Genomic DNA, 115,343 nt, shown 5'->3' on the forward strand with positions numbered 1-115,343 from the left:
CGAGCGCCCGATTCATGTGATCGAAGGCGTACTCATGAACGGCATGAACCACGTAGGCGATTTATTTGGTTCCGGCCAGATGTTTCTGCCGCAGGTGGTGAAATCCGCCCGTGTGATGAAGGCCGCCGTGGCGCACCTGGAGCCCTTTATCGAAGAAGAAAAAATCGCCATGGGCCTGCAGGATGCGCCCGCCAAAGGCAATATCGTGATGGCCACGGTAAAAGGCGATGTGCACGATATCGGCAAGAATATTGTGGGCGTGGTGCTCCGCTGCAATAACTATCAGGTGACCGACCTGGGCGTAATGGTGCCAGCGCAAAAAATCCTTGATACCGCCAAAGAAATCGGCGCGGATATGATTGGCCTCTCTGGCCTGATTACCCCAAGCCTGGAAGAAATGAGCCATGTGGCCAAAGAAATGCAGCGCCAGGGCTTTGATATTCCGCTGCTGATTGGCGGCGCCACCACGTCTAAAGTGCACACCGCCGTTAAAATCGAGCCGGGCTACGCCAACGGCCCTGTGGTGTATGTGCCCGATGCCAGCCGCGCGGTGGGCGTGTGCTCCAATCTGTTAAGCGACGAGCTGAAGCCTGCCTTTATGGAAAAGCTGCGCGCCGAATACCAGAATATCCGCACCATTCATGAAAACAAAGGCAAGAGCAAGCTGCTGCCTATTACGGCCGCCCGCGCCAATAAATTTGAAATCGACTGGGCCAGCTATACCCCGCCCAAGCCTAAGCAGCTGGGTGTGATGCGCTTTGAAAAAGTACCGCTGCAGGACATCGCCCCCTACATCGACTGGAGCCCTTTCTTTAATGCATGGGAGCTGGCGGGTAAATATCCGCGCATTCTGACTGACGAAGTGGTGGGCGAGGCTGCCACAGCCCTGTTTGCCGACGCCCAGGCGCTCATGGCCAAAATGATTGAAGGCGAGTGGGTACAAGCCAATGGTGTGATCGGCCTCTTCCCGGCCAACAGCGTGGAAGACGATATTGAAATCTACCACCCGGAAAACGGCGAGCGACTGATGACCTGGCACAATCTGCGCCAGCAAAACGCCAAGGCTGCTGGTAAGCCTAACTGGTGCCTCGCTGACTTTATTGCACCAAAAGACAGCGGCGTAACTGACTATATCGGCGCGTTTGCCGTCACCGGCGGGCTGAATATTGAACCGCACGTAGAGCACTTTGAAAAAGCCGACGATGACTACAACGCCATTATGGTGAAGGCTCTCGCCGATCGTTTTGCCGAAGGCTTTGCCGAATATATGCACGAGAAAATCCGCAAAGAGCTATGGGGCTATGCGCCGGATGAAAACCTGCATGTGGATGATCTCACCGACGAAAAATACCAGGGCATCCGCCCCGCCCCAGGCTACCCCGCCTGCCCGGATCACACGCCCAAAACCGGCTTATTTAATCTGATCGACCCGGGCAGCATTGGCATGAGCCTCACCGAAGGCTATGCCATGCTGCCAACCGCAGCAGTGAGCGGCTTCTACTTTAGCCACCCCCAAGCGCAATACTTTGCCGTGGGTAAAATCGAGAAAGATCAGGTAGAAAGCTATGCGGCACGGCGTGGGGTAACAATCGAGCAAGCCGAGCGAGATTTAGCACCTAATCTGGGATATAACGCCTGATTATTGTTGTAACGTATTTGGAGTAAATCGCAGCCCACTGCCTGGGAATCGTAATCCCTGTGTTGCTTGTACCGGGAATCCAGTAGCCATACTGGATTCCCGCCTGCGCGGGAATGACGAAGCTGAACAGACCTTAGCACGCCTGGCAATGGCGGGTTTCAACCAATAACCTTGAATATACAAATAGTTGGATAAAAAATGCAGCTCAGTGAGTGGGAAAAACAATTCGAAAATAAGATGGCTACCATCGCCAGCAGTGACGACCCTGCCCATGATTTGCTGCACTTTAAAAGAGTTGTACAGCTGGCTAAAAAAATAGGCATCGCAGAAAACGCCCAATTAGAAGTCATTATCCCTGCGGCATGGCTGCATGATTTTGTGATTGTGCCCAAAGACAGCCCGCTGCGCAGCCGTGCTTCCAAATTATCGGCCGAGGGTGCTATTGAATATTTAAGCTCAATTCAATATCCGGCAGAATTTTATCCAGCAATTGCCCATGCCATTGAAGGGCACAGTTTTAGCGCCAATATTGAAGTCACCACGCTGGAGGCCAAAATCGTTCAGGACGCTGACAGGCTGGATGGTCTTGGCGCAATAGGCATCGCAAGGTGCTTTGCAACCGCAGGCTTATTGAAAAGAGCTTTTTATGCCGATCATGATCCCTTCTGCAGCGAAAGAGCGCCGGATGATGCTCAATTCACGATTGATCATTTCTATAAAAAATTATTCAAAACGGCTGAAACATTAAAAACAAGCGCAGGTAAAACAGAAGGCCTGAGGCGAATTGAAATCATGAAAAATTATTTAGCCGCCTTAGAAACAGAAATTCTCTAAGATAGGCTAAAGCACTAAGAGCTTGCCCAAGCACCAACAATCTCATCACCAGCCCCGGACTCCCCATGCCCAACTCACATCGTTTTTCAGAAAGCGAAATCGAAAGCCTGACCCGGCTGATGAGCCAGCGGCGGGATATTCGTCAGTTTAAAACCGGGCCGCTGCCAGAGGGGCTGATGCCGCGCTTGATTGAAGCAGCGCAAATGGCCCCCTCGGTGGGCTTTATGCAGCCCTGGCGCTTTCTGCATATCACCGACGATGCATTACGCGGGCAGGTGCATGCGCTGGTAGATGCCGAGCGCGAACGCACCTCGGCGGCACTGCCCAGCCGTCAGCAGGAATTTATGCGGCTAAAAGTAGATGGCCTGGCTGAATGTGCCGAAGTATTGGTGGTGGCTTTAATGGACGGGCGCGAAAAACATATCTTTGGCCGCCGCACCCTGCCGGAGATGGATCTGGCCTCGGCATCCTGCGCCATCCAGAATATGTGGCTCCTAGCGCGGGCGGAAGGCATTGGGATGGGTTGGGTATCGATTTTTGAACCTGATGATCTTGCCAAGCTTTTGAAAATGCCGGAGGGTGCCAAGCCGATTGCGATTCTTTGCCTTGGGCAGGTGGAAGCGTTTCCGGAAAAACCCACGCTGGAGCGCCTGGGCTGGGGCTGCCGTCTGGAGCAAGAGCAGATCTTTTTTGAAAACTGCTGGCCGGAAGGCGATCACAGCACGCCGATTAGTTATTAAGCGCGCTTGTCTCACCCGCTCTCAATATTTCAAATTGATTATCACCCGGCATGATCCCCGATAAAAACACTCGGGGATGACGCTTTAAACTCCAATATGACTTATATTCAGACGTAAAAAAAGCCGCTTACGCGGCTTAATTTGCTCTTGGCAGGGGAAGAAGGATTCGAACCTTCGCATGTCGGAATCAAAATCCGATGCCTTAACCAACTTGGCGACTCCCCTGAAGAGATCGGCATACTACATGAAGAATTTTGTTTTGTGAAGCTTTTTGCAAAAATTTGTAAGCCGTCCGGTAGAAATCCGTCTTTCAGCCATCTCAGCGGGCCCGTTTATAGCGCATTACAGGCCCAATCCACGGCCAATACAGCGCGATATTATCCAGAAAACCACAGTAAGTATTTCTACTTACTTTCTTGTTTTCATTGCAATACTTTCCATATACCATTGGCATCAATAATCTTCATGGGACTAAGTCTTGGTGCAGCATGGATGAAACAGAAGATCTGGAAGCATTCTTTGAGGTTTTTTCCAAAGTCTACGCAAAGCTGGATGTGGATGGCGTAACGGATATGTTTTGCCTGCCGTTTTTTTCCTTAATCAACGGGGAAAAAACCGACTGGCCCAAGCTGGAAGAGCTCTATCACACTACATGCATATTATTTGACTGGTATAAAAACCAAGGCTTTCACAACGCACGCTACACCATCGTCAGCATGCTGAAAATTACGCCAACGCTGGCCACTGCCAGGCTGCGCTGGCGGGTACTGCTCACCGATGGCAGCCCGTGGGAATATTGCACCAGCTATCAACTTAAGCGTATTGATGGCGAGTGGAAAATGGCAGGCGTGATTCAGTTTGAAGAAAAGACCTCCAACACCCCGCCCCCACCCTTGGTTGCGGCAGAAAACGCGCTGCATCATCTGGCCGATCTGTCTGAAAGCGAAGCGAATCAGCTAAAAAATGTGTATTTCGACATAGAGCAATAAAAAAGGATTTTACAGAAGATCAGAGCCTGGCTGGTAAAATCATCATTTGCCCGCCTGATCTGATCATGTCTGAAACCCCTGTTCCCTCGCCATGCATTGGCCAGTGCAAGCTGGACGACGCACAAACCTGCACAGGTTGCCGCCGTACCCTGGATGAGATTCGCCTCTGGTCTGCAGCAACAGATGCAGAAAAAACCATCGTCTGGCAACGCTTGCTGGCCCTGCCTTTAATCAACAAACAATGCCAGCGTTGCGGCTCAGAATTTAGCTGCGGCAGCGGCGGGCAGAACGGGGGATGCTGGTGTATGGATTTCCCGCCGGTGTTATCGCCATCGGGCTCACCGGGCGATTGTTTTTGCCCTGAATGCCTTGCCCAGGTCATCAGGGAACGTGGCCAGAGCTAAACCGCAGGCCAGTCCTTCACTTGTAATTCCTGAGCGGTATAACTGCGGCGGCTGACTAAAGCCGCCAAAGCCTCTGTACCCACATCCAAATCATAAAGATGCCAGAGGGTGTTTTCACCATCGCAATGAATCATTGCCCGCATGCGCTGGTTTTCACACTGTGGCAGCACCACCTGCGACATGGGTAAATGCAAACCCCGCCCAAACGCCTTGAGCACCGCCTCCTTGCGCACCCACAACTTTAAAGCCTGTACTGCGCTTAAGGGCTGAGTCATTTTCCTCAGCTCCGCAGGGCTTTGGAAATCACTGAACCAATCCGGATCAGTGTCATTATTATGCAGCTCGATATCTGTTCCCAAAGGCCCCAGGGGCTGCAAAGCAATCAGTGCAATCCCCCCGCTGTGGCTTAATGAAAATGCAGGGCCATGATGCAAAAATGGCTTGCACCATGGATTATGCTGGTAGCGGATATCGCCTGGCAGGCAGTCCAGCTCACTGGCCAGAACAGCGCGTAAAGCAATATGTGCAGCCGCATAACGGTTTGCATCAAGCGCCCTGCGCAGGCTTTGCCAGCGCTGATACTCCTGCTCATCCAGCGCAGCCAGCCCTGGCCCGCTCAGCCAGGCTGCATCATCCAGATAAACACGCCAGATCTTCAGCACACATTTTTCCGGTTAAATACCCAGCGTCGCCCCGCCATCCACACACAAATTATGCATGGTGATATGGCGGGCACCGGGCGAGAGTAAAAAGAGTACCGATGCGGCAATATCCTCCGCATCCGCAATCCGCCCCAGCGGAATACCTGTGCGATAGCCTGGCAAAGAGCCTGCTATCACTTTTTGCACATCGCTTTCATCTTGCCAAAGCTGGCGCTGCATGGCCGTATCAGTAGAGCCAGGGGAGACAATATTACAGCGTATGCCGTATTCAGCCAGCTCCAGCCCCAGGCACTTGGTAAAATGCCCCACTGCTGCCTTTGATGCCGCATAGGCCGCCATTTGCAGCCGGGGCACTTCAGCCGCATTTGATCCTACCGTGACAATCGCGCCGCTGCGGCGCGGAATCATACGCTGCGCTACGGCTCTGGATAAATAAAAGGGACCATGCGTATTCACCGCAAAGGTGTTTTCCCAATCTTCATCGCTCATCGCGCAGATGGCCGACATATGCAATATGCCTGCGGCATTCACCAGCACAGCAACCGGCCCCAGCTCAGCTTCAATTTGCCCAACCACCTCGTTAATCCGGCTGCTGCTGCGCATATCCACAGGATAAGCATGCACCGCCAGGCCTTCAACCCGATATTGCAAAGCCGCAGCCTGTAAGCGCTCCGCCTGAATATCCAGTGCTGCAACAATCGCACCCTGGCGGCCTAAAGCCTGCACAACAGCCGCACCAATCCCCTGGGCCGCTCCGGTCACAATGGCTACTTTTCCACGATAAAGCTGATCTTGCATAAGAGGGCTTTCCTTGTTGTTTTCTGATGGCACAAGACGCTTTTCAGGCCGTCTGAATCAATATTTTAATACGAATAATAATTATTCGTATTAAAATAATTAATAAGGCTGTAAGCGCCAGCTTCATTTACAGGCTCTTTCCCCTGCCGCCAGCAAAAACCACACAAGCGAGTCTTTCAGTGAATACAAAACACGGCCTTCTGGCCTTTATGCTTATTGGCGCGGCCCTGCTTGCAGGCTGCGATTCCGGCTCAAAAACAACTGCAGCCGAAACGCAGACCAGCGGCTGGCCACGTACTTTCGACACGCCTCAGGGCAAGCTCACGATCAAGGCCCCGCCTCAGCGGATTGTATCGACCAGTGTGACGCTTACCGGCACGCTGCTCACCATTAATGCCCCTGTGATTGGCAGCGGCACCGGGGCGGTTAACACCGTAACCTCGGATGAGCAGGGGTTTTTCCGCCAATGGGCGCATATTGCGAAAGAGCGAAAAGTAGAACCGCTTTACCATGGCGAACCCAATGCCGAAACCATTGCAGCAGCCAATCCTGATCTGATTATTGTGTCTGCAACCGGCGGCGATTCTGCCCGTAAAATTTATGATCAGCTCAAGCAGATTGCCCCAACCGTGATCATTCATTATGACGATAAAGACTGGCAAACGATTGCCACCCAGCTGGGGGCCATTACCGGCCACGAGCAGGATGCCGCGGCAGCAATCAAAGACTTCAGCAGCAAGCTCAGTGCCACAAAACAAAAAATCCATCTCCCGCTCCAGCCCGTAAACGCGATGGTTTACTACGAAGATAACTCTGGCGCCAATGTCTGGACTGCCAACTCCGCACAGGGGCGGCTACTGCTGGATCTGGGCTTTACGCTTGCGACTATTCCGGATGCAGCCAAAGGCGATACCAGCATGGGCATACGCAAGGACTTCACCCAGCTGACGGGTGAAAAATTCTCTGCAGGGCTGCAGGGCAAAACCATGCTGCTGTTTACCGCCGATGATTCAACCGTAGCCAAAGTCAAAAATAATAAGTTTCTGCAACAAAATCCGGCCATATCCGGCAATCGCGTTTATGCCGTAGGCCTGGATACTTTTCGCATGGATTACTACAGCGCCAGCAATATGCTGAAGCGTATTGAGCAGCACTTTAAGTAAACAGCAGCCTGGCTGGCATATTCAGGCAGCCAGGCACACATTGCTTTAATGAGCCGCCTCAGATGCCGCATCTGGCAGCTCAGCCTCTGGCTGGGGATTCTGCAAGCGCCGCAAACCACTAAACCCAAGCCCCAGCATGGCCCCGGCCATTGCAACGCCACCTGCAAAAGAGCACACCGCCAGCAGTGGCGCAAATGCACGGGCCAAAGCACCCAGCCCCAAAGCCCCTGCTGAATCCCCCACCACATCCTGAGCACTCCACAGGCTGTTTATCCGCCCCAGCAAGTGATCCGGCGTATGCTGCTGCACTAAGGTGAACTGCAATAAAGAGCTGATCGAGCCCAGATAACCAAATACAACAAGCGCCACCAGGCCCGACGGCAGGTGAGTAATCAGGCCAAACACAACAATCGCCAGCGCCGCTGAGATCACCGCAGTAATCAGTAACAAGCCCGGCCGCTGTACCCGCGCCACCCAGCCACTGGTAAACGCACCCGTCATCGCCCCCAGTGGCACCGCCGAATACATCAGGCCCACCTCAAAAGCACCGCCGCCATACACAGCCAGAGCCAGCACCGGAAACATCACCCGCACCGAGCTTAATAATGTTTGCAAAGTACCCATCACGACCACGGCACCAACCACCGGACTTTGCTGCAAAAAACGCACGCCATCGGCTAAGGCACGCAAGGGATGTTGCGGCTGACCCGCTGCCGCTTTCATGGAAGGCAAACGCAGCAAAGGAATTAATGTGCACAGGGTGCCAAGCCCTGCCAGCAGGTAGTTCCAGCTCACCCCTGCCGAAGCAATCACCATACCGGCAATGGCCGGTGACAAAATCGCCCCCAAACGAACGGTCAGCATGCTTAATGCGCCTGCCGCCGGCAGGTTTTCACGCCCAACCAGCGCCGGAATACTCGCCATCAGGGCCGTGATTCCAAGTGCCCCAAAAAAACCATCCCAAACTGCAACCAGATAGAGTGCCAGCAGAGAGGGCGCTGAAATAAAGCTGTTCAAAGCCAGCACTAAAAAGCCAATACCGCACAGACTGCGGGCCATCAGGATCAGCTTGCGCCTGTCGTAGCGATCGGCCAGCACACCGCCACACATCAGCCCTGCAAACATCCCCACGCCATCCAGCGCCACCGCCATACCTACATGCAAGGCCGAGCCAGTCAGCGCATGAATTTGCACCGGCACCGCTACGGTGAGCATGCCCAATGACAGCACAGAAATTAAACGCGCTATAAAAACAGACCGAAAGTTTGAATTATTTTTAAGCAGACTGAAATCAACAAAAATAGACGATCCGGGTTTACTCATAAGAAATCCAAAAAAGAGAAATAATCGGGAGCAGCACAAGGCGAAATCTGTCACCAGCTTGACGGCTATGGTATCATCAAGCATCAAAATGAATATGATTAACATTCTCATTTAATGCTTAATTCCGCTGCGCCTCCCACTTTTCCCAAGCAAAAAAACCGCTCCCGATATGCCTTAGTGTTTATCTTGCTCTGTTTTTTTGTGGTGCTTAGCCTGACCATGGGAGCCAAGCCCATCCCGCTGGCCGTGGTTTACGACAGCTTTTTTGGCGCAGCCCAACACCCGGACAGCATTATTGTGCTGGAGAGCAGGCTGCCCAGAACGCTGCTTGGCCTGTTTGCCGGAGCCGCACTGGGCCTCGCTGGTGCACTGATCCAGGCCCTGACCCGTAATCCGCTTGCAGATCCTGGCTTGCTTGGGGTGAATGCAGGGGCCAGCTTTGCGGTGGTACTTGCCGTAGCGCTATTTAATATCCAGCAGCCTGCCGCCTTTGTTGGCTTTGCCTGCGCGGGCGCTTTAATCACCACACTTCTGGTCTATTTTATTGGCGTCTGGGGTGTGGGCAGGCTGGACCCCAGCCGCTTTATTCTGGCGGGTGTAGCGATTGGCGCGGTGATGCACGGTATTTCTTCGGGGCTGGTGCTGTTTAACCCCATGGCTTTTGATCGTATCCGCTACTGGAATGCAGGCACGCTGGATGTACGCAATCTGGATCTGGTCCTGATGGTCTTACCCGCCATGATCACCGGCAGCGTATTAGCACTCTTATTAGCAAGGCCGCTGAATGCACTCAGCATGGGTGCAGAATTATCCGTAACACTGGGTACACGGCCCTGGATTACGCAGGCCTTCAGTATTTTGGCCATTACCCTGCTCACAGGCGCAACAACGGCCATTGCGGGGCCAATTGGTTTTGTCGGCCTGATGATCCCACAGGTGGCGCGCTGGCTGGTTGGCCCGGATCAGCGGCGGATCTTGCCACTGACCATTTTACTTGCCCCTATTTTGCTGCTCGGTGCCGATATGCTGGGCCGCCTGCTGGTGCCCGGCGAGCTGCGCGTATCTATTGTCACCGCCTTTGTGGGTGCACCAATGCTGATCTGGCTGGCCCGCAAGCAGGTGCGCACATGATGGCGCGCCGCACTATCCTCATTGGCAGGCCGGATGGGACCATCAGCTTCCGCCTCAATTTTGCCGGGCTGCGCCTCGCTTTTATCCTTGCGCTGGCCTGCCTGCTGCTGGGAGTGATGGCCTTAAAACTGGGTGCATTATCGTTTTCAAACGCCGAAGTTTTTGCAGCGCTCAAAGGTGAAGGCAGCAGCCGTGCCATGATTGTGATCAAGCAATGGCGGCTGCCACGCGTATTGATGGCGCTGGTAATTGGCGCGGCATTGGGCATGAGCGGGGCTATTTTTCAATCGCTGGTGCGAAACCCGCTGGGCAGCCCCGATGTAATTGGCTTTGGCACAGGCGCACATACCGGCGCGCTGATTACCATTATTGTTTTAAATGGCGGCTATCTGCAGATTGCCACCGGCGCCATTATTGGCGGGCTGCTGACGGCACTTCTTGTTTATTTACTGGCATGGCGGCAAGGCATACACGGCTTCAGGCTGATTATTACAGGGATTGCCGTCAGCGCCATGCTGGCAGCCTTTAATACCTGGCTCAGCATTACCGGCAGCCTTGAAGCGGCCATGAGTGTGGCGCTGTGGGCAGCCGGATCGCTTAATGGCATGTCATGGGCCAAAGGCCTGCCTGCTGCGGCGTTTTGCCTCTGCTGTATGCTGCTGGCCCTGCTGCTTGGCCGCAGGATGCAGCTATTAGAAATGGGCGACGATAGCGCCAGCGCATTAGGCGTGCCTGCCGAACGCACCCGTCTGCAACTGATGGCGCTCGGTGTGGCCCTGATTGCCGCAGCCACGGCAGCCACCGGGCCCATTGCCTTTATTGCCCTTGTTGCACCACAAATTGTGAAACGGATAAGCAACACGGCAACTCTGTATCTTTCTGCCCTAATGGGCGCGCTGCTGCTGCTGCTGGCGGATATCACCGCGCAACATTTATTCTTCCCCCAACAATTTCCGGTAGGCGTTATCACGGTGAGTATTGGCGGGATTTATCTGATCTGGCTCTTACTCTGTGAAGCAAAACGCATATGACCGCAATGCTAACCCAAACCGCCCCCGCCGCCAGCCGCTTAAAGGGTGAAAATCTGCAGCTGGGCTACGGGCAGCGCGTGATTTGCGGGCAACTTAATCTGCAAATCAGCGACGGCGCTTTTACTGTCATTATCGGCCCCAATGGCTGTGGCAAATCAACGCTGCTGCGCAGCCTGGCAAGGCTGATCAAACCCTCCACAGGGCAAATCAGCCTTGATGGCAAAGATATCCACCACTACCCAGCTAAATTTGTAGCCACGCAACTTGGCCTGCTGCCACAATCTTCCACCGCGCCCGAAGGCATTTGTGTGGCCGATCTCGTGGCCCGTGGCCGCTACCCGCACCAAAGCCTGCTGCGTCAATGGAGCCGCAGCGACGAAGACGCCGTGGCCAGCGCCATGCAAGCCACAGGCATCACGGAGCTTGCCGGGCAAAATGTAGACGCACTGTCCGGCGGGCAAAGGCAACGCGTCTGGGTGGCCATGGCACTGGCCCAGCAAACATCCATTTTGCTGCTGGATGAGCCCACAACCTATCTGGATATTGCCCACCAGATTGAGCTACTGGAGCTGTTTCGTACCCTGAATGAGCAAGGCCGCACCCTGGTGGCGGTATTGCACGATCTGAACCACGCCTGCCGCTACGCCTGCCAGCTGATCGTAATGAAAGAAGGGCAAATCGTCGCCACAGGCACCCCCCGCCAGATTATGACGCCAGAGCTGGTAGAAAGTGTCTTTGGCCTGCCCTGCCTGATTATCGACGACCCGGTCAGCCACACCCCAATGATTATCCCGCGCGGCAGGCCGCATTTGCGCTGATCAAACCAATACAAAAAAATACCCCGCTTATTTTGCGGGGTATTTTTTATCAGCTCAGTGTTTTAGTCAGGATCTGATCAAGCAAAGGCCCGAGCACCGTCAGGGATTCGGGCGAGACGATGTCCTCGTGGGCGCAGTCCAGGTAGTGGACTTCCAGCTCTTCCACATAAGCCGCCCAGCGGGCCTGAATGTCCCAATCTGCGGGCAGTGTGCGGCTGGCTACAAACAGCTGTGCTTTGCCATCAAAACGGGGGGAGCGTGCGCTGGATAAGAGCCGTACGGCATCCGCGTAGTTGGCCACAATCTGCTCAAACATCTCGGTTTTTTCACGCAGCATAAATTCATCTGCGCCCTCTTCTGCTGCCAGCATAAATTGCTCGCGCTCCCTGTCCAGCTCGGTATTGGCTTCCTCTTCCGAAGGCGCGGTCCAATCCTGCTCTTCGGGCGGATACATATCAAACAACCCCAGGAAAGCGACTTGCTCACCCATGGCCTGCAGCCTTGCCGCCAGCCCGTGCGCTACCGCACCGCCAAAAGAGTAGCCCAGTAAGTGATACGGGCCTTGCGGCTGAATGCGCAGCAAATTAGCCAGATGCCGGTCGCACACTTCATCCATATTGGCGCAAGTGGCAATCACGCCGTCCGGTCTTGGCGACTGCAAGCCAATTAAAGGCCACTGGCCGGAGAGCTGGCGGGCAAAGCCGCTGTATTGCCATGCAAAACCGGAAGCAGGATGGATAAAGAACAGCGGTTTGCCAAGGCCGGCCCGCAAATAAAGCACTTCGCCAAAGCCTGCGTTATTCGGGTCATTCGCCTGCTGCTCATCGCTCAGCAGCGCGGCCAGTTTTTGCACGCTGGACGCCACCATAATTTGCCCAACCGATACCGGCCGCAGGAGTTCACTGCGCAAAGCCGCCGCTAAACGCATCGCCATCAGGGAATGGCCGCCCAGCATAAAGAAATCATCTTCGGCAGAAATAAGCGATTGCCCGAGGATTTTCGCAAAGACATTCGCAATCTGGCTCTCCAGACCTGCCCTTGGCACACGGCGGGCAGAATTCGCCATTAATACAGGCTCGGGCAAGGCTTTACGATCCAGCTTGCCATTGGCGCTTAAAGGAAACCCGCTCAGATAAACCAGCGCCACCGGTACCATATAGGCGGGAAGCACTTGCGCCAGCGCCGCAAGCACTGCCTGGGCATCAGGCGGTGACTGGTTGTCTTCGGCAATGGCATAGGCCAGCAGCTGGCGGGCATCCGCGCCTGTTGCTGCCGCCTGCACACCCAGTAAACGCGCGTGCACCACAGCACGGGCAATGCCTGGCTGCTGCAAGAGCGCCGCCTCGATTTCGCCCAGCTCGATGCGCTGGCCACGAATTTTCAGCTGATCATCGCTGCGGCCAAGGTATTCAACATCGCCCGTTGGCAAGTAGCGCACCACATCTCCCGTGCGATACATCCGCCCGCCCGCTGCAAAAGGATCGGCCACAAAGCGCCCTGCCGTCAGACCCGGCCGCCCCAGATAACCATCTGCCAGCTGCACGCCCGTCAGATATAAATCACCTGCCACACCCAGCGGCACTTCGCGCAAATAGGCATCCAGCACGCGCAGCCGGGTATTCCAGACGGGGCGGCCAATTGGCACACTGCTCGCGCGCTCTGTGCCTGCGTCTTTATCCTGCGCGGGCTTGTATGTCACATCCACGGCGGCCTCGGTCGGCCCGTAAAGATTATGCAGGGGCGCGGCAATCAGCGCAGCATAGCGATCAGCCAGCTCGCGGGGCAGCGCTTCGCCGCTGCAAAATACGCGCCTCAGGCTGGCGCAATCTGGCGATAAGGCATTGGGCTGGGCAATAAATGCGGCCAGCATCGAAGGCACAAAATGCAGCGTTGTTATCTGCTGCTCAGCAATCAGCGCCAGTAATTCTTCCGGGTCTTTATGCGCTTCAGGCGGCGCCATAAAGAGCCTGGCACCGTACATCAAGGGCCAGAAGAATTCCCACACTGAAACATCAAAGCTGCACGGGGTTTTTTGCAGCACCACATCATCGGCCTGCAGGGCATATTCATGCTGCATCCAGACCAGCCGGTTCACAATGGCGCGATGCGAAACCAGCACACCCTTGGGGCGGCCAGTCGATCCCGATGTATATAAAAGATAGGCAGCATGATCTGGCGTCAGCACCACCGCAGCCTGCTGCGGCGCTTGCCCTGGCAGGCGGTCTGCCAGCAGCAGCGGCCCCATTTCCGCAAAACGGGCAGCCAGCGTGCTGTCGCTGATAATTAAACGCGGCTTGGCGTCTGCCACCATATAGCTCAGCCGCTCATCCGGGTAGCCCACATCCAGCGGCAGATAAGCAGCGCCTGCTTCCAGCACCGCCATTAAAGCAAGGCTGAGATGAGCCGAGCGGGGCAGAGCCACTGCAACAATATCGCCCGCACCCACGCCTGCGGCTTGCAAGTGCCCGGCAAGCTGCGCCACCTCCAGCCGCATTTGCCGGTAGCTGAGTGATCTTTCCACATCCTGCAAAGCCACAGCATCCGGCGTTCGCTCTGCCTGCGCCTGCATTAAATCGCACAGGGTATGCGCGGGCAGCGGGGTGTCGGTTGCATTCAAAGATTGAATCAGGGCCTGCTCGGCCTGAATCTGCGGTTTGAAAGCAGCCCATGGAAGATCTGCATCATCAGCCAGATGGCTCAGCAACATTAAAATCCGCTCTGCCCACTGAGCCACATCCTGCACCACATCCCGGTATTCAATGACGAGGCGTAATTGCTGGCCCGGCAGCACCAGAACGGTTAAAGGATAATGGGTATAACCGCGGTTTCGCAGCGCTCCTGCCCGCAAACCGTGGTAATCCCGCGCTAACAACTCGTCCTGCTCCGGGTAGTTTTCTACCACCAGCAGGGTATCGAATAAGGTGGGCGCTCCCGCCAGGCGCTGAATTTCCCCCAAACCCAGGCCATCGTGCTCCAGCAGCTGAATCTGCTGAGCCTGCACGGCGGCTAATTGGGCGAGCAAAGGCTGATGCGGATTAAGCCGCACGCGCACAGGCAGGGTATTACTAAATAAACCAATATGCTCTTCCACGCCGGGGCTAAAACGCCCCGATACGGGCGAGCCAAACACCACATCATTACGCCCGCTCATGATTGAAAGCAGTGCAGCCCACATTCCCTGCATCATGGAATTAAGCGTTAACCCCTGCTGGCGCGCCTTTGCAGCTAAGGCTTGCTCCAGCGCATCCGGCACCACCAGCTCCAGGGTGTTCACTTTGCCGGGCTCAGGATTGTCGCCAAATAACACGGTTGGTTTCACCCCGGCCAGTACATCTGTCCAGACCGCCCTTGTGGCCGCCAGCGGACGGGCTGCCAGTTGCTTCACCACCGTTGCATAATCCACACGGGTAGCGGCTAAAGTGCCATCCCCGTAAGCGCGCAGCAAATCACCCAGCAGAATCGGCGTAGACCAGCCATCCACCACCAGATGATGTGCCGTTAAGCAAAGCGTGTGCTGATGATGGCCCTGGCGGATTAGCAGCGCGTTGAGCAGAATATCTGCGCCACCAATCACAAAATCACGGTTTAATTCCTGCTGCTCTGATCGTGCCAGCTCAGCCTGCTGCTCCGCCCCGCTTAGGTGGCTGATATCTTGCTGCACCCATGGCCAGCGGCGCCCGCGGCCACTCACCAGCGGCAAGAGCTGCAAACTGCCCGATTCATCATCAAACATCGCCGCCAGCTGAGGATGGCGATCAAGCACCGCTTCCAGCGCATCGCGCAGTCTTTCGGTATCCAGCGGGCCAAGCAGCTCAATGCGGGTAATCGAGTTGTATTTGCTGCCTGCATCGCCCAGCTGGGCATGAAACAGCAAGCCTTCCTGCAAAGGCAAAGCGGGTAAAACCGCCGCCAGTGGCCCGTAGCGCTGGCTTAAAACATGCAGCGCCGAATCGCTCACCGGCGTTTCCACGCCCACCAGCGTATCCAGCGCCAGCAAAGGCCGGGCCTGAGCAAAGTGCTTCAACCCTGCCACATAGGCGGTAAAGCGCTGATGCAGGGCGGCTATATCAGCCTTACTAAACAGCGCAGTCGCCCATGTCCAGTTCAGGGCCAGTTGCGGGCCGCTGCTGCTTTCTTCTGTAAATAAATTAACTTCCAAACCATAGAGCAAAGGCATCGTTGGGTCGGTATGCACCGCAAACGCATCGGCAAAATATCCTGCCGTGCTTTGCGGGGCCCAAAATTCGGCCGCACCCGTAAAGCGCCCCAGATAATTGAATAAGAACTGTGGCCGGTTAGCGGCTTCCAGCTTTGCGAGGCCAGGGCCGTTTTCATCATCCAGATAACGCAAAATGCCGTAGCCCAGGCCCTTATCTGCAATCCCACGGGTGCTGCGCTTGATGGCCTTTACTGCCTCTGCTGCCGCATGGTTTCCTGCAGCTACACCCGCCAGATCCAGGTTTTTCAGCTCAATCGCCAGCGGATATTCGCTGGTCAGCCAGCCTATGGTGCGGCTTAAATCTGCATGGCCGTCATCAAGCTGGCGGCCATGAGATTCCAGCGAAACACTGACGCGCGGGCTGGCAAATACCTCGCTATACGCTAAGGACACCGCAAGCAGCATCAGCTCTTCAGTCTGCGCCTGATAAGCAGCGGGCAAATCAGATAAAAGTGCTGCGCTTAAACCGGCATCCAGCAAAGTACGGCTCTGACTTGCCGAGCCATAGGTATCCCGTGCTGGATTTAACACCCGCCCGGCAGAAGGCCCGGCCAGCGCAGCCTGCCACATTGCCAGCTCCGCACGGCGGGCAGGGATTTGCCCGGCCAGCCGCTGTGCCCAATCCTGCACCGTGCATGATTCACGCAGCAGCAGCGCCGCCGTATTGTTCAGCGCAGCCTCACTGGCCTCTTGCAAATCGGCCAGCAAAATTCGCCACGACACGCCATCAATCAGCAGATGGTGCAGCACCAGCATCAGATAGCTTTCGGTTTCCCCGACAAAATGCACCGCCTGCATCATTTTTCCGGCTGAGGGTTTTAAGCTGGCGCAGGCCGCTGCAAACCGGGCATCCATCACGGCAGAGAAATCATCCTGCGGCAGTAATTGCTGCTGCTCTGGCTGCGCTGTATCCCAAGCGGCCGTGAGCAGCAAACCCTGTTCATCCGCCATGGCGCGTAAAACCGGGTGGCTGCGTTGCAGGGCGTGCAGTGCGGTGTGCAAATGAGCAGGCTGAATTTCCTTTGGAATACGTAAAAGCACACCTTGAGCAAAGCATCTGTCCAGCCCGTAATGCTCAGCAAACCAGCTCACTATTGGCAAGCGCCCCATGCGCCCTGTTGCCTCGCTGCCTGCTGTGGGTGCGCTGTCCAGCCGCTCTAAAATGGTGGCCATTCTGGCAGGTGTGCGCTGGGAAAACACATCGCGCGGCCTGAGTAAGAACCCAGCACGTCTTAGTTCTGAGCCCAGCGCCATTGCCGAAATACTATCTCCGCCCAAATGAAAGAAATCATCATCCGGGCCAAGAATTTCCAGCCCCAGCACCTTAGCTACGCCATTGCACAGCAAGCGCTCGGCATCGCTGGCAGCCGGGCGGCTCTGGCTTTGCTGAGCGGGTTTGGGCAGCGCCTGCTTATCGATTTTGCCGTTCACATTCAAGGGCCAGGCAGGCAGGATCATCAGCGCTGACGGAATCATATAATCGGGCAGCTGCCCGGCCAGCCTGGCAAGTAAATCCAGGTTTAAGCCCGGCGTATCGTGCTCTGCCGTGCAGTAGGCAATCAGACGGTGGCTGGCCCCAAGCGGCTCGGCAATCACCACAGCGCCCTTCACCCCTGGCAGCTTAAGCAGGGCGTGTTCTACTTCGCCCGGCTCAATCCGAAAGCCGCGTACCTTGATCTGAAAATCGGCCCGACCGATAAACTCCAGCAGCCCGTCGCTGCGCCAGCGGACTAAATCACCCGTGCGGTACATCCGCCCTTCTGCAAAAGGATTTGCCACAAAGCGGCTGGCGGTTTGGCCGGGGCGGCGCAAATAGCCCAGCGACATTCCTTCACCCGCCAGGTATAAATCACCCACCACGCCCTGCGCTACTGTTTGCAAGGCATGGTTAAGCACATAGGCCTGAGTATTAGCCACAGGCCGGCCGATGACCGGCTGCTCTGCCTGCGACACGCAAGCACCTAAGGCATCGATAGTGTATTCAGTGGGGCCATAAAAATTATAAACATGCAGGCGGGGATGCTGGCGCAGCTCATTCCACAGCGCCGGAGGCACTGCCTCGCCGCCTATCAGGATCAGATCAGGCACATGGCTGGCAGCGGCCAGACCGCAGCCAAGCAGCTGCTGTAATACCGGTGGCGGCACATCCAGCATATCGATTTGCTGCACCTGAATAAATTCGTGCAAGGCCTGGGCATCGCGCCGCAATTCTTCATCGCAAAGATGCAGCTCATGGCCCAAAAGTAAAAAGAACAGCGGCTCCCACGAAGCATCAAAAGAGAAAGAGGTGCTGTGCGCCGCACGCACTCTGCGCCCGCCAAGGCGCTGCATCATGTCTGCAATAAATCCATGCTGATGTGAGATCAGCAAATTAAGCAGGCTGCCGTGGCTCACCAGCACGCCCTTCGGCTTGCCGGTCGATCCGGAGGTATAAATGATGTAAGCAGGATCTGCCTTATTTAATGGCACAGCCCTATCGCTATCGCTGACCGGCTGAGCAGATAAAGCCGACAGTTGCGCCATGCATTCCGGCGAATCCAGATATATGGCCGGTGTCTGCAAAGACAGATCGCAATTGCTTAAAGCCAGCAGCAGCGCGGGCTGCGCATCGTCGCACAGCATAGCTAAACGATCTTTGGGGTAATCCAGATCCAGCGGCAAATAGGCCGCGCCTGCAGATAACACCGCCAGCACAGACACCACCGAATCCACGCTGCGTGGCAAAGCAATGGCCACAATATCGCCCCGGCCTGTACCCTGCTGCATCAGCAGGCGGGCAAGACGGGCCACTTTGGCGCTCAGCGCGCTGAAATCCAGCGTTTCCGCCCCAAAAACCAGCGCCTTATCCCCGGCAGATTGCAAAGCCTGCTGCTGAAACAAATCAATAACGGTGTTGATTTCTGGCATTGCAATCGCAGGCCCGGCTGACCATTTATCCAGCCTTGCTGTTTCGGCAGGGGCTAATAAGGCCAGCGTATCAATCGGCTCATGCGGGCTGGCCATCAGGGCATTTAAAAATGCGCTTAAACGTTCACAATGTAATGCCAGCTCTTCCGGCTGATAGTGATCGGGATTAGCGGTCAGGCTAAGCACCAGCTGCTTCTCTTCCAGCGCAATACCAAATTCCAGATCATCAACCGGGCCTGCAGCCAGAATATGCGTCGTGGCTTGCAAGCTGCCCAATTGCAGGCTTTGCTCGTAAATCTTTAAATTAATGCCTGGCCCGTACAAGGGGCGGCGGCCGGCTCCCATATCCCGCTGCACCTGCTCCGCGTCATAACGCTGGTGCCTGCGTACCCGCTGCAGCTCTAAAGCCAGGCGTTTGGCCAGCTCACAAAGGCTTAGCCCCGTATCCACCCTGAGCTGTAAAGGCAATACATTCACCACAGGGCCAATTGCATTCAGCGCGGCAGACCCCATGCGGCGCATAAATGGCACGCCCAATACCGGCCTTGCCGAGCCTGTCATCCTGGATAAATAAGCAAAAATGCCCGCCATCAGTAATTCTGGCTCGCTCACATCAGCAGGCAAGCCCGTGCTTCTTTGCAGCTGAAAGCTTTGCTTTAAGGCATTTACATTGGCAAAAGACTGGCCGCCATGATGGGCAGTCAGAGAAACCGGCTGTGCTAAACCGGCGCTGTAGTCCTGCCAGAACTGGCGGTCGCGCTGGTAAAGTGCAGACTGCTGATAGGCCTGGTATTCATCCACCACGCGGGCAAAAGAGATAAAGGGCGTGGCGCTGACCGCATGGCCTTGTTGCAAATCGGTATAGATTGCCGCAATCCGCCGTGTCAGTGCGCTAAAGCTATAGCCGTCAACGCACACATGGTGATAGCGCTGATACCAGAACCAATGCTCATTGCCCGCCTTAAAAATAATATGCCGGTACAGCGCCTGCCCCGAATCAGCCGCCTGGGCCTGATCAAGATCGGCACGCATCAGCACCAGCGCCGCAGCGCCCGCATCGCTGTGATCACTTAAATCTAAAAATTCGGCATCAGGCAGGCAATCTGCATCCACAGCCAGCGGCAAATATTGCACGGGGCCTGAATCACCTTCCCGAAAACGCGCATGCAGCGTATCTGCTTCGCTCAGGCCAAGCCGGATAGCACGTTGCAGGCAGGCCACGTCCAGTGCGCCTTGCAGCTCAGCATAATGCGCAACGGTATAGCCATTTTTTAGCGGCGATATCTGATCGGCCAGCCAAATGCCCAGCTGTGATCCAACAATGGGCAATTCCAGCCCGCTTTCTGCTGAGGAGTTCTGCGTAACAGTACTTAACAAGATGCCTATTCCCTTTAAAAGTAGACCCGCTGCGGGCAGACTAAAAATTAATGCACAGACTGGGTAACGCGAATATCCAGCCAGTTAAGCTCAATATATTCAAGGCATCGGGCATGGCTTTCCGGCCCCAATACCTTATTCCAGCCTGCAGGCACCGCAGCAAAATCAGGCCACAGGCTGTATTGCCCCAAGGCGTTTTTCAACACAAAAAAATCCTGGCTTTCATCATCAAAAGGATTAACCTGCTCGTTGCTCATGCTTTGAATCTCCGCTTAAAACCGGTTTTAAAATGGGCTGACTTCAGTACGGTATTTATTTGCACTGCGCTAATAGCCCGCTCAGCCCTTCAAGCAGGCCGCCCCGCCAGCACAACCAGTCGTGCCCGCCTTCAAACAGGCGGTAACTCACCTGATGGCCTGCCTGCACTAAGGCATCGCGCATGGTTTCATTTACATCAATCATCACGTCTTCACGGCTGCCAGCTTCCTGAAATACCTTTAATGCCCGCGCCACCGGTGCCAGGCCCGGCAATTGTTCGGCAAGCTGCCCCCTGCTCCCCGGCTTACGAATTACCGGCTGATTCAGCGGCATTTTTAAAATATCGTGGTAAGGCCACCAGAAAGAGCCTGACTGGCTGAGCACGCAGCCAAAACGCTCCGGCCAGTGCAAGGCCGCATACATGGCCGACAACCCGCCATAGCTTTGCCCGGCAATGACGGTGCGCTCCGGCTGATCACTGCAAGGTGCAATTTGCTGAATCAGCGGCAACAGCTCGCTTTGCACGGCCAGCCAGAACTGAGGGTTGCAAGGCAGCTCGAGGCTGCGCTGCCCGCCATCAATTGCATCGATCAGCACATATACGGCGGCAGGCAGCTGCCCGTCTGCAGTGGCACGGTCAATCGCCGGATACACAGGCATACGCTCAGCCCAGTGCTGGCCATCCAGCAGCAGCACAAGGGCGCGGTCGCCATCTGGCTCTCCTGTCTGGTAAACCCAGACCCTGCGCTGATTTGCCAGCATGGCGCTGTGCCAGTTCAGCAGCTTAAGCCCGGCCGGATCACCCTCGTCTTGCCCGTCTGCATACAGCCAGGCTGTCTGTGGCGGCGCTTTTGGTAAATGCAGCGCCGACATTGCAGAACGCCATGCGCCAGCGCGTGGAGATTGCAAATTCAAAGGATCTGCCTCTGCCGCCTCAGCGATTGAGCGCCACCAGCTGCGCTGATGGCTGGCCTGCTCAGCAGAGGGCGGCGCTGAAAAATCCGGCAGCCGGGATGCTGCTACGGGTATCAGGCAATAACTGCCCCGCCAGTCTGCTGGCAGCTGCACCTGCCAGTACCAGATATCGCTGCCTGCCATTCTGGCCAGCGATTGCGGGTCTGCGCTGTGGTGATCGGTCACCGAATTAACGTCGATATAAACCCGTGCCAGCTCTGAGCAAGATTCATCGCCTGCCGGATCACGCCATAGAAACGTCACCCAAACCCTGTGATCAGCACACTCCTCAATAAGCGGTGTGCCCTGCTCTGCAATCTTTAACCACCAGCTTTCACTGCCAGCATCACTAGCTTTCAATAAGCCCGTGGCTTTGCTTGCTTCTGAATTTAGTGTGCACAACATGCTGCGGCTCATCCTTTTTGCTGCTCTTGTCATAAAGGGATTATTGCACATTGTAATGAGAAGTATTATCATTTCATAGCTGAAATTTATTACATATCGCTTAAAAATCACACTATTTAGAAAACAACTGCTGATTTATTGCAGCAAAAAATGCAAGCAATTGAAATAAATAAGAAAGGTATTTGAATGGATATGCAATGAACGGCCTCGCTCCAACATGACCCGCAAGACCTGAAGCCCAAGGCATTACGCCAGCAAGCGCTCACATCAATCTCTGACGGAAACAAGAATGAAACACCCAACCCGGCATTACACATTACTGTTAGCAATCAAACTGGCCCTTGCGGGCTTAGGCGGGGCAAGCGCCGTGGCTTATGCGGATACATCGGCGGCAGAGCAGGTTTATCAGCTGCCTGCCGGCTCTTTATCTGCTCAGCTGAAACAGTTTTCCCAGCAATCTGGCATCAAGCTCAATATCGATGAAAGCTTAGTTAAGGGCTGGACAAGGCCTGCGCTCAATGGCCGCTATTCAGGCCAGCAGGGGCTGAATGCCATTCTGGCCGATACCGGCTTACAAGCTGTAGCCAGCGGAACGGGCTATCAGCTGATTGCCAACACCGCCTACTTAGCGCCTGTCACGGTAACTGGTGAAAAAATTAACCGCTCCATGCAGGAAACCACCACCGCCATCACTGTATTAAATGGTGCTGATCTGGATAAGGGCCATGTCACATCGATTTATGAAGTAGGCAATCGTGCGCCCAACGTCAATATCAATGGCGCTGGTGGCGTAAACATCCGTGGCGTGGAAGGTACTGGCCCCGCAACAGGCGTATTCAGCTTTATCTCTGGTGCACGCCCGCGCGTCAGCACCAGTGTGGATGGCGCGCCGGAAACATGGTCCGGCCAGCAGTATGTTGATTTCGGCATGTGGGATGTAGAGCAGGTCGAGATTTTGCGCGGGCCCCAATCCACCACCCAAGGCCGCAACACCATAGGCGGCGCGGTGGTAGTGAACACAAAAAATCCGACTTCCAGCTGGGAAGGCGCGGTGCGTGCCGGTTATGAAAACGAGGCTGGCCGCACACTGGGCGCAGCCATGATTTCCGGCCCGATTGTTCAGGATGAACTGGCTTTCCGTCTGGCCGCCGAAGGCATCAAAGGCAAGGGTTTTGTTGAATACCCTGGTGCCTGGCCATGGGACCCATCAGATTTTAAACGCCAGAATGTGCGGGCCAAATTGCTTTGGACACCCAGCAATATGCCTGATTTTTCGGCCAAGCTTACCGTTTCCCAGCGCGATCAGGAAGGCGAATACTTAAACCGGATTAACAGCGCTAATTATTCTGACCGCACCTATTCCAAGCTGAATTCCAGAGTAAATACCCGCACTCAGGATTCATCCAAAACCACGGCAAACGTAGACCTTGAGTACAAAATTTCTGAGAGTTTAAACAGCCATCTGCTCTACAGCCGTGGCAAATACCATGCATCCTTTAAAGAAAGCGGTGCTGACCGCTTCCAGCTGCAAATGGATGAAAACAGCAACACGCTGGAATCCCGCCTGATTTTTGATCCGCAAGGCGGCAGAGTCAGCGCGCTGGCCGGGTTTTATTACTACGACCGCCATCAGGATTTAAACGCCAGCCCTTATAACAGCGGCTTTTTTGGCACCGATAAGGTAGACACCCTCGCCGTATTTGGTGAATCCACCATCACCTTAAACAGCAGTTTTGATCTGAATCTGGGCGGGCGTATCGAGCGTGAAAGCCAAAAACGTAATGTTTTAGGATGGCCAGGCACCAATAATGAGGCACTGATCAAAACCGATATTTCCGAAACCATGTTTTTGCCTAAAGTTGGCGTCATTTACAAAGCCACCCCAGAAACATCGTTTGGCCTGACCTATCGTGAAGGCTATACCCCGGGCGCAGGCAGCATTAACTATGACGACAACCAGTTTTATGAATATGGCAAAGAAGAAGTCAGCACGATTGAGCTGAGCAGCCGTTCCAGCTTCCTGAATAAACGCCTGGCCTTAAATGCCAATCTGTTTTACAACCGCTATAAGGACTATCAGGCCTTACTGAATAATTACTTTACCAATATCCCTAAGGCAGAAAGCTATGGCCTGGAAGTCAGCGCCGACGCCAGCGTCAATTCCTCGCTTCAGCTCTTTGCATCTTTAGGCCTGCTCAGCACCAAAATCACCGAAAGCAATATTCGCAGCGCTTCCGTTGAAGGAAACCGCTTAGGCTACGCAGCCCCGGTGTCTGCCAGCTTTGGCTTTAAGCAAAAGTTTGATATGGGCTTCTTCCTGAATGGCGATATCAGCCATACAAGCGAATACTATTCAGACTTAAGCAATACAGAGCAGCTGAAAGCGGGCGATTACACCCTGGCTAATTTGCAAGTGGGCTACGACAAAGGCAATTACGCAGTACGTGCCTATGTTAAAAACCTCTTCAATAGCGATGTCATTTACCGCAAAGGCAGCCGCAATCACGAAGCAGACGCAGGTGCACCCCGCACGCTGGGCGTCACGGTAGATTACCGCTTCTGATAAAAAAAACGTCCACCTCTGCAGGTGGACGTTTTTTCTTGCCGCACTGTTTATTAAGACTTCGCCAACAAAGCCCACCATGCCGCCAGTGTGGCTTGCCCGGCAAGCCGGGCGAAGCTTAGCTCTGTACCCGCCCTTCTCCAGCTTTCCTGCAAGCTCATTACCCGGATTGAATCCAGGCCCCAGTCGATCAGATTGTCATCATCGTGTAAATCAGATGCAGGAATTTGCAAGCTGCTGGCGATGATTTGCCGCAGCTCATCAATCGAGGCAGGCAGGCTGCCGCCTTGTAATTGCTGAATTAAAGCCGTGGTGGAGGTGGTATAGCCGCAGCGCTGCGCCACGTATTCCAGCGCCATCTGATGCTCTTTGGCAGAGAAATCAGCCAGCGCATCGCCCACAAAGAACGCCTGGATATCGTGCATAAAGGCATCGCAAGCCGTCATCATGCAGCCGATATGCGCGTAAACGCCGCAAATAATCAGCTGATCACGCCCCTGGCTGCGCATGGTTTCCAGCAAATTAGAGCGCTGAAATGCGCTATAGCGCCATTTTGGCAACACAGTATCCTGCGGCTGCGGGGCAAGCTCTGCCAGAATACCTTTACGTGCAGGCTGGGCCACAAGGCCCGCTCCCCACATATCCTGCAACAGCCCGCGCTCTTCTAATGTCTGATCCGGCGTTTGCGCGGTATAGACCACAGGGATACCCAGCCTGGCTGCCAGATCCAGAATACGCCTTGTATTGCCAATTAGTTCAGGCACAGGTGCGGCAGATTTATCATAAAAATCGACAAAGTAATCCTGCATATCGTGGATCAGCAGCACAGCACGTTTTGCTTCTGGCTGCCAGCTCACACGGTTAGCAGGAAACCCGGTGGGCATTGGATAAGTACTGATTTTTGGGATGGCCATGTGGATTCTTTTCAGTGTTTAAAGGTCAGTAATGATATGCATGGGGTGAAACCCTCGTGTTTTTCAGCTTCACTCGCGGGTTTCATCCGCTCTGCGACGCGACCAGCAACCGCTGCTCTATTATTTGCCGCAGTATTTTTTTGCTGACTTTGCCCACGCCGGTTTTGGGGAAGGCATCGGCAAACTCGATCCGGTCGGGGATTTTATAAGCGGCGATGCCTAGTTTTCGCAGATAGGCATTCAGCTCCACTGCACGCAGGCTGGCATCGCGCCGAATCACAAAGGCGCAGCTTTTTTCACCCAGAAAAGCATCCGGCATGGCCACAATCGCCACGTCGGCCACGCCCTGATGAGCCAGCAGCAGATGCTCTACTTCTTCAGCAGATATTTTTTCGCCGCCACGGTTAATCTGATCTTTAGCCCGGCCTTCCACCACCAGATAGCCCTCAGCGGTTTGCCTGACTAAATCACCGGTACGGTAAAAACCATCGGCTGTGAAGCTGCGGGCATTGTGTTCGGCAGCGCGATAATAGCCATGAATGGTGTAAGGGCCACGCGTCAGCAAATGCCCCACTTCTCCTGCGGGCAAGGGCTGATCTTCATCGTCCACCACGCAGATTTCATCGTCTGGCGAGATCGGCCTGCCCTGGGTGTGCAAAACCAGCGCATCGCTATCGTCATAGCGCGTGTAATTAACAAGGCCCTCGGCCATGCCAAACACCTGCTGCAAGGTGCAGCCCAGCTCACGCACCAGGCGTGCAGCCATTTCGCTGTTAAAACGAGCGCCCCCCACCTGCACGACTTTCAGGCTGGATAAATCCGGCTTCAGGCTTGCTGCCGCATCCAGCCACACCGGCACCAAAGGCGGCACCAGAGCCGTGACAGAAACACGCTCTGCGGCAATCAGCGGAAAAACATGATCGGGGCTGGAGTTGTTGCTCAGCACCACGGTGCCGCCCGCATAAAAAACGCCCAGGGAGCCGGGCGAGCTCAGCGCAAAATTATGCCCGGCGGGCAATACGCAGAGATAAACGCTCTCCGGGCTAAGCTGGCAGATTTCTGCGCTGCCCCGCAGGCTGTAAATATAATCATCGTGGGTGCGCGGAATCAGCTTTGGTGTTCCTGTGCTGCCGCCTGAAAGCTGAAAGAATGCAACATCTGAAGCCTCTGGCGGTGCAGGCAGTGTGCCGTCAGGCAAATCATGCAAGGCCGTAAATGGCCCGGCATCACCCAGCACCAAAACATGCTGCAAGCCTGGCGACACGGCTTTTACTTCACTGGCCAGATTGCGGTAATCAAAGCCGCCATGCTGACCGGCGATGATATAAGCCACGGCTTCGGCATGCTGGCAAAAATAGCTGATCTCTAATTTGCGATGCGCTGGCAGTGCAAAGACCGGCAAAGCACCCATCCTGAACAGGGCAAAAATCACCGCAAAAAACTCGGCACAATTTGGCAGCTGCACCACCACCCTGTCTTTTGGCCCTATGCCCAGGGCACTAAACCCCCTGGCTAAGCGATCCGCCTCTGCGGCCAGATCACGGTAGCGCCAGCGGGTTTGCCCGCTTACTACGGCCAGCCGCTCACCATATTGCTCTGCCCGCTCGTCCAGCAAAGCACTAAAGGTTTGACCACGCCAATAGCCCTTGCGGCGATATTCCCCGGCCAAAGCTTCTGGCCATGGCGTGCAATGCTTTAAAAAATCACTCATCACACAGCCCCTGCGTGAACAAGGCCCATGGCATTCAGCATGGTGCGAAACTTTGCTGACGTTTCTGCCAGCTCACTTTGCGGAGAGGAATCGGCCACGATGCCGGCCCCGGCAAACAGACGCAGCGATTTACCCGCAACTTCAGCGCAGCGTATCGTTACAATCCACTCACCATCGCCATTGGCATCGCACCAGCCCAGCATGCCGGTATAAAAGCCGCGATCAAACGGCTCGATCTGTGCAATTAAATCCCGGGCATTCTGATTGGGGTGGCCGCACACGGCGGGCGTAGGATGCAGGGCTGAAGCCAGCATCAGCGATGTGGTTTCTTCATCAATCAGCTCACCGCTGATTTCTGTGGATAAGTGCCACATGGTTTCGGTATGCATTAAGACCGGCTGCTCCGGCACATTCAGCGTGCGGCAAAATGGCCGCAAACCGGCCGCAACGGCATTCACCACAACCGCATGCTCGTGTAAATCTTTTGCCGACTGAAGCAGCGCTTCGCCGCGCTCGCGATCAATTTTAGGATCAGGGCTGCGGGCGGCCGAGCCTGCCAGCGGATTAGAAAACACCTGGCTGCCTTTTTTACGCAGCAAAAGCTCGGGACTGGCCCCGATCAAAATACGTGGCGGAGCTTCTGCCTGCCCGGAAAGATTCACAGCAAAGGTATAGCCATGGGCATTACGCTGAGCCAGCGTGACCAGTAATTTGGGGATATCCACTGCTTGCTCAGCAGCCAGATCCAATGCGCGCGCCAGCACCACTTTGTCTAAATCTTTATTCTGTAAATGCTGTACGGCCAGCGCTACACCATCGGCATAAGCTTGCGGTTCTGGCAGGGGTGTGATGGAGCAAGGCACGGCCTGCGGCTTAGGCTGGGCAAGACTTTGCGGTAAAGGACCTGCCCGCAGTACGCTGCGGGGGATGCTCAGGCAGGCAGATTTTCTGCCATCAAAAGGAATCGCCCCCACCACCACCGGATCAAGATGCCCTGTGGCTTTGGCCTGCTTCAGTGCAAGGGCTACAGCCTGATTAAGTGCATCTAAACTATTGGCCGCGGGAACCGTGGCATAGTGGCCCTGAGCCAGCAACGTTTGCCTGGAGCTGGCAAAAAACATCGCTGAATCTGTTTGATAACCCGACAGCAAATATTGAGCCTGTGTACGCAATTCGCCACGGAATAGATCATTCATCAGATGAGCTCCTCTTTATAAAAGTGGAATAGGCAAAGTTAAATAAAGCCAGCCGCAGCCGCCCTGAGTGGCAGGCACTGACGCCAGCTGATCCCCATCCGCCAAAATCACTCCCCGCAGCTGCAAGCACGGAAAAGCAAGCTTGAACAAGGCCAGTGCCAGGCTCACAGCTTACTTTTGATGAATATAACTCTTAAACGATAATGAGAATGGGTATCGTTACTAAAGTATGCCACGCTCAATCAAAATTGCACAAGATTAATGTAAGGGCACAATCAGCAAACAGGAGAAAAAGTGGGGAATAATGAGAAGTAACAGACGAAAAAAAGCTGGCCCCAAATTAGAGCCAGCTTTTTAAAAAACAATCAATCAGCCTAAGAGCAGCGCATCGTCGTCGATTTTCTCGCCACGGTTTTTTTCAAACATGGCCAGCAAATCGCCCACTTCCATGGTGTGGCGCTTATCTCCTGCCACATCCAGCACCACCTGCCCCTGATGCAGCATGACGGTGCGATGGCCGTGATCCAGCGCCTGGCGCATGGAGTGCGTTACCATCAGCGCGGTTAAGTTGTTTTCTTTAACAATGCGATCGGTCAGCTGCAACACAAAAGCCGCAGTTTTAGGATCCAGCGCTGCGGTGTGCTCATCCAGCAGCAGCAAACGCGATGGCTGCAAAGAAGCCATTAACAGGCTGACCGCCTGCCTTTGCCCGCCGGAGAGCAAATCCATCCTGTCGCCAAGACGGTTTTCCAGCCCCAGCTCTAAGGTAGCCAGCTTGTCGCGGAAAATGGCCCGCTGCTCGTTTTTAACCGCCCGGCCAAAGCCGCGCTTTTTACCGCGCTGCCAGGCCAAAGCCATGTTTTCTTCGATGCTCAGCCCTTCACAGGTGCCAGCCATCGGGTCCTGAAACACCCTGGCCACCATGCCAGCGCGCTGCCATGCAGAAAGCCGGGTCACATCCTGCCCGTCGATATGAATGCTGCCGCTGTCCATTTGCAGATCGCCGGAAATCGCATTTAGAAAAGTCGATTTGCCCGCGCCATTGCTGCCGATCACGGTAATAAACTGGCCGGATTCAATGGTGAGCGATAAACCCTTTAAAACCAGATTTTCAATCGGTGTGCCGGGGTTAAAGGTCTTATATAAATCACGGACTTCCATCATGACCGTTTCCCCTTTTTACGAAACACCCTGGCTTTAACTTTAGGCAGCACCAGGGCAAAGCCCACCAGCACGGCGGTAATTAAGTTTAAATCCTGTGCCTTCAGGCCAATAAAATCAGCATTCAGCGCCAGAGCAATCAGCAGGCGGTAAAGCAAAGCGCCCAGCACGGTAGCCAGCGTAATCACCCACAAATTACGCGATGGTAAGAGTGTTTCGCCAATAATCACCGCAGCAAGGCCCACCACAATCGTGCCCACCCCCATCGATACATCTGCCCCGCCCTGCGTTTGCACATAGAGCGCACCAGCAAAGGCAATCAGCGCGTTAGAGAGCGCCATCCCAATCAGAATCATCCGATCTGTTGCTATGCCCTGCGCCCGCGCCATACGGGGGTTGGCCCCGGTGGCCCGCATCGCCAGCCCGGCCTGCGAAGCAAAAAAGAAATCCATACCCAGCTTGGCCAGCACAATAATCACCGCCAGCACTGCGGGTTGCACCAGCCAGCCTCTTTCCAGCTGTTCGCCAATAAATGGAGTAAATACAGATGGAGCGCCAATCAGCGGCAGATTCGGCGCGCCCATAATGCGCAAATTGACCGAATAAAGGCCAATCATCACCAGAATACTGGCCAGCAGCTGCAAGATATTCAGCCGCACATTCAGCCATGCCGTCAGCCAGCCCGAAGCGGCCCCGGCCAGCACCGCCATGGCACAGGCAAACCAGGGATCATGCCCGCCGGAAATTAAAGTGGCCGCCACCGCTCCGCCAAGGGGAAAGCTGCCATCGGCAGTTAAATCAGGGAAATTAAGCAGGCGAAAAGAAATCAGCACCCCAAGCGCCACCAGCGCAAAGATCAAACCAATTTCCAATGCGCCCATCAGGGCAATGGGAGTCATAAGTATTCCAGGGGGTGAATATCAAAAACATTCGCAAAAGGTCTGCAGACACGGAAATAAATGAGAACACAGAGGAAAATAAAGTTTTGGCCTTGTCTTTCTCTGTGTGCTTCGTACCCTCTGAATATTCTGTGTCTGCAGACCTTTTTTTGATTAATACAGAAGGGCTTACTTCACCACTTCTTTAGCTTCTTTTAGCAGTGCAGCAGACAGCGTTACGCCTTGTTTCCTGGCTGCACCGGCATTCACCATCAGCTCTTGCTTAGCGCCCACTTCAGGCGCGATATCACCTGCTTTTTCGCCTTTCAGAATACGCACCACCATCTTGCCGGTTTGGCGGCCCAGGTCGTAGTAACTCATGCCCATGGCTGCAATTGCGCCGCGTTTCACCAGGCTGGCATCACCCGAGATCAAAGGAATCTGCGCTTGTTGTGCCACACCCACTAATGATTCGTAGCTGGACACCACGTTATTGTCGGTATTGGTGTAAATCGCATCCACCTTACCCACTAAGCTTTTAGCTGCAGTCGAGATATCCACCGTGCGTGCTGCCGGTGCTTCTACCAGCGTCATGCCACGTTTAGCCAATTCGGTTTTTAATTCTTTAGCCACGATCGTGGAATTCACTTCACCCGGGCTATACACCATGCCGATACGCTTGGCCGTGGGTTTTACTTTAAGGATTAAATCAATTTGCGGGGATAACTGCAGCATATCGGATACGCCGGTTACATTATCGTTGCCTGTTTTCCAGCTTTTCACCAGCTTAGCCGCCACCGGATCGGTTACCGCCGTAAACACCACCGGAATTGTGCGCGTTGCAGCCACCACGGCCTGCGCGCTTGGTGTGGCAATCGCCACGATCACATCGGGCTGATCACCCACAAACTTGCGTGCAATTTGCGCAGCAGTGGCGGTATTGCCCTGTGCACTTTGAAATTGATACTTAATTTGCTTACCCGGCTCAAAACCTGCTGCTTTTAATTCGTCTTCTACCCCTTTACGCGCAGCATCGAGCGCAGGGTGATCAACAATCGCGGTTACAGCCACCGATTTCATTTCTGCAGCGCCCGCTGTACATGACAAACTAACAAGTGCGGCCAAAAGAGCAGGTTTAAATAATTTAAGCATCTGACAAATCCTTATTTCAAAGTGATTTTGAAGCTTTGAGGGAAAGAAGATCGCGACTTTTTAATGGAATAGATAAGCTGATTCGCCCACCTTAAACAATCGTTTTATTTTTTCAATTAAATGACAAGCAAATAGCCGGAACCCGGCTTTAGCCTGCAAATCATCCTGAATAAAATACCGGCAGGATAAAGGCAATAAAGGATCGTTGCGTCAAAGATAATAGAGGGAAGTCTGCACAAGATACAAAACGGGGATATCCCTAATAGAGGGTGTTATCTCTGATATAAATTCATATACACAGAGGCAAAACAAGCTGTGGATAACTTTGTGGGTAAGATATCAATTCACCCCTGATTAAGGGGATTTAAATCAATAAATCTGCTGAGTAAAACAGGCGTAAAACAGGGCAAGACCCAAGCCAGATACCACTTGACGGGCAATAAGAAGAAGAGAAACCGTGTTTAAAAAAACCAGCCCTAAGCACAGCGAAGCCTGTGTGTAAAGCCCTGATACGCGCATTGATATGCCGCAAAAAAACAGCACTTAATGTGCCTGCAGCAGTACAAGATTTAATAAGTTATAAAGAATTATCAGGTCATGCAGAAAGTTGCCTATCAGCCTAGTTCACAAAAATGACATTTTCCAGCCATATTTATACAGAATAAGCTTGTAAGCTGAGGAACGGTAAAATGCCTTTTCTGCCGCTGTTTCCTGCCTGATTCAGTTGATTTTCAAAAAAACAAAGGCAGAAAACCTTACGATTTTCTGCCTTTATTTTCAGAGCATTAGCCGGGATCAGCTGCAGGCTGACAGTGGATAACTATTAATCCTTACACCGCACTAAGATTAAAGCACGTAGCGCGCCAAATCTTCATCCGCTGCAACACCACCTAATTTGCTGCTCACAAAATCTGCATCCACCACAATCTTGCCGCTTTTTGCATCAAAGGAGATTTCCTCCAGCAAGCGCTCCATCACGGTGTATAAACGACGCGCGCCGATATTCTCAGTGCTTTCATTCACCTGCCAGGCAATTTCGGCCATGCGCTTCACGCCTGCATCAGTGAAATCCAGTTCTACGCCTTCTGTGGCAAGCAAGGCTTGATATTGCTTCACAAGGCAGGCATCGGTGCCAGTAAGAATGCTGGCAAAATCCCCCACGGTCAGCGAATTAAGCTCTACCCGAATCGGGAAGCGCCCTTGCAGCTCAGGAATTAAATCTGAAGGCTTGGCTAAGTGGAATGCACCGCTGGCAATAAACAGAATATGGTCGGTTTTAACCATGCCATATTTAGTAGTGACCGTTGTGCCCTCCACCAGCGGCAGTAAATCACGCTGCACGCCCTGGCGGCTGACTTCACCGCTGCCCGCTTCTGCCCGGCTGGTGACCTTGTCTATCTCATCAATAAACACAATGCCGTTTTGCTCAACCGCTTGCAGCGCTTCGGTTTTAGCATCTTCTTCATTAACCAGCTTGCCCGCTTCTTCCTCGGTTAAAAGCTTCATCGCCTCAGCCACTTTCAGCTTTTGCGATTTCTTTTTATCTGAGAACGCGCCTTTAAACATTTGCTGAATCTGGCTGGAGAAGTCTTCCATTCCCGGCGGGCTCATCACCTCCATCGTTGGCACTGCGGCTGCCACTTCGATTTCAATTTCTTTATCGTCAAACTTGCCTTCACGCAGCATCTTGCGGAATTTCTGACGGGTATCCGATTCATCGTTGCCACCTGGCGGCAGGAGCACATCTAAAACACGATCTTCAGCAGCATCGGCAGCACGATGGCGATTGCGGCTGATGGCTTTATCCCGCACCTGCTTGACGGCAACCTCAACCAGATCACGAATAATGCTGTCTACATCTTTACCGACATAACCCACTTCGGTGAATTTAGTCGCCTCTACCTTAATGAAGGGTGCGTCAGATAATTTGGCCAGACGGCGGGCAATTTCAGTTTTACCCACGCCAGTTGGCCCAATCATCAAAATATTCTTAGGTGTGATTTCACTGCGCAGGGGCTCTGCCACCTGCTGCCTGCGCCAACGATTACGCAGCGCAATCGCTACCGATTTCTTGGCGGCAGCCTGGCCAACAATATGCTTATCCAGCTCGTGAACGATTTCCTGCGGAGTCATTTGGCTCATGATTAATCCTTAACAAAATATATCCAGCAGATGGCGGCGCACAGAATAAATTTAAAGTCTGAGCAACAGATATTTCATCTTTTCACGGCTTTATTACGTTCTAAGATAAATGCATGGAAGATTTACAAAATAATGCTCACACACACAGATAAGTTCTACACTAGCTATATACGGGCCTTACACAGAGAGAAATATGAGTAATAGCGCGGATGAAGATTGGCTGGACGAAGACAGCAGCGATGAATCAAACAGCCATCAGCATGATTGCTGGACGATTCTGGTTGTAGATGATGAACCTGATATTCATCATGTCACAAGGCTGGCGCTCGCTAATATCGAATTTTTAGGCAAGCGCCTGGAAATTTTATCCTGCTACTCGGGGGCGGAAAGCCTTGCGCTGCTCAGCACCCGCCACGATATCGCCCTGGTATTACTTGATGTGGTGATGGAGCAGGAAGATTCCGGCCTGCAAGTGGCCCATGCCATTCGCGAAACGCTGGGCAATCATCAGATTCGTATTATTTTGCGCACTGGCCAGCCCGGCGTTGCACCAGAGCGGCGGGTGATTGAAAGCTACGATATTAATGATTACAAAGCCAAAACCGAGCTGACCCGCGATAAACTTTATACCGCCATTCTGGGTACTTTGCGCTCGTATAAAGACATTATGCTGCTTGAGCATCAGCGCCAGATGCTCGCAGCCAACCGCCGTGGCTTAATTAAAGTCATTGAAGCTTCAGCAAGCATTTTTAAACAACAATCTATTCAGCAATTTGCTCAGGGCGTACTGGAGCAACTGCAATCCCTGCTCTTTTTTGAACAAGAAGCGCTTTATATCATTGTGCAGGGAGGCATAGCAGCGCTCTCACAAGACGGGGCCATTCAAGTTATGTATGCCACCGGTGGCTATGAGCCGCTTTGTGGCAGACCACTGGAGCTGAATGAGCGGCTGCGCTTTGATGAATCCATCAAAAAAGCCATGCAGGAAGAAAAAAGCATTTACGCTGCAGATCACTTTATCGGTTTTTTCCATACCGAGCGTGGCCCTGTCAATTTGCTGATCATTGACGGGCCAGTGGCTTTATCCAACCCGGATAAAGAGTTGATAGAGCTGTTTTGCCGCAATGTCAGCATCGCATTTGAAAACCTGATGATGAATAAAGAAATTCAATCGCTGCGCGATGTTGAATAAAACGCTGAGAAAATACGCTGAATGAATCAGGCATCCTTAGGCTGCTTGCCTTGCATCACCGGCACAGGCCAGCGGACTAAGCATATTTAAACCCTCACAGGGGATAACACGGCCTCCTCCCCGGCTTTTGCAGCTAAGCCACATTGGAGTACCCACGTAAATCTGCCTGATTTTCAGCGTGTCTCATCTTCAAAGCCCCAATTTACCGTTTTCAACGGTAGAATCATCCATTCCCTCTCACCAACCCGTAGCATGCTATGTCGAAAGATTATCTGGAAAGTATTATCAAAGCCCGTGTCTACGACGTGGCCATTGAATCCCCGCTTGAATTTGCCCCCAATCTATCGCGCCGCATTGGCAATAAAGTGCTGTTTAAGCGCGAAGATATGCAGCCCGTGTTTTCGTTCAAAATTCGTGGCGCGTATAACAAGATGTCCAAGCTAAGCCATGCCGAGCTGGAGCGTGGCGTCGTTGCGGCATCAGCAGGCAACCATGCCCAAGGCGTAGCAATGGCCGCCCAGCATTTAAAATGCCGTGCCACCATTGTGATGCCAACCACCGCTCCGCGCATTAAAGTTGACGCCGTCACCCGCCGTGGCGCAGAAGCGGTCTTGGTGGGAGACTCTTACTCTGATTGCTATCAGCACGCACTTAATTTATCCGAGCAAACCGGCGCTACCCTGATTCACCCCTTTGATGATCCCGATGTGATTGCCGGGCAAGGCACGGTAGCAATGGAGATTTTGCGCCAGTACCCCGATCATATCGACGCGATTTTTATTCCGGTAGGTGGTGGTGGCCTGTTGGCAGGGATGGCGGCGTATATCAAACGCCTGCGCCCGGAAATTAAAATCATTGGGGTTGAGCCAACCGATGCCAATGCCATGTATCTGAGCCTGAAGCTGGGCGAGCGCATTACCCTGCCGCAGGTCGGCATTTTTGCTGACGGCGTAGCGGTAAAACAGGTGGGAGAAGAAACCTTCCGCCTGTGTAAAGATTTTGTCGACGACATCATTCTGGTCGATACCGACGCCATGTGCGCGGCGATTAAAGATGTATTCGAAGATAATCGCTCGATTCTGGAGCCTGCCGGCGCACTGGCCATTGCTGGCCTGAAAGCCTGGGCAGCGCGTGAGGGCAAGCAAGACGCCACTCTGATCGCCGTAGCCTCCGGCGCAAATATGAATTTCGACCGCCTGCGTTATATTGCCGAGCAAGCCGAAATGGGTGAGCAGCGCGAAGCGATTGTGGCCGTTACGATTCCGGAGCAGCGCGGCTCTTTCCGCGCATTCTGTAAGCTGATCGGCGCACGCAATATCACCGAATTTAACTACCGCTATTCCACCGCCAGCGAAGCTCATGTGTTTGTAGGCTTATCGATTCAAAATCGCAGCGAAGTAGTCGATCTGATCAGCGACTTAGCTGCAGCAAAAATCGCTGCGGTCGATCTGACCGATAATGAACTGGCCAAGCTGCATATTCGTCATTTGGTCGGCGGCAAAGCGCCTAATGTCTGCAACGAGCGCCTGATGCGCTTCGAGTTTCCGGAGCGACCCGGTGCCCTGCTTAACTTCCTGGATGGGATGAATGGCGAGTGGAATATCAGCCTCTTCCACTACCGCAATCATGGTGCAGATTACGGCCGAATTCTGGTCGGCATTCAAGTACCTGAGCAAGACAACGATGCATTTAAAGCCTTTGTGGATAAACTGGGCTATATGCATTGGGATGAAAGCGATAATCCTGCGTATAACTTATTCCTGAGCGCATAAAAAAAGGCCGTCATTCAATGACGGCCTTTTTACTTACTCATTCAAACCATTACAGCAGATTACGCGCAGCTTCAATCACGATATCTACTGCAGTGTGTTCTGCAAGCTTCATGGCTTCAGCATCCGGGATTTCCTGCTGAGTGCGGTTCACGATTACACCCGCTACCATCCCTGCACGCCAGCCTTGGGTGGCGCACATAGTCAGCAGAGTGGCGGATTCCATTTCGTAATTCATCACGCCCATCGCCTGCCATTCTTTCATCGAGCCTTGCATGCTGCTCACTACACGGCCGCTGCATGTATCGTAACGCTCCTGGCCAGGGTAGAAAGTATCTGATGAAGCAGTCACACCGATATGCAGTGGTTTACCGGCTTTTTTAGCCGCATTTACCAGCGCAGTCGTACAGTCAAAATCGGCCACGGCTGGGAAGCTCATCGGGGCGAAGTGCAAGCTTGCACCGTCCAGACGCACCGAACCGGTGGTTACCAGCACATCGCCTACATTGATATGCGATTGAATTGCACCGGTTGTACCCACGCGCAGAAAGGTATTGATCCCCAGCTGAGCCAGCTCTTCTACCGCAATCGAAGTAGACGGGCCACCGATACCTGTCGAGCAAATCACAATCGGCTTGCCATTCAGCTCGGCAAGGTAGGTGGTGAATTCACGATGGCTGGCCAGTAACTTGGCATTGCCCATTTTTTCAGCAATACGCTGCACACGGGCAGGATCACCCGGCACAATCGCAAGCGTTGCACCAGCTAAATCGCTTTTAGCGAGACCTAAATGGAAAACTTCAGATTTAGACATGAGAGTCCTTCAATTTACGATGTATTTGTAGAGCGGATTCAAACCGCTCTGCGGTTTTGATTTTTAAAGCGCGGGAGTCTCATTTGGGTCAAGATAGAAAGCACCCGGCAGCAGATCGCCTGCGGTGGTGATTTCCATATCTTCTTTCATATTACCCAAGATCACCGGCAACGCAGGTGTACCAATTTCGATCATCACCTGACGGCAGGCGCCACAAGGCGCGATCGGGCCAGGGGTATCACCCACAACGGCAATGGCCGAGAAATCACCTGGCCTGTAGCCATTGGCAATGGCGCTAAACAGCACCGTGCGCTCTGCACAATTACACAAGCCATAAGACGCGTTTTCTACATTGCAGCCGTGGAACACACGGCCATCTTTAGTAATCAGCGCTGCGCCAACCAGAAAACGGGAATACGGTGCGTAGGCCGAAGTACGGGCGATACGGGCCTGATCGAGTAATTCTTTTGCGTCGAGTTCTTCACGTGTCATGACTTACTCCAGAAAAGCTTTCCCAACCGGGAAAGAAGAAAGGTTGAACCAGTTAGCCAGGCTCTGGCCAACGTCTGCGAAAGATTCGCGAATACCAATGCTGCCAGCCGGAACGCACTTGCCATAAACCAACACAGGCACATGCTCACGCGTGTGCTCAGTGCCCGGCCAGGTTGGATCGCAGCCGTGATCGGCCGAGATAATCAGGATATCGTCGTCTTTAAGCAGGGCCAGCATTTCTGGCAGGCGCTTATCGAATAATTCCAGACCGCGGGCGTAGCCCGCCACATCGCGGCGGTGGCCAAATTTCTCATCGAAATCAACAAAATTGGTCATCACAATGCTGTTGTCCGGAGCTTCTTCCGTGGCTTTCAGCGTGGCATCCCACAGTGCGGTTAAGCCGCTGGCTTTAATGCCTTTGCTAATGCCGCAATGCGCATAAATATCAGCGATTTTACCGATAGAAACCACCGTGCCGCCTGCATCGGTCAGCTTTTCCAAGACTGTTTTAGCTGGCGGAGCAACAGCGTAATCATGACGATTGCCGGTACGGGCGTAAGTGGCTGCGGTTTCGCCATTAAACGGGCGGGCAATCACGCGGCAAATATTGTAGGGCAGCATTTCTTCATGTGCTATCTGGCACAACTCATAGAGTTTTTCCAGGCCAAAGCTGTCTTCGTGCGCCGCAATCTGGAATACCGAATCGGCCGAGGTATAAAAAATCGGCTTACCTGTGGCGCGGTGCTCATCACCCAGCCTGGCAATAATATCGGTGCCCGAAGCGTGGCAATTACCCAGATAACCAGGCAGGCCAGCACGTTTTACCAGGGTTTCCAGCAGCTCTGGCGGGAAAGTATCGGTTTTCTTAGTGAAATAGCCCCAGTCAAACAAGACCGGCACACCTGCTAATTCCCAGTGCCCTGACGGCGTGTCTTTACCAGAGGAAATCTCAAAAGCTGCGCCATAGGCGGCAGTGGGCTTGATCGTGGCGGATAAACCAGCAGGCACTTTGCCACTGGCCAGACCACAAGCCAGCCCGAGGCCTAATTGCTCCAGATTCGGAATTTTCAGCGGGCCGCTGCGATCAATATCAGCCTCACCCTTAAAACAGCGCTCTGCAATATGGCCGAGGGTATTGGAGCCAACATCACCAAACTTATCTGCATCGGGTGCAGCGCCTACGCCAAGTGAATCCATAATCAGGAAGATGGCACGCATGGGATACTCCTTAAGCCTGTGAAGCTTTTAAATCAATAAATAATAGGATGGCTGGCAACGGCAACTACGCCGTATGTAAACGCAGCCTGTATTTCTTGCACCGCCAGCTCTGCCGCCTGTGCGTTTTGTGCATGCACAACCGCCAATGGCTCACCTGCCCTGATTTGCTGGCCTAAGCCGGCAATTTGGGTAATACCTACAGCGTAATCGAGTGCATCACCCGGCTTACGGCGGCCACCACCCAGGCTGACTACGGCCATGCCCAGCGCTCGGGTATCTATAGCCACAATAAAACCATTTTGCGCCGCTGGCACCGCAATTTGTAGCGCGGCCTGTGGCAGATATTGCTCTGGCTTTTCAATAAAATCAGCCGGCCCGCCAAGGCTGGCGATCATACGGCCAAATATTTCCGCTGCACGGCCACTATTCAGGGCCGCCATGAGTTTGCTTTCTGCTTCGGCCACATTGGCGGCCAATTTACCCAGCACCAGCATTTCGCTGCACAGCGCCATCGTGACCCGATGCAAGCGCGCGGGGCGATGTTTGCCGCTTAAATAATCCAGCGCACAACGCACTTCAATGGCATTGCCCGCACATGGGGCAAGTGGCTCGTTCATATCGGTGAGCAGCGCTGCGGTGGGCAGGCCTGCGCCATTACCAACCTCAACAATACTGGTCGCCAGCTCACGAGAAGCAGCCAGATCAGGCATAAATGCGCCGCTGCCTACTTTGACATCCATCACCAGCGCATCCAGCCCTGCCGATAATTTTTTCGACAAAATCGAGCCGGTAATCATGGCCACCGATTCCACCGTGGCCGTCACATCGCGAATCGCGTAGAGCCGTTTATCCGCAGGGGCTAAATCACCGGTCTGGCCGATGATCGCCACGCCCACTTCACGCACCGTTTTGCGAAATAGCTCAGTGCTTGGCTCGGTGTTGTAGCCAGGAATCGCGTCAAATTTATCCAGCGTGCCGCCGGTGTGGCCCAGGCCACGGCCGGAAATCATCGGCACAAAGCCACCACAAGCCGCAATCATTGGCCCAAGCAACAAGGAAACCAGATCGCCCACGCCGCCGGTTGAATGTTTATCCAGCACCGGGCCGGATAAATCCAGGCTGCGCCAGTCTAAAACCTGGCCCGAATCACGCATGGCCAAAGTCAGCGCCACACGCTCATCCAGCTCCATACCTTTAAAGTAAACTGCCATCGCCAAGGCCGCGATCTGCCCTTCAGAAATACTCTGATCGCTGATCCCACGCACAAAAAAACGAATCTCATCACCACTTAAAACTTCGCCATTGCGCTTTTTACGGATGATTTCCTGGGGCAGAAACATATAAACCTCTTTGAAACAACTCACATTCTGTAGAGCGGGGAAAACCCGCCACATCCATCAATACGCCGATTTAGCCGTTGCACCTGCATCGTGCCCCAGGGTGGTCAGCAGGCTGCCCATCAGGCTGGATGCGCCAAAACGGAAAGTTGCAGCTTGTGCCCAGTCCGGCCCCATGATGCGGTCAGCAATGGCCAGATATTCCAGCGCATCTTGTGCTGTGCGCACGCCGCCTGCGGCCTTAAAACCAACCGCTTTGCCGCTGTCTTTAATCGCCTGAATCATAATTTCAGCCGCTTCCTGCGTAGCGTTCACCGGTACTTTACCTGTGGAGGTCTTAATAAAATGCGCGCCTGCGGCAATAGAAATCTCACTGGCTTTACGAATCAGCTCAGGCGTTTTTAGCTCGCCACTTTCGATAATTACTTTCAGAATCTTATCGCCAACCGCAGCGCGGCTTTGTGCCACTACATCAAAGCCAACCTGCTCATCCCCTGCCATCAGCGCACGCCATGGGAACACCACATCCACTTCATCTGCGCCATTGGCGATGGCAGCGGCGGTTTCAGCAGCTGCTTGGGCCGGTGTTGGCTCGCCCTTAGGGAAGTTGGTTACGGTCGCCACCGGAATATTCAAACCGTGAGCGGCCAGTGCCGCTTTGGCAGTGGGTACAAACTGCGCGTAAACACAGAGCGCAGCAGGATTACCAACCGGAGTTTTAGCTGATGCAGCCAGTGCTTCAATCGAAGCCACGGTGTCAGTATCGTTTAACGCAGTTAAATCCATTAAATGCAAACCACGCAGGGCTGCGGCACAGAGTTGATTTTGAGTTGCCATGATTTTTCCTTTTACAAAATATTTGAGCGGTTCGCTTCAAAGATGAAGCTTGATCTTGATCTGAGCATGTTGGCTTAGCTGGTTTATCTGGCAAAACGGCCAGCAACCCAGCTAAACCAAACTACCCACCAGGCTCTGTTGACTTGTATTTCACAAGGGAACAAATCAACAGAGCCTGCTTTAAAACTTAAGCCATGCTGATAAACAAGCCAGCAATCGTTGCGCTCATCAGATTAGACAGCGTTGCAGCAGCCACTACGCGCAAGCCATAACGGCTTACTTCGGAACGGCGCTCTGGCGCTACTGAGCCAAAACCACCTGCCAGAATGGCAATCGAGGAGAAGTTGGCAAAGCCGCACAGAGCAAAAGACAGAATCGCCAGTGTTTTAGCATCCAGTACTTGCAAGCCTGCGGCCGAAACAGCAGCAGCATCTTTAAGGTATGGAGCCAAGCCCACAAAGGCCACAAATTCGTTCAGAATCATTTTCTGGCCAAGGAAATTACCCGCCAGAGTGGCATGTTCCCAAGGCACGCCAATCAAATAAGCCAATGGCGAGAAGATCCAGCCCAGAATCAGTTCCAGGTTATATTCAGGATGACCAAACAAGCCGCCCACACCTGCAACCAAACCGTTAACCAGTGCAATCAGGCCAATAAACGCCAGCAACATCGCGCCAACATTCAGAGCAATCTTCAGCCCTACCGATGCACCTGCAGCACCCGCTTCGATCAGATTAGCCGGGCGCTCATCGTCAAAAGTCAGGTCTTTAATTTCTACTGTGCTCTCTTCAGTGCTTGGGCAAATAATTTTGGCAAATAACAAGCCGCCAGGAATCGCCATAAAGGAAGCGGCAATCAGGTATTCCATACGCACGCCAAGGCCTGCGTAACCCGCTAATACCGAGCCGGCAATCGCAGCCATACCACTGGACATCACCGCAAACAGCTCAGGGCCGCTCATGGTTTTCATAAATGGCTTAACCACCGCAGGCATTTCGCTCTGGCCGAGGAAAATAGTCGTCACAGCAGAAAAAGATTCCAGCTTGCTCACACCCAAGAGCTTTTGGAAGATCGTGCCTAAAATCGTCACAATCCAGCGCATTACACCAAGGTAATACAGCACAGAAATAAACGAAGTCATAAAAATAATCATCGGTAACACACGGAATGCAAACACAAATCCGCCGTTGCCAAATACCTCAAACATTTTTTTATCGACTAAGCCGCCGAATAAAAATGAGATACCATGATTGCCGTATTCCAATACATGATTCACTGCATTAGCCACATTCAGTAAAATATCTTTACCCAATGGAATAAACAGCACAATTGCACCAATAGAAACCTGGGTTAATAGTGCAGCAATAATGATGCGTGGTTTAATTGCTTTTCGGTTCATTGAGATTGCAAAAGCAATCAATAACAGAACAGCGATACCTATTAAGCTGCGTCCAACTTCAAACATCTTCGTCTCCTGAAATTTCACATACCGCTTTAATATTTGCGTGCGCTGCGGCTTGTTTTTTACGGGTTTTCACTCAGCCTGCAATATAGGCCTGGTAATATTTGAAGAAATAAGGTGTTTCACTTATGTGTCGGCCACTTAAAAACGTAATGAATGTTTAGCAAATCCGTACATGTAAGCGAAATACCCTGATTTCAAAAAAAGCGGCACATATTAATGCTTTTCAGGCAAAAAAAACTAAATTTACCTGCCAATCATCAGAAATTATTCATTTTATTTGTTTTATATTTTCTAATGACGTAAGAAACTGCATTTACTGTTTTATTTGAGAGAAATCAAAAAAGGCGCAAGCTGTAAAGCCTGCGCCTTTTCTGGCGATTAATTACCACATACTTTTAATCGAATAAAATGGCAACAGGCCATTTATACTCAATAAAAAAAATAATATTTTTATCCATCAGCGATTATTCTTAACCCATTCAAGCCAGGGCTTAAATAAGGACGGGCAACGCGCAGCCACAACCGATCTTTGCCAAATATGATCCTGCCAGTAATTATCATGATGAATACTTGCAATTTGCCCGCCGGACTCCAGCAAGATCAAAACCCCTGCCGCGTAATCCCATAGCTTTTGCGAACCATGCAACATTAAATCTGTGCGCCCTGCCGCCAGCCAGCACCAGTCTATAGTCGAAGAGCCATAATTGCGCAGGCTGCTGAATGGGGCCACGCTAACCACCCGTGCAGGCAAGCGCCCGCCTAAATACTTAGGCTCCACGGCGGCTACGGCCTCACACAACGATTTAGGCACTTCCTGACGCAGCGGTAAAGTGCGCCCGTTCATCCACGCCCCATACCCTGCCGCAGCCGAAAAGCATTCATCCAGGGCGGGCACATAAACCACACCCAGCACTGGCCGGCCCTTGCGGAATAAGGCAATCGACACCGAAAAATGCGGCAAGCCGTGTACAAAATTAGTTGTGCCATCAATTGGATCAACAATCCACAGGCCATCTTCATGATCTGCCCACAGGGCTTTTTGCTCGGCCACGCTCATTTCTTCGCCCAACACCGGGCAATTCACAATCTTAGGGAGCTCACGCTGCAATGCAGCTTGCGATGCCATATCCGCCTCGGTAAAGAGGCTGCCATCATGTTTACGGCTGGACGCCACCTGCTGAAAGCGCGGCATAATTTCATCAGCCGCTACACGGCGGGCCAAAGCAACTAAATCGGATAAACGCTCAAAATCGCTCACAGCTCTCTCCCATATTTACCCCTCATTGTAAGGCCCCAGGCCCAATTTGTTGCATCTGCACATAAAAAATATCAAGGAAATCCTGTAGAGATCGCACGCATAAAAAAACCGCTCACCCGAAACCGGGGAGCGGTTTTTTGCGCAGATTAGTTATGCAGCTTGCGCTACAGAATTAATATGCCCACTTCCAGTTTTTAACTTCTGGCATATCGTCGCCGTGTTCTGCGATGTACTGGCTGTGTTCTACCAGTTTGTCCGACAGTTTCTGACGTACATGTGCGCCGATCTTTTGCAATGCAGGTACACGATCAATCACATCAATGGCCAGGTTAAAGCGATCCAGCTTGTTCACTACTACCATATCAAACGGTGTAGAAGTTGAGCCTTCTTCGATATAACCACGCGCATGGATATTGCTGTGACCATTGCGGCGGTATGTCAGACGGTGAATCAGCCATGGGTAGCCGTGGAAAGCAAACATCACTGGTTTATCTGCGGTGAATATGGAATCAAATTCACGGTCAGACAAGCCATGTGAGTGCTCTTCTTCTGGCTGCAGTGTCATCAGATCGCACACGTTCACAAAGCGGATTTTCAGATCAGGGAAGTGCTGGCGCAGCAAATCAGTTGCAGCCAATGCTTCCATGGTCGGTACTTCACCCGCGCAAGCCATGACTACATCTGGCTCACCTCCCTGGTCATTCGAAGCCCAGTCCCAGATCCCCAGACCCTTGGTGCAATGGGTGATGGCTTGATCCATAGTCAGGTATTGCAGCGCTGGCTGCTTACCGGCTACCACGACGTTTACATAGTGACGGCTGCGTAATACATGATCAGTTACGCTGAGCAGGGTGTTGGCATCTGCTGGCAGGTAAACGCGGATCACTTCGGCGCGTTTGTTGATCACATGATCAAGGAAGCCCGGATCCTGGTGTGAGAAGCCATTGTGGTCCTGACGCCATACGTGCGATGTCAGCAGGTAGTTCAGCGATGGCAAAGGTTTGCGCCAGTTGATGGTACGTGTTGTTTTCAGCCATTTTGCGTGCTGGTTAAACATCGAATCAATCACGTGGATAAACGCTTCGTAGCAGCTGAAGAAGCCGTGACGACCGGTCAGGTTGTACGCTTCCAGCCAGCCCTGGCATGTATGCTCAGACAAGATTTCCATTACACGGCCATCTTGCGCCAGGTAATCATTGGTTTTATCTGCTTCAAGGTAGTCAGCAAACCAGGTTTTACCCGATACATCGAATACATCGTTCCAGCGGTTGGATGCAGTTTCATCCGGCCCGAAGATACGGAAGTTCTTTTGCTCTTCGTTCTCGTCCATTACATCGCGCAGGAATTTACCCATCACGCGAGTGGCTTCGGCGTTTACAGTACCTGGCTTATCGAATGTAACCGCGTATTTGCGGAAATCCGGCATGCGCAGATCTTTAGATTCCTGGCCATGTACTACTGGATTAGAACCCATGCGCAATGCGCCTTCTGGTGCTAATTCAGCCAGCTCTGCCTTGAACGAGCCATCGGCATTGAATAGCTCTTCCGGACGATAGCTCTTCATCCAGTTTTCTAAGTTATGGACGTTTTCTTCATCGATATCAGAGAACGGCACCTGATGGCTGCGCCAGTAATCTTCAACTTTCTTGCCCTTAATTTCCTTAGGACCAGTCCAGCCTTTAGGCGTACGCATCACAATCATTGGATAGCGCGGGCGGGTAATTGGCTGGCCGGCATCCATTTCTGCCTGTGCCTTAGCACGAATCGCATCCAGCTCGGCCATACACAGATCCATGGTCGCAGCCATTTTTTGGTGGATCTCAGTAAATGACTCGTCTTTTTCATTAAATGTTTCGGTTTTCAGCTCAACAAAGTGAGGCTTATAACCAAAACCTTCAAACATCTTGGTGATTTCTTCATGGCTGATACGTGACAGCAAGGTTGGGTTAGCAATCTTGTAGCCATTCAGATGCAGAATAGGCAGAACAAAACCGTCATTCACAGGGTGCAGATATTTATTGGAGTGCCATGATGCAGCCAGCGGGCCGGTTTCAGCCTCACCATCACCCACAACAGCGATAACAGTTTGGTTTGGATTATCAAAAGCAGCACCAAAAGCATGTGAAAGCGAATAACCCAACTCGCCGCCTTCGTGCATCGAACCCGGAGTTTCCGGTGCTACGTGCGAAGGAATACCGCGTGGGAAGGAGAATTGCTTAAACAGACGTTGCATACCGGCAGTCGTGCGGTCGATATGTGGATAGAATTCTTCGTAGCTGCCTTCCAGATAAGTATTTGCAACCAGACCAGGGCCGCCATGGCCAGGACCAGTGATATAAATCATCGGGCTTTTGCGTTCTTTAATTACGCGATTAGCATGAACATAAATAAAATTCAGACCAGGCGTAGTTCCCCAGTGGCCCAACAGACGAGGCTTGATGTGTGCAAACTTCAGTTGCTCTGTAAGAAGCGGATTATCTAACAAATAAATTTGACCAACTGAGAGGTAGTTAGCCGCACGCCAGTAAGCGTGCATTTTGTTGATTTGTGCATGAGATAGCTGTTGAGTCACGGAACACCTCGTTGAGAGTTGCTAATCAGTAAATCGTTAAGAATTTCATCTGTTGAAACTACTGTACATGATTGCTATTTAAGGCTGTATGACAAAAATCAAATCTGCCAGAGGTCGAACACAATAAGTTTTTCACCTTATACAAGACCTTCTTCAGGCTGTTTTGTTCCTAGAATGATCCTGAGCAGCAAATAATACCAAATCATAATGAGTTATTATCACCCATCATCCTGAGTACAAAACAGGATTAATTCAACGGCGAAAAAAATAACGCTTTATTTTATAACAAATATTATTCTTAGCAAGTTTTCCCTCAAGCTATGGTTTTACAAAAAAACGCGCGTATTTTTTTAAAAAACTATCTTGTTAAAATTAATATTAATTGCATATTTATATGTATCTATCAGATATATTATTCTGCATATTGCAAGGCTGAGGTGCAAAACAGCGTTATTTTTCATCCGGCATTCAAAGCTAAACCATTGTAATTTGAAATATTAAGCTGCCCCGCACACATGAAACGGTACTTTATACATCTGCGTAATGATTACGTCCTGATTTTACAAGAAAACCCGCCAGCCTGAGACGACTCTGCCAGCTTCATACCTTACTTGCTCTTTGTCTATTGCTCCGGTAACTTGCCGACATAATGTAAGACTAAAGTAATAGAGCTTGGATGCCTGCTGCGCACTGCACTAGCTAAGCAGGCCTGTGCACTCAGATTATATATACGAAATTTTTAGCACGATTGTGCCTGCCCCTTTTTACTATCTTCAACTGGAGCAACAGATGAGTTTACCCATGGCAAAAGAGCAGGATAAAGTTCGCCTGATCTTACAAAAACAAAATGTACCGCCAGGCTTTAAAATAAACATGAAATTATTTGCTGATGTAAGTGGCTCATTTAAAGATGAATTTACAAAAAAGCTTCCTGGCGGCGGCTATATTGTTGATCCATTTTTTACGGCAGCGCTTGCAATCGCAGGGGTAATAGATCCTGACCGCAATATCCAAATTATTGGTTTTTCAGACCGTGCTTTAGATACCGGCGATTATTCAGTTGATACTGAAACAGAAATCCGCTCCGATTTTTTAAACAGAGCCAAGCCTATTTTATGGGGCTCAACCGACTATGCCAAAGCGCTGGAAGCACTGCTAAAAAGTAAAGCCATGGAGCAAACGCTGGGGGGCATGCTCAAAGGCTTGTTTGGTTTTGGTAAAAAAACCCCTGCAGAAAAGAAAGAAGCATTCTTAGTATTATTTGTTTCAGATGGCGAAGATATGGGGTCTGCTCCGAACTTTATTTCTCAATTAAAAGAACTCGCCAAAATTGGTACTTTTGTCGTATTAATTGGTGCAAACTCTGATAAAAAGGTAAAGTTTAATTTAATGCAAAAAGCGGCGAATGAAGTTGAAGGATGTACATTCCACCGCTTAACTGAATTAGCAAATCTCTCTACCGATCAGCTTTACGACCGTATTTTTGATACAGAATTCAAACGCTGGTTTGAGCAATTATCAGCAGAATATAAAGGCTGAGCCAGATACTTAAGTGTTGCAAAATAGCTGATTAAAATTCAATAAAACCCAGTAAGGATAGAAGATGCTCCCAATGACAAAAGGCGGTAGCTTGCCGCTCACTAAAAACAACGCTCCACTACAAGAAGTGCGCCTTGAGCTGTCCTGGTCCCCGCCCAAAAACACCAGCAAAGGCAGCTATGATTTGGATGCCAGCTGCTTTCCGCTTAACAGCACAGGTGGCGGCCCCTTAGGGAAAATCACCGAAGTTGATCATATTTGCTACTGGGGCCAGCAAAAAACCCCTTCAATGGAACACCTGGCCGGGGACGATCGTACCGGTGATGGCGATGGCCCCGACGAAGTCATCCTGATTCACTTTAATGCCCTGCCCGGCAATTGCGATTTAATCGCCATTGTTGGCACCATAGATAAAGCGATTGAGCGCGGGCAAAGCTTTGCCGAAGTAGCCGATGCAAAAATGCAAATCTTCAATAATAAAAGCAATGAATTACTGGCCGAAGCGAAACTGGCGTCACTGGATGCAGGATCTACCGGCTGCTTATTTGCAAGCATTCGTAAAAAAGATCAGGTATGGACAGTAGAAAACGTCAGCCAGGGCTATCCAGGTAAAGAATTGCCTGATTTCTTCCAATTATTTGGTTATCAAGGCTGATTATGTCCGGCTATCGCGATTTATTTGGTGCTCCTGCAGCCCCAATGCGCGATCTGTTTGGGGAGCCAGAAGCTCCTCAAACAGCCCCTGCAAGCGAAAATCTGGCAGATCTGTTTGCCGGCCAGACAAGCCCTGCCAGGCCGGATGAAATCAAAGCAGACAAAGCACTCACCACCGCACCTAAAACAATTGCCAGCACCGAAGGCGTTAATCTGCGCTATGCAGAATTAATTAAAGCCAGCGAGCAGCTGATGCATCGTGTCATCGACCTTACTCAGTCGGTTAAGAGTCGTGAAAATCTGTTAAATACCATCTTTACTGAAGCAAAGCGTCAGGCGGATGATCTGCAGGCAGCCATCAATCCCAAACGCAGTTTATTGTTTGGAAAAAAGGCCCCGGATAAGACTCATGCACACGCATTAATCGATCAATTGCAATTATTTATGCGGCAGGAATTAAAGCCGGATTTATTTTTACAAAATGATATTGATGAATTACTGCGCCAGACTGATTACCTGGATCGTTTGGCTGATGTTTTAAAAACAGACGCTCTGCAGGTACTGGCCCCGGAAGATCAGCTGCTCAGCCGCATCATGACTCAGGCTCATATTTTATCCCTGCAAGCCGCATCCACACGGCAGCTCACAGCCCAACTGGACGAACAGCTGCTTGATATTGAAAATTGGCGGGGCCACTTTCTGTCTCTGCTGGTTGTCGAGATTCAGCAAAAACTCTGAGGATCACCATGTCGCAATACAAAGACTTATTTGGCAGCCCATCACCCGGCCCAAGCCCGCTGCCCGTCGATCTGAATCAGGCCGCTGATGCGCCGCTGAGCGTTATCCAGCCTGCCCAAGCAGCTGATCCGGCAGCTGATCCTGCCCTGGTAGCACAAATACGCCAGCTGGGCAGTGAGCAGCTCGAAGAAATCGGCAACAGGCAAACGCAGCAATTGGTTCAGTTATCTGATCAGCTGCTGGCCAAAACACGCGCCAGCGATACCGGCGACTTTGGCCGCGGCATGAATGATGTGCTCAAACTGATGACCACCGTGCACTACGATCAGCTTGGCGAGCCCAGCGGCCTGAACGGGCTGGTCAACCGCCTGAAGCGCACACTGAACGTCGCAAAAGTAGATGTAGTGCAGGCTTTTGACAGCGCAAAAGGGCAAATCGACAAGATTTGCAACGATATGCGAAATCGCCTGCGCGTCATGGAAACTGACAACCAGTGGCTGAGCAACGCTTATGAAGCCAATCTGGCCGATATGCGCGCGCTGGAGCAAATCCTGCCCGCCATCGGCGTTGTACTGGCCGAAGAGCAGCAAAAGCTGGCTGCTCTTGATCCAAATGACCCGATGCAGGTAGCAGGACAAAGACAAAGGGTAGATCGCCTGACACGCAGGGCTGAAACCATAGAACTGCAAATCCATCAGGCAAAATTGCGCGCATTTCAAATCAAGGGATTAGAAGACGCAAACCGCGGGATTACCGATGATTTTCGCTCTTTGCTGGAAAACGCGATTCCGGCATGGGGTACCGATATCAGTATGGGTTTGCTCAGCCTGCGCCAGAAAGCCAATTTAGAAATCAGTAACCGCGTTAAAGACCAAATTCAGTCGTCCATGAAGCGCGCAGCAGATCAAATACACGACAATGTAATTGGTGCAGAAACCGCTTTGCAAAGGCAGGCTGTGGATATCAGCACACTGCAGCACGTGCAGGATAAAACAATTGATATGATCAGGCAGAAAATACAATTAGCAGAACAGCGCGGCCAGCAAAGGGCCAAAACCACGCAAGAAATTGCGCGGATGGATGCGGAGCTTAAACAAACATTAAAGCAATAAAGCCGGAAACAGGCTGAAAATGACAAGGAAATAAAAAAGGCCCCGCTGTTTTGCAGCGGGGCCTTTTTTTTAAAACGAATGACTAAAAAATACTAAAGTCATTAACACAAATAATGGCAATAAAATGGCACAAGACCAGGCCATGTAGCCAAAGAAGCTTGGCATTTTAATACCACGGTCTTCGGCAACGGCTTTCACCATAAAATTAGGCGCATTACCGATATAGCTCAGTGCCCCCATAAATACCGAGCCCGCCGAAATAGCCAGCAGCGTGGATGCCATTGGCCCCATCATTTGCACAGCATCGCCATGAGCCAGATTAAAGAACACCAGATAAGTCGGGGCATTATCCAGAAAGGCGGATAACAAACCCGTCATCCAGAAATACATATAATCAACCGGGCCACCACTGGCATTGCTCACGGTATTAACCAGAGGCGCTAAATGCCCTGCCTCACCTGCACGCAAGATTGCAATTGCCGGGGCCATAACAATAAAAATACCGGCAAATAACTTAGCCACTTCTAAAATTGGGCCCCAGTTAAAATCATTGCCGGCACGTACGGGCTTAGGCGTAAATTTCAAAGAAACCAGTGCTAATGCCAGTAAAATAAGATCGCGCATTAAATCCTGGATCGCCAGCTCTGTGCCTGCAATATGCCAGCTGATACCAGGCTTCCACACACCCGACATCACGACAGCAGCCACGACGGCAGCAATCAGAAAGAAATTGAATTTTCCATGGATTTTAATCGGCTTATCTTTGGTTTTATCAATCTCCAATACGCCTTCTTTTTTGAAATAATAACTATCAATAAAGTAAAACGCAGTGAGCAATAAAGCCGAAGCAAAAGCAACTAAGGGCAACATATGGCTGAAGGTCCAGAAAAAATCCACACCTTTTAAAAAACCAAGAAATAAAGGCGGATCACCCAGAGGGGTTAAGCCTCCACCGATATTAGCCACCAGGAAAATAAAAAACACCACCACATGCACATTATGCTTGCGGTTGTCATTCGCCTTAATCAAAGGACGAATCAGCAGCATGGCAGCGCCTGTTGTTCCCATAATCGAAGCCAGTACCGTGCCTAATGCCAGCAGACCTGTATTTAGCTTTGGTGAGCCATGCAGATTTCCCCAAACCAGTATCCCGCCAGAAATGGTATACAAGGCAAACAAAATCAAAATAAAAGGGACATATTCCTCAATCATTGCGTGTGCAATCACTCCCAGCGAAGCAGGCACACCAAAGACCATAGTAAATGGCAATAAGAAACACGCAGCCCAGAAAGCAGCGACCTTACCAAAATGGCTATGCCAGAAATGTGGCGCAAACAAAGGAAACAGCGCAATTGAAAGCAATATCCCTACAAAAGGCAAGGCCCAGGCCAGGCTTAATGTAGCGCCATCAAAATCTGCGGCTAAAGCAAAGCCTGGTAACAAACTTAAAGCTAGAAATAGGTGTTTTTTCATTTTTGGATAAATTCGATTTTATAACCATCCGGATCTTCAACAAAAGCAATGATGGTGCTGCCATGTTTCATTGGGCCTGGCTCACGCACAACCTTGCCGCCCTTTGCACGCACATCATTACAGCGCATATAAATATCATCTGTTTCAATCGCAATATGCCCGTAAGCATTGCCCAGATCATATTTTTCGGTATCCCAATTATGGGTAAGCTCCAGCACAGTGCCACTGGCTTCATCTTCATAACCCAAGAATGCCAGCGTAAAACGGCCTTCTGTGAAGTCAGTGCGGCGCAATAAACGCATACCCAGCACTTCGATATAAAACTGAATAGATAGTTCAAGATTGCCCACACGGAGCATGGTATGCAGCAAGCGCATGACGATTATCCAATTCAAGAAAACTTAAGTTTACCGTGTTTCTGTAAACTTGCCGCATTAACACTTTTGCATAAATTCACGATTTCTTTACCCGCATAAAACTGCACGAGGAAAGGGAAATCAAAAATACTGATGCAATATCTGCCCAAGACTACAATAAATAATATTTATTAAAATCAGAGAGTAAACAACAAATTCCGCTGATTATGACTGCAAATTTCCTCACAAGGCTTGACACAAAATCTCAATCCATTACAATGCGTCCTCTCTGAAGTGAGAGCGGGTCGTTAGCTCAGTTGGTAGAGCAGCGGACTTTTAATCCGTTTGTCGCAGGTTCGAATCCCGCACGACCCACCACTCTTCTCACTCAATGTGTGTTCAGGGCTGTTAGCTCAGCTGGTAGAGCAGCGGACTCTTAATCCGTAGGTCGACAGTTCGAATCTGTCACAGCCCACCATGATAGATGTGATATCTGGCCCAATCCAAAAGATTGGGCTTTTTGTTGTCCGCCCCCTGCACATGCCTCCATCAATCAGCGCTTAAGCACTGACTTCCACAGCGCCGTATTCTTGACACTGCCGCTTACACCAGCCAAACACCTTATATAACACACACCCCAGACCAAAAAGCATACCTTTATAAATTGTCGGCCCATTTTGCAGCAGCCCTGACTGTCTTGTTCATTGAAACAAAACCTGTCAGCGCAGCAGAAACACATATAAGCCTGGCTTGTAAGCAGGCCAATTGCTGCATCTCTTCCGGAACAATAACGCCTATGCATTCGATTCGTATTCGACTCATTGTGTTATTTATCGTGATGACCACATCCATCCTGGCTGCATTCGGCATTTATGCTCAGGGTTTGCTCTCCCATGAGCTGGAGTTGCGTTTTGAGCAATTGCAAAAAGAAACAATAAACCGGCTCACCATTAGCTTGCCCCGGCCGCTGTGGGATCTGAACCCTGCATCCGCGCATAGAATAGTAAGCGCTGAAATATTGCCCGAAGAAGTACGTGGCATTTTAGTCTTGGATCTAGACGGGGAGCGATTCGCTTCTGTACAAAAAAGCTCAGACAAGCAAATTACAAACCAATGGACAGACATTCAGGGAATTCATATTACCCAGCCGCTATACCGTGATATAGATGCCTCAAATAACACAAGCAAAAACATACCCCTTGGCGAAGTAAGCGTTTATTTCTCCAGGGAGCGCATTGATGCGGCTCTGAGCGCCAATATCTGGCGAAGAGCACTGGAAATCTTAGTCATAGACTCTATCCTGCTGCTGGCCTTTACATTCAGTTTAAGAATGGTATTTACCCCTCTGAGCCAATTGCGTGATGCCCTCTTCGCTTTATCACGCCATGATGGCGATGAAGCAGAAGAGCTGGCTGAAACGCAGCTCAGCGAGTTTAGTGAAGTCATTCAGGGCTTCAACCAGACTCAGCGCAAACTCAGGCGCATTATGGGTCGCCGCCGCCAGGCAGAAGATGCCAGTAAACAAGCCTATACCGATTTGCAAGCCGCTCAGGCATCTTTGCTTCAATCAGAAAAAATGGCTTGTCTGGGCAGCTTAGTTGCCGGTGTAGCCCATGAAATCAATACACCTGTTGGGATTGTACTGACCAGCGCCTCTGTACTCAGCGATGCAACATTTCAACTCAAAAATGCCATGAGTGATGGTGCAATTCGAAAATCTTCGGTCATGCTTTATATCGAAACAGCAGAACAGACATCCCAACTGATTATGAGCAACGCAGAACGGGCTGCCACCCTAATCCAAAGCTTTAAACAGGTGGCTGTCGATCAAACCAGCGAGCTGCGGCGGGAATACAAATTAAAAGAGTATATCGATGAGGTGATTTCAAGCCTGCACCCTGCTCTCAAACAAAACGATGCGCAGGTCACGGTAAACTGCCCGGCAGAGATTGTTTTAGAAGGCTATCCAGGTGCGATGGCACAGGTCATTACCAACCTCACCATGAATGCGCTGGCTCATGCCTTTAGCCCGGAAAAACAGGGGCAAATTGTAATCAGCGCAGAGCAAAACGGGGAGCTTGTAAAGATGAGTTTCAAAGACAATGGCAAGGGAATTTCGCAGGAACATATCGGCAAAATATTTGATCCATTTTTTACAACAAAACGCGGCCAAGGCGGTACCGGACTTGGCCTGAATATTGTATTCAATATCATCAATAAGCAATTCGGCGGCTCAATTACGGTGCAAAGCCCGCCAAATGAAGGCACTCGTTTTATACTGCAGTTTCCATCAGTCAGCCCACAAACAACGCCCGGACCGCCTTAAAAAAAATATATCAGCAAAATTATTTTTTATAAATAGTTTGACAATGGAAATTTATACGCTATAATCCGCATCTCTTTAGAGCGGGTCGTTAGCTCAGTTGGTAGAGCAGCGGACTTTTAATCCGTTTGTCGCAGGTTCGAATCCCGCACGACCCACCAGGTATATTAAGCATTTAGCCCAGTCTTCGGATTGGGCTTTTTGCTTTTTAAGCAGCCGGAACCGCTTTCAGCCCGACACACAGGTTGCTTTGTTTATCCTGCACAAACCCGCTCCCGCTCCAGTTCAAATCACACGCAGCCCATTGCCCATTCGCCTGTTTTTAATGGTGGGCGGCCTTTGCACGTCTATAACGATTTATCCCATATGCGGAGCATCGTTATGCGCTTCTTCTATGCCCTTCTCTTTATAAATTCTGCAACCATGGCTGCCGGGCTCATGCCCCAGCCAGGCCAATGGGAAATCACCAGTGAGATGCTGCCTGAACAAAAAGCAATGATAAGCCAGATGAAGCCGGAAATGCTGAAACAAATGCAGCAGCCCAATATGCGCTTTGATCTTAAAGCCGGAACCATAATCATGTCGTCCTGCTTATCCAAAGACAAAGAAACCAGCTGGCAACTGATGGGGCACAAGCAGCAGAAGAATTGCGACATGCCCAAAATCAGCAATAGCGGCAATACGGTCATTATGGATATGCAATGCCATCAGCCACACCCTTCAGCCATGCACAGCGTGATTCAATTCAGCCCGTCCAGAGACAGCTATCAGTTTGAACATCAGATAAAAGCACAGAACAGAACAATGACGGTAAAAGGCAGCGCCAGGCGGCTGGGGGATTGCAAATAAGACGTGCAAACGAAACGTGGGCAGAGCTGCCCACGTTAAGGGATATTTAGCCTTGAATGCGGAAGGTACGCAGGAATGGGGTATTGGTTTGTGGCCCGAACCAGCGATTAAAAATCAATTCAGCTTCGCCGCTTTTCTCGGTTTCTAATAATGTTTCATTAACCAGATTAAGCAGGCGTTTCTCATTCAGTTTCACCGCGACAGAAAGAATCTCTGTGGCATTTGAAAAGCTCGATAATTCATAATGCGATTTCGCAATCATTGAGTTCAAGGCACCAGCCAAAGTGGGTTCGTCATCCATCACCACATCTACAGCCCCCTGCTCTAATGATTTAACGGCATCAGAAACATCCGCATAAGCCACAACATTCGCTTTTGGGTAGAGCTTTCTGGACAAATCTTCGCCTGTGGTGCCCCTGGAGACAGCAATTCGCGCCCTGGACAAGGATTCTGAAGTGGGATATCTGCCCTTTTTACTCAAGGCTTTTTGCGAGGCAACAAAATAACCAATACTGCAGGCCACTTCACGCTCGCGCTCAGGCGTTTTGGTAAATGCAGCAACAATCACATCCACTTTGCCGGATTTTACACTGGGTATCCGCTCCACCGGGTCTACATCCTGCACCAGCAGTTTAACGCCCAGCTTTTTTGCAATAGCCGCTGCAAAATCAACGTCATACCCTGAAACAGTTTGATTTTTATTTCTTTGCCCAAATGGCGGAACATCTGCAGACACGCCCGCAATCAATGTACCACGCGCTTTAATTTTATCCAGCAGATCAGCATGCGCCAGCATGCTGCTTATGCACAGTAAACCCGCCAAAAGTAATCGTTGCATACAAAGCCCCAGGCAATAAACAGCACACCATTGCCGTATCAGATTAGAGAGAACTAATCTTAAAGCCCTTTCACAACGACAGTCATACTGTGGTAATCACCAACTGTGGAACACGCTTAACTGTGTCTGCATTCAAAAGCAGCACAATAAGCAGTTTCACTTACTTTTGACAGGTCTTTGTTACAGAATTACAACACTAACATTACATGTAAACCTTACAAAATAATGCTCGGTGTTGTTAAATTAACCACGAATTTTAAAAGTGCGTGGAAATGGTGTTGCCGTTTGCGGCCCAAACCACTGATTAAAGATTCGCTCTGCCTCACCGGTGTTTTCCATTTCGATCAGTGTTTCATTAATCAGATTCATCAAACGCTTTTCACCTAATTTAGCGGCAATGGCATAAATCTCAGTGGCATTGGCGTAGCTGGATAATTCAAACTGAGTCTTATTGGACATCTTGCTTAAAGAGCGTGCCAGTGAAGGCTCGTCATCCACCACTGCATCAATTTTTCCATCTTCTAAAAAACGCACCGCTTCAGGAATATCATCAAAAGCAATAACCGTTGCCTTTGGATACTGCTTGCGTACCAAATCTGAGCCTGTTGTTCCGCGGGCTACGCCAATATTGGCTTTTGCCAGGGATTCAGGTGAAGGAAACTTGCCCTTCTTTGATAAAACTTTTTGTGCGGCAACAAAATAGCCATTACTGCAGTTAACTTCACGCTCACGCTCGGCTGTTTTTGTAAACGTAGCAACCAGGATGTCAATTTTGCCCGTCTTGACTGCAGAAATACGCTCATTTGGATCTAAATCCTGCACTACAAGCTTTACGCCTAATTTCTTAGCAATCGCACCCGCAAAATCCACATCGTAGCCAGAAACGGTCTGGTTTTTATTTCTTTGGCCAAATGGCGGGATATCGGCACGCACACCGGCCACCATAGATCCGCGGGCTTTAATCGTATCTAACAAGTCAGCGTGAGACGCCAGGCTGCTTAATGCAAACAACGAAGCAAGCAAAAATTTATTCATTTTTATATACCCTAAAGTTGTCGATGTCATTTACAAGCCGGTCAGGATTGCACTGATACATAAGCTTTTACTAATCTTATGCGTTTGAGATAATTTAACAATAGGGGATAAATCGCAGGTGCAGCGACCTGGAAACAGTGCTAACGCTTTTTTAGCAGCAGATGAATAAAAACAGGCTGGCTTTTATGGATGACAAACGCCTTCGGTCAGGCCTCTGCCGAAAACGGCTTACTCAAAATAAAACAGCCCCGCTGCGTTTACTTAAAAACGAACGGGGCCATTAACCAAATCAAATGACATCTAACAGACGGGCTTTTCAAAGTAAATCTGCCTCAAAGCAGCCGTCACGCCAGCTTAAGACTTAATAAAGCTCCTGATCTGGCCTAACAACTCCTCTTCCTGATAAGGCTTTCCAAGGAAGGCATTCACGCCCAGCTCAAATGCGTAGTTCTTATGTTTATCAGCCGTTCGCGAAGTAATCATGATGATAGGAATCTGCCGCGTGCTTTCATTTGCCCGCACATTCCGGGTGAGCTCAAACCCATCCATGCGCGGCATTTCAATATCAACCAGCATTACATCAGGAATCACATCAGAAAGCTGTTGCAAAGCATCCACACCATCTTTAGCGGTGAGGACCTGGAAGCCTTCACGCGCCAATAAACGGCCCGTGATTTTGCGCACCGTAAGCGAATCATCCACCACCATCACCAACGGTGTTGTTTTCAGCTCTTCAGGAACCATCTGCACCGCCGCACTGCGTGTTTCACCGCGAGCGAGGAGGGTGAGCGGATTCATAATCATCACCACATCACCATTCCCCAGCACGGTTGCGCCGGTTACACCCGGAATACGGGCCAGCTGTGGTCCAATGGTTTTCACCACCACTTCCTGATTGCGTACCAGCTCATCCACATGCAGCGCCATACGCCCGGTACCACTGCGCAGCAACAAAATGGTGTTGTAGCGCTTTTGCTCTGGCACTGAGACAGCATCGCCTAAAAGCCTTGGCAGGTATGCAAAAGGATAGCGGTGATCCATCCACTCCTGGAAACGGTTCTCGTAAATTCGCTCTAAAACACCGAGCTTAATTTCCTGAACCTGCTCGATCATTCCGGAAGGAATAGCAAATTGCTCTCCACCCGCTTTAACCAGTACAACCTGGGTCACGGCCAGAGTCAGAGGCAGATAAATGGTAAAGGTTGTACCCACACCGGCCTGGCTTGATACATCAATCCGCCCGCCCAAATCACCCAGCTTATTCTTCACCACATCCATGCCGATACCACGGCCGGAAAGTGCAGTCAGCGAGCTGGCCGTACTGATGCCCGGCTCGAAAATAAGCCCGGTCACCATCTGATCACTTGCCTGCGGGCCAATTAAACCTTTTTCTACCCCCTTAGCCCGTAAGGACTCCAGATCAAGCCCTTTGCCATCATCTTTTAACACCAGAACCAGCTCATTGCCTTCCTGGCGAACTTCAACCTGTACTTCACCAAACTCTGACTTGCCCAGTGCAATCCGCCGCTCGGTGCTTTCCAGACCATGGTCGATCGCATTGCGCAGCATATGCTCAAACGGCGACATCATCTGATCCAGCACACCACGGTCTACTTCCACACGACCGCCGCGCAGCTCCAGATTGACCTTTTTACCGACTTCCTTACCCGTCTGACGGGTAAGGCGGTAAAGCCGGTCTGACAAGCTGCTGAACGGCACCATGCGTACACGCATCAGGCTTTGCTGCAACTCTTTGGTCATCCGCGCCTGCTGCATTAATGCACCAGTTGAATCATCGTGGTTTTTCAACAAGTTTTGCTGAATCGTTGCAACGTCGTTAACGCTCTCGGCAATAAAACGAGTCACTTCCTGCAAACGTGTAAACCGATCGAACTCAAGCGGATCAAAGTTGGCCTCATGGCCATCCTGAATCTTCGCCTGCATTTGCGATTCAGCCTGAATTTCCAGCTCACGGAGCTGGCTGCGCAAACGATTCACGTTTTCTGTTAAATCAAGCAGAGAGGTCTTCATGGTGATCATTTCGGCTTCAATACGCGATCTGGCGATCGATACCTCACCGGCCTGATTAACCAGCTGATCCATCAGCTCGGATTTAACCCGAATCGTGGTCCCGCTTTCCACTTCAGCAGCCACTGGAACAACGGCCTGCACAACCGGAGCAGGCTGCTTCACACCTTTTAATTCATCCGCCAGAGATTGAATCAAATCAAAATCGGCATCCAGCGCATCAAGAAGCGCAGCAGAATAGTGATTTCCTGCCGCCAGCAAACGGCTTTCCATCTGGTGAGCAACCTCACCCATACGCATGGCACCTGCCATCCGCGCACTGCCCTTGAAGGTGTGTAACAGCCGCTTCAGAGCGCCTGATTCTTTCTGCACTTCATCCGGCAGGCGTAAACCACGCAGGGAGCTGCTGATTTGTTGCATCAGCTCATCCGCTTCTTCGATGAACACGGGCAATAGCTGCTCATCAATATCGTCGGCCTGCAGGCTGTCCAGCTCGGATTTACGCTGAACATCATGCTTATCCATAAGCTGTTCAAACGGAGTAAGCGACTCCATATCCAGCAGGCTGACTACTTCTTCATCATCGTCCTGCTGATCCAGCAAGCTGCTCAGCGGTGACAGCGGCTCAGCGGCCGGCTCTGGCATAGCAGAAGGCTCAGGCAGAACAAGAGCCTCAGCCTGATCAGGCAGCACATCACTGAAGCCGGTATCTGCATCTTCATGCAGAGCTTCTGCAATATCTGCCTCATGCTGATCGTCGGATAAATGATCAAACGAACCGAGCGCTTCAATAGGTTCTTCGTCTTTAAAGATATCTGCAGCGGACTCTGCAGCAAATACCTCTGTCAGTACTTCGCTTGCAAGTTCATCATGGGATTCATGCAGGGCAAGCAGCTCATCCTGCTCAGACAACGCTTCAGCAACAGCGGTTTCCGGCTCGTCATGCAGAACGTCAGGCGCTGTAATATCCAGATCAAGCGTCGTTTCAAGCCCTGCCAGGCCTGCTGACTCATCCAGGGTTAACTCAAGCTCATGCTCTGCCTGCACAACCGGCGGCTCGATAAGCTCAAGCTCAACAAGCTGAGCTTCGGGTGTTTCATCCAGCGAAATTTCGTAGGTTTCGGCTTGCAGATTTTGTAAAGCAAGAATTTCTGCCTCTGCAAAGCCTGGCACTTCAAGCGCAAAGATCGATTCCAGCATGCTGGCAATACGAGTAACCGCCTGATCAAGTGCTGGCTCCTGCCCGATCACCATTTCACCCTGCTGCTGCACAGCATGTTCAAGGCTGTAGGCTAATTCGCCCAAGCTGCGGAAACCTGCTGTTGACGCAATACCACCCAGAGTATGCGCAGCCAGTAAATAACTGGAAGGATGGCTGTTCTTACCACCTTGCAGGGTAAGCAGATATTGAGCTGCTTCCTTGCAGAACAATGAAAATAAGGATGCCGATACTGTAACCGTGCCGATCGTCACCTCATCACTTGCGCTTAGCTCACCTTCCAGCGACACGCTGATGCTTTCGTCAGGCACGCTGGCTGCAGCATCCAGCTGTGCTCTCAGCCGCTCTGCCGAAGCAATTAAATCGCTGCCTTCTACCTGAGCAACACCCTCGCTGCTGAGCTGCTGCACCCAGCCAGAGAAAGCAGTATGGGCTTGGGCAAGCAGTTGCAATAACTCCAGTGAAGCCGTTTTTTCAATTTGCATTAACTTACTTAAAAGCTGCTCCATCGCCCATGCAACCTGGGCAATGTGGTTAAGCCCCACCATGCGCCCGCTGCCTTTAAGGGTATGGAAGCTGCGTCTTAATACAGTTAACGCTTCTCTGTCGTGCGGAGTTTGCTGGCAAACCAAAACCTGCTCAGCAATGCTGGCCAGTACTTCTGTTGCTTCTTCCAGGAACACCTCGAGCAACTCGGCATCAACGGCTTCATCCGTTGCTGGCAGAGGGCGGGATGGGTCGGCAACGGCCTGCTGTACAGGCGCACCATGGGCAACAGCATCAAGCTGCGGCTCAACTTCCAGTACTTCTAACTCGTTTTCCTGCTCATCCGCCTGCTTCGCACCGGTCAGCTTATCGATCATGCTCAGCAGTGAGGCTGGCTCATCCCTGTTTTGTGCAATGCTGTCGATATAAAAACCAAGGCAAGATAAGCCTTCAGCCAGTAACTCAAGCTCTTCCTGAGCAGGTAATAAGAGCTCGCTCTGAGTGAATTGCTCGATTCTCAGCTGGCAAGCTTGCAACAGAGCAACAGCTTGCTGTTTCTCCAGCATCAGCAGCGCACCCATAATCTGGCGCAAACCCGGATCAATCTTGCCTAATTCGCTGCCGTTATCAGGCTGGCGGAACCATGCATCAAGGATATCTTCAACAGTTTGTAAATTACTGCGCATTTCATGCGCCAGCTGGGCTTGCAACAAACGTTCTTGTGCCTGCCGGGTAATTTCATCCAGATGAGGGACTTCATTTTTCAGAGAGGGGTTCAGCAGCCGCTGACACATGGCCTCAACCTGAGCAGGGAAGTCTTCTGCAATCAGGGGATAAATGGTGAGGCAGTTATCAATCAGAAGCAGAGCGGTAGCGACTTCCAGCGCATTTGCATCGCTGGGGGCCTTCTGATTTAAGCGTTGTACCGATGCAGAAATCGCTGGCCACAACTGATCCAGCCCCGGAATACCCAGGGGCTCGGCACGCTGGGCGAGCGGTTCAAAACCTGCAATAAATGAACTTAAGCGCTCAAACTGGCCGGAGCAAACACGGCCCCAGCTTTCTTTACATGTATCCAGCTCGTCGCGCAGAGTGCGCGCCAATGAATGGCGGTACTCAGATGCAGGCGAAAGCAGATCGCTGTCTGCGCCTGGCAGAAGGCTTTCTAAAGCAAAAGACTTGCGCAGCGCTAATGCCAGTGAGCTGCTGGTTTCCAGCATCAGTAATGCGTACAGAATATCGCGGTATAAACGCTCGGCAACCTTGCCGGAGCCATCGCTCAAACGGCGCAATTGCATATTTAAGCGGAGTACCAGTTGTTTCAGATCGACATCTGGCTCAGTCTGGCCCTGCTGATGGCTTAAGCCATCCAGTAAACCAGCAGCTGCCCACCAAAAGTGACGGGAAATTGCCAAAGACTGAGTAGCCGCAATCTCGGCCAGATTTTTAGCCATCACGCCTGCCGCAGCTTTGTCATGAGCGATCCAGCTCAGCAGTACAGCTTCAAACCGCAGACGACGCGCACGGACAAATGGCCCGGTTTCATTCGCTGCTAATGTACGGGCAGGTAACCCTTTAGGCAGGGATAATTCGGCAAGCTGAGGAAAAAACAACTCCGAACCGCTGTCTGAAGCCTGGCGCAAAGCTGCCATTTTTTTAAAGCTGGCCAGTAATCGAAGCGGCTGATTGGGCGCGCCCACAGCAATTTGCTCAAGATAGCGGCTGGCCTCAACAATAGAGCGCTGAATAATAGCCAGCGTGTCGGCGTTAATCTCATCTGCAGCCAGCGTTTGTTCAATTTCTTCACAGAAACGGGCAAGGCCGGTGAGCTCAACCATTTGCACAGCACCATAGGCCTGATGCAAAAAGGTTCGGGCATGTTTCAGCAGTGCGCTGTCTTTGGTCTCGCCAAACTGAGCCAAAGCTTGCGACGCTTTTTGTAAAGTTTGCTCGATTTCGCTCTTAACCCAGACCAGAGAGCCCAGATCGAATTCGGTATGCGCGCTCATTTAAAGCCTATTTTCAAGTAACACTTCAACGTAATTCAAAGGTATGCAGGAATGATCAGGGCTTTCCCCTGCACCATCCTGCAATACCATGACCTAAAACCAGTCCGATTAAAGCTTAAAGCCCGAAGCGGAGTCTTTCAGCTCTTGCGCCAGAGAGGTCAGCTGCCCCACCGCGATCGCAGATTGTTTTGTACCTGCAGTCGTTTGCTCAGTAATGGCCAAAATATCACGCATGGATAAGTTAACCTTACTTGCCAGCTGGGTCTGATCTTCCGTTTCATGCGCAATCGATTCAATCAAACGCGCCAGATCACGGGAAACCTGACCAATCTCAGTCAGAGCCTGACCCGCCGCATCAGATAGCTTCGCCCCTTCAACCACACCCTGAGTGGAAACCTCCATCGCCGCTACCGCATCATGGGTATCGGTCTGAATCGTTTTCACAATCGCACTAATCTGCTTCGTCGCTTCGCCTGAACGTTCCGCCAGGCGCTGCACTTCCTCAGCAACAATCGAGAACCCACGGCCCGCATCACCCGCCGCCGCCGCCTGAATCGCAGCGTTCAGAGCCAAGACGTTGGTCTGTTCGGTAATGTCTGAAATCAATTCAACGATTTCACTAATTTCTTGTGAGCTTTCACCCAGACGTTTAATCCGCTTCGCTGTTTCCTGAATCTGCTCGCGAATATCGCCCATACCCTTAATCTGATTCTGTACCGCCTCAGCACCCTTTTCAGCAGCCATCAGGGATGACTGCGCCACGTTAGCTGATTCGGCAGCATTACCCGATACACCACGAATCGATGTCACCATCTGCTCAACCGTTTGGTTGGTGCCCTCAATCTCAACAGACTGACGCTCCGCAGCGGCCAGCAATTCATCAGAAATACCCTGAGCTTCCTGCGTGGCTGAAGTAACCTGCCCTGTTGCGCGGTTAATCTTGGTAATCAGGGAACGCAACTCTTCAATCGTGTAGTTAATCGAGTCAGCAATCGCCCCGGTCAGATCCTCTGTAACCGATGCACGAACAGTCAGATCCCCGTCCGCTAAGTCAGCCATTTCATTCAGCAGGCGCAAAATCGCCTCCTGGTTCTTTTTATTCTCAGCTTCCAGTACCAAACGACGGCGTACCGACTCTTGGTTAAACACCGAAACCAATTGGTACAGAGCAAACAAAGCAACAACAACGAAAATAAACTCTAAGAAACCAGTAACAAAGCTGCCTGTTTTGTTTTCATAGGCATCAGCAAGATCGCCAGTATCTTTCAGTAGTTTTTCTGAATCAGTAACAATGCTTTGGCTGGCCAGTCGCGAGCTAACCAGGGGCTGCATGTTTTTAGAGAAGGAGGTAATAACCACTTCAAAATCGCGGAAGCGTTTATCAATTTCTTTTAATTTTTCAATCAGAGCCGGATTGTTGACCGCGCGAATTTGTAAATCCGGGTTTTGGCCATCCAGAAACGCAGTAATGATTTCATCGAATAAAACAGAGTCTTTACCCAACAAAGACACCACTTCAGGGTTGATCAGATCATCACCAAAAACCGTATTGGAGTTTTTGGCCATACGCTGAGACAGCATGGATAAATGCTGTGCGTATTCCAGATCGTGTGCTGAGCCGCCATTGGCACCCAACATTTTGGCAAATTCCTGAGTGTTTTCCAGCAGAATTGCATCATTTCGGTTAATCGTTAAAACAGACTGACCAATCGTAACCAGCGCTTTTTCCTGCTTAAGAATCGTATCAACAGTAGGGCGTGCCGCATTGCTGCTAAAAGACTTTTTCCAGATGGCATTAACCGAATTAATCAGCTGAGTTGGGTTATGCGCCAATAAGCTGGCCAGCAACCCACCACCCGACAACTGCTTCAAGTTATCGTCAAAGCGGATGTATGCGTCTTTTAAAATGGGGAATGCTTCTGCCTTACCCTGTACGGCCTGAGTGGATGCACGGGCAATACGCTGCGAAAGCATCTGCATTTCAGTAGAAACCGCACGACGCTCAGCGTTATAAGACGAAGCTTGGAAAGCCAAAAACGCCGTGATGATAAACAAACCGGCAGACAACAACATCACCGCAAGTAAAATAGCCATTTGCTGACGAATAGGCAGCAGGCCAATCAGTGGCAGTGGTTTTTTTAACTGTGATTCATCGGCTTCTGGCAGGCTCAGCTTGCCCATAATCCATGTTGTTTTAGTCGGCTCATAAGTTGTATTCGCCGAAACAGGGGCTGCCTGTTTTCTTCCGGAAAAAAGGCGCTTAACGCCATCCAGATTCAGTGCCATTGTGTATTACTCCCGATCCTGTATCTATTTTTTATGGCTGCTGCTAATCAGCAGACCATTAAAACAACCACACCCTCACCACAACGCCCAGAGAAACCAACAGAAAAACTCAATAACCGCTTAAGATGAGATTTCTGCCTAATTCTTTCTGCCAAACGCTTTTATGCGGGGATGCTACGTTTTTCAACGGCCAGCTATATTTGACCTGTTTGTAAAAAAGCAGGCTGTGCAACTAAAGCCTGAATATCTAAACATCGCCACGAAACACCTGCCGCATCGCGATAAGCATCCCCTGTCCAGGCAGATGAACGCGTGAGCAAAGAATCAGGCGTTAAATCAGCCAAATGCTTTAAACCAAGCATACGATCAACTAAAACAGCGCAATGCAATATATGCCGGGAATGTATTAACAATAATCGGGCAGCAGGCGTGGCCGATAAACTACCCGACCCCATAAATGCAGCCAAATCACTGACACTCACCAGATTTCCGCGCAAATTTGCGACCCCCCTGAACCAAGGCTGAACCAGAGGAACAGTCGCAATTGCAGGTAAAGGCATTACTTCAGCGACATCGGATAAATCGACCAGCCAATTCTCACCACCGATCTTTACGCCCAAACGAGCATCCACTTGAGCTGTAGAGGTAACGCTTTTTAATCGCGCCATTACCCCTTCTTGATAGTCACGCAGGCTAATCCGTTTGGCCATGGTTTTTCCGCTGAAAGAAGCTTCAATTTATTTACACACAAAATCGCTGGCGCATCAGGCTAAAACCAAAACTATATATGACGATGACTTAGCACCATTGCATATAAAAATATCGGTTTTTACGAGTGAAATTCCATTCGCACCTTACATGCTTTTCGCGGGCATATTGATTTTTTAAAATCAGCCCGCGATCTTAATTTATGCACAACACACTATTTTTACAAAGCCGCAATTTTGGAAAGTAATTCCTGCGGGTCAATAGGCTTTACTACGTACTCCACAGCACCCTGGCGGCGTCCCCAAACCATATCTGTTTCCTGGTTCTTAGAAGTGCACATAATAATTGGAATATGCTTAGTCAGCTCATCACGGCTAATTGTGCGTGTGGCTTGAAAGCCATTCATGCCGGGCATGACAACATCCATCAAAATCAAATCGGGCATCAAGTCTTTCACTTTTGCCACGGCTTCTTCGCCTGATTCAGCGGTCATGACCTGAAAACTATTTTTAGTGAGCAACTCACCCAAAAAATGGCGTTCAGTTGGTGAATCATCGACGATCAATATTTTTTTAATACTCATTGCAATCCTACCCATAGTCAAACGCTGCGAATATGCGCAGCAACAGCCAATAACAGGCTGTCTTTAGTAAAAGGCTTAGTTAAATACTCATCAGACCCTACCATTCGTCCTCTGGCACGATCAAATAAACCATCTTTAGAAGACAGCATAATAACGGGGGTTGTTTTATAACGTGGATTCTTTTTAATCAACGAGCAAGTTTGGTAACCATCCAGCCTTGGCATCATCACATCAACAAAGATCACGTCAGGCAAACGATCACTGATTTTAGCTAAAGCATCAAAACCATCTTCTGCAAGAATGACTTCGCACCCCGCTTGCCCCAAAAAAATCTCCGCACTTCTGCGAATGGTATTACTGTCATCAATCACCATGACTTTTACTCCGGCGAGCGTTGACATTACATTTCCCCTTTTCAAAAGCCAGTATGTTTTCAGTATGGTTTTATCAGGAGCTGGCAGAAATCATCATGATATGGCGCAGTATATGCGCTCAATTTTATCTGCAAGCGCTCTTAATCATAAAATAATAAGTTAATACTAAGTCAAGATGCAGAGATACAGAAAAAAAAGAAACCCCGGTCTGAGCAGGCATCGACCGGGGCCATACAGGCTTTGGCACGTTGCCAAAGCACCCGCTCAGGGAGGAAAAAGCGGGAGGTGCAGGGGCGCACCTAGAATCAAGATAGAACTATGTCATAAAACTGCAAGCCCCTTTACTCCCCGTCTATCGGCTCTGAATGCTCCGAGCTGGCCTCTGCCTGCGACGCCTGGTAATTCATGGCATCAAACCAGCCACCAACTACCTTTTCTGCAATATCTACTCCTAACTTTTTAGAGCTGGAGAACAGCTGAACGGTAATCATCGATTCGTCAGCAAACTCAGCCTCTACCTTACGCAAAATCGCCGTCTGTTCCTGACGATTTAACTTATCGCATTTAGTCAGAATGCAATGGATAGGTTTACCTGTAGGGCGGAACCAATCCAGCATCTGACGATCAAGCTCAGTCAGCGGACGACGTGAATCCATAATCAGCACTAAGCCAATCAGATTGCTACGGCGCACCAAGTACTGGCTTAATAATCTTTCCCAGTGTTGCCTAACTGACACAGGTACTTCAGCATAACCGTAACCAGGTAAATCGACTAGTCGGTTATTAGCATTACCAAATTGAAAATAATTGATGTGTTGAGTACGGCCCGGTGTTTTAGAAACAAAGGCAAGCCGCGTATGATTGGCCAGTGTATTAATAGCACTGGACTTGCCGGCATTAGAGCGTCCGGCGAATGCAACTTCCATACCGTCAGCCGGAAGAGCCTTCAGGTCGTTAACGGTTGTCAGGAATTGCAAGCCTTGGAAAAGCGACATTGGGTAACCACTGTGGTTTGTGAACGGGTCTTGTTATAGAATACCAGCAATTGAATAATCTTCGGCCGGTTCAACTTATTGCAAAATTACTGCGATGCTCGCAGCAGGTGCTAAAAACAACAAAAATCCTCATTTACTTTAGTAAATTCCAGTTTTTTTGTCCCGCCTGCCAGAGGCCTGCCCCGTTTAATTTTTCAACAAGCTGATATACCCGGCTACTTGCACTTTTGAGGACAAATGCTTATGCGCCGTGCGCCTGTTGCAGCAATCATTGCCACACTATTGATGGTGGCCCCAACCGCGTTTGCCGCTGACGGCACGAAAGCAGATCCGGCAAAAGGTAAACTATTGGTCGAGCAAGTCTGTGCAGCCTGTCATGGCATAGATGGCAATAGCGCAGCTTCTGCCAATCCAAGCCTTGCAGGCCAACATCCTGAATATATTGTAAAACAATTGAACGAGTTCAAGACTGCTAAGCGAAAAAATCCCGTTATGATGGGTATGGCAGCGCCTTTATCGCCAGCTGATATGAAAAACGTTGCGGAGTATTTCTCTGCCCAGCAAGCTAAAGATCGCGGCGCTTCTGATAAAGCCCTGATTGAAGCAGGTAAAAAAATCTACCGGGGCGGCATTATGGCTAAGGGCGTACCTGCCTGTATGGCCTGTCATGGCCCGTCTGGCGCAGGGATTCCAGGCCAGTACCCGCGTATGGGTGGCCAGCATTCAGCCTATACGCTGGCGCAGCTGACTACTTTCCGCAGCGGCGAGCGTAACAACAATACGGTCATGACCGATGTTGCGGCCAGATTGTCAGACGCTGAAATCAAAGCCGTGGCTGAATACATCCAGGCTTTGCATTGATCAGACCGTAGAATGCACAGGTTTTTTGTCATGAAAAACCTGTGTTTCTATGCCTTACCGGAACTTTATCCGGTATCAGGGCTCTTTAGCTGACTAAACCAGCTTATTTAGCAGATCCCTAAAACAAGGGGCCTTTAGCCCCTTTTTGAATTCTATGACACCCAAAACTTCATTCCCAAAAGCATTGTACGAATTATTTTCGTCAATGCGTTTTGCCGTAAGCCTGCTGACTATTCTCGCTATCTCTTCGATTATTGGTACGGTTTTAAAACAAAACGAACCTTACGCCAATTATAAAATTGAGTTTGGTGAGTTCTGGTTTCAAGTATTTCACCCACTTGGCTTGTTTGATGTCTACCACAGCGCTTGGTTTTTGCTGATACTGAGCTTTCTTGTGCTATCAACCAGCCTGTGTATCTGGCGGCAAATGCCCGGAATTTGGAAAGATATTCGGGGCTATCGTGAAAACGCCAGCAATAATTCATTGCGCTTGATGTCGCACAATATCGAATTAAACAACGAATTACCCACCGAAGACGTTATCGATACACTAGCTGACCGGGGATACCGCAGCCGCATTCGTGAAGAGAATGGCCAGGTCTTGATTGCTGCCAAAAAAGGCAGCTTTCAGCGTTTAGGTTATGTATTTGCCCATGCGGCCATTGTGGTGATCTGTATTGGTGGCTTGCTTGACGGGAATGTGCCGCTCAAATTAACCGAGCTGTTTGGCTTTAAAACACCAGAAACGCGCGATTTACCGCAAAGTAAAGTCCCCCCACAAAGCCGCTTGCCCGAAGATAATTTATCTTTCCGCGGCAATGTCACCCTGCCCGAAGGCTCAGTTGGCGATGTGATTTTCTTAAATGCAGGCCAGGGGTATTTTGTTCAGGATCTGCCCTTTGCAGTGCGCCTGAATAAATTTTATATCGAGCATTATTCAACCGGGCAACCCAAACTCTTTGCCAGTGATATTGATTTACTGGACAAAAAAACTGGAACCGTACTTAAAAGAGCCAAAGTAGAAGTCAATAAACCTTTAATTTACAAAGGGGTAGCCGTTTATCAAGCCAGCTTTGGCGATGGTGGCTCCCTGCTGAAAATGCAGCGCTGGAATTTAAACAATCACAGCGCTCAAGCATTTGATGTTCGCTCGCAATCCAGCCAGAGCATGCAAATCAATGGTCAGGCTTATCAATTAGAAATGGGTGATTTCCGCCCGTTCAATATTGAAAACATGGGCAAAGTAGCCAATAACGCGATGGCAGTCAGCAAATTTGCCCAAGCCATGGCCTCAGCGCAAGCGGTACAAAGCGAGCACAACCTCAAAAATATTGGCCCGTCGATTCAATTTAAATTACGCGATAAAAACGGCCAGGCCACTGAATACCTGAATTACTTTGCTCCATTTTTTGAAAATGGCGCTGGCTATGCCGTTACAGGCATGCGCACCGAAGTAGCAGCTCCATTCCAATTTATTCGTATTCCTCTGGATAAAGACATGGAACCGGCTACCTTTATGCGTTTGCGGGCCAGTCTGCTTGATAAATCGCTTTACCCGGAAATTGCCCGCCGGACTGCGGCAAAAGCCTTCCAAAGCGGCGGGATTACTAAAGAAGGCGAAGCGCAATTTAAAGACGTCACCATTGGGGTACTTACACGCTTTAGTGAAGGGGGTTTCCCTGCCATCGAAAGTTTCCTGGATCAGAAAGTGCCCAAAGAGCAGCGCCAGACTGTAGCCCAAACCTACATCAAGATCCTGCAGGGTACGGTGATTGATGCAATGGATGTCGCGCAAGGAAAAGCGGGCCTGCCTGTACTGCCGATTGATGAAGCACAATACCGCTTTCTGATGGATAGCCTGGTCGCAGTCAGCAGCCTGTATGAATATGGCCCGCCAGTCTGGCTGCAAGCCAGCAGCTTTGATGAAGTCAAAGCCAGTGGATTTCAAATTACCCGTGCACCCGGCCAAAATATTGTGTATTTAGGTTCTTTATTATTGGTGATCGGTATTTTCTCTATGTTTTATATTCGTGAAAACCGGGTTTGGGTACGCCTTGCAGCTGGAAAAACCCTGATTGCCATGAGTAGTAACCGCAAGAATTCTGATCTGGATCGTGAATTTACTGAGCTCACCACTGATTTGGCTGCAAAAGGAAAAACACCATGAATATCTCCAAGCGCCGCTTATCACCATTCGACATGGTGTTTACCGGCCTGATTATCGCTGCGGGCCTGTTTGCCTATAAGCGCTATGCCGCATTTATGGATTATTACGAAGAAGGCATCTTATTGGCCGCTGTTGCAGCCATTGTGTGGTTTGGCCGCTTCTGGCCAGCCATGCGGGTTTTTCTGCCTGTCAGTGCACTTTTTTCACTTGCAAGCATTGGCTTGTATCAAGGCACGCTTGCTAACGGGCAAAACGTTTTTTGGCTCAAGTATATTTTGTCCAGCCAATCAGCTGTTATGTGGATGTGCGTGCTTTATTTGCTGGCAACCTTAATGTACTGGCTGGGAATGTTGCGTCGTTCCAACACCGCACTCGGCATCGCAAGCAGCTTAACCTGGGCCGCTGCATCGGCAGCTCTGATCTCGAAATTAGTGCGCTGGTATGAAAGCTATCTGATTGGTGCTGACGTTGGCCATATTCCTGTTTCAAATTTATACGAAGTCTTTATTCTGTTTTGCCTGATTACAACACTGATGTATCTGTACTACGAGCAAAAGTTTAAAGCACAAGGAATGGCCAAAACCATGGGCGCCTTTGTGCTGCCCATTATCCTGGCTGCAGTCGGTTTTATTCTTTGGTACAGCGTTGATCGCCAGGCACATGAAATTCAGCCACTGATCCCCGCGTTGCAATCCTGGTGGATGAAAATACACGTCCCTGCCAACTTTGTAGGCTACGGTGCTTTTGCCCTTTCAGCGGGGCTGGGTGCCGCCCAGCTTTTAGTTTCAAAAGGCATTTTATCCAGCCGCCTGCCAAGCTACGAAACACTTGGCGAGGTCATGTATAAAGCCATCTCGATTGGTTTTCTATTCTTCACGATTGCTACCATTTTAGGAGCAATGTGGGCCGCCGAAGCATGGGGTGGTTACTGGAGCTGGGATCCAAAAGAAACCTGGGCGCTGATTGTATGGCTGAACTATGCCTCATGGCTGCATATGCGCTTAGTAAAAGGCTGGCGTGGCAATGTGCTGGCATGGTGGGCGCTGATTGGCCTGCTGGTCACCAGCTTTGCCTTTATTGGCGTAAATATGTTTTTATCCGGCTTGCATTCCTATGGCGGCCTTTAAGTAGTAAAGCATTTATTCCTGCTTATATCATATAAAAAATCGCTCCTCATTCAGGGGCGATTTTTTTATGTATTTTTCTAATAAGTATAAGAGTGTAGTTTTATAAGATTTAAACAAATATAAACATATCCATCATTAATTTTTTATATTATTCATGTTGGCTTATAGGTCAGAGTACGTTAACCTATTTACACACAATCCTCTCTGGTCATAAAAATGGATCAGCCGCGCTTCACTAAGACCGCAAAAGGTAGTAAAGAAATTGAAGAGCGCAGCGGCTTGCTTTCTTCAGTTGCCCGTCGCATTTTAATTATGGTCGACGGAAAAAGAACCCGCAGCGATCTGTTACAGGCATTTAGCTTAGCCGAATTAGAAGAAGGCCTCTCAAGGCTTGAGCTGCTTAAAATGATAGAAGAAAGCAATGGCCCGGCAAACGGCCACGAAGGGGTGAGTATCAATCAAAGGGCGCTCGCTCAAATCCGCCAGATGATGTATATGAGTAATCAGCAATATCTGGCTGGCCAGCTAGACCGCTTTTTAGATAAAGATTTTGCGCTTATTCACGACCGGGCAGGTTTAGAACCGGTATTAGAACACTGGCATCGCCTGTTATGCGATGCAGGCCATGAAGTCACCGCTTATGCCTATCTCCGGCAAATTAAAACCACGCTGGGGTGGAGCAAGAAATAGCCAGTGGCCACAGCTGTTTTATTAAATATATTCAATGACTTACGCTACAAGTGGCGCATACGGCTTTGCGTTTCTAATTGCAAAATTTGCTGCTTGTGCTTTGCGCTGATTTTAAATTTTTCTGTATCTTCATTTTGAATCAGCGCATTAAAAGCAGGCAAAGCCAATTCATCGTTTTGCCGCGCCAAATGCCACTGAATTAAAGCCATATTACAACGGTTTTGTAATGGTTTTATACCACCTGACTCTGCCAGACTTAAAGCCTGCAGCAATATTGTACCGGCATTATTTTCACCCAATGCCAGCAATACTTCAGCCAATGCTGTTAAAGCATGGGCTTTTCCCCATAAATTATCATTTTGATCACTCAGAGTAAAAGCAGTTTCAAGCTCTATTTTAGCCTGAGCCCATTGTTTTTGTTCCGCATGTACAACACCCAGATAATAAATTATTTCAGCCGACCAAATAGGATTTACAACCGATTGCTGTAATAGTTTTTCTGCTTCAGCCAGACATTGCAAAGCATATGAAAAGCGTTTTAAGCGGCAGGCATCGCTGGCCACATTCAGCAATACCTCACACTTTAAATGATCACTGCCTAATTTTCGTGCCAGCTCCAGTGCCAGTTCATTAAATCCCAATGCAGCCTGATTATCACCAAAGCCAATATAAACCTGGCTAATGCCCATATATATACGGGCACATAGTTTTCTATTTTTTAATTTACGCGCAATGACGAGCGCATCAGACCAATAATCAAGCGCAATCAGCGGTTCATTGCTTAATAAATGCGAAAACCCCAGCAGGATCAGGGTTTCGGTTTGCTCCTTAAGGCACCCCGCCGCTTTAAAACTCAGCATGCCCGCTAAAAATGCCTGCTGCGCCTTAAGATGCTCACTTAAATGCTGCCATGAATGCCCCAGAATCACCTGAGCCAGCGCCATCAGCCGGGGCTCATCAAAAGTGTTCTGCAGCAGTTGCCTGGCCTCGGCCGGTGCAGGAGGCGAGCCACAATATGATTCCCTGGCCAGGATTTCCAATTGGGCGGCAAACTGTAGTTTTGCGCTCATCGGGTTTCTTCATCCCAAAACAATTGTCCCAGCCCCTGCCGCTGCCCCAGAAAAAAAGCCAGATCAGCCCGAAGTTGTAAAATTTCGGCAGTATCCCCTGCCTGAAAAAATGCCCCGCCCATGCTGATACTCAGGGACTCAGGCAAATGGGCATATTCCAATAAAGCAATATCCTGCTGCACTCGTGCTGAAAATTGCTCTATCTCCGCCTTATCTAAAGCCAAAAATACCAATGCAAACGTGCCAGATCCACTGCAAACCAAAACAGCCTTAGCCGGCAAATGGCGCTGTAAAATGCGTGCCAGCTGATGATATGCAATGCTGGCCAGCTCACTGCCAAACACCTCACGGATACTGGCAAACTGATCAATCCCAATGCTAAGCATGCAAAGCGCAACATCTTCACGAGCCTGATCCAGCAAACCCGGCCAGCATATTTCCAGATAGCGGGCATTATGCAGGCCAGTCAGCTCATCACGGAAAGTGACGTTTTCCAGCTCCTGCACCTGCTGATGCTGTGCCACGTTTTTCTCACGCAATAATTCAATTTCAATTTCACTGGTCATATGCCGCAGCTTGTATTCCACCGCAGCCAAACGCCTGGGGCGTGTTTTTTTCTGTGCTTTGGAAGCAATCTGCAAGGCCTGCATAAAATGAGCCGCTGATTCAGAGAACTGCCCCAGCGCCTGACAGGCACGAGCCAGCTCTGCGTGTACTTCACGCTGGGCATTTGGAAGTAAGTGCATGTATTTTTGAACAATACTCACGCCATCGTGATACTCAGAGCGCACCTTAGCCCTGCCCTGCAACTTAAGCAGGGACAGACCACAACTAGCCATCGCCACCGGGTCATCCTGATACAGCACGAGCGCCTTTTCAATCAGGCTGAGCGCTGGCAGCCATTGCTCCTGCACAATGCAAAGCTGGCTTAAGCGCTCCAGCAAATAAGGACATTGGTATAGCTGAGGGTTCGCCAAGACCTGCTGCATCATGGCGCGGGCCATCTCTTGCTGGTTTAATTCCCACAGATCGGCAGCCAGACCCAGCCTTGCTGCACAAATCAAGTAATCATCGTCCCCAGCCAGTTGCAAGCCATACTGGTTGAGCGCTAACGCCCGCTCTGCCTGGCCCGTTTCACGGAATAAATGCGCCAGCTCGATCCAGTAAATGGTTTCATTTCCTCTGGCCTCAAGCGATTCCTCGATACCCGCCAAAAAGCTAGAAACAGCCAGAGCATGCTCGCCCTGCCGGTAGAAGCTGCGCCCTTTAAGCAGGCGCTCTTGCTGGTGACTCATGGTGATCTTTACATCCGGGCTGGCAGTACAAAAGGGCTATACGTCATAAAAAACAGAGCAATCAGCCCAGCACAACCAAACACCACATCAAGGCTAAATTCAGCAGGCAGACCAATTGCGCCGCACTGCCTAAATCTTTGGCCCGCTTAGCCAGCTCATGACGCTCCAGGGAGGTGTGATCTACCGCGGCCTCAATGGCCGAATTAAGCAGCTCAACAATCATACTGGCCAAATGACTGCCTATCAGTAACGCCCTGCCCCAATGTGGCAGCCCTGGAATTAAAAACGCGCAGGGAATACCAAGCAGCGCCAGCAAAGTAACCTGACGAAATGCAGCTTCATTTAGCCAGCCTGCTTTTAAACCATCGATGGAATAACCCAGAGCATTAAAAATGCGGGCGACTCCTGTTTTACCTTTGAACGGGCTTTCCAACACATTAAACTCCATCAGCGCCGGCAGGCACTGCAGCAAAAATTTCTCGGTACGCAATATATTGCATCAGCATCATCACCGGCAAGACAACTAAAAACCCCAGCAATAATGTAAATACTGATAAAAAACACAAGGCAATCGTGACCAGCCCACTCACTAAAAACGCCTGCCAGTTGCGGGCAATGCCTGCAAATGAAAGCTTCATCGCATCGATGGCAGAATAACCATCAAACAATATTAAAGCGGGGGCAAACCACACCGCACACATTACCGGCGTCATTAAAATAAGGCTCAGCGAGGTATGTAAATACAGCGATTTCATTTGCTCTGGCGTAGGCAAGCTTCCGGCTGGAATATCAACAAGACTGGCCTGGCTGCCAAATAAGCCCAGCACAACCGTGACCAGCATCGCAGCAAGCACATTAATAAAACCCACCCAAAGCAGGGGTTTTATTTCACCGTGAAATGCCGCAAATAAATCCAGAGGGCCAACTCTGTTACCTGCATCGCACCGCTTAGCCGCCAGATATATTCCGCCTGACAATACCGGGGATACCAGGGTATAGGCCAAAGCGCCTACTACAGGCAGCACGTTCGCCAGCAAAGCTAAAACAAAAAATTGCAGGGCGATGACAATCCATATCCCAGGCTGGCGGCGAAATAACTTAAATCCATTTACATACCAATGCCAGCCACGATTCGCAACAAGGCGACGCGGCTCGGGCAAGAGATCAATTACGCTATCGTTTTCCATGATTTTCCCACTGCTGCTCCGGCAAGGCTTGAAGGATACGTGAACCCTTAACTTACTCAAAGGTAAACATATCAGCAGGGAGAACCTGATGCTTCCTTACTAAATAAAACCATGCCCGCACCATGAAATGATTTACTTTCTTAGTTATGATTCAGCCAGCTATTGTGCGGGTTTTGAATAAAAATATAATTTCAAATAAATAACGCCGCAGAATAGTGTTGCGATTTACCACAGACAAAAAAAAGCCACATGATCTGCACCATGTGGCTTTGATTAAAACTAAAAATTACGCAGCAACGCACTTCAAAGCGTGGCGGGCAATCATCAGCTCTTCATTCGTTGGAATGATATAAACAGGAATACGGCTGCCTGGCAATGAAATGCAGCGCGCTTCACCTGAGCGTTTTGCATTTTCAACTTCATCAATTTCCACACCTAACCAGCGCAATTCATTACATACAGTGGCGCGGGCAATATCGTCGTTTTCACCGATACCTGCAGTAAACACCAGCGCATCAAAGCCTTGCATCGCAGCAGCTAAAGAAGCCGCTTCACGCACAACACGGTGAGCAAAGTAATCAACAGCAAACTTAGCATGCGGATCTTTACTTGCATGCAGATCACGCATATCGCTGGAAATACCCGACATACCCAACAGACCGGATTGCTTGTAGATCAGCTCTTCAATTTGTGAGGCATCCATTTTCAGATGGCTCATAAAGTGCAGAATTAAGGCAGGATCGATCGTGCCGCAACGGGTGCCCATAGGCAGGCCTTCTAAGGCAGTAAAGCCCATGGTTGTTGCCTGGCAGTGGCCATTAATCAATCCAGCCATCGAAGAGCCATTACCCAGATGGGCCACAACTGTGCGGCCTGCCGCAGCTTTTGCATCAATACCTGGCAATACGCTGGCAATAAACTCATAAGAAAGGCCATGGAAGCCATAACGACGGATACCATGTTTTTCGCTGAACTCGTACGGCAAAGCGTATTGCTGCTCGATTTCAGGCTGAGTGCGGTGGAAAGCGGTGTCAAAACAAGCCACTTGCGGCACGGTTGGTAAAAGCTGAGCCAGCACGCGCATTGGCATAATATTGTGCGGGGCATGCAATGGAGCCAGAGCAATGGTTTCGTCCAGGCCCTTTAATACTTCTTCAGTAATGCGCACCGGCTGGCAAAAGCTCAGGCCACCATGCACAACGCGATGACCAACCGCGGCAATCGTACGGCCTTCAATACGGCTATTGAGCCAGGCCAGCATATGACGCAGTGCAGAGTCGTGGTTCTTAGGCATATCTGCCGGCATAGATTCAGAAACCAGCTTATTGTCATCCGCGTCTTTTGCTACAAACTTCGGATCAACATAAATACCGTCTGCCAGGCCTTTAAAGAGCAGAACAGGATCAGCCGCGCCGGTTTCAAACAGGGAAAACTTGATGCTGGACGATCCGGCATTAATAACTAAAACCAACTCACTCATAAACTGCTCCTTAATATTACGCTGGCGGTGATAAGACTCATCTCATCACATATAGGTTGATTGTTCTGATTGCACTTTAAAATCATCATTAGCAGGCGCAAATCACATAAGCCAGACTTAAACAGCCAGGATACGGACTTTGCTTACACACAACGGCTGATGGCTGCGTTAATATCCATAAACTTGGGGCTTTCCCTGCTGAATCGGGCCCAATGTTAGGAACTGCGATGCTGCACTGCAATGGAATAATTACTGCTGCATATTCTAAGCAGTAGTAAAAACAGCAGTATTGGCCAAAATCAAGCAAAATCATTGAAAAATAGGTGCATATTCACCATGAGTACATTCACCACGCACCTGATATGCGTTCCTGAGCTGGATGAAACAGCCAGCGTCAGCGCCGTACATATCTTACCAGGCCATCATGTACACAGTAATACACCGCTTCTGACCTTAATTTGTGGTGATAGTGAGGTTGAGATCTGCGCTCCGGAAGCAGGTTTGGTTTCGCATATCATGGTAGAAATTAAAGAAACCGTGCAATGCGGTGATCTTTTATTACAAATGGAGATTGAAGAAGAGCCTGTGCAATTATTTGGAGCAGAGGCCACTTTTGCCAGCGCCTGCCAGCTGGACTGGCCTGCAGCACCAACTACCACGCTCAATGTCAGCCTTGGCGCTGCCCGCCTTGCGGCTAAGCTGGGCGTAGACCTAAGCACGATTACAGCCTTGGGCGAATGTATTGAAGAAGCGGATATAGAAGCTCATGTCCGCGCCGTTATGCTGCAATGGCAGCAAAGCCGCCCGTACTAAAGTTATTTCTTTTGTAATTGATCCATGATCGCTGCAGGATCCTGGCTCAGGGCCAAAACAGCACGTACTTTATTAAAAGCGGCGGTCGCCTCTGCGGGATGCTTGCCATAAGACACCACACTGGCGTGTTTCCAGCCCGCAGACAACAAAGCATTACGCTTAAAAGTTGTACCTTCAACGCCCCCTCCGCCTAATTGCATCAAAGCCTGCTCAATGAGCACGTGCGGCAAGGGGGTGCGGGAGATGATATTAAAATGATCTGGAATAACTTCATCAAATTGCATAGCCTGACTCCGGTATCAATAAGTGATGCATCTTCAGTAAACGACCTGTATCTTTCGCGCCCAGCCAAAAAGAAACTGCTGAAGTGAAACTGCATCAGATAAATGATCCGGTGCATCAGGGTATTTTCAATACTAGTAAAGAGCAGAGCCAAATCCAGTAATTCCTTACCGCAGGCAAGTCAGAGCGGCAATAAACTCAGTTTCAGATTCAGAAAAAACAAACGCCCCGATAAACGGGGCGTTGAATATTGATAAGCTGGAAACTTAAATATGAACCTTGGCAATCGCGCGGCGATCCAGCACGGCCCTGGACAAATCTGCCAGCATCGTTTCTGTCTGATCCCAGCTGATACAACCATCAGTAATTGACTGACCATAAGTCAGTGGCTTGCCTTCAACATGATCCTGACGGCCACCAATAATATGGCTTTCAACCATTACACCAAATATACCGTTATTGCCACGGGCAAGCTGAGCACAGACATCAGCAGATACATCAACCTGACGGCGGTAATCTTTGCTGCTGTTGGCATGGCTAAAATCAACCATTACTTTTTGTGGCAGCCCGGCAGCGGCCAGATCGGCCAGCGCAGCACGCACATGATTAGTGTCGTAATTAGGCTCTTTGCCGCCACGCAAAATGATATGGCAATCAGGATTGCCGCCAGTTGCCACAATCGCAGAATGGCCCATTTTAGTTACAGACAAAAAGTGGTGTGACTGGCTGGATGCGCGAATCGCATCCAGTGCAATTTTTAAATTACCGTCTGTTCCGTTTTTAAAACCTACCGGGCAAGATAACCCCGAAGCCAGCTCGCGGTGTACCTGTGATTCAGTCGTACGCGCCCCAATTGCTCCCCAGCTCATCAAATCAGCCATATATTGTGGCGTGATCATATCGAGGAATTCGCCGGCTGTTGGCATACCATCATTATTTAAATCAACCAATAATTTGCGTGCAATACGCAGGCCATCGTTGATATTAAAACTGCCGTTCAGGTAAGGATCATTGATCAGGCCTTTCCAGCCTACCGTTGTGCGGGGTTTTTCAAAATAAACCCGCATCACGATTTCTAAATCGTTTTTGTGAAGCTCGCGCAGCACTTTAAGCTTTGCGCCGTATTCGTGCGCAGCCTCGGTATCATGAATTGAGCACGGGCCAATCACCACAAGAAGGCGGTCATCGCTGCCTTGCAAAATGCGCTGAATGGCTTGCCGGGTTTCAAAAACAGTAACGGAGGCAACTTCGCTGACAGGGAATTTCTCCATCACCGCAACAGGGGGGAGTAGCTCTTTAATTTCTCGGATACGGACATCATCTGTTTGATATTGCATATTCTTCCCTGGAGCGGCTGCCTAGCACGGCGACAAGCACATCATAAAAGAAAGAGATTATCGTCTAACGACAGTCGGCGCAAATACCTTTAACCGTGATTTCAACCATGCGGGCCACGAACTGGGCAGGCAAGCTTACAGGCAGATCACTGCTTACGTTTTCCAAACAAAAAAAACGTCCGCAATTTTCACACTGAAAATGCGCATGGTGGTGTGGGGCAGGTGCAACAGAAAAGCGCCATACCCGATCATCACCGGATAATTTATGCGCCAAATGCTGCTCGGTTAACCAGTCTAAAACCCGGTATACCGTTACGCGGTCGATAGCGGGCTGCAACGCCGCCAGCACATCCAGATGTGACAGCGGGCGTTGAGCATCCAAGAGCGCAGCGAGCACCCTAACCCGTGCAGGTGTAGTACGGGCACGGGTTTGGGCGACTAAATCACGTGCTTTCGCAATCGTCTCAGAAGCATTACTCATCAAAACAGCACAACATTAATCTGCGTACTGCTTTTTCATACGTTCACGACGCTCTTGCGCTTCCAGAGACATTGATGCCGTTGGGCGTGCAACTAAGCGTGGCAGACCAATTGGCTCGCCTGTGTCTTCGCAATAGCCATAATTGCCATCATCAAGCTTACGTAAAGTAGACTCGATTTTAAGCAACAACTTACGCTCACGATCACGCGTGCGTAGCTCTAATGCATACTCTTCTTCCAAAGTAGCGCGGTCAGCCGGATCAGGCGTGGCTTCCTGCTCTTGCAAATGCTGGCTGGTTTGATTGGCATTTGCCAACAGCTCTGCTTTCATTTGCAGAAGCTTAGCCCGGAAAAACTCGAGGTGATCCGGGTTCATGTAATCATCTTCTGAACCGTTCCAGCTAATGATTTCTTGTTCCGTGAGTTTGGCCATGGTCGTTCTCCCTTTCTGCAAATGGGGGCGGGGCAAAATCGCTCTGCAGCTTTATTTCATCTTACTGAAACAAAAACCAGACAGAACATAAACTTACGAGCATACACCCCACCAAATGGGGAGGCAGCATAATCAAGTCCCCGCCGCAATGCAATAACTCGTTTCGCCATACAGACGGTATGGCATTAATGCGACAGTACCCAACGTACAATAATCCTTAAATCTTTCTCTTCAATTTGCTGCGCGGGCATGGGAATTTTCCCCCATTTTCCGCCGGGCAAACCACTGCGTACTTCTTTCATCAGCATAGCTTCTGCATCTTTTTGCCCGCGATATTTTGCTGCAACTTCCTTATACGCGGGCCCAACAATTTTAGTATCAATCGCATGGCAACCCAAGCAGTTGTATTTTGCCGCAACTTTTGCTCCATCTTCAGCAAAAGCCAATGGAGTACAGACCAAAAACAGCGGTAGTAAATACTTAATCATACTTATTTCCTTACAGATAATTGAAGCGTAGGAGTATTTTAGCAGCAAGCAGAGAGCATGCGCCGTGCTACACTCCCGCGATTAAAAATCTTAGGTAATACAGGTTGGCAAATGGATAGAGCGCAACGTTTTATGGCTCTGGGCGTAGCCTTTTCGGTGCTCGCACATGCTATTCCTATTTTTGGCATGAAGTTTGTAATGCCCGATCCTAAAACACTGTTTTCAGCCCAGCCACTGGAAGTGGTGCTTGTAAACCAGCGCACATTGCAAGATGCTCATAAAGCGGATGCGCTGGCTCAGGCCAGCTTAAATGGCGGGGGCAATACAGATGTTCTGAATCAGCACGTTAAATCACCCTTGCCTGCCAGCGATAATGCGCAGTCTAAAGAAGTGGAACGCGCAAAAGCTCAGCAAAAAAAACTTGAGGCCGATGCAGAAAAACTCATGTTGCAGCTGAAGGCGGACACCCGTGTTGCTCAGGATCTGGGTAAAAGCACGCATAGTGAAAATACGGGCCCCGATAATGAGCAATTAAAACAACAAGCCCGTGAAATCGCCGGCTTAGCAGCGCAGATCAGCAAGCAAACCAGCGAATACCAAAGCCGCCCGCGCATGACTTTTATCGGTGCACGCGCCAGAGAATATCGTTTTGCCCGCTATGTTGAAGACTGGCGCATGAAGATGGAGCGGGTTGGTGCGCTGACTTACCCGCTTGATTCGCACGGCCAGAAACTCTATGGCCGCTTATTGGTATCCGTTGAGATCGACGCGAACGGCAATGTCCGCAGGGCCGAAATTACCAAATCATCAGGCAATAAAGAGCTGGATGCAGCTGCTTTACGTATTGTAAAAATGGCAGCGCCTTTTGGTAAGTTTCCTGATGATATTCGTAAAGACACCGATGTGATCAGCATTAGCCGAACATGGACCTTTGCCAAAGGCGATGCTGTTTTAGGCCGGGATTAATTTTGCCTCAGCAGGGCTTTACCAAGAGTCACGTGTGTTCCAGGTTAAATAAATGCGAATTTTAGGAATTGACCCGGGCTCCAGAATAACGGGGTTCGGGGTTATCGATACAGACGGACAAAACCGGAGTTATATCGCCTCAGGCTGCATTCGCACGCCGGGCGGCGAGCTGGCTACACGCATTAAATCTATTTTGCGCGGCATTGCCGAAGTAGTAGATACCTATAAGCCCGATGTAGCAGCGGTTGAAATTGTCTTTGTAAACGTCAACCCGCAATCAACGCTGATGCTGGGGCAAGCACGGGGAGCGGCAATGTCGGCGCTGGTTTTGGCTGATCTGCCGATAGGGGAGTACACCGCGCTGCAAGTAAAGCAGGCAGTGGTTGGCAATGGCCATGCAGACAAAGATCAGGTCAGCCAGATGGTGCAGCGAATGCTGCGGCTCAATGGTGCCCCACAATCAGATGCCGCCGATGCACTTGCAGTGGCGCTCACCCATGCTCAGCACGATAGCGGCGCGATGAAGCAGCTTGCCAGCCTTGGCTTAACCATTAAACGCGGGCGCTTAGCTTAGGCTCGGCTGACATTTGATTCAGTGCTTCGCTGGCTGCAGCCCTAAACTTTACTCCGGCAAGAAGGAAGCTCTGCGTTAAAACGGGCCAGGAATTCAGGGTCTTCTTTTAAGAAGCGGTGGCCAAAATAAACACCTAAAGGTTTATCTTCCTGAAGCTCCGAGCGGATTTTGTACTCGGCATGCTCCGCATGAATCGCCTCATTCATCGCCAGATCGCTGGCTAATACTGCGGCAACCCTGCCAGCCAGCAGCATTTTAAGCAGCTGGTCATGGGCAGGGGGGGTGGCATAAATCCGATAACCAGATGCTTTTAGCCAGGTCAGCATATTCGAACCAAAATAAGCCCCCACGGTGGCCGACAGGCGAAACTCTTCGCTTAATGGCTTCGCCGTGTTTTCCGTACGGAAATACCAGCGCCATTGCTGGGGAGCAATTGCTTGCGAAAGCGTAGCAAAGCGATCCCGCTCGCTGTTTTGGGACGCCGAAAAAAAACCATCCGCCTCACCAAGCTCAACTAAATTTTGTGCACGCTTCCATGGCAGAAATTTAATCTCTACCGGACGCTGCAATTTATTCATCACACAACGCACAGTTTCCAGCGCAAGCCCGCTCTGACGCCCGTCAGCCTGCTGATTGCTGTACGGCAACTGTTGCTGCGTCAATAAGCGTACAGGCGTGGCCTGTGCCTGCAGCATACTGAGCAAACAAAAAATACCTGGCTTCAAGTTCGTCAAGCTAATCCCGGGCATTTATACTCCCCGCTTTCCTTTAGAGATGCACGCCATGATCGGACGCCTTACCGGAACCCTGATCGAAAAACAGCCCCCGCAGATTGTGATTGAAACCAATGGCGTGGGCTACGAAGTTGATGTGCCTATGAGCACGTTTTATGTACTGCCCCACACAGGGCAGCCATCCAGCCTGTTTATTCACATGGTGGTGCGTGAAGATGCTCAGCTTTTATATGGCTTTGCCACCAAGCCGGAGCGCGATACATTCCGCGCCTTAATCAAGGTCAGCGGCATTGGTGCAAAAATTGCGCTCGCCATTTTATCGGGAATGAACGCCGATGAGCTTGCGCAAGCCATCGCTGCAGAAGATCTGGTTCGGCTGTCAAAGGTGCCGGGCATTGGTAAAAAAACGGCAGAAAGACTGGTTTTAGAACTGCGCGGCAAGCTCAACAACCTGCCTATTATGACTTCTGTCAGCAATAATAGTGCACTGTTTCAAACGCCTGCATCAAATAAAGATGATGTGCAGCATGCATTAATTGCCCTGGGATACAGCGAACGCGAAGCCAGCGGCGCGGTCAAAGAGCTCGCCAGCGATGTTGATGTTTCAGACGGCATCCGGCGCGCCCTTAAACAACTGGTTAAATCCTAAATGCGAATCCTGCCCGTCACCGCCATTATCGGCACCATTTTGTTCATTTTTCTGGCCACAGTCTTAGGCTCGCCAGAACTCAATGCCCTCGATGATGCCATTGGTAACGTCTTTTACAATGGGCCGGCATGGCTTATTGCAGCCTGCAAAACTTTAGCCTGGTTTGGCGGTGCATTCGGCTCCCTGCTGCTGGCCGCGGTGATTGGCGCAGGCTTATGGTTTAAATTGGGAGATCGCCGCAATTCAATTGGCTTAGTGCTGGCCATCTTCAGCGGCTGGCTGCTTAATGCAGCCCTTAAATTCAGCATCTTACGGCCCCGCCCCACCCTAGAGTTTCTGGCCTCGGCACACGGCCCGTCTTTTCCCAGCGGCCATGCAATGAGCGCATGGATTATGTCTTTTGTACTGGCCCTGATTGCCACACACTATCAGCCACAACGCCGTACACTCTGGTTCAGCCTTGCCTTTTGTGCAGCAATTTTTGGCGGCTTAGCCAGACTGGTACTGGGTGTGCATCATTTCTCCGATATCATTGCAGGCTTTAGTGTTGCGAGCGCTATCGTTTATCTTTACAGCTACGCCGCAAGCCGTATTACCCCCTTGGATCGCCTACAGCCATGATCGAAACCGATGCGCTTTCTGCAGCTCCTGCTGATCGCCTGATCAGCAGTACAAAATTATCTAATCAGGAAGAAAAACTTGAGCACGCTCTGCGGCCCAAATTACTCGACGAATATGTCGGGCAGGCCAAAGCACGTGAGCAATTAGAGATTTTTATCGAAGCCGCTAAAAAGCGCGGTGAAGCGCTCGATCATGTACTGCTGTTTGGCCCGCCGGGCCTGGGTAAAACCACGCTGGCCCATATTATTTCCCGCGAGTTAGGCGTAAACCTGCGCCAGACTTCAGGCCCGGTGCTGGAACGCGCTGGCGATTTAGCGGCAATTCTGACGAATTTAGAGCCGCATGATGTCTTGTTTATCGATGAAATTCACCGGCTCAGCCCGGTGGTTGAAGAAATTCTTTACCCTGCGCTTGAAGACTTTCAGCTTGATTTAATGATTGGAGAAGGCCCTGCGGCCAGATCAGTAAAGCTTGATCTGCCGCCATTTACACTGGTTGGCGCCACCACCCGCGCAGGGATGCTGACCAACCCGCTGAGAGATCGCTTTGGTATTGTGGCAAGGCTGGAGTTTTACTCTGCAGAAGAGCTGACCCGCATCACCACACGTTCGGCACAATTACTCAATGTGAATATCGCACCTGACGGCGCATTCGAAATTGCGCGAAGATCACGGGGCACGCCGCGGATTGCCAACCGTTTGCTGCGCCGGGTGCGCGATTACGCCGAAGTGCGCGCAGATGGCCATGTCACCCGTGAAGTGGCCGATGCAGCGCTTTCGATGCTGGATGTGGATCACGCAGGGCTGGATGTCATGGACCGGAAGCTTTTATCTGCCATTCTGGAGAAATTTGCTGGTGGCCCGGTAGGGCTGGATAACGTCGCGGCGGCCATTGGTGAATCATCCGACACCATTGACGATGTGATTGAGCCCTTTTTGATTCAGCAAGGCTTTTTACAAAGAACGCCACGCGGCAGGATTGCTACACTGGCAGCGTATGAGCACTTTGGGCTGAGCCCGAAAAAACAAGATTGATACCCGATATATTATTTCGGCGGAATAAGCCGCCCTACCATTAACACGCGAATAAAGGATTACCCAAAGTGGACGTTGCTGCTGCAAACCAAGATTTGTCTATTCTCACTTTAGTCCTGCACGCCAGCCCCGTTGTACAAGCCGTTATGGGACTTTTACTGGTGATGTCATTTATGTCCTGGTGGTATATCTTCAGCAAACACTTCGCCATTTCTCACGCCAGAAAACAAACGGAAGACTTTGAAAATCGCTTCTGGAATGGCGCAGACCTTGCGGCCCTTTATGATCAGGTACGCCGTGGTCAGACACTGGGCATGGAAAAAATATTTCAGGCGGGTTTTGGGGAGTTTTTAAAATTGCGCCAGCGTGCTGGCGAGCGCGGCAATATGGAATTATCCGATGTAATGGAAGGCAGCCGCCGTGCCATGCGCGCCGCTTGCCAGCGTGAGCTGGATGAGCTGGATTCACATACAGCGTTTCTGGCCACGGTAGGCTCGATCAGCCCTTATATCGGCTTATTTGGTACCGTATGGGGCATTATGAATGCCTTTACCGGCCTCGCAAATGTAGGCCAGGCCACCTTGGCCACGGTTGCTCCCGGCATTGCAGAAGCGCTGGTTGCTACCGCCATTGGTCTGTTTGCGGCCATTCCGGCTGTGGTTGCTTATAACCGCTTTGCTAATGAAGTCGATAAACTGGCCAACCGCTTTGATACCTTTATCGAAGAGTTTTCCAATATCTTGCAACGTCAGGTGAAATAATGGCCCGCCGCGCACGCAGGATTAAAAACGAAATCAATGTTGTTCCCTATATCGACGTGATGCTGGTTTTGCTGGTGATTTTTATGGTGGCCACACCGATGATGCAACAGGGCGTGGTGAATCTGCCCACGGTGGGCAAATCCGATCAGGAAGTCAATGTAGCCCCGCTGCGTGTTGAAATTGACGCGGCTGGTGCGATCAAGCTGCACGATAAGGAAGAGACCAGCGATCTGGCCGACCTGAAAGCACTGGTTGCCAGTGTGCAGGCCAAACAAACCGTCACGCCCAATCGCCCTGTAGTGATTGCCGCAGATAAATCCATACGCTACGAGCAGGTGATGAATGCGATGGATGCTTTAAAACAGGCCAATATTGCCCGGGTTGGCCTGCTCGTTCAGCCGAAGTGATATGAGCAGCTTAACTCTTAACCGTAATGAACGCCCCACTCTGGCCTTTGCACTGGCCGCTGCCGTCCATTTATTACTGGTGGCGGGCTTATTGCTGTCGATGAACTGGCAAACAAAGAAACAAGAACCCGTAGTCGTCGAATTATGGGGCGGGCCACCACCTGCCAGCGCACAGCAAGCGCCCGATCCTGAACCACCCAAGCCCAAAATTTTGCAGCCCAAAGTAGAGCCCAAGCCTGAGCCTTTACCCGAAAAGCCAGCGGATATCGCTACGGCCAAGGTAAAGCCAGCGCCAACCCAGCGGCCGACTCCAGCCCCCACGCCAACACCGTCGCCCAAGCCTAAGGCGACGCCGGTGCCAACGGCCGTACCTGTGTCTCCGCCCGTACCACACAAACCGACTGCGGCTCCGGTAGCCAGGCCAACAGCCGCTCCCAAAGCCCCGCCAAAGCCCAAAGTATCGGCATTTGATGCGGCACTCTCTGAAGGCAGCTCCTTAGAGCCCAATAAACCCGGCGCAAAAGCTGGCGGCAAAGGCAATAACCCCAATGCCACCACCAACACAGGCCCAGGCTCGGGCAGCGGTAATAGCGCAATGGCCAGCAAGGGCCTGGCCGACTATCGCAGCAGGGTTTCGCAACTGATCCGCTCTAAATTGGTCTACCCCAATCCTAAGGGCAATCCATCGGCAGAGTTCAGAATCAATGTGTTGCCAAATGGTGAGATTCAAGAAGTAACGCTATTGAAACCCAGCGGCGAAACAATGTACGACGAAGCCGCTAAGCGTGCCATTCTGGCCTTGCAGCGCATGCCGCCCCTGCCTGATGGGCAGGCATTTAGTGGTGATATGCGCAATATTAAAATATTGTTCCGTTTAAATGATTAGGCCGCCGCCTTTGGCGAAGTGAGCTGTTAACCGAATGGAATAGCCATTCATGGAGAACTCCAATAATGCTTTGGCGTAAATTTTTTAAGCTACTGACCGCAGGCTTGCTCCTGAGCAATGTGGTTCATGCTGATATGACCATTGATGTGGTTGGCGTAGGTGCATCGCAATACCCTATCGCAATCGCACCATTTCAGAATGAAAACCAGCAAAAACAAGCGCTCACACCGGTTATTAGCGATGATTTAACGCGCAGCGGCTTATTTAAAGTGATCGGAGCGGGTGATCTGTCGCCAGTGCCCTTTGCTCCCGAGCAGGTAAATTACACAGCAGCTCTGGCTAAAGGCGCACAGACCATGGCCATTGGCCGGGTAACGCCCGATGCAGGCGGCTTTAATGTGCAATTCTGGCTGATTGACCTGGCCAGCAAAAAGCCCCTCATCACCTGGGAGCGCAAAGCCACAGCAGGCCAGATGCGCCGGGTAGCGCATCAAATTGCCGATTTGATTTACCAGCAGATTACCGGCCAGCCTGGCGCGTTTAATTCACGGATTGCCTATGTGCTAAAACAAGGCGCACGCTTTGAATTACAAGTGTCCGACGCTGACGGCTTTGCCTCGCAGGCGATTCTGGTTTCCAAACAACCCGTGATGTCGCCAAAATGGTCGCCAGATGGTGGCAAATTAGCCTATGTTTCTTTTGAAGATCAAAAACCCGTAGTCTATGTGCACGAGCTGGCTTCAGGGCGCCGCTGGAAAGCAGCCGGTTTTAAGGGCAGCAATTACGCCCCCGCATGGTCGCCCAATGGCCGTGAGCTGGCGGTAGTACTGACCCAAAGCGGCAGCTCGCAAATTTACCTCGTCAATACTGATGGCAGTGATTTACGGCAGCTGAGCCGGGGCGGCGAAATCAATACCGAGCCTGCGTTTTCACCCGATGGGCGCTTTATTTATTTCACCTCAGATCGTGGCGGCAGCCCGCAAATTTACCGCATGAACAGCAATGGCAGTAACACAGAGCGGGTAACGTTTCAGGGGGGTTACAATAGCTCAGCCAAGCTTAGCCCGGATGGCAAAAATATGACCTTTATTACCCGTGATGGCGGCTACCGTGCGGCAATTATGGATTTAAGCAGCCGTCAGGTACTTACCCTCACCGATTCCGGATCTGATGATTCGCCCAGCTTTTCGCCAAACGGGCAAATGATTCTGTACGAAACCAAAGCTGGCGGCCGTGGCGTTCTTGCGGCGGTTTCAAGTGATGGAAGAGTAAAACAGCGCCTGAGAGCGCAAGCAGGAGACGTAAGACAACCCGCATGGGGGCCTGTACTTCGGTAAAGATACCATTTGCGGAACCTTTGCTAAGCTAAATGTCATACAGCCCGAACGCTTAGCTTTATCTCTTTAAGATGTAACTAAGGAAGAAACACAATGAAAAAAGTAGCGCTTAGTTTAATCATGACTGCCTTGCTTGCCGCTTGCGCGAGCACCCCGGTACCAACAACAACACCTGCTGATAATTCTGGCTCAACAAATACCAGTACCACTCAGCCAAGCACGACCCCAGCTACCGTTGACCTGACTCAAGGCACAACAAAATCCTTTACCGAGCTGACAGATCCAAACAGCATTCTGTCTAACCGCCGTGTCTATTTTGATTTCGATTCCTTTATTGTGCGCCCGGATTTCCATGAGCTGGTTCAGGCTCATGCCAAATACCTCAACACACATAAAGATGCAAAAATCATCCTGCAGGGCCACACTGATGAGCGCGGCACAGCAGAGTACAACTTAGCGCTGGGCCAGAAACGTGCCGATTCAGTACGTAAAATGATGAATGTACTTGGTGTACCGGACAGCCAGATCGAAACCGTAAGCTTTGGTGAAGAGCGCCCGCTTGAAGCAGGTGACAGCGATGCAATACGCGAACGTAATCGTCGTGCCGAAATTGTTTACAATGGTGAATCTGCACAGTAACCAGCTTGCTGCAGACTAAAAAAAGACCTAGTCTCTGCCACGGACGAGCGATAGCTCGTCCGCGCGTTTTCAACTTCAAATCAGATCAATCTATGAAACGAATTGCTACTCTGCTCTTGCTCGCATTTTCTGTGCAGGCTCACGCTGGTCTTTTTGATGACAATGAAGCGCGCCAGCAATTAAATGATCTGCGAAATGCTCAAACTCAGGCACAAAAAAAGACCGATGATCGCCTGATGCAATTAGAAGCAGGCAATAGCCGCTCTATCGAATTAGTCGGTCAGCTTGAAAAACTACGCCAGGAAATCGCCACCCTGCGCGGGCAAAATGAAGTACTGCAATTTAATTTGGATGAAGCTGCCAAGCGGCAGAAAGATCTTTATACCGATCTGGATGCCCGGATGCGTGCAATGGAAATGGCCAAAGTAGAAAGCAAAGCTGCTGCCGTAGTGTCAGAACAGCAGCAATTAGACGATCTGGTGCAGCTCACCCGCTCAGGCAAACACAAAGAAGCCGTTGTCGGCCTGCAAAAATTTATTAACGAAAACAGCAGCAGTGCCCAGCTTCCTTCTGCTTACTACTGGATGGGCGTAAGCCAGACTGCGCTTAAAAGCTATAAGGGCGCACAAGCATCTTATCAGCAGGTGCTGGCCAGCAATGATGAAACCCGCGCCCCTGATGCTCTGTTTGGCCTGGCGATTGTGGCCAACTCACTGGGCGATAAAAAATCATCGCGCAAATACCTTTTACAGCTGATTGAAAAGTATCCACAGGCAGAAAAAGCCGCTGCAGCCAAGAAAGCATTGCTTGCAACCGATTAAGTGTAATTAAAACAACTCTAGAAACACTAAAACTGCGTAAAATTGCTCAGCTTAGCTGAAACATTGCAACGCCCACATTTTTACCCGGCGTCACCGATCAGGTTGGCGCCGTTTTTATTTCCACCGGACTGTTTTCCGGTTTGCCATGCAGCAATTGCCGCTGGCTTAGGAGCTACTCTTGAAAGACGCATTACGCATTACCGAGATTTTCTGCTCGTTACAGGGCGAAACCACCCGTATGGGCCTGCCCACGGTGTTTGTCCGCCTCACCGGCTGTCCGCTGCGCTGTGGCTATTGCGACAGCGCCTACGCTTTTACCGGTGGAGAGACGCAATCTTTTCAAACCATCCTCGATAAAATCGCCTCGTTCAATACCCACCATATTTGCGTCACCGGCGGCGAGCCACTGGCGCAAAAAGGCGTGCACGAACTGATGCGCTTACTTTGCGACGCTGGCTATTCACTCAGCTTAGAAACCAGCGGCGCTTTATCGATTGCTGATGTCGACCCGCGTGTTTCACGCATTCTGGATATCAAAACGCCCGGCTCGGGTGAATTATCCAAAATGCACTGGGAAAACCTTGATTACGTGAATAAAGCAGACGAAATCAAGTTTGTTTTATGCGATCGCAGCGATTACGAATGGGCACGCGATTTAATCCGCGAGCGCCGTTTGGAAACGCTGGCCCCCGTGCTGATGTCGCCCGTCTGGGAGACACTTCCTCCCGCAAACCTCGCCGCCTGGGTACTGGAAGATCATTTACCAGTGCGTATGCAAGTGCAATTACACAAAATCCTCTGGGGTGAACGTCCCGGCGTTTAACAGGCAAGCTCATGTATTGGAAACGTTGGCTGGTACGCATTAAACACTTACCAGAACGCAGCCGCGCCACACTGGCTCTCTGGTTTGGTGCCGCTATGGTGGGCCTTGTTGCCGTTGTTCTGGCCAAGGCTGCGGACGGCGCACTGGCGATTTTCCAAAATATGAGCGCACGCTGGGCATGGTGGCCTTTTTTTGCCTTGCCCTGCGGTGGCATGGCGATACGCTGGCTGATGCAAAAAATGGGTAAGGGCTCGGAAGGCAGCGGTATTCCGCAAGCCATGGCCGCGCTGCAAGTAACCGATCAGCCCGCCATCATCCGGCAACTGCTTAGTTTACGTATCGCATGCGCCAAGTTTATCGGCGTGGTTGCAGGCCTTGGCTGTGGCTTTGTGCTGGGGCGTGAAGGCCCGACGGTGCAAATTGGCGCAAGCTTAATGTATGCCTGCCGGCGTTTTATTCCATTATCCGATGCCGTATTTCGCCGCCAGCTGATTCTGGCAGGCGGGGCAGCGGGGATTGCCGCCGCATTTAATACGCCACTGGCTGGGATTGTGTTTGCATTTGAAGAACTGGCGCGCTCGGTAGAAGAAAAAACCTCGGGCAAGCTATTAGGCGCGGTGATTTTAGCCGGTGTGGTTTCTTTGGCGATTCAGGGTGATTACACCTATTTTGGCCGGATTCACGTGCCCGGTTTTAACTACAGCATTTTGTGGCCGATGTTTATTGTGGCGGTGACCGCGGGCTTAGTTGGTGGCTTTTTCTCCTGGCTTTGCGTGCATCAGGATCGCTGGCTGCCAGTTAAAGTGAAAATGTGGCGCGCAGCCCGGCCCTATTTATTCATCGCCGCATGTGGCTTTTTAATTGCCTGCATGGGGCTGGCCGCTCCTATTTTTGGCAGCGGAGCAGAAATCACCAGCGAAGTGGTCACAGGCCACGGCACTATGGCTTGGTACTTCTTGCCGATGAAGTTTTTAGGGCTGCTGGCTACCTTTTTGACCGGTTTACCCGGCGGTATTTTTGCCCCGTCGCTCTCTATGGGCGCGGGCGTCAGCAGCTGGTTTTTGCCATGGTTTGACAGCAGCATTCATATCAAGCTGATTGCCATTGGGATGGCGGCAATGCTGGCCGCAGTAACGCGGGCACCGCTTACCTCGGCTATTATTTTGATTGAAATGACAGATGGCCACACGATGGTGATTTCAATTCTGGCCGCTGCGATGATTTCATCCACCGTAGCACGCCTTTTTGGCACCAATCTTTATCATGATCTGGCGGAAAAGGCCCTGCAACGCTTGGCTTCTCCCCAACTTTTAAAGTGATCCTATGCGCTATTTTTTAGCTGTATTTGCCTTGATAGCCACCTTTGCTCAGGCAGAATCCACAGGCCCGGACGGCATGACCACCGCTCAGCTGGCTGAATTTTTAAAATCACTGCAAACGGCTGTCGCCAAAGACGATGCCGCCAGCGTAGCCAAGCTGACCCGCTTTCCCCTGAAGGTAAATCTGCCTAAGAAAATAACGCTAAAGGCACCGCAGTTTATTGCTCAGTACTCAAAAGTAATCACACCCAAAGTAAAAGCGGCCGTGCTCGCGCAAACAACTGAAACGCTGTTTCGCAACAGCAATGGCGCGATGATAGGCAATGGTGAAATCTGGTTTTCCGGCATTTGCCTGAATAAGGAATGCTCAGAGCAAACCACCAAAGTCATCGCCATCAATCCATAAACATTATTTAAATTGAAAATATTATGACCAAAAAACCTGCTGTGATCTTACTCTCCGGTGGCCTCGACTCTGCCACCTGCCTTGCCATTGCCAAAGCCGAAGGCTTCGCGCCCTATTGCTTATCCTTTGATTACGGCCAGAAGCACAACGCCGAGCTGAAAGCCGCCGCCCGAGTAGCAGAAGCGCTGGGCGCAGTTGAACACCGTATTCTGAAAATTGATTTAGCAGGCTTTGGCGGCTCAGCACTCACCGACGCCACGATTGATGTGCCAACAGATGGCGGCAACCCCGGTGAAATCCCCGTGACCTATGTGCCCGCACGCAATACCGTGCTGCTCTCTTACGCGCTGGCATGGTCTGAAGTGCTCAAAGCGGATGATATTTTTATTGGCGTCAATGCCGTGGATTACTCGGGCTACCCGGATTGCCGCCCGGAATATATTGCGTCTTTTCAAGCAATGGCCAGACTGGCAACCAAAGTGGGCGTGGAAGGTTCAAACCTCACCATCCACACCCCGCTGCTGAAACTCACCAAAGCAGAAATCGCCCAGAAGGGCACTGAGCTTGGCGTGGATTACGGCCTGACCGTAACCTGCTATAAAGCCGACGAAGAAGGCCGCGCCTGCGGCGAATGCGAAGCCTGCCGCCTGCGTAGTGCTGGCTTTGCCCATGCGGGGCTGGTAGATCCAACCCGGTATCAAAAATAATATAAGGCGTAATCAAAGCTTCGCTGAGCGACGATTTGTGTTGATCGGCGTTAGCGCAGTACGCCAGTAATTAGATGTAAAAAAATCGGCTTACGTGTTTGCACGGAGCCGATTTCCTTTTGTATCAACTAACAACGAGAAAATGTATTAACCACGCTCACTGCATGGGGCTAAAGTCCCCCCTGAAGCACGCCGAAGCGAGGAACAAGCGGGGTGGGGTAGTCGTCAATTCGTGTTTGAGCGAAGCGAGTTGAATTGACGCCACCTCGATTGTCCGCAGTGAGGGGCCTTCGTGCTGTTTGGGGTCGCCTTCTTTGCTTACTTTCTTGGCGAAGCAAGAAAGTAAGTCCCTCGCGGGGGATTCCCGCACCTAAACGGATGTGCCGAAGGCACTAAAAAAGCATTGTTTTTGATCTGCTTCACCCCTTACAACAACACATCACTTCCCCGCCAGCCACCGCGCTGCATCCAGTGCAAAATAAGTCAGAATCCCATCTGCACCTGCGCGTTTAAAGCCCATTAAACTTTCCAGCACCACCGCTTCTTCATTCAGCCAGCCGTTTTGCGCGGCGGCTTTGAGCATGGCGTATTCACCGGAGACTTGATAAACAAAGGTCGGTGCGGCAAATTCATCTTTCACGCGGCGCACTACATCCAGGTAAGGCATACCCGGCTTCACCATCACCATATCCGCGCCTTCGGTCAGATCGAGCGCTACTTCGTGCAAGGCTTCGTTCAGATTGGCGGGGTCCATTTGGTAAGTCTTTTTATCGGCCTTACCCAAATTAGCTGCCGAGCCAACTGCATCGCGGAAAGGTCCGTAAAAGGCTGATGCGTATTTGGCCGAGTAAGCCATGATACGGGTGTGGATAAAATCTTTGGCATCCAGAGCCTGACGAATCGCGCCAATACGGCCATCCATCATGTCCGATGGCGCAATAATATCGACGCCCGCTTCAGCATGGCAAAGCGCTTGCTTAACCAGTGCGGCAACAGTTTCTTCATTTAATACATAGCCATTGCCATCAATAATGCCGTCCTGACCATGGATGGTGTAAGGATCAAGTGCACCATCGGTAATCAGGCCCAGCTCTGGGAAACGCGCTTTTAACTCACGCACTACTCGGGGCACCAGGCCTTTCGGATTCCAGGCTTCAGCCGCATCCAGCGTTTTTAAATCCTGCTCAATCACAGGGAAAATGGCTAAGGCAGGTACGCCCAGCTTAACGGCCTGTTCGGCGGTATAAAACAGCTGATCTAAGCTCTGGCGATTTACCCCGGGCATAGAGGCAACCGCCTGCGTGCGGTTTTCACCATCTAAAACAAACACCGGCAAAATCAGATTATCCGCAGTTAAATGATTTTCACGCATCATTCTGCGCGAGAAATCATCGTGGCGCATACGGCGTAAACGGGTAGTTGGGAATGAGCGATTGCTATGCATAGGACGCACCTGTAAATGAGTACGCTTATTTTAACGAAGAATAGGAGGGGGGGCTGCGCAATGCTGACAAAAAATGAAAAAAAGTGGGCAGCTTTTGCTGCCCACCCTCAATACATCCGTTCCCGTGCGTCATTCCCGCGAAAGCGGAAATCGTGCAACACGGCTGGATTTCCAATAAATACGCCCGGAAATAACGGGCTGTATAAGCATTATGCTTAAGTTGAGCCAACCCTGCCCTCAATCAATAACGCGCTAAAGCCAAGCCGCTGCTTTCGATTTCCGGTTTTTTCTTGCTAATCAGATCCGCCAGCACGCGGCCTGAGCCGCAGGCCATGGTCCAGCCCAGTGTGCCATGACCGGTATTGAGCCACAGATTTGGATAAGACGTACCACCTACCAGCGGTGTGCCATCCGGCGTCATTGGGCGCAAGCCAGTCCAGGGCGTGCCCTGGCTGGTATCCCCTGCATCCGGAAACAAATCATTGGTCACCATGGCCAGGGTGGCAACGCGGCCCATATCCAGATGCTTATCGTAACCCGCAACCTCCGCCATGCCACCCACACGCAGGCGTGAATCAAAGCGGGTCAGCGCAATTTTGTAGCTCTCATCCAGTACGGTAGAACGGGGAGCCGCATCTGCATCTTTCAAAGGAATCGTCAGCGAATAGCCCTTCACCGGATAAACCGGTAAATCCAGCCCCAGGGGGGCGGCCAGAGCGCGCGATGTGCAGCCAGCGGCCAGCACCACATGATCAGCATTCAAAACTTCACCGCCTTTGAGCTGAACCTGGCGGATTTGCTGGTTGGCTGCAATCAAACGCTCAACGGTTACACCATAGCGGAACACCACACCAGCGGCTTCGCAACGGGCGGCCAGCTTATCGGTGAACATTTTGCAGTCGCCCGTTTCATCATTGGGCAATTGTAAAGCGCCAACCAATTTACCCGGCACACGCGCTAAGGCCGGCTCTGCATCGACCAGGCCCTGTGCATCCAGTAAATGATTAGGCACGCCGATGGCGCTTAAGATATCCGAATCACGTTGTGCAGCTTCAAGCTGCTTGGCTGTGCGAAATACCTGCAAGGTGCCTAAGCTGCGTTGCTCGTACTGCAGATCCAGCTCTTCGCGCAAATCACGCAAGCAGTCACGGCTGTATTCGGCCAGCGGCACCATACGGCCTTTATTGCGCTCATAAGCTGCGGTGGTGCAATTAGCCAGCATTTTGGCCATCCATGACAGCTGAAAAAAGCTGCCATCCGGACGAATTTTGAGTGGGGAATGGGGCTGAGTCAGCCATTTAACCGCTTTCCACGGAATACCCGGTGCAGCCCAGGGTGCTGCATAGCCAGGCGATACCTGGCCCGCATTGGCAAAGCTCGTTTCGGTTGCAGGCCCGTCCAGTTGTTCCAGTACGGTGACTTCGCATCCCGCTGCGCGCAGGTAGTGCGCAGTTGCTACGCCGACAACGCCAGCTCCGATTACAATCACTTGCATATTATTTAATCCTTAACCCATTCGGGTGTGTACTGTTTGCAGCATATCGCCGGGGAAGAGGTTCAGCGATAGGTGATTCCCCTTGCATAAGTATATTTGGGTATTTATTCCTTAATCAAATAAATAAAGGAATGATCAACCCAACTTTTTGCTATATGAGCAATAAAATTGTTTGATGTATTAAATGTATGGCATAAGTTTTATTATCACGGCCAATAGAATGAAGGCTGTGCATTTCATAATAAAGACAGCCCCTGCCCTTCACAGCAAAACACTTGATCAGCACATAAACATACCGTACGATTGGTTTGTTTTTATGCCAGAGTGCTGCAATGCCAATCACTAAACAACAACTTATCGATCAAGCCACTGCCTTATTCAGAATGAAAGGCTACGCGGCGACCAGTATCGGGGAAATAGTGCAGGCTTGCGGCATTACCAAGGGCAGCCTTTACCATCACTTTGCCAGCAAAGAAGCACTGGGGCTGGCTGCGCTGGAGCAATTAGAAGCCTATTTTGACGAGCATATTTTCTCTCAAATACACGCTTCTCAGCCCGCTGCTGGCCTGGCAGCGTTTAATCTGGCAGTAGAAGAATTTTTCTGGCAGCACCCCGATGGCTGTCTGCTGGCCAGCTTAAGCCTGGAAACAAGCGCAGCAAGCGGGCCATTCCAACAGGCTATTTCACATTTTTTTAATAAATGGCAAGGCTGCTACTACCAGGCATTTATCGCCGCTCATCCTGCCGACAAAGCCAAAATACTCAGTATTGATGCCCTCGCCATCGTCCAGGGCTGCATTCTGATGTACCGGATCAATGGCAATATCGAGCCCTTACAGCGCCAGCTGCAAGCATTACTCCGGCACTGCGATTAAAGATTCACCATACCCAGACTGATCATTTTTTATACAAAAACATACCAACCGTTCAGTATAAAATAAAGGAAAACTTAATGGATACTCACACTTTAAAGCATGCCTTACTCGCGGGAACAGGCGGGTTTATTGCGATTTTACTGCTGGCAGGCGTCAGCGAATTTGGAACAGCAGCACTGATTATGGCGCCATTTGGTGCAAGCTGTGTTTTGCTGTTTGCTCTGCCCGAAGCGGCCCTATCTCAGCCACGAAATGTAATCGGCGGGCATTTGCTTACCGCCAGTGTGGGGCTGGCGTTTTATTCACTGGCCCCGAATACAGCGCTGTTTGCCGCACTGGCGGTGGGGCTTGCCATAAGCCTGATGGTACTGACTAAAACAACTCATCCACCAGCCGGAGCAAACCCGCTGCTGTTTTTTCTGGCAGCCAAGCCGCTGGGGGCCTGGTTTTTACTCACCCCTGTGGCAAGCGGAGCTATTTTGCTGGTGCTGCTTGCCACCCTTTACCACCGTGCCACAGGTAAATTCAGCTATCCGGTAAAGCGTTAAGCTGCAATCACCATATCGATATGCGGGATATTGTCTTCTAAATATTCCTGACCCACCGGCACAAAGCCAAAATTGCCGTAAAAACCCTGCAAATGGGATTGCGCTCCAATACGATGCCCCTGGCCCGGATAAAGCTGACTTGCATAGCGCAAACCTTCTGCTACCAGCTTTGATCCGGTTCCGCCACGGCGTGCATCCGGGTGAGTAATCACCCGCCCAATCGAGGGCTCTGCATATTTAAGACCGGGCGGGACCAGACGCAGGCTGGCAAGCACCTGGCCGTTTGGATCAAAGCCTAATAAATGCTGCGAAACCGCATCGTATTGATCCATATCCGGATAAACACAGTTTTGCTCAATAATAAAAACATCCTGACGTAACTTTAAATGAGCATACAAAGTCAGCGCATCAAATTCCGCCAAAGCAAACCAACGCCATTGCAATTCCATAATCTGTATCCTAAGAAAAAGGCTGCCAAAGCAGCCTTTTTGATGAAGTGGCGTAACGGCACAGGAGTGCTAAAAACAAAACGGCGATCCACGAAATACACACAAAACATAAAAAAACCGATTGTTTGTCTTGGTTTTCTCCGTGTAAATCTGTGTCCTCTGTGGTTCAAGATTTGGGCTTTGTGCACACACCTGCTTTATTTGGAAATCACTATATTTTTAGCAGCCCAGCTTTTCACGCCATTTGGCAATTTGCACCAGCACCTGGAACGGCGCAGTGCCACCCACATGGTTACGGGCATTCAGAGAGCCTTCCAGCGTCAGCACTTCAAAAATATCGTCTTCAATCAGCGGAGAGAAACTTTGCAATTCAACCAGTTGCAAATCGCCAAGGTCTTTATGCTTTTGCTCGGCATAGCGCACAGCTAAAGCAACCGCCTCATGTGCATCGCGGAACGGAATGCCACGCTTCACCAGATAATCGGCAAGATCAGTTGCAGTAGAAAAGCCCTGTTTCACCGCACGCACCATGGCATCAGGTTTTACAGTAATACCACGCATCATATCGGCATAAATACGCAGGGTATCTGTGAGTGTGTCTACCGTATCAAACAGCGGCTCTTTATCTTCCTGATTGTCTTTATTGTAAGCCAGTGGCTGGCCTTTCATTAAAGTGAGTAAGGAAATCAGGCTGCCATTCACACGGCCAGTTTTACCACGCACCAGCTCAGGCACATCCGGATTTTTCTTTTGCGGCATGATAGAGCTGCCGGTACAAAAGCGATCAGCAATATCAATAAAGCCGTAACGCGGGCTCATCCAGAGGATCAGCTCTTCGGATAAGCGCGACAAATGCGTCATCACCAGCGCTGCGGCGGCCGTAAATTCAATTGCAAAATCACGGTCTGAAACCGCATCGAGCGAGTTCTGACAGACATCATCAAAACCCAGCAATTTTGCGGTGTATTCCCTGTCAATAGGGTACGTTGTACCGGCCAGCGCTGCCGAGCCCAGTGGTAAGCGATTCACACGTTTACGTGCATCAATCAAACGCTCAGCATCGCGGCCCAGCATTTCTACATAAGCCATCATATGGTGGCCGAAGGTTACAGGCTGAGCCACTTGCAAATGAGTAAAGCCAGGCATCACGGTAGAGGCATTTTTTTCTGCAAGATCAATCAGGGAAACCTGCAGCTCGTGCACAAGGCCAACCAGCAAATCAATTGCGCCGCGCAGATACAGGCGGATATCGGTGGCTACCTGATCATTACGGCTGCGGCCGGTATGCAGGCGCTTACCTGCATCGCCTATCATCTGAGTCAGGCGACGCTCAATATTCATATGCACGTCTTCTAAATCGAGGCTCCATTCAAACGTGCCTTCACGGATTTCGTTCAGGATATCGGCCATGCCACCCTGAATAGATTTCAGGTCTTCAACTGACAATACGCCTACTTTATTCAGCATGGTGGCGTGAGCCAGGGAGCCCTGAATATCTACTTCGGCCATGCGTTTATCAAAATCTACCGAGGCGGTATAACGCTTGACGAGTTCTGTAACCGGCTCGTTAAAACGGCCAGACCACATCTTTTTGCTCTGATCTTGCATGTTTTTTTCCTGATCGAATCTTGATTTAAGCCAAATTATATCTGCCCGCATCAACAATACGTAAAATTTCCGTTGAATAAATATGCCACGGTAATTTGTCTGAAAGAGCTTCCTGTTGCTATTCTGACAAAGAAAAGAACCTATACTGCAGGCAAAGTAGATTATTGCTTATACAGCGATAAGAATACGCTGTAAAAACGCAGAATACCTTATAAAAACCAAGAATGTTGCCTGCTCCAAAAGAGCAAAGGCCCGTATAATCCGCTGCATAAATAAGAATGAAAGCCGATTCATGCAAAAAACATAATCAGTTTCATTTAGTTATGACAAAAAACGAATGCCCGATAATTCAAACAATATTGCAGGCATATCGATCGTTTCATATTCATCTTCGAAACGTATCCTCTGAAGCAAGAATTGTGAAACAGTCAGGCAGACTATGACATAAAAGCAATACCCGCTTTGTGCTTCTGGCCTGCCCCAACTTAAACCGTTATTGAATACAGCAGCGCCACAGAGAGTATGCAATGTCCAGAGACATGAAAAAAACACCTCGCAGCAGTACCAGCAACTCCTCAAAAAGTGGTGGCGGAGGATCTCTGCTGACAGGATTGCTGATTGGTTTATTTGGCGGTGTCGCTGTCGCCGTTGCTGTTGCGGTATTTTTAAACCGCAGTGGAAATCCTTTTGCAGGCAAAGTAAGTACCACACCTGCTGATGCCATTTCTTCAGCACCTGTTGGCCAGCCGCCACAAACACCGGAAGTCTTATCACCCGGCGGCAAAAATGATGTGATTATTGTCACACCCACACCAACCGCCTCCGCAGTTAAGAATGAGAATGGCGAGCGCTTTGATTTTTATAAAATGCTGCCGGAACTTGCAGACAAAAAACCTGCCGAAGCAGCTAAGCCTTCCGAGCCTAAAAAGCCTGAAGCCAGCCCGCCGGTAAAAGTAGAAGTACCAAAAGGGGCATATTTACAAATTGGCTCATTCCAAAATGAACAAGATGCAGATAATCTTAAAGCCAAACTCGCCTTACTTGGCATAGAAGCCAGAATTCAAACCAGCGATATTCCTGGTAAAGGAATCTGGCATCGCGTTCGGCTTGGCCCGTTTAATTCCAGCAATGAGCTGGATAATGCCCGCTCACAACTAAAAGCGAATGGCGTAGATAGCGCCGTTGTTAAATAACAAGGTAGGACTTGCGTATGTTAAATACTTGGCTCAAACGATTACTGATTGGCACCACACTCCTGGCAGCAAGCCTTGCCCACGCCGACATCCGTGAAGGCGTTGAATACAAAAAAATGACGAAGCCACAAGCGGTTGCCGTTGCTGGCAAAAGCGAAGTAATCGAGTTCTTCTGGTATGGCTGCCCGCACTGCTTTACCGTGGCCCCTTATGTAGAAGACTGGGCGAGTAAATTACCATCCAATGTTAATTTCCGCCGCGTGCACGTTGCATGGCCAGGCCGCAGCGATATGGAAGGCCACGCTAAAATCTTTATCGCCTTGCAGGCAATGGGTCTGGAAGGCAAGCAGCAGCTGGCTGTTATGACCGCCGTGCAAAAAGATCGCATTGAATTACGCAAGGAAGATGTATTGTTTGACTGGATCAAAAAACAAGGCATCGATGCAGAAAAATTCAAAGCCCAGTACAACTCATTCAGCAGCAGCGCCAATATGAATAAACTGGCGCAAATGACACGTGATTACCAGGTAGATGGCGTGCCTATGTTTATCATCAATGGCAAATATGTGACCAGCCCGGCGATGGTTGGCAAAGAAGATGGCACCATTACCCAGGTTATTAATGAGCTTCTGGCCAAAGACAAACCTGCAGCGGCTAAAAAGAAATAAACCAGCCCCCTGCAATAAAAATGCCCCGGATATATTCGGGGCATTTTTTACGCCCTAAATCCTGAAACAACAAGGCATACTCAGAAGCCTGAATGTAAGTACAGTGCCATTCCCCCTACAGGAGCGTTAAACATGCAATGGATTGATCTGCGTAGTGACACCGTTACCCAGCCTACACCTGCCATGCGTACAGCCATGATGAATGCAGCCGTTGGCGATGATGTCTATGGGGATGACAGCAGCGTGAATGAGCTTGAACGCTTTGCTGCCGAAACACTGGGCTTTGAAGCGGCCCTGTTCGTACCTACAGGCACCTTTGGTAATCAACTGGCATTGTTCACCCACTGCGAGCGTGGTGATGAAGTAATCCTGGGCGAAGACAGCCATATTGTCTGGCACGAAGTAGGCGGAGCTGCCGTAATTGCAGGCGTTAATCTGCGCCCTGTTCCCACACATAACGGCGTGCTGGATGCCGCGCAGGTTCGCCGCCGTATCCGGCCGGAAGGCGATATCCACCTGCCGCGCACAAGCTTAATCTGTATGGAAAACGCTCATTCCAGTGGCCGGGTTATCCCGCTTGCCGCCATGCAGGAAGTCTGGGAAACCGCAAAATCTGCAGGGCTGAAAGTTCACCTTGATGGTGCCCGGGTCTTTAACGCCGCCACCCACTTAGGCGTGGATGTAAAACAGATCACCCAATACGCAGACAGCGTGATGTGCTGCTTATCCAAAGGCCTGGCGGCCCCAATCGGCTCTATTCTTGCCGGTGATACTGCATTTATCGCCACTGCACGTAAAAAGCGCAAGCTTCTGGGCGGTGGGTGGCGGCAAGCCGGAGTGCTCGCGGCCCCTGCTATGCTGGCGCTGACAGAAATGACCCAGCGCTTGGGGGACGATCATAAAAACGCACAATACCTGGCCCAGCAACTGGCCAGCCTGCCTGATGTGCACGTTTGCACCGACCAGCTGCAAATCAATATGGTGTTTTTTAAAATCAGCAAAGAGATTGACGAAGCCAGGCTGCTTGCCTGCCTGAACGAGTGCGGCATTAAATCAAATGGCACCGAAGACGGCCAATGGCGTTTTGTTTGCCACTGGCAGATCGGCAAAGAAGAGATTGATAAAGTCATTGCAGCAATGAAAACAGCTCTGGCTGCGGCTTAAGGTTTTAGATTAAGGAGTGGGTACACCACTCCTTAATTTGATTACCTTAACTTATCCACAACCGCCAGCAGCGGCAGCAAAACGCTTGCGCCAAACTGGCGGCTCCGCTCGCCGCTCCAGCCTACTTCTGGCAATGGGCGTTTAGCGGTGTCTTTAAATGGCATTTCAATGGTGTAAGCCAGGCAATCAAAGGCATCGCCTACCCAGTTGGTACCAATGGTCAGTGTTTCCGGGCCAAATTTGCCTTTTTCATAACCAAATTCGCTTTGGAAATCCGGACTTGTTGCCAGCCATGCCGCTTTAAAAGCCTCCTGCAGGCTGGCCTGGTGAGCCGAGAATGAAGCATTGTCATCACAGCCCGCCACAAAATTATGCGGAATCGCTTCGTCGCCATGCACATCCAGGAAGGCGTCAATACCGGTTTGCAGCATCATCTGACGCACCAGGAATACCTCAGGACTGCGCTCCATCGTTGGCGTTGCCCATTCGCGGTTCAGATTGGCACCCGCCGCATTGGTACGCAAATTACCGCGCACGCTGCCATCCGGATTCATATTCGGCACGATATAGAACACGGCTTTTTCCAGCAGCACACGAGCCACAGCGTTTTCCGGATCAAGCAGCGTTTCCAGCAGGCCTTCCACAAACCATTCAGCCATGGTTTCACCCGGATGCTGACGCGCGGTAATCCATATTTTTTTCTTGCCAGGCATTTCCACGCCAACGCGCAGCAAATCCATATCACGGCCATCCAGCGTGCTGCCTAAATGCACCAGCTCGCACAGCGGGCTTGCTTCAACGGCCTCGCCAATCAGGCGCATATGGCGCTCCCACGAGTAAGGCTCGAAATAAGCGTAGAAAACCGATTCGCGCTCCGGGCGGTGATGGATACGCAGCGTTTGCCCATCGTAATCACTGGCCACGCGGAACCAGTTTTCAGTGTCGTAGCTGGCCACGGCATTGTAATCAGGCCAGCCATCGGGATAAGCGCTGCTGGCAGCATTATCAAAATGAATCACACAGTCCTGATCTTTTGCGCCCAGCAAACGGAAATGAAACCACTGGCTGAATGGCGAAGCGTTATCGCTGCGGATCTTTAAATGGATATTCTGGGCGTCAGCAAGGCTGACGACTTCAATAGCGCCAGAATCAAACTGGCTGGAGATTTTTAGCATGATGCAATCCTGAATTAGAAAATATTGAAGCTAAATAAAGATTAACTGCCTGTTACTTCAAACGGATAGACCAGGCCCAGCCCGGCTCTGGCTGCGTCCATCATGGCAATCATGGCCCTGGAGTGAGCATAAGGCATCAGCGGGCTTTCACTTTGGCCTGTGGTCAATAAATGGCAAAAATGGGCGGTTTCATATTGCAGGCCCGAGCCCACTGGTGGCGCTTCCAGCCTGACTTTGCGGCCATCTTTATAAAAAACAGTAGCAGCAGTTGGGTTCCACCATTTCTCATCCAATACCACATGGCCATCCGGCCCAGCCAGCATGGCCTCACCCGATCCTGCTAAATCCAGACCACAGTAAAGCTGGCTGATGCCGCCGCTGTGCTGGCTGTTAATGCTGGCAAAAGTATCCACACCGCCATTCAGCCGCCCCAAGGCCTGCACATTCTGCACGCCGCCCAGCCAATCCACCGCTAGAAACGCACCATAAATGCCGATATCCAGGAGGCCACCACCCGCCGTTTCTGGCTTGAGCACGGCATGATCCGGTGCCACATTCGGGTTGGCAAAGCCGCAGCGCACAAAAGCCACCTGGCCAATCGGATCTGTGGATAAGTGCTCACGCAGCGCCTGATACAGTGGATAAAATCCCGGCTTCATCGCCTCCATAAACAACTGGCCAGTCTGTGCCGCCACATCCAGCACGCGTTCCAGCTCGGCAAGGCTGGTGGCCGCAGGCTTTTCACACAGTACCGCCTTGCCCGCTTTCATCGCTGCAATGCTGTACTCAACATGGCTGGTATGGGGCGTGGCGATATACACCGCATCAATATCGCTGGCGAGCAAATCATCCACACTCTGATACACCACCCCGCCATACTGCTCCGCAAAAGCGCTGGCCTTAGCCTGATTACGATTCCACACAGCAGCAAGCCGGGCCTCGCCGGCAATAACAGCCAGGCCCTGAGCAAAGCGATGGGCGATATGGCCCGTGCCGATAATCCCAAAACGAATAGTCATTGAGCGCCTTTTAATCAAGATAGAACCCTAAACCTGCAAACACAGTGAATTGGGGAGAACACAGAGCACACTGAGAAAAAACGTAATAACTACACTTTTTGCACAGGGCTTTTACCCTCCCCTGAAAACACGCCGAGCGAGGAACAAGCGGGGCGGGGTAGTCGTCAATTCGTGTTTGAGCGAAGCGAGTTGAATTGACGCCGCCTCGATTGTCCACAGCGAGGAGCTTTCGTGTTTTAGGGGTCGCCTTCTTTGGCTTCGTTTCTTGGCGAAGCAAGAAAGGAAGGTCCAGCGGGACGCCCGCACCTAAATCAACGTGCCGCAGGCACTAAAAAGATCTTTTTGACTTTGGTTGACAAGCACGGGATCAAGCCGCGTACTTGTCAACATTGCCCGCGCGGGTTGCACCCGCCCTACGAATAACGCTTCACTTATATTGAAAGTGATTGTGTGCTTACAGCCCCCGGTGTTTAAAGTGCTTTAAGATTTAAACTTTATTAAACCGCACCAAAGCCAGGCTGCCGAGCAAATTAGGCAGGAACTCTACTTTTTCACCCTGATTCAATACCAGTTGATGATCGATTTTTAAGCCTGATTTATGCAATAACTTAGCAAAATCATTCACGGTACAAAAATGGATATTGGGGGTGTTATACCATTCAAATGGAATCGTTTCCGACACCGGCATTCTGCCCATGAGGATTTGCCAGCGGTTTTCCCAGAAGCCAAAGTTAGGAAAGGTCACAATCCCGGTTTTACCCACTCTGACCATTTCCTGCAAAATACCTTCGATATTGTGCATGGCCTGAATCGTGAGGGAAAGCACCACATAATCAAAGGAATGGTCTTCAAAAGTGGATAAACCACTTTCCATATCGCTTTGAATCACATTCACGCCATTGGCCACGCAAGCCACTACGCCATTGACATCAATTTCCACGCCGTAGCCACTGACTTCTTTTTTGGCCGCCAGCCAGGCCAGCAATTCACCGTCACCACACCCTAAATCCAATACTCTGGATTGAGGGGGAATCCAGTCGGCAATATATTGCAAATCAGGACGTAAATTTTCTACTTGGCTCATTGGGCAATCTCCTTCGCAATCCGCTGCATATAGTTGCGCATAATGGCGTGATAAGGAGCGTCTTCCATTAAGAATGCATCATGGCCGTGTTCTGATTCAATTTCTGCATAAGAAACCTGGCGCTTAGCTGCGAGTAATGCTTTTACAATTTCTTTAGAACGGGCAGGAGAAAAGCGCCAGTCAGTAGTAAATGAAACCACCAGAAATTTCGCTTGGGCCTCACTTAAAGCCGCCACTAAATCATTATTGTAATGACGGGCCGGATCAAAATAATCCAGCGCTTTGGTCATTAGCAAATAAGTATTGGCATCAAAGACTTCGGCAAATTTATCCCCCTGATAGCGCAGATAGGATTCAATTTCGAATTCCACTTCAAAACCGTATTTATATTCGCCCGAACGCAACAGGCGGCCAAATTTCTCGCCCATACCATCGTCGCTTAAATAAGTAATATGCCCCAGCATGCGTGCCAAGCGCAGGCCACGGCGCGGCAGGGTATTGTGCTGATAATAATCACCGCCATGGAAATCCGGATCGGTCAGAATTGCCTGGCGGGCCACATCATTAAAAGCAATATTTTGTGCAGTTAATTTAGGTGCAGAGGCAATCACCAGGCAATGGCGAATGCGCTCCGGATGGGTAATCGACCAGCGCAATGCCTGCATCCCGCCCAAACTTCCGCCAATAACCGCTGCAAATTGGGCAATGCCTAAGCGATCGGCTAAGCGTTTTTGCGTTTCTACCCAATCCCTCACCAATACCAGCGGGAAAGTCGAACCATAGGGCTGGCCCGTAGCAGGATTAATTGAAGAAGGACCGGTTGAGCCATGGCAGCCACCCAGATTATTTAAACCAATTACAAAGAATTTATCTGTGTCGATCGGTTTACCGGGGCCAATCATACTATCCCACCAGCCCGGATTTTTATCATCAACGGTATAGCGGCCCGCTACATGGTGATTACCAGAAAGAGCATGGCAAACCAAAATGGCATTAGAAGCATCGGCATTTAACTTGCCATAGGTTTCATAAACCAACTCGTAATACGGCAGGATAGTGCCGGAAGATAAAGTAATTGGCTCGTCAAAAACCGCTTTTTGAGCGGTGACTAAACCAACGCTGCGAGGTAGCTGCATTGTTTTTCCCAAGTCTAAAAAGCTCAAACTACAAACCCAAACCATAAACCTTGGACTCGGAGCACACGGAGAAAGGCAAAAACGAGTGTAAAAATATATAAACCTCTCTAAAGGTTTTCTCCGTGTACTCTGTGCGCTCCGTGGTTTCAGACTTGGGTTTTAAGCCCTATTTATTCAATTGTGCTAATTGCGCCCGCTCTGCATCCGACCATTTATCTTCAAGACCAATCAGCTGCTCTCTGTCTGCAAAAGGCGGATAGCCTGCTTTCATTGTCAGGCGGATATAGTGGTGGATAAATACATCCAGGCAAACATGCATCGCGCGCATATCGCCCACTTCCTGTTCGCGCTTTTTAGTACGCAGATATAAATCGAAATCTGCGGCCTGAATGCGCTCATCCCACTCGCCAATTTTTGCCAGAGCACTACGGGCAATCATTACCGTATTACCCACAAAGCCTTCTTTAATCTGATGCTTAAACCGTGTTTGCCGATCAAGGCAAAAACCTTCCCAATTACGATACATCAGCTTATGCATCCAGCTCAGTGTGGTGCGATTAAAACCAAATAAACCGAGGATGTTTTTAATTTTTTGCCAGCGGTGCTTCAGCTTTTTAGTCGCCTGGGCATTTTCAATTTGCTCAATTCCGCAAACCGTCGCCACCTCTAAGCCATTCGTTGTCATCGATTCAATCAGCTTCAGGTCCCATTGGGGGGATACGATAATGTCATTATTCAGAAACGCAAGCCAGTCATATTTTGCAATGGCAATACCCTGATTCTGGCTGTGTGGATAAGCATAATTCGCGTGATTGCGAATCACCGTTACACCCACCGAATCAAAAAACTCCGCACTGCCATCAGATGAGCCATTATCAATAATAATCAGCTCAAAGGGGTGATGGGTATAACGCTGCAGGTTTTCCCAGAATAATTGATTCACCGCTAATTGATTATGGATGGCCGTAATAATGCTGATCATAAAGAAACCTTACGCTGAAAACTGGAACCCGCCAACAAGGCACAAGCCAATAAAACATAAGCCAGGCCCGTAATATTATCGGTGAAAAAGGAATTGGCTAAGGTTGATACGCCATAAGAGCAAACTAAAACCAAGCCCAGCCAGCGTTCAGCCGAAATGGTATTCCAGGCCTGTTTTGCTGTAGCGAGTAAAACTAAAACCAAAGACAACATCCCCGCCACACCCAGCTCTACACCCAGCCATAAATAATCATTATGCGGGTTAGCAAATGAGCGGCGCACTTCGGAATCGCCGGCATTTTTTAAATAATTCTGCTTATAGCTGCCGGTACCGTGCCCTAAAACCGGTGCTTCTTTAATTAAATCTTTAGCTACTTTATGAAAAAATAATCGTAAACCGACCGAGGTATCAATATCGCCTTTATCGTAGCTTTGTACCTCACTTTGCACCATGTTCATTCCTGTGCGCAATGAGCTTGAGCCTAAATAAAGCAGAGGGCCCATTACAGCAGCAGCAATCAGCGCAATAAAAAAACCACGCCTGCCCTGCCACAACACCACTAATAAGCCTAATAATAAAAGCAGCAATACTTGCGCTGTGCGCCCTTTCACCATAAAGAACACATCAAAAATACACAGGGCAATGGTGATTGCTGCTGGCCAGCGCCATTGCTTGGGCAAACGCCCCGCCATCCAATAAGCGGCAATACCGCAGGCAAAAAAACTCACAAAGGTACTGTGATAGGTATGAGTTCTGAAAACGGAGTAATCACCAATTACACCTTGAATAATAGGCGTACCACTGAGGCCACTGCCAATTGAAAGCACAAGGGTAATGGCTGCGCCTAAGCCAAATCCGGCTAATAAGTACTGGCGGACAGGCGCTAAAGTACACACAGCAAAAAATAAAGGCGCTAATAGATAAGCCCGCATTTTAAGCAACATGCCCAAAGCATCGTTGATTGTTGCGTCGGTCCAGAATACGCCCAATACAAACAGCGAATACATCAAAAGACAGGCCTGAATTAAAGGCTGGCGTAATGCATTGCCAATATGCTGGCGGATTTCGGGCGTAAAAATCGCGAATAAAACCAATACCCCCGCGCTGATATTTTGCATGGCGGTGGAAACGGGAATAGCAAAGCCCGCAAGGAAGGCAAACCAAAGCAGAGGCTGCCGGGCGATATTTAAATTCATACCACCACCAGTTGGTAATGTTTTTTAGTTAAATCGCGGCCCAGTAGTTTTTCTACTTTCATTTGCCAGCGATGACGTTTTTCGCGTTTGGATAATCGATATTGCGGATCGGCCGTAAAGACTAATTCGGCATAATCCTGAAACCATGGCAGCACAATAGCCGGATGCTTGCCTTTAAAGGGCTGCAAAATACTGGCATCAATCTGGCTGTAATCATGCGCCTTTGGGGTGTGATTCCAATAGCGGGAAACCTGGCGAATTTTTTCATTCATTTTTTCGCTGGATCGCACATGGCCATAATGATAAATCGGACAGCCCACTAAAGCGGCATTCGGATAGCGGCCCCGCTTATTCTGATGCATTACTACCCAGAACAGGCCATCCGGTGCCCAGCTGCGAATCGTGTTACGAATAATTCTTGGTGCGCGGCGATACCATGCGGGGCTTTTTGCCACTAAATCCGGGCAGCCATAAAAATGGTGATAATCAAATACCAGCGCTTCAACTTCAGGATTGGCTAAATGCTTTTCCATTGCGGCGCGAATCAGTGGCGCATCTTCTTCATGAATGACTTCATCGCCTTCCAGATAAAACGCCCAATCACCGCTGCAATTAAACTGAGCAATCATTTTTTGCTGAGCATAGACATAGCCACGGTCTTTCATATCTTCATTCCAGGTGGTTTCAATCACCCGAATTCGTGCATCGCCGATGGAGCGAACCCGCTCCAGAGTATCGTCATCACTTTTACCCACCGCCACGACCACTTCATCGCAAACGCTAAGTAAGCTTTTTAAACTTTCAATATAGGGATAGCCCAGCAGAGTGCCATTGCGCAGGAAGGTAAAGCCACTAACTTTCATAGGGGATCCATAAAATGTGAGGATCTATTAAACACAATGAGATAAGTCATTACGCAAAAGTTTTCCAGCAGAAACGCCTTTGATGCCTGTATGTGAAATACGGCAATCACAGCGGGGAAGTTTTGCCTAAGTACTAAATTGTTAATAGAGCCTTGCGGGCAACAAGCCAATCGGGAGATTATAGCAGCCTCAATACAGCCTTATACGCCTGCAAATCATGTTAAAAATAAGTGGTCTGATTATTACGTTTAATGAAACGCACAATATCGTTGAATGCCTGCGCTCCATGAAACAGGTTTGCGATGATATTGTGGTAGTTGATTCTTGCAGTAGTGATAACACCGTGGAATTAGCGAGACAAGAAGGTGCAACGGTGATTTCGCAGCCCTTCCTGGGCGATGGCCCGCAACGCAGCGTGGGTTTGCCGCACTGCCGCCACGATTGGGTACTGAATTTAGACGCCGATGAGCGTTTAGAAGACGATTTAGTGGCTTATTTAAAAAATACCGATTTAAGCCAGCAAAATGTCAGCGCCATTGAAACGCGCCGCCGCAATTATATCGGCAATCAAACCACCCGCTTTGCCGGGCAATATCCGGATTATGTGCGGCGCATTTTTAATAAAACACAGGTGGATTTTTCACCTGTTGCTGCGCACACCAAAATTCAAAGCAATTCTTTAAAACAAATACCCGCGCATATTACCCATTATTCTTATAAAGATTATCCCGATATCTTCAAGCGAGCCTGCCTCTACGGCACATGGCAGGCACAAACTATCGCAAAAACCAATAAAAAAATCGGCCCATTCACACCAGGCTTTCATTGCCTGTTTTCGTTTTTAAAACATTATGTAATTAAGCTGGGCTTTCTGGCGGGGCACGATGGATTAGCGATCTCATTAGGCAAAGCCATCGCCTCTTACATCAAATACGCCCACGCGATTGAATTACGCCGCAACTAAAAAACCAAATCTTGAACCACAGAACACGGAGAAATACATTCTTTAGTTTTCTCCGTGATGCTCCGTGTCCTTCTAAACTCCGTGGTTCACGGTTTGGGTTTGGAACTCACATCATCGCAGCCAGGATGGCCGCCTCTATCGCCGCCCAATCGGGCACGGTATCGCTGCTGACAATCACTTCAAAGCGGGAATCACGGCGATAGGCCGTGGTGGTGGCTCCTGGCATGCCGTCTACCCAATCGAAGCGATACCAGTCCCGCTCGGTATGGAACACGCCTTTTGCACGGGATAATCCTGCCAAGCCCAAGCTTTGCGGATTAGATAGCGCATCAAATAAATCGGCCAGCTTGCCACTAAAAAAGAGCGTTTCCGGGGCAAAAATCCAGCCACAGCTGTGCGATCCTAAGGCGGAATGGGATTTTTTAATCGGCCAGACCGGCTCTTCTTCCTCCACAGCCACGGGTTTTACGCGTTTACGCAGATTATGGCTATGCGTATTTGGCGTGCTAGTGGCTGGCCAGCGCTCCGGATGCAGATCTAAATCCAGCAAAGCAGGATCGAATACGCCTTGCACGGCTTCTACAATGGCGAGCTTAGGCGGAAACATGGCTTGCGCCATTTTCCACGCTGCACCCATTTGCTCCACATCGGCCAGGTCAGCCTTGCTCAACACAATCACATCGGCCAGTTGCAGCTGATCGCGCCATGTTTCATGGCTGGTATAGCGGCTGTCTTGTAAATGTCGTGCATCCAGCAGGGTAAGCACCGCACGCACATCCAGCGCAGCGGCCAAAAAAGGATCCCGCAGCAAATCGATAATCCCAGCCGGATGGCCCAAGCCGGACGGCTCGATTAGCAGGCGATCCGGGCGCTTACCTTTGAGTAATTTTGTCAGCGTCACGCGCAGCATGGGGCTGGTGGTGCAGCAGATACAGCCGCCGGGCACTTCGGCAACCTGCAAGCCATCTGCCGCCACCGACAGGCTTGCGCCATCAATGCCCACTTCGCCAAACTCATTCACCACCACTGCCCAGTATTCATCCTGCGGCTTGCTGGCCAGCAGCTTCATCATGGCGGTGGTCTTGCCCACGCCTAAAAAACCACTGATTAGATTTACCGGAGTGCGATTCATAGAGCTGAATCTGGTTTCGGTTTATTTGGCCGCTGCACACCCGCATGCAATTGCTGCATCGCCCCGCCCATATCCCCCGCCAGCATTTTAGGCAGTACGTGATGGGCTTTAATAAACACATCCATAATGCCTTCGAATTCTTCTTTACGCGGTGGCTTGAGTACAAAATTAGCCACTTCGGCCTTATTACCCGGATGGCCGATGCCCACACGTAAACGCCAGAAATCAGGCGTACCCAGATGGGCCTGAATATCTTTTAAGCCGTTATGGCCGCCATTGCCGCCCCCCTGTTTGAGCTTGATCTGCCCTGCGGGAATATCCAGCTCGTCATGCACCACCAGGATTTCTGCGGGCAGAATTTTATAAAACTGCGCTAAGGCCACCACAGATAAGCCGCTGCGGTTCATAAACGTTTGCGGCTCCAGCAGCCACACATCGCTGCCATGCAGGCGGGCTTTGGCAGCCAGGCCGTGGAATTTATTATCGTGGCGCAGAGAGGCATTGGCATCTTTAGCTAATTCATCCACCCACCAAAAGCCCGCATTATGGCGGGTTTGCGCGTAGTCGCTGCCGGGATTGCCCAGCCCTACGATCAGTTTAATTTGCGGCATAGTCTTTCTTAAAAACGGGCGAAAAGGGCTATATGATACCCTGGGGCCTGCTGACCTTTGGTTTACAATTTGCACAGAACAATAAAACAATCAGACACAGGTTTGTCTGTGATGCTTTAGCCAGCCGGACTGTTATGCCCCCATTTTTCTGAGTGCGGCCATAGCTGCAGCATTGGGCTCATGACGGATAAGGCGCAAGCTGCCATCAGGGGCCAGATAAATTTTCCCCCATGCAATACGATCTGATTCTATTTCGATACTCCAGCCACCAGACCATGCCCAGCCTGCACTGGCAGAAATCAATTTAAACCGCCCAATCCAGCGGCCAGGTGTTGCCGCTGTCACGTCCCCCTCTGCGGGCACATCCAGGCTGGCCTGCCAGACAATTGTCCCAGCGTGATTCCTTAATACTAATTGCTGGGTATTTTCAGATGAATACTGGCTCAGCGTATAAAATGTCCATGCCCATGGCAAGCCCAGCTCCGCCTGAGCAATAAGCATGCCCTGCGGCGCTTTACGGTCTGCAGATACCTGCACATCCGTAAAATATGGCGCGTAATCCAGGCCATCCTGGCGGACATGAAACGGCGAAATACCCAGCCTTGGAGCCAGCCAATAAATCAACAGGCAAATTGTCAGCAATAGAGCTGCACCGTTCACCTTTGCCTTATGCCGCGGCGGTATCACCGGTAAATTAGCCAGCCAGGCCAGGGGACTCCAGACAAATGACTGAAGGTGATTCTGACTTGAATATAACTCTTCATCTCTCATTGCTTTCCCCATTTATTTCCAACAAAAAAGAATAGCAGATAGCAAGAAATGAAAGACGAAAAAAAACCCGCCGCAGCGGGTTTTTTTTGAGTTTTAAAACTTAAACAGCTTTTGCGCCGTTCAGGTTTACGATACCCAGGTCTTTACCAGAAGCCAGCGATACCAGTTCGATACCATCTGCAAGCTTGATGTCTGACAAGTGAACGGATGTCTTCAGTGCAGACAATTCGCTCAGGTCAACAGTAACAAATTCTGGCAGCTTGGAAGCTACACAACGAACCATTACTTCGTTCAGTACAGTGCTGATTGAACCGCCTTGCATTTTAACGCCCAGGCAAGTGTCACCGTTGATGAAGTGCAATGGCACTTTCAATTCAACAACAGTAGCGTCGTTTACGCGTTGTAAGTCAACGTGCAGAACCAATTGCTTGAATGGGTGGTATTGAACAGCGCGAACCAGAACTTGCTCGGAAGCAGCGCCTTCGATGTTCAGCTTGATCAGAGCAGTGTGGAACGCTTCTTTTTGCAAAGCGTAGTACATGCTGTTGTGGTCAAGAGTTACGGCTACAGGGGCTACATCGCCACCGTAAACGATTGCTGGCAAACGACCGTCACGACGCTGGCGGCGGCTCGCACCCGTACCT

The 115,343-nt window shown here is 50.6% G+C and carries 101 protein-coding genes and 4 tRNA genes (2 of these 105 running past the window's edge); 47 read left to right on the forward strand and 58 right to left on the reverse strand.

The window, feature by feature from the left end:
* The 3 genes from metH to bluB all read left to right on the forward strand — a co-directional run.
* Nucleotides 1–1,639, forward strand: partial view of a methionine synthase gene (gene metH, locus HA050_RS12745; RefSeq protein WP_166826690.1) — the 3' end only. It extends 2,111 nt beyond the left edge of the window; 1,639 of the gene's 3,750 nt are visible here — the last part of the coding sequence; the start codon falls outside the window, past its left edge; its stop codon occupies nt 1,637–1,639.
* A 198-nt stretch (nt 1,640–1,837) separates the two neighbouring features.
* Nucleotides 1,838–2,473 carry an HD domain-containing protein gene (locus HA050_RS12750; RefSeq protein ID WP_166826691.1) on the forward strand — a complete coding sequence of 212 codons (636 nt, stop codon included), beginning with the start codon at nt 1,838–1,840 and terminating at the stop codon, nt 2,471–2,473.
* Between the two features lie 65 nt (nt 2,474–2,538).
* On the forward strand, nt 2,539–3,213 hold the full coding sequence (gene bluB / locus HA050_RS12755; RefSeq protein WP_166826693.1) for a 5,6-dimethylbenzimidazole synthase: 675 nt from the start codon (nt 2,539–2,541) through the stop codon (nt 3,211–3,213).
* 148 nt (nt 3,214–3,361) lie between these two features.
* Here bluB and HA050_RS12760 read toward each other — a convergent pair.
* Nucleotides 3,362–3,438 (reverse strand) — tRNA-Gln (locus tag HA050_RS12760).
* Between the two features lie 263 nt (nt 3,439–3,701).
* Between HA050_RS12760 and HA050_RS12765 the strand changes: the two genes are divergently transcribed.
* Complete coding sequence (locus HA050_RS12765) at nt 3,702–4,202, forward strand: DUF6841 family protein (RefSeq protein ID WP_166826695.1); 501 nt, start codon at nt 3,702–3,704, stop codon at nt 4,200–4,202.
* A gap of 65 nt (nt 4,203–4,267) precedes the next feature.
* Nucleotides 4,268–4,606, forward strand: a complete 339-nt coding sequence (locus HA050_RS12770) for a DUF1289 domain-containing protein (protein WP_205836426.1) — start codon at nt 4,268–4,270, stop codon at nt 4,604–4,606.
* Here HA050_RS12770 and HA050_RS12775 read toward each other — a convergent pair.
* Both HA050_RS12775 and HA050_RS12780 read right to left on the reverse strand, forming a co-directional pair.
* Complete coding sequence (locus tag HA050_RS12775) at nt 4,603–5,268, reverse strand: 4'-phosphopantetheinyl transferase family protein (protein WP_166826697.1); 666 nt, start codon at nt 5,266–5,268, stop codon at nt 4,603–4,605. The genes HA050_RS12770 and HA050_RS12775 overlap by 4 nt on opposite strands.
* Before the next feature lie 12 nt (nt 5,269–5,280).
* Nucleotides 5,281–6,066 carry a 2,3-dihydro-2,3-dihydroxybenzoate dehydrogenase gene (locus HA050_RS12780; RefSeq protein WP_166826699.1) on the reverse strand — a complete coding sequence of 262 codons (786 nt, stop codon included), beginning with the start codon at nt 6,064–6,066 and terminating at the stop codon, nt 5,281–5,283.
* Nucleotides 6,067–6,245: 179 nt separating this feature from the next.
* Between HA050_RS12780 and fepB the strand changes: the two genes are divergently transcribed.
* Nucleotides 6,246–7,229, forward strand: a complete 984-nt coding sequence (fepB, locus tag HA050_RS12785) for a Fe2+-enterobactin ABC transporter substrate-binding protein (protein ID WP_308418901.1) — start codon at nt 6,246–6,248, stop codon at nt 7,227–7,229.
* Nucleotides 7,230–7,274: 45 nt separating this feature from the next.
* On the opposite strand, the gene entS is transcribed toward fepB, so the two are convergent.
* Complete coding sequence (entS, locus tag HA050_RS12790; RefSeq protein ID WP_166826701.1) at nt 7,275–8,552, reverse strand: enterobactin transporter EntS; 1,278 nt, start codon at nt 8,550–8,552, stop codon at nt 7,275–7,277.
* A 114-nt stretch (nt 8,553–8,666) separates the two neighbouring features.
* Between entS and fepD the strand changes: the two genes are divergently transcribed.
* The 3 genes from fepD to HA050_RS12805 are packed head-to-tail and all read left to right on the forward strand — an operon-like array spanning nt 8,667 to nt 11,532.
* Nucleotides 8,667–9,683, forward strand: coding sequence for a Fe(3+)-siderophore ABC transporter permease (fepD, locus tag HA050_RS12795; RefSeq protein WP_166826703.1), 1,017 nt, complete (start codon nt 8,667–8,669; stop codon nt 9,681–9,683).
* On the forward strand, nt 9,680–10,714 hold the full coding sequence (fepG, locus tag HA050_RS12800) for an iron-enterobactin ABC transporter permease (protein WP_240929064.1): 1,035 nt from the start codon (nt 9,680–9,682) through the stop codon (nt 10,712–10,714). Before fepD ends, fepG begins: the two co-directional genes overlap by 4 nt.
* Nucleotides 10,711–11,532, forward strand: a complete 822-nt coding sequence (locus HA050_RS12805; protein WP_166826706.1) for an ABC transporter ATP-binding protein — start codon at nt 10,711–10,713, stop codon at nt 11,530–11,532. The genes fepG and HA050_RS12805 overlap by 4 nt, the downstream gene beginning before the upstream one ends.
* 49 nt (nt 11,533–11,581) lie before the next feature.
* Here the strand turns inward: HA050_RS12805 and HA050_RS12810 are convergent, their stop codons facing one another.
* Genes HA050_RS12810 through fes form a run of 3 tightly spaced genes read right to left on the reverse strand, consistent with a single transcriptional unit; the run spans nt 11,582 to nt 21,652 of the window.
* On the reverse strand, nt 11,582–20,035 hold the full coding sequence (locus HA050_RS12810; RefSeq protein ID WP_166826709.1) for a non-ribosomal peptide synthetase: 8,454 nt from the start codon (nt 20,033–20,035) through the stop codon (nt 11,582–11,584).
* A gap of 47 nt (nt 20,036–20,082) precedes the next feature.
* Complete coding sequence (locus tag HA050_RS12815) at nt 20,083–20,292, reverse strand: MbtH family protein (protein ID WP_099396556.1); 210 nt, start codon at nt 20,290–20,292, stop codon at nt 20,083–20,085.
* Between the two features lie 55 nt (nt 20,293–20,347).
* Nucleotides 20,348–21,652, reverse strand: a complete 1,305-nt coding sequence (gene fes / locus HA050_RS12820; RefSeq protein ID WP_166826712.1) for an enterochelin esterase — start codon at nt 21,650–21,652, stop codon at nt 20,348–20,350.
* 289 nt (nt 21,653–21,941) lie between these two features.
* Here fes and HA050_RS12825 point away from each other — a divergent pair, with 289 nt between their 5' ends.
* Nucleotides 21,942–24,215, forward strand: coding sequence for a TonB-dependent receptor (locus HA050_RS12825; protein WP_166826715.1), 2,274 nt, complete (start codon nt 21,942–21,944; stop codon nt 24,213–24,215).
* 53 nt (nt 24,216–24,268) lie between these two features.
* Here the strand turns inward: HA050_RS12825 and HA050_RS12830 are convergent, their stop codons facing one another.
* From HA050_RS12830 to hslU, 7 genes are all read right to left on the reverse strand, one after another.
* Nucleotides 24,269–25,129, reverse strand: coding sequence for an isochorismatase family protein (locus tag HA050_RS12830; RefSeq protein ID WP_166826717.1), 861 nt, complete (start codon nt 25,127–25,129; stop codon nt 24,269–24,271).
* A gap of 82 nt (nt 25,130–25,211) precedes the next feature.
* On the reverse strand, nt 25,212–26,840 hold the full coding sequence (locus HA050_RS12835) for a (2,3-dihydroxybenzoyl)adenylate synthase (protein ID WP_166826720.1): 1,629 nt from the start codon (nt 26,838–26,840) through the stop codon (nt 25,212–25,214).
* On the reverse strand, nt 26,840–28,036 hold the full coding sequence (gene dhbC / locus HA050_RS12840) for an isochorismate synthase DhbC (RefSeq protein WP_166826722.1): 1,197 nt from the start codon (nt 28,034–28,036) through the stop codon (nt 26,840–26,842). Before dhbC ends, HA050_RS12835 begins: the two co-directional genes overlap by 1 nt.
* 369 nt (nt 28,037–28,405) lie before the next feature.
* On the reverse strand, nt 28,406–29,200 hold the full coding sequence (locus tag HA050_RS12845) for an ABC transporter ATP-binding protein (protein WP_099396562.1): 795 nt from the start codon (nt 29,198–29,200) through the stop codon (nt 28,406–28,408).
* Nucleotides 29,197–30,096, reverse strand: coding sequence for an ABC transporter permease (locus tag HA050_RS12850; RefSeq protein WP_166826725.1), 900 nt, complete (start codon nt 30,094–30,096; stop codon nt 29,197–29,199). The genes HA050_RS12845 and HA050_RS12850 overlap by 4 nt, the downstream gene beginning before the upstream one ends.
* Before the next feature lie 168 nt (nt 30,097–30,264).
* Nucleotides 30,265–31,227: an ABC transporter substrate-binding protein gene (locus HA050_RS12855; protein ID WP_166826753.1), complete on the reverse strand. Its 963-nt coding sequence runs from the start codon at nt 31,225–31,227 to the stop codon at nt 30,265–30,267.
* A gap of 846 nt (nt 31,228–32,073) precedes the next feature.
* A complete protein-coding gene (gene hslU / locus HA050_RS12860; RefSeq protein WP_180273504.1) occupies nt 32,074–33,369 on the reverse strand; it encodes an ATP-dependent protease ATPase subunit HslU in 1,296 nt (431 codons plus the stop codon).
* Nucleotides 33,370–33,562: 193 nt separating this feature from the next.
* Between hslU and HA050_RS12865 the strand changes: the two genes are divergently transcribed.
* Nucleotides 33,563–34,561, forward strand: a complete 999-nt coding sequence (locus HA050_RS12865; RefSeq protein ID WP_166826756.1) for a DUF3369 domain-containing protein — start codon at nt 33,563–33,565, stop codon at nt 34,559–34,561.
* Between the two features lie 257 nt (nt 34,562–34,818).
* Nucleotides 34,819–36,333 carry a threonine ammonia-lyase, biosynthetic gene (gene ilvA / locus HA050_RS12870; protein WP_166826759.1) on the forward strand — a complete coding sequence of 505 codons (1,515 nt, stop codon included), beginning with the start codon at nt 34,819–34,821 and terminating at the stop codon, nt 36,331–36,333.
* 49 nt (nt 36,334–36,382) lie between these two features.
* Here the strand turns inward: ilvA and udp are convergent, their stop codons facing one another.
* From udp to HA050_RS12910, 8 genes are all read right to left on the reverse strand, one after another.
* Nucleotides 36,383–37,144: a uridine phosphorylase gene (gene udp, locus HA050_RS12875; RefSeq protein ID WP_166826762.1), complete on the reverse strand. Its 762-nt coding sequence runs from the start codon at nt 37,142–37,144 to the stop codon at nt 36,383–36,385.
* 63 nt (nt 37,145–37,207) lie between these two features.
* Complete coding sequence (locus HA050_RS12880; RefSeq protein ID WP_099396569.1) at nt 37,208–37,636, reverse strand: cytidine deaminase; 429 nt, start codon at nt 37,634–37,636, stop codon at nt 37,208–37,210.
* Nucleotides 37,637–37,639: 3 nt separating this feature from the next.
* A complete protein-coding gene (locus HA050_RS12885; protein WP_166826764.1) occupies nt 37,640–38,854 on the reverse strand; it encodes a phosphopentomutase in 1,215 nt (404 codons plus the stop codon).
* Between the two features lie 32 nt (nt 38,855–38,886).
* Complete coding sequence (gene deoA / locus HA050_RS12890; RefSeq protein WP_166826767.1) at nt 38,887–40,194, reverse strand: thymidine phosphorylase; 1,308 nt, start codon at nt 40,192–40,194, stop codon at nt 38,887–38,889.
* A 57-nt stretch (nt 40,195–40,251) separates the two neighbouring features.
* Complete coding sequence (deoC, locus tag HA050_RS12895) at nt 40,252–41,028, reverse strand: deoxyribose-phosphate aldolase (RefSeq protein ID WP_166826769.1); 777 nt, start codon at nt 41,026–41,028, stop codon at nt 40,252–40,254.
* Between the two features lie 187 nt (nt 41,029–41,215).
* A complete protein-coding gene (locus HA050_RS12900) occupies nt 41,216–42,493 on the reverse strand; it encodes a NupC/NupG family nucleoside CNT transporter (RefSeq protein WP_166826772.1) in 1,278 nt (425 codons plus the stop codon).
* Nucleotides 42,494–42,950: 457 nt separating this feature from the next.
* Complete coding sequence (locus HA050_RS12905; RefSeq protein ID WP_166826773.1) at nt 42,951–43,751, reverse strand: inositol monophosphatase family protein; 801 nt, start codon at nt 43,749–43,751, stop codon at nt 42,951–42,953.
* Between the two features lie 172 nt (nt 43,752–43,923).
* Nucleotides 43,924–46,323, reverse strand: coding sequence for a phosphoketolase family protein (locus HA050_RS12910; protein ID WP_308418902.1), 2,400 nt, complete (start codon nt 46,321–46,323; stop codon nt 43,924–43,926).
* 711 nt (nt 46,324–47,034) lie between these two features.
* Between HA050_RS12910 and HA050_RS12915 the strand changes: the two genes are divergently transcribed.
* The 4 genes from HA050_RS12915 to HA050_RS12930 all read left to right on the forward strand — a co-directional run bounded on the left by HA050_RS12915 (nt 47,035) and on the right by HA050_RS12930 (nt 50,366).
* Nucleotides 47,035–47,862, forward strand: a complete 828-nt coding sequence (locus tag HA050_RS12915; protein WP_166826776.1) for a VWA domain-containing protein — start codon at nt 47,035–47,037, stop codon at nt 47,860–47,862.
* Nucleotides 47,863–47,926: 64 nt separating this feature from the next.
* On the forward strand, nt 47,927–48,517 hold the full coding sequence (locus HA050_RS12920; protein ID WP_166826779.1) for a TerD family protein: 591 nt from the start codon (nt 47,927–47,929) through the stop codon (nt 48,515–48,517).
* A gap of 2 nt (nt 48,518–48,519) precedes the next feature.
* The gene (locus tag HA050_RS12925) at nt 48,520–49,254 is read left to right on the forward strand and encodes a hypothetical protein (RefSeq protein ID WP_166826782.1); all 735 of its coding nucleotides are present in this window, start codon (nt 48,520–48,522) and stop codon (nt 49,252–49,254) included.
* Between the two features lie 8 nt (nt 49,255–49,262).
* The gene (locus HA050_RS12930) at nt 49,263–50,366 is read left to right on the forward strand and encodes a toxic anion resistance protein (RefSeq protein WP_166826784.1); all 1,104 of its coding nucleotides are present in this window, start codon (nt 49,263–49,265) and stop codon (nt 50,364–50,366) included.
* Nucleotides 50,367–50,435: 69 nt separating this feature from the next.
* Here the strand turns inward: HA050_RS12930 and HA050_RS12935 are convergent, their stop codons facing one another.
* Both HA050_RS12935 and gloA read right to left on the reverse strand, forming a co-directional pair.
* The gene (locus HA050_RS12935) at nt 50,436–51,839 is read right to left on the reverse strand and encodes a sodium:proton antiporter (RefSeq protein WP_166826787.1); all 1,404 of its coding nucleotides are present in this window, start codon (nt 51,837–51,839) and stop codon (nt 50,436–50,438) included.
* Complete coding sequence (gene gloA, locus HA050_RS12940; protein WP_099396583.1) at nt 51,836–52,216, reverse strand: lactoylglutathione lyase; 381 nt, start codon at nt 52,214–52,216, stop codon at nt 51,836–51,838. Before gloA ends, HA050_RS12935 begins: the two co-directional genes overlap by 4 nt.
* A 281-nt stretch (nt 52,217–52,497) precedes the next feature.
* Here gloA and HA050_RS12945 point away from each other — a divergent pair.
* The 5 genes from HA050_RS12945 (at nt 52,498) to HA050_RS12965 (ending at nt 55,367) form a co-directional block, all read left to right on the forward strand.
* A tRNA-Lys gene (locus HA050_RS12945) sits at nt 52,498–52,573 on the forward strand.
* Nucleotides 52,574–52,597: 24 nt separating this feature from the next.
* A tRNA-Lys gene (locus HA050_RS12950) sits at nt 52,598–52,673 on the forward strand.
* A 318-nt stretch (nt 52,674–52,991) separates the two neighbouring features.
* Nucleotides 52,992–54,521: a sensor histidine kinase gene (locus tag HA050_RS12955; protein ID WP_166826790.1), complete on the forward strand. Its 1,530-nt coding sequence runs from the start codon at nt 52,992–52,994 to the stop codon at nt 54,519–54,521.
* Nucleotides 54,522–54,603: 82 nt separating this feature from the next.
* A tRNA-Lys gene (locus HA050_RS12960) sits at nt 54,604–54,679 on the forward strand.
* A 277-nt stretch (nt 54,680–54,956) separates the two neighbouring features.
* Nucleotides 54,957–55,367 (forward strand): DUF3617 domain-containing protein, encoded by a 411-nt coding sequence (locus HA050_RS12965; protein ID WP_166826819.1) that lies wholly within the window; start codon nt 54,957–54,959, stop codon nt 55,365–55,367.
* A 46-nt stretch (nt 55,368–55,413) separates the two neighbouring features.
* On the opposite strand, the gene HA050_RS12970 is transcribed toward HA050_RS12965, so the two are convergent.
* The 8 genes from HA050_RS12970 to yihA all read right to left on the reverse strand — a co-directional run bounded on the left by HA050_RS12970 (nt 55,414) and on the right by yihA (nt 67,928).
* Nucleotides 55,414–56,205: a transporter substrate-binding domain-containing protein gene (locus tag HA050_RS12970; RefSeq protein WP_166826820.1), complete on the reverse strand. Its 792-nt coding sequence runs from the start codon at nt 56,203–56,205 to the stop codon at nt 55,414–55,416.
* Nucleotides 56,206–56,448: 243 nt separating this feature from the next.
* On the reverse strand, nt 56,449–57,240 hold the full coding sequence (locus HA050_RS12975; RefSeq protein ID WP_165928701.1) for a transporter substrate-binding domain-containing protein: 792 nt from the start codon (nt 57,238–57,240) through the stop codon (nt 56,449–56,451).
* 354 nt (nt 57,241–57,594) lie between these two features.
* Complete coding sequence (locus HA050_RS12980; RefSeq protein WP_166826821.1) at nt 57,595–62,982, reverse strand: Hpt domain-containing protein; 5,388 nt, start codon at nt 62,980–62,982, stop codon at nt 57,595–57,597.
* Between the two features lie 108 nt (nt 62,983–63,090).
* The gene (locus tag HA050_RS12985) at nt 63,091–65,268 is read right to left on the reverse strand and encodes a methyl-accepting chemotaxis protein (protein WP_166826823.1); all 2,178 of its coding nucleotides are present in this window, start codon (nt 65,266–65,268) and stop codon (nt 63,091–63,093) included.
* 194 nt (nt 65,269–65,462) lie between these two features.
* Nucleotides 65,463–65,978, reverse strand: coding sequence for a chemotaxis protein CheW (locus tag HA050_RS12990; RefSeq protein WP_166826825.1), 516 nt, complete (start codon nt 65,976–65,978; stop codon nt 65,463–65,465).
* Between the two features lie 218 nt (nt 65,979–66,196).
* The gene (locus HA050_RS12995) at nt 66,197–66,559 is read right to left on the reverse strand and encodes a response regulator (RefSeq protein ID WP_166826827.1); all 363 of its coding nucleotides are present in this window, start codon (nt 66,557–66,559) and stop codon (nt 66,197–66,199) included.
* Between the two features lie 17 nt (nt 66,560–66,576).
* Nucleotides 66,577–66,960, reverse strand: coding sequence for a response regulator (locus tag HA050_RS13000; RefSeq protein ID WP_099396593.1), 384 nt, complete (start codon nt 66,958–66,960; stop codon nt 66,577–66,579).
* 314 nt (nt 66,961–67,274) lie between these two features.
* Entirely contained in the window at nt 67,275–67,928 is a 654-nt protein-coding gene (gene yihA / locus HA050_RS13005) for a ribosome biogenesis GTP-binding protein YihA/YsxC (RefSeq protein WP_099396594.1), read from the reverse strand.
* Nucleotides 67,929–68,165: 237 nt separating this feature from the next.
* Between yihA and HA050_RS13010 the strand changes: the two genes are divergently transcribed.
* The 4 genes from HA050_RS13010 to HA050_RS13025 all read left to right on the forward strand — a co-directional run bounded on the left by HA050_RS13010 (nt 68,166) and on the right by HA050_RS13025 (nt 72,773).
* Nucleotides 68,166–68,789, forward strand: a complete 624-nt coding sequence (locus tag HA050_RS13010; RefSeq protein ID WP_308418903.1) for a c-type cytochrome — start codon at nt 68,166–68,168, stop codon at nt 68,787–68,789.
* A gap of 205 nt (nt 68,790–68,994) precedes the next feature.
* Nucleotides 68,995–70,956, forward strand: a complete 1,962-nt coding sequence (locus HA050_RS13015) for a cytochrome c biogenesis protein ResB (RefSeq protein ID WP_240929065.1) — start codon at nt 68,995–68,997, stop codon at nt 70,954–70,956.
* Nucleotides 70,953–72,083, forward strand: coding sequence for a c-type cytochrome biogenesis protein CcsB (gene ccsB / locus HA050_RS13020; protein ID WP_166826831.1), 1,131 nt, complete (start codon nt 70,953–70,955; stop codon nt 72,081–72,083). The genes HA050_RS13015 and ccsB overlap by 4 nt, the downstream gene beginning before the upstream one ends.
* 216 nt (nt 72,084–72,299) lie before the next feature.
* Nucleotides 72,300–72,773: a hypothetical protein gene (locus tag HA050_RS13025; protein ID WP_166826833.1), complete on the forward strand. Its 474-nt coding sequence runs from the start codon at nt 72,300–72,302 to the stop codon at nt 72,771–72,773.
* A gap of 44 nt (nt 72,774–72,817) precedes the next feature.
* Here the strand turns inward: HA050_RS13025 and HA050_RS13030 are convergent, their stop codons facing one another.
* The 5 genes from HA050_RS13030 to HA050_RS13050 form a co-directional block, all read right to left on the reverse strand.
* Nucleotides 72,818–73,843: a tetratricopeptide repeat protein gene (locus HA050_RS13030; protein WP_166826836.1), complete on the reverse strand. Its 1,026-nt coding sequence runs from the start codon at nt 73,841–73,843 to the stop codon at nt 72,818–72,820.
* Entirely contained in the window at nt 73,840–75,138 is a 1,299-nt protein-coding gene (locus HA050_RS13035; RefSeq protein ID WP_166826857.1) for a diguanylate cyclase domain-containing protein, read from the reverse strand. Before HA050_RS13035 ends, HA050_RS13030 begins: the two co-directional genes overlap by 4 nt.
* Nucleotides 75,139–75,199: 61 nt before the next feature.
* Nucleotides 75,200–75,586, reverse strand: a complete 387-nt coding sequence (locus HA050_RS13040) for a diacylglycerol kinase (protein ID WP_099396601.1) — start codon at nt 75,584–75,586, stop codon at nt 75,200–75,202.
* Nucleotides 75,576–76,325, reverse strand: coding sequence for a BPSS1780 family membrane protein (locus HA050_RS13045; RefSeq protein ID WP_099396602.1), 750 nt, complete (start codon nt 76,323–76,325; stop codon nt 75,576–75,578). Before HA050_RS13045 ends, HA050_RS13040 begins: the two co-directional genes overlap by 11 nt.
* 286 nt (nt 76,326–76,611) lie before the next feature.
* Nucleotides 76,612–77,805: an acetate/propionate family kinase gene (locus tag HA050_RS13050; protein ID WP_166826860.1), complete on the reverse strand. Its 1,194-nt coding sequence runs from the start codon at nt 77,803–77,805 to the stop codon at nt 76,612–76,614.
* Between the two features lie 336 nt (nt 77,806–78,141).
* Between HA050_RS13050 and HA050_RS13055 the strand changes: the two genes are divergently transcribed.
* Nucleotides 78,142–78,618 (forward strand): biotin/lipoyl-containing protein, encoded by a 477-nt coding sequence (locus tag HA050_RS13055; protein WP_166826863.1) that lies wholly within the window; start codon nt 78,142–78,144, stop codon nt 78,616–78,618.
* A gap of 2 nt (nt 78,619–78,620) precedes the next feature.
* Here the strand turns inward: HA050_RS13055 and HA050_RS13060 are convergent, their stop codons facing one another.
* From HA050_RS13060 to HA050_RS13080, 5 genes are all read right to left on the reverse strand, one after another.
* The gene (locus HA050_RS13060; protein WP_166826866.1) at nt 78,621–78,902 is read right to left on the reverse strand and encodes a hypothetical protein; all 282 of its coding nucleotides are present in this window, start codon (nt 78,900–78,902) and stop codon (nt 78,621–78,623) included.
* 264 nt (nt 78,903–79,166) lie between these two features.
* Entirely contained in the window at nt 79,167–80,237 is a 1,071-nt protein-coding gene (gene aroG / locus HA050_RS13065) for a 3-deoxy-7-phosphoheptulonate synthase AroG (protein ID WP_166826869.1), read from the reverse strand.
* A 64-nt stretch (nt 80,238–80,301) separates the two neighbouring features.
* Nucleotides 80,302–80,718, reverse strand: a complete 417-nt coding sequence (locus HA050_RS13070) for a Fur family transcriptional regulator (RefSeq protein ID WP_099396608.1) — start codon at nt 80,716–80,718, stop codon at nt 80,302–80,304.
* Between the two features lie 15 nt (nt 80,719–80,733).
* The gene (gene dksA / locus HA050_RS13075; protein WP_099396609.1) at nt 80,734–81,150 is read right to left on the reverse strand and encodes an RNA polymerase-binding protein DksA; all 417 of its coding nucleotides are present in this window, start codon (nt 81,148–81,150) and stop codon (nt 80,734–80,736) included.
* 185 nt (nt 81,151–81,335) lie between these two features.
* Nucleotides 81,336–81,638: a c-type cytochrome gene (locus tag HA050_RS13080; RefSeq protein ID WP_099396610.1), complete on the reverse strand. Its 303-nt coding sequence runs from the start codon at nt 81,636–81,638 to the stop codon at nt 81,336–81,338.
* 111 nt (nt 81,639–81,749) lie between these two features.
* On the opposite strand from HA050_RS13080, the gene HA050_RS13085 reads away from it, so the two are divergent.
* Both HA050_RS13085 and ruvC read left to right on the forward strand, forming a co-directional pair.
* Nucleotides 81,750–82,604, forward strand: coding sequence for a cell envelope integrity TolA family protein (locus tag HA050_RS13085; RefSeq protein ID WP_166826872.1), 855 nt, complete (start codon nt 81,750–81,752; stop codon nt 82,602–82,604).
* 52 nt (nt 82,605–82,656) lie between these two features.
* Nucleotides 82,657–83,178 (forward strand): crossover junction endodeoxyribonuclease RuvC, encoded by a 522-nt coding sequence (gene ruvC / locus HA050_RS13090; RefSeq protein WP_166826875.1) that lies wholly within the window; start codon nt 82,657–82,659, stop codon nt 83,176–83,178.
* A 41-nt stretch (nt 83,179–83,219) separates the two neighbouring features.
* Here ruvC and HA050_RS13095 read toward each other — a convergent pair whose 3' ends face one another.
* The gene (locus tag HA050_RS13095) at nt 83,220–83,873 is read right to left on the reverse strand and encodes a substrate-binding periplasmic protein (RefSeq protein ID WP_240929074.1); all 654 of its coding nucleotides are present in this window, start codon (nt 83,871–83,873) and stop codon (nt 83,220–83,222) included.
* Between the two features lie 88 nt (nt 83,874–83,961).
* Between HA050_RS13095 and ruvA the strand changes: the two genes are divergently transcribed.
* The 13 genes from ruvA (at nt 83,962) to queC (ending at nt 94,322) form a co-directional block, all read left to right on the forward strand.
* Nucleotides 83,962–84,561: a Holliday junction branch migration protein RuvA gene (ruvA, locus tag HA050_RS13100; protein WP_166826881.1), complete on the forward strand. Its 600-nt coding sequence runs from the start codon at nt 83,962–83,964 to the stop codon at nt 84,559–84,561.
* A complete protein-coding gene (locus tag HA050_RS13105; protein ID WP_166826884.1) occupies nt 84,562–85,182 on the forward strand; it encodes a phosphatase PAP2 family protein in 621 nt (206 codons plus the stop codon). It begins immediately after the preceding gene.
* Nucleotides 85,179–86,216, forward strand: coding sequence for a Holliday junction branch migration DNA helicase RuvB (gene ruvB / locus HA050_RS13110; protein WP_115228480.1), 1,038 nt, complete (start codon nt 85,179–85,181; stop codon nt 86,214–86,216). The genes HA050_RS13105 and ruvB overlap by 4 nt, the downstream gene beginning before the upstream one ends.
* Before the next feature lie 68 nt (nt 86,217–86,284).
* Entirely contained in the window at nt 86,285–86,977 is a 693-nt protein-coding gene (tolQ, locus tag HA050_RS13115; protein WP_257212436.1) for a protein TolQ, read from the forward strand.
* Nucleotides 86,977–87,384, forward strand: a complete 408-nt coding sequence (tolR, locus tag HA050_RS13120) for a protein TolR (protein ID WP_166826886.1) — start codon at nt 86,977–86,979, stop codon at nt 87,382–87,384. Before tolQ ends, tolR begins: the two co-directional genes overlap by 1 nt.
* A 1-nt stretch (nt 87,385) precedes the next feature.
* Complete coding sequence (locus HA050_RS13125; RefSeq protein ID WP_166826889.1) at nt 87,386–88,270, forward strand: energy transducer TonB; 885 nt, start codon at nt 87,386–87,388, stop codon at nt 88,268–88,270.
* A gap of 65 nt (nt 88,271–88,335) precedes the next feature.
* Nucleotides 88,336–89,607 carry a Tol-Pal system beta propeller repeat protein TolB gene (gene tolB / locus HA050_RS13130; RefSeq protein ID WP_166826892.1) on the forward strand — a complete coding sequence of 424 codons (1,272 nt, stop codon included), beginning with the start codon at nt 88,336–88,338 and terminating at the stop codon, nt 89,605–89,607.
* 93 nt (nt 89,608–89,700) lie between these two features.
* Complete coding sequence (gene pal, locus HA050_RS13135) at nt 89,701–90,246, forward strand: peptidoglycan-associated lipoprotein Pal (RefSeq protein WP_166826895.1); 546 nt, start codon at nt 89,701–89,703, stop codon at nt 90,244–90,246.
* Between the two features lie 92 nt (nt 90,247–90,338).
* Nucleotides 90,339–91,067 (forward strand): YbgF trimerization domain-containing protein, encoded by a 729-nt coding sequence (locus HA050_RS13140; RefSeq protein WP_166826897.1) that lies wholly within the window; start codon nt 90,339–90,341, stop codon nt 91,065–91,067.
* Between the two features lie 178 nt (nt 91,068–91,245).
* Entirely contained in the window at nt 91,246–91,890 is a 645-nt protein-coding gene (queE, locus tag HA050_RS13145) for a 7-carboxy-7-deazaguanine synthase QueE (RefSeq protein ID WP_166826900.1), read from the forward strand.
* Between the two features lie 11 nt (nt 91,891–91,901).
* Nucleotides 91,902–93,209, forward strand: a complete 1,308-nt coding sequence (locus HA050_RS13150; protein WP_166826903.1) for a chloride channel protein — start codon at nt 91,902–91,904, stop codon at nt 93,207–93,209.
* Nucleotides 93,210–93,213: 4 nt separating this feature from the next.
* Nucleotides 93,214–93,615 carry a hypothetical protein gene (locus HA050_RS13155; RefSeq protein ID WP_166826906.1) on the forward strand — a complete coding sequence of 134 codons (402 nt, stop codon included), beginning with the start codon at nt 93,214–93,216 and terminating at the stop codon, nt 93,613–93,615.
* A 23-nt stretch (nt 93,616–93,638) separates the two neighbouring features.
* Nucleotides 93,639–94,322 carry a 7-cyano-7-deazaguanine synthase QueC gene (queC, locus tag HA050_RS13160; RefSeq protein ID WP_166826909.1) on the forward strand — a complete coding sequence of 228 codons (684 nt, stop codon included), beginning with the start codon at nt 93,639–93,641 and terminating at the stop codon, nt 94,320–94,322.
* 439 nt (nt 94,323–94,761) lie between these two features.
* Here the strand turns inward: queC and hemB are convergent, their stop codons facing one another.
* Nucleotides 94,762–95,766 carry a porphobilinogen synthase gene (hemB, locus tag HA050_RS13165; RefSeq protein WP_166826911.1) on the reverse strand — a complete coding sequence of 335 codons (1,005 nt, stop codon included), beginning with the start codon at nt 95,764–95,766 and terminating at the stop codon, nt 94,762–94,764.
* Nucleotides 95,767–96,007: 241 nt separating this feature from the next.
* Nucleotides 96,008–97,261: a D-amino acid dehydrogenase gene (locus tag HA050_RS13170; protein ID WP_166826914.1), complete on the reverse strand. Its 1,254-nt coding sequence runs from the start codon at nt 97,259–97,261 to the stop codon at nt 96,008–96,010.
* Nucleotides 97,262–97,593: 332 nt separating this feature from the next.
* On the opposite strand from HA050_RS13170, the gene HA050_RS13175 reads away from it, so the two are divergent.
* The gene (locus tag HA050_RS13175; protein WP_166826917.1) at nt 97,594–98,136 is read left to right on the forward strand and encodes a TetR/AcrR family transcriptional regulator; all 543 of its coding nucleotides are present in this window, start codon (nt 97,594–97,596) and stop codon (nt 98,134–98,136) included.
* Between the two features lie 77 nt (nt 98,137–98,213).
* The gene (locus tag HA050_RS13180) at nt 98,214–98,684 is read left to right on the forward strand and encodes an HPP family protein (protein WP_166826920.1); all 471 of its coding nucleotides are present in this window, start codon (nt 98,214–98,216) and stop codon (nt 98,682–98,684) included.
* Here HA050_RS13180 and HA050_RS13185 read toward each other — a convergent pair.
* Together HA050_RS13185 and argH are read right to left on the reverse strand one after the other, a co-directional pair.
* On the reverse strand, nt 98,681–99,133 hold the full coding sequence (locus HA050_RS13185; RefSeq protein ID WP_166826923.1) for a GNAT family N-acetyltransferase: 453 nt from the start codon (nt 99,131–99,133) through the stop codon (nt 98,681–98,683). The two genes, HA050_RS13180 and HA050_RS13185, sit on opposite strands and share 4 nt — an antisense overlap.
* 219 nt (nt 99,134–99,352) lie before the next feature.
* Nucleotides 99,353–100,741, reverse strand: coding sequence for an argininosuccinate lyase (gene argH / locus HA050_RS13190; RefSeq protein ID WP_166826926.1), 1,389 nt, complete (start codon nt 100,739–100,741; stop codon nt 99,353–99,355).
* 527 nt (nt 100,742–101,268) lie between these two features.
* Here argH and HA050_RS13195 point away from each other — a divergent pair.
* The 3 genes from HA050_RS13195 to ltaE all read left to right on the forward strand — a co-directional run bounded on the left by HA050_RS13195 (nt 101,269) and on the right by ltaE (nt 103,766).
* Nucleotides 101,269–101,934: an SPOR domain-containing protein gene (locus HA050_RS13195; RefSeq protein WP_166826929.1), complete on the forward strand. Its 666-nt coding sequence runs from the start codon at nt 101,269–101,271 to the stop codon at nt 101,932–101,934.
* Between the two features lie 17 nt (nt 101,935–101,951).
* Nucleotides 101,952–102,602, forward strand: a complete 651-nt coding sequence (locus HA050_RS13200; protein WP_166826932.1) for a thiol:disulfide interchange protein DsbA/DsbL — start codon at nt 101,952–101,954, stop codon at nt 102,600–102,602.
* A gap of 132 nt (nt 102,603–102,734) precedes the next feature.
* Nucleotides 102,735–103,766 carry a low-specificity L-threonine aldolase gene (gene ltaE, locus HA050_RS13205; RefSeq protein ID WP_166826935.1) on the forward strand — a complete coding sequence of 344 codons (1,032 nt, stop codon included), beginning with the start codon at nt 102,735–102,737 and terminating at the stop codon, nt 103,764–103,766.
* Between the two features lie 41 nt (nt 103,767–103,807).
* Here the strand turns inward: ltaE and HA050_RS13210 are convergent, their stop codons facing one another.
* The 7 genes from HA050_RS13210 to HA050_RS13240 all read right to left on the reverse strand — a co-directional run bounded on the left by HA050_RS13210 (nt 103,808) and on the right by HA050_RS13240 (nt 111,221).
* Nucleotides 103,808–104,941, reverse strand: a complete 1,134-nt coding sequence (locus HA050_RS13210) for a M14 family metallopeptidase (protein WP_166826938.1) — start codon at nt 104,939–104,941, stop codon at nt 103,808–103,810.
* A gap of 41 nt (nt 104,942–104,982) precedes the next feature.
* The gene (locus HA050_RS13215; protein ID WP_166826940.1) at nt 104,983–105,960 is read right to left on the reverse strand and encodes a Gfo/Idh/MocA family protein; all 978 of its coding nucleotides are present in this window, start codon (nt 105,958–105,960) and stop codon (nt 104,983–104,985) included.
* 487 nt (nt 105,961–106,447) lie between these two features.
* Complete coding sequence (gene metW, locus HA050_RS13220; RefSeq protein ID WP_166826943.1) at nt 106,448–107,044, reverse strand: methionine biosynthesis protein MetW; 597 nt, start codon at nt 107,042–107,044, stop codon at nt 106,448–106,450.
* Nucleotides 107,041–108,180 (reverse strand): homoserine O-succinyltransferase MetX, encoded by a 1,140-nt coding sequence (gene metX / locus HA050_RS13225; protein ID WP_166826946.1) that lies wholly within the window; start codon nt 108,178–108,180, stop codon nt 107,041–107,043. The genes metW and metX overlap by 4 nt, the downstream gene beginning before the upstream one ends.
* Before the next feature lie 166 nt (nt 108,181–108,346).
* Nucleotides 108,347–109,162, reverse strand: coding sequence for a glycosyltransferase family 2 protein (locus HA050_RS13230; RefSeq protein ID WP_166826949.1), 816 nt, complete (start codon nt 109,160–109,162; stop codon nt 108,347–108,349).
* A complete protein-coding gene (locus tag HA050_RS13235) occupies nt 109,159–110,358 on the reverse strand; it encodes an O-antigen ligase family protein (RefSeq protein WP_166826952.1) in 1,200 nt (399 codons plus the stop codon). Before HA050_RS13235 ends, HA050_RS13230 begins: the two co-directional genes overlap by 4 nt.
* On the reverse strand, nt 110,355–111,221 hold the full coding sequence (locus HA050_RS13240; RefSeq protein WP_166826955.1) for a glycosyltransferase family 2 protein: 867 nt from the start codon (nt 111,219–111,221) through the stop codon (nt 110,355–110,357). The genes HA050_RS13235 and HA050_RS13240 overlap by 4 nt, the downstream gene beginning before the upstream one ends.
* 217 nt (nt 111,222–111,438) lie before the next feature.
* Here HA050_RS13240 and HA050_RS13245 point away from each other — a divergent pair, with 217 nt between their 5' ends.
* Nucleotides 111,439–112,185: a glycosyltransferase family 2 protein gene (locus tag HA050_RS13245; protein ID WP_166826958.1), complete on the forward strand. Its 747-nt coding sequence runs from the start codon at nt 111,439–111,441 to the stop codon at nt 112,183–112,185.
* A gap of 106 nt (nt 112,186–112,291) precedes the next feature.
* On the opposite strand, the gene HA050_RS13250 is transcribed toward HA050_RS13245, so the two are convergent.
* From HA050_RS13250 to HA050_RS13265, 4 genes are all read right to left on the reverse strand, one after another.
* The gene (locus HA050_RS13250) at nt 112,292–113,317 is read right to left on the reverse strand and encodes a CobW family GTP-binding protein (protein ID WP_166826961.1); all 1,026 of its coding nucleotides are present in this window, start codon (nt 113,315–113,317) and stop codon (nt 112,292–112,294) included.
* Entirely contained in the window at nt 113,314–113,928 is a 615-nt protein-coding gene (gene pth / locus HA050_RS13255) for an aminoacyl-tRNA hydrolase (RefSeq protein WP_166826964.1), read from the reverse strand. Before pth ends, HA050_RS13250 begins: the two co-directional genes overlap by 4 nt.
* Before the next feature lie 132 nt (nt 113,929–114,060).
* Nucleotides 114,061–114,699 (reverse strand): hypothetical protein, encoded by a 639-nt coding sequence (locus HA050_RS13260; RefSeq protein WP_166826967.1) that lies wholly within the window; start codon nt 114,697–114,699, stop codon nt 114,061–114,063.
* Between the two features lie 100 nt (nt 114,700–114,799).
* Nucleotides 114,800–115,343, reverse strand: the 3' portion of a protein-coding gene (locus HA050_RS13265; RefSeq protein WP_166826969.1) for a 50S ribosomal protein L25/general stress protein Ctc. The gene runs 38 nt beyond the window's last position; the window shows 544 of its 582 coding nt (coding positions 39–582); its start codon lies beyond the right edge, outside the window; it ends in the stop codon at nt 114,800–114,802.

The organism is Iodobacter violaceini (assembly GCF_011601265.1).
Taxonomy (GTDB): Bacteria; Pseudomonadota; Gammaproteobacteria; order Burkholderiales; family Chitinibacteraceae; genus Iodobacter; species Iodobacter violaceini.

Bases quoted from the DNA above. Each gene is read 5' to 3' on its own strand.
- pth (WP_166826964.1), bottom strand. From the start codon at position 113,928: ATGCCGCAAATTAAACTGATCGTAGGGCTGGGCAATCCCGGCAGCGAC.
- HA050_RS13010 (WP_308418903.1), top strand. From the start codon at position 68,166: ATGCTTATGCGCCGTGCGCCTGTTGCAGCAATCATTGCCACACTATTG.
- HA050_RS13060 (WP_166826866.1), bottom strand. From the start codon at position 78,902: ATGCAATTTGATGAAGTTATTCCAGATCATTTTAATATCATCTCCCGC.
- HA050_RS12935 (WP_166826787.1), bottom strand. From the start codon at position 51,839: ATGAAAAAACACCTATTTCTAGCTTTAAGTTTGTTACCAGGCTTTGCT.
- HA050_RS12830 (WP_166826717.1), bottom strand. From the start codon at position 25,129: ATGGCCATCCCAAAAATCAGTACTTATCCAATGCCCACCGGGTTTCCT.
- HA050_RS13200 (WP_166826932.1), top strand. From the start codon at position 101,952: ATGTTAAATACTTGGCTCAAACGATTACTGATTGGCACCACACTCCTG.
- HA050_RS13150 (WP_166826903.1), top strand. From the start codon at position 91,902: ATGTATTGGAAACGTTGGCTGGTACGCATTAAACACTTACCAGAACGC.
- deoA (WP_166826767.1), bottom strand. From the start codon at position 40,194: ATGTTTCTGCCCCAGGAAATCATCCGTAAAAAGCGCAATGGCGAAGTT.
- aroG (WP_166826869.1), bottom strand. From the start codon at position 80,237: ATGCAATATCAAACAGATGATGTCCGTATCCGAGAAATTAAAGAGCTA.
- metW (WP_166826943.1), bottom strand. From the start codon at position 107,044: ATGAGCCAAGTAGAAAATTTACGTCCTGATTTGCAATATATTGCCGAC.
- HA050_RS12970 (WP_166826820.1), bottom strand. From the start codon at position 56,205: ATGCAACGATTACTTTTGGCGGGTTTACTGTGCATAAGCAGCATGCTG.
- HA050_RS12750 (WP_166826691.1), top strand. From the start codon at position 1,838: ATGCAGCTCAGTGAGTGGGAAAAACAATTCGAAAATAAGATGGCTACC.
- bluB (WP_166826693.1), top strand. From the start codon at position 2,539: ATGCCCAACTCACATCGTTTTTCAGAAAGCGAAATCGAAAGCCTGACC.
- HA050_RS13080 (WP_099396610.1), bottom strand. From the start codon at position 81,638: ATGATTAAGTATTTACTACCGCTGTTTTTGGTCTGTACTCCATTGGCT.
- ruvC (WP_166826875.1), top strand. From the start codon at position 82,657: ATGCGAATTTTAGGAATTGACCCGGGCTCCAGAATAACGGGGTTCGGG.
- queC (WP_166826909.1), top strand. From the start codon at position 93,639: ATGACCAAAAAACCTGCTGTGATCTTACTCTCCGGTGGCCTCGACTCT.
- udp (WP_166826762.1), bottom strand. From the start codon at position 37,144: ATGTCTAAATCTGAAGTTTTCCATTTAGGTCTCGCTAAAAGCGATTTA.
- HA050_RS12880 (WP_099396569.1), bottom strand. From the start codon at position 37,636: ATGACACGTGAAGAACTCGACGCAAAAGAATTACTCGATCAGGCCCGT.
- fepG (WP_240929064.1), top strand. From the start codon at position 9,680: ATGATGGCGCGCCGCACTATCCTCATTGGCAGGCCGGATGGGACCATC.
- HA050_RS12805 (WP_166826706.1), top strand. From the start codon at position 10,711: ATGACCGCAATGCTAACCCAAACCGCCCCCGCCGCCAGCCGCTTAAAG.
- HA050_RS13085 (WP_166826872.1), top strand. From the start codon at position 81,750: ATGGATAGAGCGCAACGTTTTATGGCTCTGGGCGTAGCCTTTTCGGTG.
- gloA (WP_099396583.1), bottom strand. From the start codon at position 52,216: ATGCGCTTGCTGCATACCATGCTCCGTGTGGGCAATCTTGAACTATCT.
- entS (WP_166826701.1), bottom strand. From the start codon at position 8,552: ATGAGTAAACCCGGATCGTCTATTTTTGTTGATTTCAGTCTGCTTAAA.
- HA050_RS13030 (WP_166826836.1), bottom strand. From the start codon at position 73,843: ATGAGCGCAAAACTACAGTTTGCCGCCCAATTGGAAATCCTGGCCAGG.
- HA050_RS13025 (WP_166826833.1), top strand. From the start codon at position 72,300: ATGGATCAGCCGCGCTTCACTAAGACCGCAAAAGGTAGTAAAGAAATT.
- HA050_RS13015 (WP_240929065.1), top strand. From the start codon at position 68,995: ATGCGTTTTGCCGTAAGCCTGCTGACTATTCTCGCTATCTCTTCGATT.
- HA050_RS12855 (WP_166826753.1), bottom strand. From the start codon at position 31,227: ATGCTTAAATTATTTAAACCTGCTCTTTTGGCCGCACTTGTTAGTTTG.
- HA050_RS12985 (WP_166826823.1), bottom strand. From the start codon at position 65,268: ATGGCACTGAATCTGGATGGCGTTAAGCGCCTTTTTTCCGGAAGAAAA.
- HA050_RS13125 (WP_166826889.1), top strand. From the start codon at position 87,386: ATGAGCAGCTTAACTCTTAACCGTAATGAACGCCCCACTCTGGCCTTT.
- metX (WP_166826946.1), bottom strand. From the start codon at position 108,180: ATGCAGCTACCTCGCAGCGTTGGTTTAGTCACCGCTCAAAAAGCGGTT.
- HA050_RS13045 (WP_099396602.1), bottom strand. From the start codon at position 76,325: ATGGAAAACGATAGCGTAATTGATCTCTTGCCCGAGCCGCGTCGCCTT.
- HA050_RS13230 (WP_166826949.1), bottom strand. From the start codon at position 109,162: ATGATCAGCATTATTACGGCCATCCATAATCAATTAGCGGTGAATCAA.
- HA050_RS12780 (WP_166826699.1), bottom strand. From the start codon at position 6,066: ATGCAAGATCAGCTTTATCGTGGAAAAGTAGCCATTGTGACCGGAGCG.
- HA050_RS13105 (WP_166826884.1), top strand. From the start codon at position 84,562: ATGCGAATCCTGCCCGTCACCGCCATTATCGGCACCATTTTGTTCATT.
- HA050_RS13250 (WP_166826961.1), bottom strand. From the start codon at position 113,317: ATGAATCGCACTCCGGTAAATCTAATCAGTGGTTTTTTAGGCGTGGGC.
- HA050_RS12990 (WP_166826825.1), bottom strand. From the start codon at position 65,978: ATGGCCAAACGGATTAGCCTGCGTGACTATCAAGAAGGGGTAATGGCG.
- HA050_RS13215 (WP_166826940.1), bottom strand. From the start codon at position 105,960: ATGACTATTCGTTTTGGGATTATCGGCACGGGCCATATCGCCCATCGC.
- HA050_RS13140 (WP_166826897.1), top strand. From the start codon at position 90,339: ATGAAACGAATTGCTACTCTGCTCTTGCTCGCATTTTCTGTGCAGGCT.
- HA050_RS13000 (WP_099396593.1), bottom strand. From the start codon at position 66,960: ATGTCAACGCTCGCCGGAGTAAAAGTCATGGTGATTGATGACAGTAAT.
- HA050_RS13195 (WP_166826929.1), top strand. From the start codon at position 101,269: ATGTCCAGAGACATGAAAAAAACACCTCGCAGCAGTACCAGCAACTCC.
- HA050_RS12770 (WP_205836426.1), top strand. From the start codon at position 4,268: ATGTCTGAAACCCCTGTTCCCTCGCCATGCATTGGCCAGTGCAAGCTG.
- ccsB (WP_166826831.1), top strand. From the start codon at position 70,953: ATGAATATCTCCAAGCGCCGCTTATCACCATTCGACATGGTGTTTACC.
- fes (WP_166826712.1), bottom strand. From the start codon at position 21,652: ATGTTGTGCACACTAAATTCAGAAGCAAGCAAAGCCACGGGCTTATTG.
- HA050_RS12900 (WP_166826772.1), bottom strand. From the start codon at position 42,493: ATGTTTGAAGTTGGACGCAGCTTAATAGGTATCGCTGTTCTGTTATTG.
- HA050_RS12975 (WP_165928701.1), bottom strand. From the start codon at position 57,240: ATGAATAAATTTTTGCTTGCTTCGTTGTTTGCATTAAGCAGCCTGGCG.
- hslU (WP_180273504.1), bottom strand. From the start codon at position 33,369: ATGAGCCAAATGACTCCGCAGGAAATCGTTCACGAGCTGGATAAGCAT.
- HA050_RS12995 (WP_166826827.1), bottom strand. From the start codon at position 66,559: ATGAGTATTAAAAAAATATTGATCGTCGATGATTCACCAACTGAACGC.
- HA050_RS13235 (WP_166826952.1), bottom strand. From the start codon at position 110,358: ATGAATTTAAATATCGCCCGGCAGCCTCTGCTTTGGTTTGCCTTCCTT.
- ruvA (WP_166826881.1), top strand. From the start codon at position 83,962: ATGATCGGACGCCTTACCGGAACCCTGATCGAAAAACAGCCCCCGCAG.
- ruvB (WP_115228480.1), top strand. From the start codon at position 85,179: ATGATCGAAACCGATGCGCTTTCTGCAGCTCCTGCTGATCGCCTGATC.
- HA050_RS12955 (WP_166826790.1), top strand. From the start codon at position 52,992: ATGCATTCGATTCGTATTCGACTCATTGTGTTATTTATCGTGATGACC.
- ltaE (WP_166826935.1), top strand. From the start codon at position 102,735: ATGCAATGGATTGATCTGCGTAGTGACACCGTTACCCAGCCTACACCT.
- HA050_RS13040 (WP_099396601.1), bottom strand. From the start codon at position 75,586: ATGGAGTTTAATGTGTTGGAAAGCCCGTTCAAAGGTAAAACAGGAGTC.
- HA050_RS13185 (WP_166826923.1), bottom strand. From the start codon at position 99,133: ATGGAATTGCAATGGCGTTGGTTTGCTTTGGCGGAATTTGATGCGCTG.
- HA050_RS12835 (WP_166826720.1), bottom strand. From the start codon at position 26,840: ATGAGTGATTTTTTAAAGCATTGCACGCCATGGCCAGAAGCTTTGGCC.
- HA050_RS12765 (WP_166826695.1), top strand. From the start codon at position 3,702: ATGGATGAAACAGAAGATCTGGAAGCATTCTTTGAGGTTTTTTCCAAA.
- HA050_RS13070 (WP_099396608.1), bottom strand. From the start codon at position 80,718: ATGAGTAATGCTTCTGAGACGATTGCGAAAGCACGTGATTTAGTCGCC.
- HA050_RS12825 (WP_166826715.1), top strand. From the start codon at position 21,942: ATGAAACACCCAACCCGGCATTACACATTACTGTTAGCAATCAAACTG.
- HA050_RS12930 (WP_166826784.1), top strand. From the start codon at position 49,263: ATGTCGCAATACAAAGACTTATTTGGCAGCCCATCACCCGGCCCAAGC.
- HA050_RS13095 (WP_240929074.1), bottom strand. From the start codon at position 83,873: ATGCTGCAGGCACAGGCCACGCCTGTACGCTTATTGACGCAGCAACAG.
- HA050_RS12865 (WP_166826756.1), top strand. From the start codon at position 33,563: ATGAGTAATAGCGCGGATGAAGATTGGCTGGACGAAGACAGCAGCGAT.
- tolB (WP_166826892.1), top strand. From the start codon at position 88,336: ATGCTTTGGCGTAAATTTTTTAAGCTACTGACCGCAGGCTTGCTCCTG.
- HA050_RS12885 (WP_166826764.1), bottom strand. From the start codon at position 38,854: ATGCGTGCCATCTTCCTGATTATGGATTCACTTGGCGTAGGCGCTGCA.
- hemB (WP_166826911.1), bottom strand. From the start codon at position 95,766: ATGCATAGCAATCGCTCATTCCCAACTACCCGTTTACGCCGTATGCGC.
- pal (WP_166826895.1), top strand. From the start codon at position 89,701: ATGAAAAAAGTAGCGCTTAGTTTAATCATGACTGCCTTGCTTGCCGCT.
- HA050_RS13180 (WP_166826920.1), top strand. From the start codon at position 98,214: ATGGATACTCACACTTTAAAGCATGCCTTACTCGCGGGAACAGGCGGG.
- HA050_RS12925 (WP_166826782.1), top strand. From the start codon at position 48,520: ATGTCCGGCTATCGCGATTTATTTGGTGCTCCTGCAGCCCCAATGCGC.
- tolR (WP_166826886.1), top strand. From the start codon at position 86,977: ATGGCCCGCCGCGCACGCAGGATTAAAAACGAAATCAATGTTGTTCCC.
- HA050_RS13260 (WP_166826967.1), bottom strand. From the start codon at position 114,699: ATGAGAGATGAAGAGTTATATTCAAGTCAGAATCACCTTCAGTCATTT.
- HA050_RS12815 (WP_099396556.1), bottom strand. From the start codon at position 20,292: ATGAGCAACGAGCAGGTTAATCCTTTTGATGATGAAAGCCAGGATTTT.
- HA050_RS12850 (WP_166826725.1), bottom strand. From the start codon at position 30,096: ATGACTCCCATTGCCCTGATGGGCGCATTGGAAATTGGTTTGATCTTT.
- fepD (WP_166826703.1), top strand. From the start codon at position 8,667: ATGCTTAATTCCGCTGCGCCTCCCACTTTTCCCAAGCAAAAAAACCGC.
- argH (WP_166826926.1), bottom strand. From the start codon at position 100,741: ATGCAAGATCAGAGCAAAAAGATGTGGTCTGGCCGTTTTAACGAGCCG.
- HA050_RS13245 (WP_166826958.1), top strand. From the start codon at position 111,439: ATGTTAAAAATAAGTGGTCTGATTATTACGTTTAATGAAACGCACAAT.
- dksA (WP_099396609.1), bottom strand. From the start codon at position 81,150: ATGGCCAAACTCACGGAACAAGAAATCATTAGCTGGAACGGTTCAGAA.
- HA050_RS13035 (WP_166826857.1), bottom strand. From the start codon at position 75,138: ATGAGTCACCAGCAAGAGCGCCTGCTTAAAGGGCGCAGCTTCTACCGG.
- yihA (WP_099396594.1), bottom strand. From the start codon at position 67,928: ATGTCGCTTTTCCAAGGCTTGCAATTCCTGACAACCGTTAACGACCTG.
- HA050_RS12980 (WP_166826821.1), bottom strand. From the start codon at position 62,982: ATGAGCGCGCATACCGAATTCGATCTGGGCTCTCTGGTCTGGGTTAAG.
- HA050_RS12845 (WP_099396562.1), bottom strand. From the start codon at position 29,200: ATGATGGAAGTCCGTGATTTATATAAGACCTTTAACCCCGGCACACCG.
- HA050_RS13050 (WP_166826860.1), bottom strand. From the start codon at position 77,805: ATGAGTGAGTTGGTTTTAGTTATTAATGCCGGATCGTCCAGCATCAAG.
- ilvA (WP_166826759.1), top strand. From the start codon at position 34,819: ATGTCGAAAGATTATCTGGAAAGTATTATCAAAGCCCGTGTCTACGAC.
- HA050_RS12920 (WP_166826779.1), top strand. From the start codon at position 47,927: ATGCTCCCAATGACAAAAGGCGGTAGCTTGCCGCTCACTAAAAACAAC.
- HA050_RS13155 (WP_166826906.1), top strand. From the start codon at position 93,214: ATGCGCTATTTTTTAGCTGTATTTGCCTTGATAGCCACCTTTGCTCAG.
- HA050_RS13055 (WP_166826863.1), top strand. From the start codon at position 78,142: ATGAGTACATTCACCACGCACCTGATATGCGTTCCTGAGCTGGATGAA.
- HA050_RS13175 (WP_166826917.1), top strand. From the start codon at position 97,594: ATGCCAATCACTAAACAACAACTTATCGATCAAGCCACTGCCTTATTC.
- HA050_RS12965 (WP_166826819.1), top strand. From the start codon at position 54,957: ATGCCCCAGCCAGGCCAATGGGAAATCACCAGTGAGATGCTGCCTGAA.
- HA050_RS13170 (WP_166826914.1), bottom strand. From the start codon at position 97,261: ATGCAAGTGATTGTAATCGGAGCTGGCGTTGTCGGCGTAGCAACTGCG.
- dhbC (WP_166826722.1), bottom strand. From the start codon at position 28,036: ATGAATGATCTATTCCGTGGCGAATTGCGTACACAGGCTCAATATTTG.
- HA050_RS13240 (WP_166826955.1), bottom strand. From the start codon at position 111,221: ATGAAAGTTAGTGGCTTTACCTTCCTGCGCAATGGCACTCTGCTGGGC.
- deoC (WP_166826769.1), bottom strand. From the start codon at position 41,028: ATGGCAACTCAAAATCAACTCTGTGCCGCAGCCCTGCGTGGTTTGCAT.
- HA050_RS13210 (WP_166826938.1), bottom strand. From the start codon at position 104,941: ATGCTAAAAATCTCCAGCCAGTTTGATTCTGGCGCTATTGAAGTCGTC.